This window comes from Bacillus sp. FSL W8-0629 (genome assembly GCF_038593225.1).
GTDB classification, from domain to species: domain Bacteria; phylum Bacillota; class Bacilli; order Bacillales; family Bacillaceae; genus Bacillus; species Bacillus altitudinis.
Map to the genome: position 1 here is coordinate 1519224 of NZ_CP151975.1, position 115343 is coordinate 1634566.

General features: G+C 42.0%; 117 protein-coding genes and 1 riboswitch (2 of these 118 cut by a window edge). Of the genes, 115 read left to right on the forward strand and 2 right to left on the reverse strand.

What is annotated here, in order from left to right; genetic code table 11:
* The 9 genes from pyrE to NSQ17_RS07800 all read left to right on the forward strand — a co-directional run.
* Positions 1 to 491: the 3' portion of an orotate phosphoribosyltransferase gene (gene pyrE, locus NSQ17_RS07760; protein WP_017359346.1), read on the forward strand. It extends 148 nt beyond the left edge of the window; 491 of the gene's 639 nt are visible here — the last part of the coding sequence; its start codon lies beyond the left edge, outside the window; the stop codon is at positions 489 to 491.
* A 158-nt stretch (positions 492 to 649) separates the two neighbouring features.
* Positions 650 to 752: riboswitch (SAM riboswitch) on the forward strand.
* A 74-nt stretch (positions 753 to 826) separates the two neighbouring features.
* The gene (locus tag NSQ17_RS07765; RefSeq protein ID WP_342467995.1) at positions 827 to 973 is read left to right on the forward strand and encodes a YezD family protein; all 147 of its coding nucleotides are present in this window, start codon (positions 827 to 829) and stop codon (positions 971 to 973) included.
* Between the two features lie 45 nt (positions 974 to 1018).
* Positions 1019 to 1720 carry a phosphoadenylyl-sulfate reductase gene (locus NSQ17_RS07770; RefSeq protein ID WP_008344917.1) on the forward strand — a complete coding sequence of 234 codons (702 nt, stop codon included), beginning with the start codon at positions 1019 to 1021 and terminating at the stop codon, positions 1718 to 1720.
* Positions 1721 to 1733: 13 nt separating this feature from the next.
* Positions 1734 to 2798 carry an inorganic phosphate transporter gene (locus NSQ17_RS07775; protein WP_008344915.1) on the forward strand — a complete coding sequence of 355 codons (1065 nt, stop codon included), beginning with the start codon at positions 1734 to 1736 and terminating at the stop codon, positions 2796 to 2798.
* Positions 2799 to 2855: 57 nt separating this feature from the next.
* Positions 2856 to 3992 (forward strand): sulfate adenylyltransferase, encoded by a 1137-nt coding sequence (gene sat / locus NSQ17_RS07780; RefSeq protein WP_024720328.1) that lies wholly within the window; start codon positions 2856 to 2858, stop codon positions 3990 to 3992.
* Positions 3993 to 4005: 13 nt separating this feature from the next.
* The gene (gene cysC / locus NSQ17_RS07785; RefSeq protein ID WP_008344911.1) at positions 4006 to 4599 is read left to right on the forward strand and encodes an adenylyl-sulfate kinase; all 594 of its coding nucleotides are present in this window, start codon (positions 4006 to 4008) and stop codon (positions 4597 to 4599) included.
* Positions 4600 to 4627: 28 nt separating this feature from the next.
* Entirely contained in the window at positions 4628 to 5383 is a 756-nt protein-coding gene (cobA, locus tag NSQ17_RS07790) for a uroporphyrinogen-III C-methyltransferase (RefSeq protein WP_035700704.1), read from the forward strand.
* Positions 5384 to 5459: 76 nt separating this feature from the next.
* Entirely contained in the window at positions 5460 to 6245 is a 786-nt protein-coding gene (locus NSQ17_RS07795; protein WP_146270213.1) for a sirohydrochlorin chelatase, read from the forward strand.
* Complete coding sequence (locus NSQ17_RS07800) at positions 6226 to 6729, forward strand: NAD(P)-dependent oxidoreductase (RefSeq protein ID WP_039166748.1); 504 nt, start codon at positions 6226 to 6228, stop codon at positions 6727 to 6729. The genes NSQ17_RS07795 and NSQ17_RS07800 overlap by 20 nt, the downstream gene beginning before the upstream one ends.
* A gap of 31 nt (positions 6730 to 6760) precedes the next feature.
* Here the strand turns inward: NSQ17_RS07800 and NSQ17_RS07805 are convergent, their stop codons facing one another.
* The gene (locus NSQ17_RS07805; RefSeq protein WP_342467996.1) at positions 6761 to 8470 is read right to left on the reverse strand and encodes an NFACT RNA binding domain-containing protein; all 1710 of its coding nucleotides are present in this window, start codon (positions 8468 to 8470) and stop codon (positions 6761 to 6763) included.
* A gap of 165 nt (positions 8471 to 8635) precedes the next feature.
* On the opposite strand from NSQ17_RS07805, the gene NSQ17_RS07810 reads away from it, so the two are divergent.
* The 17 genes from NSQ17_RS07810 to spoVM all read left to right on the forward strand — a co-directional run bounded on the left by NSQ17_RS07810 (position 8636) and on the right by spoVM (position 26206).
* Positions 8636 to 11311, forward strand: a complete 2676-nt coding sequence (locus NSQ17_RS07810) for a calcium-translocating P-type ATPase, SERCA-type (RefSeq protein WP_007499684.1) — start codon at positions 8636 to 8638, stop codon at positions 11309 to 11311.
* An 83-nt stretch (positions 11312 to 11394) separates the two neighbouring features.
* On the forward strand, positions 11395 to 12270 hold the full coding sequence (locus NSQ17_RS07815) for a YicC/YloC family endoribonuclease (RefSeq protein WP_217967224.1): 876 nt from the start codon (positions 11395 to 11397) through the stop codon (positions 12268 to 12270).
* Positions 12271 to 12346: 76 nt separating this feature from the next.
* Complete coding sequence (remA, locus tag NSQ17_RS07820) at positions 12347 to 12616, forward strand: extracellular matrix/biofilm regulator RemA (protein ID WP_008344898.1); 270 nt, start codon at positions 12347 to 12349, stop codon at positions 12614 to 12616.
* Positions 12617 to 12625: 9 nt separating this feature from the next.
* Positions 12626 to 13240 (forward strand): guanylate kinase, encoded by a 615-nt coding sequence (gene gmk / locus NSQ17_RS07825; protein WP_007499680.1) that lies wholly within the window; start codon positions 12626 to 12628, stop codon positions 13238 to 13240.
* Between the two features lie 3 nt (positions 13241 to 13243).
* Entirely contained in the window at positions 13244 to 13447 is a 204-nt protein-coding gene (rpoZ, locus tag NSQ17_RS07830) for a DNA-directed RNA polymerase subunit omega (protein WP_342467997.1), read from the forward strand.
* 115 nt (positions 13448 to 13562) lie between these two features.
* The gene (gene coaBC, locus NSQ17_RS07835) at positions 13563 to 14780 is read left to right on the forward strand and encodes a bifunctional phosphopantothenoylcysteine decarboxylase/phosphopantothenate--cysteine ligase CoaBC (protein ID WP_144610127.1); all 1218 of its coding nucleotides are present in this window, start codon (positions 13563 to 13565) and stop codon (positions 14778 to 14780) included.
* Entirely contained in the window at positions 14777 to 17185 is a 2409-nt protein-coding gene (gene priA, locus NSQ17_RS07840; protein ID WP_047947053.1) for a primosomal protein N', read from the forward strand. The genes coaBC and priA overlap by 4 nt, the downstream gene beginning before the upstream one ends.
* Positions 17186 to 17200: 15 nt before the next feature.
* The gene (gene def, locus NSQ17_RS07845) at positions 17201 to 17683 is read left to right on the forward strand and encodes a peptide deformylase (RefSeq protein WP_008344891.1); all 483 of its coding nucleotides are present in this window, start codon (positions 17201 to 17203) and stop codon (positions 17681 to 17683) included.
* A 5-nt stretch (positions 17684 to 17688) separates the two neighbouring features.
* On the forward strand, positions 17689 to 18642 hold the full coding sequence (gene fmt / locus NSQ17_RS07850) for a methionyl-tRNA formyltransferase (RefSeq protein ID WP_039166735.1): 954 nt from the start codon (positions 17689 to 17691) through the stop codon (positions 18640 to 18642).
* On the forward strand, positions 18629 to 19972 hold the full coding sequence (gene rsmB / locus NSQ17_RS07855; protein ID WP_024720336.1) for a 16S rRNA (cytosine(967)-C(5))-methyltransferase RsmB: 1344 nt from the start codon (positions 18629 to 18631) through the stop codon (positions 19970 to 19972). Before fmt ends, rsmB begins: the two co-directional genes overlap by 14 nt.
* 3 nt (positions 19973 to 19975) lie before the next feature.
* On the forward strand, positions 19976 to 21064 hold the full coding sequence (gene rlmN, locus NSQ17_RS07860) for a 23S rRNA (adenine(2503)-C(2))-methyltransferase RlmN (protein ID WP_024720337.1): 1089 nt from the start codon (positions 19976 to 19978) through the stop codon (positions 21062 to 21064).
* A gap of 3 nt (positions 21065 to 21067) precedes the next feature.
* Entirely contained in the window at positions 21068 to 21838 is a 771-nt protein-coding gene (locus NSQ17_RS07865) for a Stp1/IreP family PP2C-type Ser/Thr phosphatase (RefSeq protein ID WP_034647887.1), read from the forward strand.
* Positions 21832 to 23787, forward strand: coding sequence for a Stk1 family PASTA domain-containing Ser/Thr kinase (pknB, locus tag NSQ17_RS07870; protein ID WP_135008918.1), 1956 nt, complete (start codon positions 21832 to 21834; stop codon positions 23785 to 23787). The genes NSQ17_RS07865 and pknB overlap by 7 nt, the downstream gene beginning before the upstream one ends.
* A gap of 12 nt (positions 23788 to 23799) precedes the next feature.
* Positions 23800 to 24696: a ribosome small subunit-dependent GTPase A gene (rsgA, locus tag NSQ17_RS07875; protein ID WP_327859488.1), complete on the forward strand. Its 897-nt coding sequence runs from the start codon at positions 23800 to 23802 to the stop codon at positions 24694 to 24696.
* 3 nt (positions 24697 to 24699) lie between these two features.
* Positions 24700 to 25350, forward strand: a complete 651-nt coding sequence (rpe, locus tag NSQ17_RS07880; RefSeq protein ID WP_342467998.1) for a ribulose-phosphate 3-epimerase — start codon at positions 24700 to 24702, stop codon at positions 25348 to 25350.
* Positions 25351 to 25409: 59 nt separating this feature from the next.
* Complete coding sequence (locus NSQ17_RS07885) at positions 25410 to 26054, forward strand: thiamine diphosphokinase (RefSeq protein ID WP_017367227.1); 645 nt, start codon at positions 25410 to 25412, stop codon at positions 26052 to 26054.
* Between the two features lie 71 nt (positions 26055 to 26125).
* Positions 26126 to 26206 carry a stage V sporulation protein SpoVM gene (gene spoVM, locus NSQ17_RS07890; RefSeq protein ID WP_008354550.1) on the forward strand — a complete coding sequence of 27 codons (81 nt, stop codon included), beginning with the start codon at positions 26126 to 26128 and terminating at the stop codon, positions 26204 to 26206.
* Between the two features lie 69 nt (positions 26207 to 26275).
* On the opposite strand, the gene rpmB is transcribed toward spoVM, so the two are convergent.
* Positions 26276 to 26464 carry a 50S ribosomal protein L28 gene (gene rpmB / locus NSQ17_RS07895; RefSeq protein ID WP_003212514.1) on the reverse strand — a complete coding sequence of 63 codons (189 nt, stop codon included), beginning with the start codon at positions 26462 to 26464 and terminating at the stop codon, positions 26276 to 26278.
* Positions 26465 to 26735: 271 nt separating this feature from the next.
* Here rpmB and NSQ17_RS07900 point away from each other — a divergent pair, with 271 nt between their 5' ends.
* The 89 genes from NSQ17_RS07900 to ribF all read left to right on the forward strand — a co-directional run.
* Complete coding sequence (locus NSQ17_RS07900) at positions 26736 to 27098, forward strand: Asp23/Gls24 family envelope stress response protein (protein ID WP_008344871.1); 363 nt, start codon at positions 26736 to 26738, stop codon at positions 27096 to 27098.
* A 15-nt stretch (positions 27099 to 27113) separates the two neighbouring features.
* Positions 27114 to 28787 carry a DAK2 domain-containing protein gene (locus NSQ17_RS07905; RefSeq protein ID WP_342467999.1) on the forward strand — a complete coding sequence of 558 codons (1674 nt, stop codon included), beginning with the start codon at positions 27114 to 27116 and terminating at the stop codon, positions 28785 to 28787.
* 149 nt (positions 28788 to 28936) lie between these two features.
* On the forward strand, positions 28937 to 29599 hold the full coding sequence (gene sdaAB / locus NSQ17_RS07910) for an L-serine ammonia-lyase, iron-sulfur-dependent subunit beta (protein ID WP_100324970.1): 663 nt from the start codon (positions 28937 to 28939) through the stop codon (positions 29597 to 29599).
* A 20-nt stretch (positions 29600 to 29619) separates the two neighbouring features.
* Entirely contained in the window at positions 29620 to 30522 is a 903-nt protein-coding gene (sdaAA, locus tag NSQ17_RS07915) for an L-serine ammonia-lyase, iron-sulfur-dependent, subunit alpha (RefSeq protein WP_024720342.1), read from the forward strand.
* On the forward strand, positions 30500 to 32548 hold the full coding sequence (recG, locus tag NSQ17_RS07920; RefSeq protein WP_268357774.1) for an ATP-dependent DNA helicase RecG: 2049 nt from the start codon (positions 30500 to 30502) through the stop codon (positions 32546 to 32548). The genes sdaAA and recG overlap by 23 nt, the downstream gene beginning before the upstream one ends.
* 112 nt (positions 32549 to 32660) lie before the next feature.
* Positions 32661 to 33227, forward strand: a complete 567-nt coding sequence (gene fapR / locus NSQ17_RS07925; protein ID WP_008344859.1) for a transcription factor FapR — start codon at positions 32661 to 32663, stop codon at positions 33225 to 33227.
* Between the two features lie 15 nt (positions 33228 to 33242).
* Positions 33243 to 34241: a phosphate acyltransferase PlsX gene (plsX, locus tag NSQ17_RS07930; protein WP_342468000.1), complete on the forward strand. Its 999-nt coding sequence runs from the start codon at positions 33243 to 33245 to the stop codon at positions 34239 to 34241.
* A gap of 15 nt (positions 34242 to 34256) precedes the next feature.
* Positions 34257 to 35201, forward strand: a complete 945-nt coding sequence (gene fabD / locus NSQ17_RS07935) for an ACP S-malonyltransferase (RefSeq protein ID WP_135008916.1) — start codon at positions 34257 to 34259, stop codon at positions 35199 to 35201.
* Entirely contained in the window at positions 35201 to 35944 is a 744-nt protein-coding gene (gene fabG / locus NSQ17_RS07940; RefSeq protein ID WP_008344855.1) for a 3-oxoacyl-[acyl-carrier-protein] reductase, read from the forward strand. Before fabD ends, fabG begins: the two co-directional genes overlap by 1 nt.
* Before the next feature lie 81 nt (positions 35945 to 36025).
* On the forward strand, positions 36026 to 36259 hold the full coding sequence (gene acpP, locus NSQ17_RS07945; RefSeq protein ID WP_003212028.1) for an acyl carrier protein: 234 nt from the start codon (positions 36026 to 36028) through the stop codon (positions 36257 to 36259).
* Positions 36260 to 36443: 184 nt separating this feature from the next.
* Positions 36444 to 37187: a ribonuclease III gene (gene rnc, locus NSQ17_RS07950; RefSeq protein ID WP_017367233.1), complete on the forward strand. Its 744-nt coding sequence runs from the start codon at positions 36444 to 36446 to the stop codon at positions 37185 to 37187.
* Between the two features lie 105 nt (positions 37188 to 37292).
* Positions 37293 to 40853, forward strand: coding sequence for a chromosome segregation protein SMC (smc, locus tag NSQ17_RS07955; RefSeq protein ID WP_135008915.1), 3561 nt, complete (start codon positions 37293 to 37295; stop codon positions 40851 to 40853).
* Between the two features lie 21 nt (positions 40854 to 40874).
* Positions 40875 to 41861, forward strand: a complete 987-nt coding sequence (gene ftsY / locus NSQ17_RS07960; protein ID WP_017359097.1) for a signal recognition particle-docking protein FtsY — start codon at positions 40875 to 40877, stop codon at positions 41859 to 41861.
* 141 nt (positions 41862 to 42002) lie between these two features.
* Positions 42003 to 42335, forward strand: coding sequence for a putative DNA-binding protein (locus tag NSQ17_RS07965; RefSeq protein ID WP_008344844.1), 333 nt, complete (start codon positions 42003 to 42005; stop codon positions 42333 to 42335).
* Between the two features lie 13 nt (positions 42336 to 42348).
* The gene (gene ffh / locus NSQ17_RS07970; protein WP_008344842.1) at positions 42349 to 43692 is read left to right on the forward strand and encodes a signal recognition particle protein; all 1344 of its coding nucleotides are present in this window, start codon (positions 42349 to 42351) and stop codon (positions 43690 to 43692) included.
* 105 nt (positions 43693 to 43797) lie between these two features.
* The gene (rpsP, locus tag NSQ17_RS07975; protein WP_003212139.1) at positions 43798 to 44070 is read left to right on the forward strand and encodes a 30S ribosomal protein S16; all 273 of its coding nucleotides are present in this window, start codon (positions 43798 to 43800) and stop codon (positions 44068 to 44070) included.
* Positions 44070 to 44315, forward strand: coding sequence for a KH domain-containing protein (locus NSQ17_RS07980; RefSeq protein WP_012009937.1), 246 nt, complete (start codon positions 44070 to 44072; stop codon positions 44313 to 44315). Before rpsP ends, NSQ17_RS07980 begins: the two co-directional genes overlap by 1 nt.
* A gap of 103 nt (positions 44316 to 44418) precedes the next feature.
* Positions 44419 to 44805 carry a YlqD family protein gene (locus NSQ17_RS07985; RefSeq protein WP_008344839.1) on the forward strand — a complete coding sequence of 129 codons (387 nt, stop codon included), beginning with the start codon at positions 44419 to 44421 and terminating at the stop codon, positions 44803 to 44805.
* 9 nt (positions 44806 to 44814) lie between these two features.
* Positions 44815 to 45339, forward strand: coding sequence for a ribosome maturation factor RimM (rimM, locus tag NSQ17_RS07990; RefSeq protein WP_008344836.1), 525 nt, complete (start codon positions 44815 to 44817; stop codon positions 45337 to 45339).
* The gene (gene trmD, locus NSQ17_RS07995; protein ID WP_007499635.1) at positions 45336 to 46070 is read left to right on the forward strand and encodes a tRNA (guanosine(37)-N1)-methyltransferase TrmD; all 735 of its coding nucleotides are present in this window, start codon (positions 45336 to 45338) and stop codon (positions 46068 to 46070) included. The genes rimM and trmD overlap by 4 nt, the downstream gene beginning before the upstream one ends.
* A gap of 137 nt (positions 46071 to 46207) precedes the next feature.
* Positions 46208 to 46555 (forward strand): 50S ribosomal protein L19, encoded by a 348-nt coding sequence (gene rplS, locus NSQ17_RS08000; protein WP_008344834.1) that lies wholly within the window; start codon positions 46208 to 46210, stop codon positions 46553 to 46555.
* Positions 46556 to 46645: 90 nt separating this feature from the next.
* On the forward strand, positions 46646 to 47494 hold the full coding sequence (gene ylqF / locus NSQ17_RS08005; RefSeq protein ID WP_007499632.1) for a ribosome biogenesis GTPase YlqF: 849 nt from the start codon (positions 46646 to 46648) through the stop codon (positions 47492 to 47494).
* 76 nt (positions 47495 to 47570) lie between these two features.
* The gene (locus NSQ17_RS08010) at positions 47571 to 48335 is read left to right on the forward strand and encodes a ribonuclease HII (protein WP_144665390.1); all 765 of its coding nucleotides are present in this window, start codon (positions 47571 to 47573) and stop codon (positions 48333 to 48335) included.
* 28 nt (positions 48336 to 48363) lie between these two features.
* Positions 48364 to 50097 carry a glycosyltransferase gene (locus tag NSQ17_RS08015; RefSeq protein WP_342468001.1) on the forward strand — a complete coding sequence of 578 codons (1734 nt, stop codon included), beginning with the start codon at positions 48364 to 48366 and terminating at the stop codon, positions 50095 to 50097.
* Positions 50094 to 50369: a FlhB-like flagellar biosynthesis protein gene (locus NSQ17_RS08020; protein ID WP_008344827.1), complete on the forward strand. Its 276-nt coding sequence runs from the start codon at positions 50094 to 50096 to the stop codon at positions 50367 to 50369. Before NSQ17_RS08015 ends, NSQ17_RS08020 begins: the two co-directional genes overlap by 4 nt.
* A 176-nt stretch (positions 50370 to 50545) precedes the next feature.
* Entirely contained in the window at positions 50546 to 51706 is a 1161-nt protein-coding gene (sucC, locus tag NSQ17_RS08025) for an ADP-forming succinate--CoA ligase subunit beta (protein ID WP_008344824.1), read from the forward strand.
* A gap of 22 nt (positions 51707 to 51728) precedes the next feature.
* Positions 51729 to 52631, forward strand: a complete 903-nt coding sequence (gene sucD / locus NSQ17_RS08030; RefSeq protein ID WP_007499624.1) for a succinate--CoA ligase subunit alpha — start codon at positions 51729 to 51731, stop codon at positions 52629 to 52631.
* A 63-nt stretch (positions 52632 to 52694) separates the two neighbouring features.
* On the forward strand, positions 52695 to 53597 hold the full coding sequence (dprA, locus tag NSQ17_RS08035) for a DNA-processing protein DprA (RefSeq protein ID WP_058337355.1): 903 nt from the start codon (positions 52695 to 52697) through the stop codon (positions 53595 to 53597).
* A 194-nt stretch (positions 53598 to 53791) separates the two neighbouring features.
* The gene (gene topA / locus NSQ17_RS08040; RefSeq protein ID WP_008344821.1) at positions 53792 to 55867 is read left to right on the forward strand and encodes a type I DNA topoisomerase; all 2076 of its coding nucleotides are present in this window, start codon (positions 53792 to 53794) and stop codon (positions 55865 to 55867) included.
* A gap of 70 nt (positions 55868 to 55937) precedes the next feature.
* Positions 55938 to 57242: an FADH(2)-oxidizing methylenetetrahydrofolate--tRNA-(uracil(54)-C(5))-methyltransferase TrmFO gene (gene trmFO / locus NSQ17_RS08045; protein WP_007499618.1), complete on the forward strand. Its 1305-nt coding sequence runs from the start codon at positions 55938 to 55940 to the stop codon at positions 57240 to 57242.
* A 62-nt stretch (positions 57243 to 57304) separates the two neighbouring features.
* Complete coding sequence (xerC, locus tag NSQ17_RS08050; RefSeq protein ID WP_039166693.1) at positions 57305 to 58222, forward strand: tyrosine recombinase XerC; 918 nt, start codon at positions 57305 to 57307, stop codon at positions 58220 to 58222.
* Positions 58223 to 58236: 14 nt separating this feature from the next.
* Complete coding sequence (gene hslV / locus NSQ17_RS08055) at positions 58237 to 58782, forward strand: ATP-dependent protease subunit HslV (protein WP_007499614.1); 546 nt, start codon at positions 58237 to 58239, stop codon at positions 58780 to 58782.
* Positions 58783 to 58798: 16 nt separating this feature from the next.
* A complete protein-coding gene (gene hslU, locus NSQ17_RS08060; RefSeq protein WP_008344818.1) occupies positions 58799 to 60199 on the forward strand; it encodes an HslU--HslV peptidase ATPase subunit in 1401 nt (466 codons plus the stop codon).
* A 34-nt stretch (positions 60200 to 60233) separates the two neighbouring features.
* Positions 60234 to 61013, forward strand: a complete 780-nt coding sequence (gene codY, locus NSQ17_RS08065) for a GTP-sensing pleiotropic transcriptional regulator CodY (protein WP_058337353.1) — start codon at positions 60234 to 60236, stop codon at positions 61011 to 61013.
* A 289-nt stretch (positions 61014 to 61302) separates the two neighbouring features.
* Positions 61303 to 61692, forward strand: coding sequence for a flagellar basal body rod protein FlgB (gene flgB / locus NSQ17_RS08070; RefSeq protein WP_017359092.1), 390 nt, complete (start codon positions 61303 to 61305; stop codon positions 61690 to 61692).
* Positions 61692 to 62144 carry a flagellar basal body rod protein FlgC gene (gene flgC, locus NSQ17_RS08075; protein WP_007499610.1) on the forward strand — a complete coding sequence of 151 codons (453 nt, stop codon included), beginning with the start codon at positions 61692 to 61694 and terminating at the stop codon, positions 62142 to 62144. The genes flgB and flgC overlap by 1 nt, the downstream gene beginning before the upstream one ends.
* 11 nt (positions 62145 to 62155) lie before the next feature.
* Positions 62156 to 62473, forward strand: a complete 318-nt coding sequence (gene fliE / locus NSQ17_RS08080) for a flagellar hook-basal body complex protein FliE (protein ID WP_007499609.1) — start codon at positions 62156 to 62158, stop codon at positions 62471 to 62473.
* 50 nt (positions 62474 to 62523) lie between these two features.
* The gene (gene fliF, locus NSQ17_RS08085) at positions 62524 to 64116 is read left to right on the forward strand and encodes a flagellar basal-body MS-ring/collar protein FliF (protein WP_017359091.1); all 1593 of its coding nucleotides are present in this window, start codon (positions 62524 to 62526) and stop codon (positions 64114 to 64116) included.
* An 11-nt stretch (positions 64117 to 64127) separates the two neighbouring features.
* A complete protein-coding gene (fliG, locus tag NSQ17_RS08090) occupies positions 64128 to 65144 on the forward strand; it encodes a flagellar motor switch protein FliG (protein ID WP_034281776.1) in 1017 nt (338 codons plus the stop codon).
* A complete protein-coding gene (fliH, locus tag NSQ17_RS08095; protein WP_024720351.1) occupies positions 65137 to 65901 on the forward strand; it encodes a flagellar assembly protein FliH in 765 nt (254 codons plus the stop codon). Before fliG ends, fliH begins: the two co-directional genes overlap by 8 nt.
* Positions 65898 to 67214, forward strand: coding sequence for a flagellar protein export ATPase FliI (fliI, locus tag NSQ17_RS08100; protein ID WP_008344803.1), 1317 nt, complete (start codon positions 65898 to 65900; stop codon positions 67212 to 67214). The genes fliH and fliI overlap by 4 nt, the downstream gene beginning before the upstream one ends.
* An 8-nt stretch (positions 67215 to 67222) precedes the next feature.
* Positions 67223 to 67666, forward strand: coding sequence for a flagellar export protein FliJ (fliJ, locus tag NSQ17_RS08105; RefSeq protein WP_024720352.1), 444 nt, complete (start codon positions 67223 to 67225; stop codon positions 67664 to 67666).
* A 12-nt stretch (positions 67667 to 67678) separates the two neighbouring features.
* A complete protein-coding gene (locus NSQ17_RS08110; RefSeq protein WP_024720353.1) occupies positions 67679 to 68365 on the forward strand; it encodes a MotE family protein in 687 nt (228 codons plus the stop codon).
* Complete coding sequence (locus NSQ17_RS08115; protein WP_274660269.1) at positions 68366 to 69688, forward strand: flagellar hook-length control protein FliK; 1323 nt, start codon at positions 68366 to 68368, stop codon at positions 69686 to 69688.
* A complete protein-coding gene (flgD, locus tag NSQ17_RS08120; protein WP_041507305.1) occupies positions 69688 to 70131 on the forward strand; it encodes a flagellar hook assembly protein FlgD in 444 nt (147 codons plus the stop codon). Before NSQ17_RS08115 ends, flgD begins: the two co-directional genes overlap by 1 nt.
* A gap of 21 nt (positions 70132 to 70152) precedes the next feature.
* A complete protein-coding gene (flgG, locus tag NSQ17_RS08125) occupies positions 70153 to 70947 on the forward strand; it encodes a flagellar basal body rod protein FlgG (RefSeq protein WP_008344796.1) in 795 nt (264 codons plus the stop codon).
* Between the two features lie 37 nt (positions 70948 to 70984).
* The gene (locus NSQ17_RS08130; RefSeq protein ID WP_008344794.1) at positions 70985 to 71200 is read left to right on the forward strand and encodes a flagellar FlbD family protein; all 216 of its coding nucleotides are present in this window, start codon (positions 70985 to 70987) and stop codon (positions 71198 to 71200) included.
* Positions 71197 to 71625: a flagellar basal body-associated protein FliL gene (fliL, locus tag NSQ17_RS08135; protein ID WP_007499592.1), complete on the forward strand. Its 429-nt coding sequence runs from the start codon at positions 71197 to 71199 to the stop codon at positions 71623 to 71625. The genes NSQ17_RS08130 and fliL overlap by 4 nt, the downstream gene beginning before the upstream one ends.
* A gap of 32 nt (positions 71626 to 71657) precedes the next feature.
* The gene (gene fliM, locus NSQ17_RS08140; RefSeq protein ID WP_008354483.1) at positions 71658 to 72656 is read left to right on the forward strand and encodes a flagellar motor switch protein FliM; all 999 of its coding nucleotides are present in this window, start codon (positions 71658 to 71660) and stop codon (positions 72654 to 72656) included.
* Positions 72646 to 73767 (forward strand): flagellar motor switch phosphatase FliY, encoded by a 1122-nt coding sequence (gene fliY, locus NSQ17_RS08145; protein WP_159145679.1) that lies wholly within the window; start codon positions 72646 to 72648, stop codon positions 73765 to 73767. The genes fliM and fliY overlap by 11 nt, the downstream gene beginning before the upstream one ends.
* A gap of 27 nt (positions 73768 to 73794) precedes the next feature.
* Positions 73795 to 74157, forward strand: coding sequence for a response regulator (locus NSQ17_RS08150; protein WP_003212360.1), 363 nt, complete (start codon positions 73795 to 73797; stop codon positions 74155 to 74157).
* A gap of 18 nt (positions 74158 to 74175) precedes the next feature.
* Positions 74176 to 74835, forward strand: a complete 660-nt coding sequence (fliZ, locus tag NSQ17_RS08155) for a flagella biosynthesis regulatory protein FliZ (protein WP_024720357.1) — start codon at positions 74176 to 74178, stop codon at positions 74833 to 74835.
* Positions 74828 to 75493, forward strand: coding sequence for a flagellar type III secretion system pore protein FliP (gene fliP, locus NSQ17_RS08160; protein WP_007499580.1), 666 nt, complete (start codon positions 74828 to 74830; stop codon positions 75491 to 75493). Before fliZ ends, fliP begins: the two co-directional genes overlap by 8 nt.
* 16 nt (positions 75494 to 75509) lie before the next feature.
* Positions 75510 to 75779 (forward strand): flagellar biosynthesis protein FliQ, encoded by a 270-nt coding sequence (gene fliQ / locus NSQ17_RS08165; protein WP_003211206.1) that lies wholly within the window; start codon positions 75510 to 75512, stop codon positions 75777 to 75779.
* Positions 75780 to 75785: 6 nt separating this feature from the next.
* The gene (gene fliR / locus NSQ17_RS08170; RefSeq protein ID WP_007499578.1) at positions 75786 to 76565 is read left to right on the forward strand and encodes a flagellar biosynthetic protein FliR; all 780 of its coding nucleotides are present in this window, start codon (positions 75786 to 75788) and stop codon (positions 76563 to 76565) included.
* A complete protein-coding gene (flhB, locus tag NSQ17_RS08175; protein ID WP_342468002.1) occupies positions 76562 to 77650 on the forward strand; it encodes a flagellar biosynthesis protein FlhB in 1089 nt (362 codons plus the stop codon). Before fliR ends, flhB begins: the two co-directional genes overlap by 4 nt.
* A 29-nt stretch (positions 77651 to 77679) precedes the next feature.
* Positions 77680 to 79713, forward strand: coding sequence for a flagellar biosynthesis protein FlhA (gene flhA, locus NSQ17_RS08180; RefSeq protein ID WP_045034262.1), 2034 nt, complete (start codon positions 77680 to 77682; stop codon positions 79711 to 79713).
* The gene (gene flhF / locus NSQ17_RS08185; RefSeq protein WP_342468003.1) at positions 79713 to 80831 is read left to right on the forward strand and encodes a flagellar biosynthesis protein FlhF; all 1119 of its coding nucleotides are present in this window, start codon (positions 79713 to 79715) and stop codon (positions 80829 to 80831) included. Before flhA ends, flhF begins: the two co-directional genes overlap by 1 nt.
* A complete protein-coding gene (locus NSQ17_RS08190) occupies positions 80828 to 81733 on the forward strand; it encodes a MinD/ParA family protein (RefSeq protein ID WP_144665406.1) in 906 nt (301 codons plus the stop codon). Before flhF ends, NSQ17_RS08190 begins: the two co-directional genes overlap by 4 nt.
* Positions 81730 to 82812 carry a chemotaxis response regulator protein-glutamate methylesterase gene (locus NSQ17_RS08195; protein WP_024720361.1) on the forward strand — a complete coding sequence of 361 codons (1083 nt, stop codon included), beginning with the start codon at positions 81730 to 81732 and terminating at the stop codon, positions 82810 to 82812. Before NSQ17_RS08190 ends, NSQ17_RS08195 begins: the two co-directional genes overlap by 4 nt.
* A gap of 5 nt (positions 82813 to 82817) precedes the next feature.
* Complete coding sequence (locus NSQ17_RS08200; RefSeq protein WP_283933397.1) at positions 82818 to 84845, forward strand: chemotaxis protein CheA; 2028 nt, start codon at positions 82818 to 82820, stop codon at positions 84843 to 84845.
* A gap of 24 nt (positions 84846 to 84869) precedes the next feature.
* Entirely contained in the window at positions 84870 to 85331 is a 462-nt protein-coding gene (locus tag NSQ17_RS08205; protein WP_007499568.1) for a chemotaxis protein CheW, read from the forward strand.
* Positions 85332 to 85343: 12 nt separating this feature from the next.
* Positions 85344 to 85970, forward strand: a complete 627-nt coding sequence (locus NSQ17_RS08210) for a chemotaxis protein CheC (protein WP_342468004.1) — start codon at positions 85344 to 85346, stop codon at positions 85968 to 85970.
* A complete protein-coding gene (locus tag NSQ17_RS08215) occupies positions 85970 to 86470 on the forward strand; it encodes a chemotaxis protein CheD (protein ID WP_007499566.1) in 501 nt (166 codons plus the stop codon). Before NSQ17_RS08210 ends, NSQ17_RS08215 begins: the two co-directional genes overlap by 1 nt.
* Before the next feature lie 24 nt (positions 86471 to 86494).
* The gene (locus tag NSQ17_RS08220) at positions 86495 to 87262 is read left to right on the forward strand and encodes a FliA/WhiG family RNA polymerase sigma factor (protein ID WP_007499565.1); all 768 of its coding nucleotides are present in this window, start codon (positions 86495 to 86497) and stop codon (positions 87260 to 87262) included.
* Between the two features lie 21 nt (positions 87263 to 87283).
* Complete coding sequence (locus tag NSQ17_RS08225) at positions 87284 to 87823, forward strand: hypothetical protein (RefSeq protein WP_045034267.1); 540 nt, start codon at positions 87284 to 87286, stop codon at positions 87821 to 87823.
* A gap of 155 nt (positions 87824 to 87978) precedes the next feature.
* Positions 87979 to 88713 carry a 30S ribosomal protein S2 gene (gene rpsB, locus NSQ17_RS08230; RefSeq protein ID WP_007499561.1) on the forward strand — a complete coding sequence of 245 codons (735 nt, stop codon included), beginning with the start codon at positions 87979 to 87981 and terminating at the stop codon, positions 88711 to 88713.
* Positions 88714 to 88804: 91 nt separating this feature from the next.
* Positions 88805 to 89686 carry a translation elongation factor Ts gene (tsf, locus tag NSQ17_RS08235; protein WP_342468005.1) on the forward strand — a complete coding sequence of 294 codons (882 nt, stop codon included), beginning with the start codon at positions 88805 to 88807 and terminating at the stop codon, positions 89684 to 89686.
* Positions 89687 to 89820: 134 nt separating this feature from the next.
* Positions 89821 to 90543, forward strand: a complete 723-nt coding sequence (gene pyrH / locus NSQ17_RS08240; protein ID WP_008344767.1) for a UMP kinase — start codon at positions 89821 to 89823, stop codon at positions 90541 to 90543.
* Between the two features lies 1 nt (position 90544).
* The gene (gene frr, locus NSQ17_RS08245) at positions 90545 to 91102 is read left to right on the forward strand and encodes a ribosome recycling factor (RefSeq protein ID WP_008344764.1); all 558 of its coding nucleotides are present in this window, start codon (positions 90545 to 90547) and stop codon (positions 91100 to 91102) included.
* A 129-nt stretch (positions 91103 to 91231) separates the two neighbouring features.
* Positions 91232 to 92014 carry an isoprenyl transferase gene (locus NSQ17_RS08250; RefSeq protein ID WP_110487244.1) on the forward strand — a complete coding sequence of 261 codons (783 nt, stop codon included), beginning with the start codon at positions 91232 to 91234 and terminating at the stop codon, positions 92012 to 92014.
* 12 nt (positions 92015 to 92026) lie between these two features.
* Entirely contained in the window at positions 92027 to 92821 is a 795-nt protein-coding gene (locus NSQ17_RS08255; RefSeq protein ID WP_007499550.1) for a phosphatidate cytidylyltransferase, read from the forward strand.
* Positions 92822 to 92860: 39 nt separating this feature from the next.
* On the forward strand, positions 92861 to 94012 hold the full coding sequence (dxr, locus tag NSQ17_RS08260) for a 1-deoxy-D-xylulose-5-phosphate reductoisomerase (protein WP_342468006.1): 1152 nt from the start codon (positions 92861 to 92863) through the stop codon (positions 94010 to 94012).
* Positions 94013 to 94018: 6 nt separating this feature from the next.
* Positions 94019 to 95284 carry an RIP metalloprotease RseP gene (gene rseP, locus NSQ17_RS08265; protein WP_007499546.1) on the forward strand — a complete coding sequence of 422 codons (1266 nt, stop codon included), beginning with the start codon at positions 94019 to 94021 and terminating at the stop codon, positions 95282 to 95284.
* A gap of 80 nt (positions 95285 to 95364) precedes the next feature.
* Positions 95365 to 97062: a proline--tRNA ligase gene (locus NSQ17_RS08270; protein WP_024720366.1), complete on the forward strand. Its 1698-nt coding sequence runs from the start codon at positions 95365 to 95367 to the stop codon at positions 97060 to 97062.
* 135 nt (positions 97063 to 97197) lie between these two features.
* The gene (locus NSQ17_RS08275) at positions 97198 to 101451 is read left to right on the forward strand and encodes a PolC-type DNA polymerase III (protein WP_234879714.1); all 4254 of its coding nucleotides are present in this window, start codon (positions 97198 to 97200) and stop codon (positions 101449 to 101451) included.
* A 420-nt stretch (positions 101452 to 101871) separates the two neighbouring features.
* Positions 101872 to 103722 carry a glycoside hydrolase family 9 protein gene (locus NSQ17_RS08280; protein ID WP_035392050.1) on the forward strand — a complete coding sequence of 617 codons (1851 nt, stop codon included), beginning with the start codon at positions 101872 to 101874 and terminating at the stop codon, positions 103720 to 103722.
* A 17-nt stretch (positions 103723 to 103739) separates the two neighbouring features.
* Positions 103740 to 105848: a glycoside hydrolase family 48 protein gene (locus NSQ17_RS08285; protein ID WP_327855528.1), complete on the forward strand. Its 2109-nt coding sequence runs from the start codon at positions 103740 to 103742 to the stop codon at positions 105846 to 105848.
* A 79-nt stretch (positions 105849 to 105927) separates the two neighbouring features.
* Positions 105928 to 107154: an endo-1,4-beta-xylanase gene (locus NSQ17_RS08290; RefSeq protein WP_041507294.1), complete on the forward strand. Its 1227-nt coding sequence runs from the start codon at positions 105928 to 105930 to the stop codon at positions 107152 to 107154.
* Between the two features lie 20 nt (positions 107155 to 107174).
* On the forward strand, positions 107175 to 108305 hold the full coding sequence (locus NSQ17_RS08295; RefSeq protein ID WP_138278524.1) for a cellulase family glycosylhydrolase: 1131 nt from the start codon (positions 107175 to 107177) through the stop codon (positions 108303 to 108305).
* 241 nt (positions 108306 to 108546) lie between these two features.
* Positions 108547 to 109020, forward strand: coding sequence for a ribosome maturation factor RimP (gene rimP / locus NSQ17_RS08300; protein WP_008344744.1), 474 nt, complete (start codon positions 108547 to 108549; stop codon positions 109018 to 109020).
* Between the two features lie 32 nt (positions 109021 to 109052).
* A complete protein-coding gene (nusA, locus tag NSQ17_RS08305; protein WP_007499530.1) occupies positions 109053 to 110168 on the forward strand; it encodes a transcription termination factor NusA in 1116 nt (371 codons plus the stop codon).
* Between the two features lie 15 nt (positions 110169 to 110183).
* Positions 110184 to 110468: a YlxR family protein gene (locus tag NSQ17_RS08310; protein ID WP_008344742.1), complete on the forward strand. Its 285-nt coding sequence runs from the start codon at positions 110184 to 110186 to the stop codon at positions 110466 to 110468.
* Entirely contained in the window at positions 110461 to 110763 is a 303-nt protein-coding gene (locus NSQ17_RS08315) for a YlxQ family RNA-binding protein (protein ID WP_007499528.1), read from the forward strand. The genes NSQ17_RS08310 and NSQ17_RS08315 overlap by 8 nt, the downstream gene beginning before the upstream one ends.
* A 19-nt stretch (positions 110764 to 110782) precedes the next feature.
* The gene (gene infB / locus NSQ17_RS08320) at positions 110783 to 112903 is read left to right on the forward strand and encodes a translation initiation factor IF-2 (RefSeq protein ID WP_007499526.1); all 2121 of its coding nucleotides are present in this window, start codon (positions 110783 to 110785) and stop codon (positions 112901 to 112903) included.
* Positions 112900 to 113178: a DUF503 domain-containing protein gene (locus tag NSQ17_RS08325; RefSeq protein WP_017359071.1), complete on the forward strand. Its 279-nt coding sequence runs from the start codon at positions 112900 to 112902 to the stop codon at positions 113176 to 113178. Before infB ends, NSQ17_RS08325 begins: the two co-directional genes overlap by 4 nt.
* Before the next feature lie 17 nt (positions 113179 to 113195).
* Positions 113196 to 113546 (forward strand): 30S ribosome-binding factor RbfA, encoded by a 351-nt coding sequence (gene rbfA, locus NSQ17_RS08330; RefSeq protein WP_007499525.1) that lies wholly within the window; start codon positions 113196 to 113198, stop codon positions 113544 to 113546.
* A gap of 68 nt (positions 113547 to 113614) precedes the next feature.
* Positions 113615 to 114544 carry a tRNA pseudouridine(55) synthase TruB gene (truB, locus tag NSQ17_RS08335; RefSeq protein ID WP_342468007.1) on the forward strand — a complete coding sequence of 310 codons (930 nt, stop codon included), beginning with the start codon at positions 113615 to 113617 and terminating at the stop codon, positions 114542 to 114544.
* Between the two features lie 18 nt (positions 114545 to 114562).
* Positions 114563 to 115343, forward strand: partial view of a bifunctional riboflavin kinase/FAD synthetase gene (ribF, locus tag NSQ17_RS08340; protein ID WP_017359069.1) — the 5' portion only. Its footprint extends 170 nt past the window's final position; 781 of the gene's 951 nt are visible here — the first part of the coding sequence; the start codon lies at positions 114563 to 114565; the stop codon falls past the right edge of the window.

A 115343-nucleotide genomic window follows, 5' to 3' on the forward strand; every position in this document is an offset into this window, starting at 1 on the left:
TTGCGGAAGGTTTAAAAGACTTGATTCTCACTCATTTTGAAGGAGCGGAAGTTGTCGCAGGTACAGCTACAGCTGGCATTCCTCATGCGGCATTAGCAGCTGATCGTCTGAATGTACCGATGTGTTATGTAAGAAGTAAACCAAAAGCACACGGAAAAGGAAATCAAATTGAAGGAGCCGTATCACCTGGACAAAAGGTGGTTGTCGTAGAAGACCTCATCTCAACTGGAGGCAGCGTTCTTGAAGTTGTGGCTGCTCTAGAAGAAGAAGGCTGTGACGTACTCGGAGTTGTTGCGATCTTCACTTATGGACTGCCAAAAGCAGCTGCGGCTTTTCAAGAGAAAAACATTCCCTATGTCACGCTGACAGACTATGACACACTGACAGAAGTGGCACTTGAGCTAAAAGCAATCGAGCCTTCTGCTATGAATAAACTAAAACGCTGGAGACAGGATCCTTCGTCTGAATCTTGGATGGAAGAAACGGTCTAAAAAGCTTGTCTTGTTTTAAAAAAGCTGTGCTGCACTGCACAGTTTTTTATTTGGTTAAAAATAGTAAAATAGACTCAAATTTAAATAAAAACTAATCCTATCAATAAAGTCGGGTTGACTTTTGTTTGAATTGTGTTAATATTTAATACAAATTAAAACTCTTATCCAGAGAGGTGGAGGGACTGGCCCGATGAAGCCCGGCAACCTGCGATTTGCAAGGTGCTACTTCCTGCAAAATGATTCTATTTTGAAAGATAAGGAAATCGTGAGCTTCCTCATCTTTCTTTCGGACTGAAAGAAAGTTTTTTTATTTTAACGGTGAGGAGGAAGAGGAGATGGAACTGAAACAAAACCAGGATGAGGACATAGTGAAGCATATGCAAGAGCTGATTGGGGATATGAAATTCGGTTCAATTACGTTGATCGTTCAGGACGGTCAAGTGATTCAAGTGGAAAAAAATGAAAAAATCAGATTAAAGTAGTGCGGAGAATAGCAATAGAAGCAGTACTCCGGAAGGGGAGAAACAATGTTAACTTATGAAAATTGGCAAGAGCCGTCCATTACATTTCAAGAGGACGATTTGTATAAAGGGGCCCTATCTGTGCTGAAATGGGCGTACGGCCACTATGGTGATCAGCTCGTTTATGCATGCAGTTTTGGCATTGAAGGCATTGTCCTGATCGATCTTATTGCGAAAGTAAAAAAAGATGCAAGAATTGTCTTTTTAGATACAGGTCTGCATTTCAAGGAAACATACGACACCATTGATGCAGTTAAGGAAAGATATCCTGGTTTAGACATCGTGCTGAAAACACCTGAGCTGACAGTGGAAGAGCAGAATGAGCAGCATGGTGATAAATTATGGGAAACGAATCCTCAAAGCTGCTGCCATATGAGAAAGGTCATTCCATTGCAAGAGGCACTATCTGGCTATCCGGCATGGCTGTCTGGTTTAAGAAGAGAGCAGTCGCCTAAACGAGCAGGTACGAACTTCTTAAATAAGGATGAAAAATTCCAATCAGTCAAAGTATGTCCGCTCATCCACTGGACGTGGAAGGACATATGGAGATATGCGTCTAGAGAGGATCTTACTTATAATCCGCTGCATGACCAAGGATATCCAAGCATCGGGTGTGCACCTTGTACACAGCCGGCATTTACTGCTGATGATTTGCGTTCTGGAAGATGGTCAGGGACAGCAAAGACTGAGTGCGGATTACATGAGTAAGGGAGCATAATGTATGGAAATCGCCGCAATTTTATTTAGCTTATTCTTTGCTTTAAATATTGGCGCAAGCGGAGCAGCCGCTTCGATGGGCATCGCATATGGTTCAGGTGCGATCAAAAAGCCAATATACGCGCTCAGCGTTTGTGCGGTTGGAATATTAGCAGGTTCAGTGATTGGCGGCGGTGAGGTCGTCAAAACGATCAGCTCCGGGATTATGCCGGAATCTGTCATCACACTTGAAATTGTGTGTATCATCATTGGCTCGGCCGCATTATCACTTTTCATAGCGAATCTCTTGGCCATTCCTTTATCCACAAGTGAGGTCACAGTAGGAGCTGTGGTCGGTGTGGCAGCCGCATATAAAGTGCTGTATGTGAAATCGATCTTAGTCATTGTCTCTTTTTGGGTGATTATTCCGATTGTTGCCTTTGTTTTTACCTTTGCTGTTGTCAAAATCATCAGATTGTTCCCTAAACGGACATTATCCAAAAAAGGAACATTGATCTTATCTGTTGTTTTGATTATCAGTGGGTTTTTAGAAGCATTTTCAGCCGGCATGAACAATGTCGCCAATGCGGTCGGCCCGCTTGTCGCATCAGGTGTTTTATCAGTCGGGCAAGGAACCCTTTACGGCGGAATCTTTGTGGCCATTGGGGCGCTGCTTCTAGGAAGAAGGGTACTAGAAACAAACGGAAAGAAAATTACACGCTATCAAACGGGTGAAGGCATTCTATTATCGAGCACCGGTGCAGGACTTGTCATCGTCAGCTCTATATTCGGACTCCCTGTTCCCCTTACTCAAATTACCTCCTCGTCCATTATTGGGCTTGGTATGGCAAAGGGTGGACCGAACATTTTTCATAAACATGTTGTGAAAAAAATGCTGAAGGTATGGGTTGTGTCACCTTTCTTATCACTTAGTCTATCTTATTTGTTGGTAAGCCTTTTCTTAAAAGGAGACTATTACTCTATCTTTATCATGATGAGTGTACTGCTTGCTTCACTAGGTGCACTGAGTCTTATGAAGGCAGTTAAAAATGAGAGCAGCTCGATTCATGAACAGGGCGGCGGGATTTAAATATAAATCCGACTATTAACATCTAATAAATATGAACATTGAGAGGAAGATGAACAAATGAGTTTAACACCACATGGTGGCGTATTAATTAATCGAGTAAATGAAGAATTTGATCTAAGCACAGCTGCGAAAGAAATTGAGCTGGATGCCATCTCTTTTGCAGACCTTGAACTCATCGCAATTGGCGGGTATAGTCCAATTGAAGGGTTTTTAACGAAAGCTGATTATGAAGCAGTTGTCAGCAGTATGCGACTAGCAAGTGGTGTCGTTTGGTCTCTTCCGATTACTTTGCCTGTCACAAAGGAAAAAGCAGCGGAGATCAATCGAGGTGACATTGTTCGTCTATCGTATAATGGAACAGTATACGGGGTCATTGAGGTGGAAGATCAATACACACCTGATAAGGAAAAAGAAGCAGTGAATGTGTATAAAACAGATGACCGCAATCACCCAGGCGTGAAAAAATTATTTGAACGCGGTGATACGTATATTGGTGGTAAAATTACACTGACGAAACGCAGTGAAAAACCTTTCCCGCAATTTACGTATGAGCCAGAAGAAACAAGAAAACATTTTAAAGAAAATGGCTGGAAAACCATTGTTGGTTTCCAAACGAGAAACCCAGTCCATCGCGCGCATGAATACATTCAAAAGACAGCACTGGAAACAGTGGATGGTCTATTTCTAAATCCACTTGTTGGTGAAACAAAATCTGATGATATTCCAGCAGATGTAAGAATGAAAAGCTATCAAGTGTTACTGAACGGTTATTACCCGAAAGACCGCGTCTTTTTAGGTGTTTTTCCTGCTGCCATGCGTTATGCTGGACCAAAGGAAGCGATTTTTCATGCGCTTGTGCGTAAAAATTATGGCTGTACACATTTTATTGTCGGCAGAGATCATGCAGGTGTTGGTGATTATTACGGCACATACGAAGCGCAGGAGCTATTTGAACAATTTACAAGCGAAGAAATTGGGATCACACCATTAAAATTTGAGCACAGCTTTTACTGCAATACATGTGAAGCCATGGCAACACCAAAAACATGCCCACATGATAAAAGCGAACATGTCATTCTCTCAGGTACAAAGGTCAGAACGATGCTGAGAAATGGTGAATTACCACCGAGCACGTTCAGCCGAAAAGAAGTCATTGAAACATTAATCGAAGGATTAAAAACGACGGTATCTTAAAGGAGGATATGACATGAGCAACGAACATATCGTGTGGCATGATTCATCTATTACTAAAAAAGAATATCAACAGAAAAACAACCATACAAGCGGGATCATTTGGCTGACAGGTCTAAGCGGTTCAGGTAAATCGACGATCGCCAACGCAGCGGCTCGAGAGCTGTTTGAACAGGGGTACCAAGTGACAGTTCTTGATGGCGATAACGTACGCCATGGACTCAATAAAGACTTAGGCTTTTCAGATGACGACAGAAAAGAGAACATTCGGCGCATCGGTGAAGTGGCGAAATTATTTGTTGAGCAAGGAACGATTGTCATTACTGCTTTTATTTCACCATTTCAAGAAGACCGCCAAATCGTAAGACAGTTAGTCGAAGACGGAGAATTTCACGAAGTGTTTGTGAAATGTGATCTGAACGTGTGTGAAGAGCGTGATCCAAAGGGATTATATAAAAAAGCAAGAAACGGCGAAATTCCATTTTTCACGGGAATCGATTCACCATACGAAGAGCCAGCTGCGCCTGAGCTCGTCCTAGATACAGGTGAATTATCACGCGAGGAGTCAAAACAGCGCCTTGTTGATTATGTAAAGGATAAAACGAAATAATCGCCTGATGGCAGGGGGAGAAAGCAAGATGGGGAAAGTATACATTGTTGGTGCCGGACCGGGTGACCCAGATTTAATTACACTAAAGGCCCATAAGGCAATACAGCAGGCAGATGTCATTTTATATGATCGTCTTGTCAATCAAGAGATTCTTGCCCATGCCAAACCGGAGGCGGAGTTGATCTATTGCGGCAAACTGCCGAATCATCATACGATGAGACAGGAAGCGATTAACGAAGCACTTGTTGCTCATGCGAAGGAAGGGAACATAGTCGTTCGTCTAAAAGGCGGTGATCCCTTTGTATTTGGCCGTGGCGGTGAAGAAATCGAATGCTTAGCTGAGCATGGTATTCCGTATGAAGTTGTCCCGGGGATTACTTCTGGCATTGCAGCGGCTGCTTATGCAGGCATTCCAGTCACGCACCGAGAATTCAGCTCAAATGTTGCGTTTGTGACAGGGCATTATCAAAAGGATGAACATTTTGAAGAAAAGTGGGAAGCGCTGGCGACGGGGATTGATACCCTTGTCATTTACATGGGCGTCAAAAACGTGGAAAGAGTCCAGCGGCTGCTTTTGAAAAATGGGCGGAATCCTGAAACCCCAGCTGCGTTTATTCACTGGGGAACGACCACAAGGCAAAAGACGACTTGCTGCACGGTGGCGACACTATCTGAAACGGTTGAAAAAGAAGGGATCGAGCACCCAAGTTTAATCGTGGTAGGAGATGTCGTTCACTTTCATCAAAAGTTGAACTGGTTTGAACCAGCACTGATTGAGAAATGAGAACAAAGGTGAAAAGACACGTGTGGACATCGTGTCTTTTCGTCTGAATAAAACTAGGGTTGCAAGGAGGAGTCAAATGAAACAAGCTGTCCTTTATGTTGGGCATGGAAGCAGGGTAAAAGAAGCACAGGATAAAGCCATTTCTTTTATGAAAAGCTGTATGCCGTTAGTGGAAGCAGATATCCAAGAAATTTGTTTTTTAGAGTTGACGGACCCTTCAATCGAAGAAGGGTTTGAGACTTGTGTACAAAAAGGAGCAACCCACATTGCGATCGTCCCGCTCCTCCTTTTAACTGCCATGCACGCCAAATCAGATATTCCAGATGAGATTGTGAAAGTACAAAAACGTTTCCCACAAGTGAAGGTAACATATGGAAGACCTATAGGCGTGAACCAAGAAGTCACGAAAGCGGTTATCGCAAGGATTGAAGAAGCAGGATACAAGGGAGAGCGTGCAAAAATTCTCTTAATTGGCCGCGGAAGCTCTGATCCAGATGTAAAGCGGGATGTGTTTGGCATTGCAGATGATGTCCGAAGCATGTTGCCTTGTGCAGAGGTTTTTCCGTGTTTTATTACAGCGTGTGAACCGAATTATCGTGACGTCTTAGCACAGTTGACAGTAGATAATGATACGCCTGTCTATCTCGTGCCTTATCTTTTATTTACCGGCATTTTAATGAAAGAGATTGAGAGTGAAGCGAATCAGGCGAGAGAGCGGCTGCGAGATGTCCGTGTTTGCCGATATATTGGGTTTCATCCCCATGTAAAAGCAGCTTATATTGAACGTGTGCAGGAAACCATCTTAAACAAAGAGGATGCGTTTCGTTTTCAAGGAGAAAGCCATGCTTCCAGTTCATCTTGATCTAACCAATAAACATGTGCTAATTGCCGGCGGTGGAAGGATTGCGGCTAGAAGGACGAGTGCGCTATGCATGGAGCCATGCAGCATAACCATTGTGAGCCCTGACATTTGTGATGAAATGGCGAATCTCATTGAGACATATCAGCTGACTTGGAAGAAAAAGAAAGTGGATGCGGAAGATGTAAAGGATGCATTTTTAATTGTTGCTGCTACAGATGATCCTTCAGTAAACGAGTGGATGACGCAATCAGCGCTTCCTCATCAGCTTGTCAACTGTGTGAGCCAGTCAGAGCTAGGCAATGTGATTGTGCCAAAGGTTGTAAGGGCAGGAAAAGTGACAATCTCCATATCTACGAGTGGTGCAAGCCCAGCCCGCACTAAACAGCTGGCTGCGGCCATTGAGACCTTGCTTGAACAAGAGGATGTAGATGCACTGGATGAGCTCTATATAGAAAGAAAAAAAAGACAAAGAAAAAGCCGATAAAATCTCATCTAAAGATTTAATCGGCTCTTTTTTATTTTCTCAGCTTTAGGACAACATCCTCATCAGGCGTCACAAATAATGTTTGCTGCTGATCATATGTGACAAAGCCCGGTTTTGCTCCGTTTGGTTTTTTCACATGCCGGATTTTCGTATAATCGACAGGGACGGAGCTTGATTCTTTTGCCTTCGAGAAGTAGGCAGCAATTTGTGCCGCTTCAAGCAAGGTTTGTTCATCAGGCGCTTTGTGACGAATGACAACATGTGATCCAGGAATATCCTTTGTGTGCAGCCAAATGTCATCACGAGCTGCCGCCTTTGTGGTCAAATATTCGTTTTGCTTGTTGTTTTTTCCAACGAGAATCGGAACACCTTGAGAGGATTCATATGCTTCAAGCTGAATGGCCGATGGTTTCTTCTTTTTGGCGTTGCGTTTTTGTTTGGGACGCAAATATTTTCCTTCCACCAGTTCTTCTCTTATTTCCTCTAAATCTTTTGGTGAGGCAGAGGACAGCTGCTGGATCAGCTCGTCAAAATAAGCAATTTCTTCATGTGTACGCTCAATTTGTTCATTTACGGCCTCTACTGCATTTTTTGCCTTTTGGTATTTTGTAAAATACGCTTGTGCATTTTCAGAAGGGGTTTTGTTTGTTTTGAGCGGGATCGTGATCTCTCCGCCATCTTCATCATAATAATTGATAACTGTCGCTTCTTTATCCCCTTTTTTAATCGCATATATATTGGCAGTAAGCAATTCACCATAAAGCTGATACTTATGCGCATTTTGAGATTCTTCAAGCGTTCTTGTTAGTTTTTTTAGCTTGTTTTCATTTTTCTTTTTTTCATTCGCAACAAAACGTTCAAGGTCAGCCGCCTGCTGTTTGACTCTATCTCTTTCAGCTTTTCCGAAATAAAAGCGGTCAAGTAGCTCACTAAGAGAATCAAACGTCTTCATGTCACCATCGACGTGCTGAAGTTCTAATAAATAAAAATACTCTTTCCCATCTTTTCTCGTGAGCTGAGGGGTAAAAGAATGCGCCTGAATGAGCTGAAACATCTCGAGCAATGTACTTGGAATCGTTTCCTGATTGGCAAGACTGGCCCTGTGGACAGCTTCCTTAGCAAACAGCGGAGAAACCCCAGAGAATGTATCGACAATTTGATTGGCGATTTTCCCTTCTTGAAAACGTAAATGCTTTAAAATATCTTCCTTCGTCACGTTAAAAGGATTCAGCTTTTGCTGTGCCGGCGGCAGAAGATATTGATGTCCGGGCAGCACCGTTCGATAGCTGTTCACAGATGGAGAAAGATGTTTCAGTCCGTCAATGATCTGCTCCGTTTCGTCCTCCACGAGAATTAAGTTGCTGTGCCGGCCCATAATTTCAATATACAGCTTACGGGTTTGTTCATCGCCAATTTCATTTCGGCTTCGCACGTGCAGCACGATCACCCGATCTAACCCAATTTGTTCAAAACGTTCAATGAACCCACCCTCAAGATGTTTTCTGAGAAGCATACAAAACATTGGCGGTTCGCTCGGATTATCATCATGGTGCTCAGTGAGCTGTACCCTTGCATAGCTCGGGTGAGCGGATAAAAGAAGCTTATGATTCTTCCCCTTTGACCGGATATGAAAAATCAGCTCATGCTTGTAGGGCTGATGTATTTTTGAAATTCTTCCACCAGTTAATGTTTCTTGCAATTCATTTGTCATACCATATGTAAAAATGCCGTCAAATGACATGTTGGATACACCCTCTTCTTTCACACAAATCTACTGAAAGAACCTTACGTTTTCTCGTTCTTTAGGCAGTCTTATTATTATAGCATGATTTAGGACGAGTCTGAATAAACTGGCTTATAGAACACTGCATAAGAGAGAGAACAAAAGAGGAGTGGACGAGGTCAAATGAATTGGCATGAACTGAACCAAACCGATTTATTAAAAACAATGAATACATCGATAGGTGACGGACTGTCAGAAAAAGATGTGCAAAAGCGGCTTGAAAAGCATGGGCCAAATGAATTACAGGAAGGGAAAAAGGCGTCGGCGTTCGTTATTTTTTTAGCGCAATTTAAAGACTTTATGGTGTTAATCCTGCTTGCGGCAACGATTATTTCTGCTTTTCTAGGTGAATACATTGATGCTGTGGCGATTGTGGCGATTGTGCTGATAAATGGTGTGCTTGGCTTTTATCAGGAACGCCGTGCAGAAAAGTCCCTCCAAGCACTAAAGGAATTATCAACGCCGCATGTCTATGCAAGGAGAAACAATGAATGGGTCAAGATCCCGTCCAAGCACCTCGTACCGGGAGATATTGTGAAGTTTTCAAGCGGGGACCGAATTGGGGCAGATATCAGATTACTAGAAACAAAGAGTTTGGAAATCGAAGAATCTGCCCTCACTGGAGAATCCATCCCAGCGGTCAAACATGCGAGTCCGCTCTCACGAGATCATGTCTCGCTTGGAGATTTGACGAACATGGCCTTTATGGGGACGCTTGTCACGAGGGGAAGCGGTGTAGGGGTTGTCATTGGTACAGGGATGAATACGGCGATGGGACAAATTGCCGGTATGCTGGATTCAGCAGGTAATATGGAAACACCGCTGCAAAGACGCCTTGAGCAGCTGGGGAAAATTTTAATTGTTGCTGCATTATTTTTAACTGTTCTTGTGGTTGTTCTTGGTGTGGTGCAAGGTCATGATTTGTATCATATGTTCTTAGCGGGTGTATCTCTCGCTGTTGCTGCGATTCCAGAAGGACTACCGGCGATCGTCACTGTCGCACTTTCCCTAGGTGTGCAGCGGATGATTAAACAAAAATCCATTGTCAGAAAGCTGCCGGCTGTGGAAACACTCGGCTGCGCCTCGATTATTTGCTCAGATAAAACAGGCACAATGACACAAAATAAAATGACAGTGACACATGTATGGGCAGAGGGGAAAACATGGAATATTTCTGGCACTGGGTACGAGCCGTCAGGTGATTTTACCTTAAACGGAGAACTTGTCCATGTAGACAAACATCCAAGCCTGCAAAAGGTGCTATTATACGGAGCACTTTGTAATACATCGACCATCGTTGAAAAAGACGGAGAGATGAGACTTGATGGTGATCCGACAGAAGGAGCACTTCTAACCGCTGCGCGTAAAGCGGGTTTTACAGAGCAATTCATCGAAGCGGGATTTCGTGTGGTGGAGGAATTCCCTTTTGACTCTGAAAGAAAAATGATGTCAGTCGTCGTGGAAACGAATCAGAAGGAGCGGTATGTCATTGCCAAAGGGGCGCCAGATGTGCTGATGAACCGTTCAAGTCATATGATGCACGGCGGACGCACCGCCTCATTTTCAAAGGCCCACCGGCAAGAAACAGAAGCTGCCATTCAAGGTTTAGCAAGACAAGCGCTTAGAACCATTGCGATTGCATATAAAAAAGTAAGCCTGACAGAAAAAATTACCTCTGTTCAGCAGGCAGAAACTGGCCTCACATTTATCGGTCTAGAGGGCATGATTGATCCACCTCGTCCTGAAGTGAGACGAGCGATTAAAGAATGCCGGGATGCTGGCATTAAAACAGTGATGATTACAGGCGATCACGTAGAAACGGCTAAAGCGATCGCTAAAGATTTAAGTCTCTTACCGAAGCAAGGAAAGGTGCTTGATGGAAAAGCTCTGGATCAGCTAAGCGACAAAGAGCTGGAGCAAACAGCAGAAGATGTGTACGTCTTTGCCCGTGTATCACCTGAGCATAAACTGAGAATTGTGAAGGCCTATCAAAAAAATGGACATATTGTCGCGATGACAGGTGATGGGGTGAATGATGCGCCAGCGATTAAACAGGCGGATATCGGCATATCCATGGGGATTACCGGAACAGATGTTGCCAAAGAAGCTTCTTCTCTTATTTTGCTTGATGACAACTTTGCGACCATTAAATCCGCTATTAAAGAGGGTCGGAATATTTATGAAAACATTCGCAAATTTGTCCGCTATTTGCTGGCATCGAATGTGGGAGAGATTTTGGTCATGCTGTTTGCGATGCTTCTTGCGCTTCCATTGCCTCTCGTTCCAATTCAAATTTTGTGGGTAAACCTTGTCACAGACGGCTTGCCGGCTATGGCACTTGGAATGGATAAACCAGAAGGCGATGTCATGAAGAGAAAGCCGCGGAACATGAAAGAGGGGATTTTTGCAAGAGGGCTTGGTTGGAAGGTCATATCAAGAGGGTTTCTGATCGGGATTGCCACTTTGTTAGCCTTTATGTTTGTGTATCACCGTGATCCGAACAATCTTCAATATGCGCAGACGGTTGCATTCAGCACACTCGTTTTGGCGCAACTCATTCATGTGTTTGACTGTCGCAGTGAACGGTCTATTTTTGAACGCAATCCATTTGGGAATATGTACTTAATCGGCGCTGTTGTGTCTTCCCTGCTGCTGATGCTTGTGGTCATTTATTATCCGCCGCTTCAGCCGATTTTCAAAACGGTGGCAGTTGCACCAGTTGATTGGCTTCTGATCATCGGTATGTCTGCATTGCCAACTTTTTTACTGGCGGGATCACTTTTGACAAGAAAAAAATAATTGGTTATGGTATAATTTTGAGGTAATAGTGTCTGCTATTACCTTTTTCATTTTATTAATATGAAAGAATTGGGTGTTTTCACATGATACGCAGTATGACGGGATTCGGCCAAGCGAGTAAAACGGATGGTGAACTGACAGTGTCAGTTGAGCTAAAATCGGTCAATCACCGTTTTAAAGAGGTTCATGCCCGTTTGCCGAGGCCGCTTTTATATTTCGAAGATACATTAAAAAAAATCATTCTTCGTCACGTGCAGCGCGGTCGAATTGAGCTGTTTGTTACGATTGAAGGCGGTAAACTTGCAAGCCGGTCTTTACAGATTGACTGGCCGCTGCTTGATGAATATATGAAAGCCGCAAAAGACCTTGAGGACCGCTATCATATTTCAGGTATTCAGCATGCACATGACTTACTGAAGCTGGAACAGGCTGTTCAGGTGGAAGAGTCAGTCAGCCGGAATGAGCAGCTGGAGCATTTGCTGATTGACACTTGTGAAGAAGCTGTCAAGGAGCTTTGCTTTATGAGAGAGCAGGAGGGAACATCACTTCAAAAAGACTGTGAACTCAGGCTGTCTGAACTCGAGGCATTTACAGAAGAAATCAAAGTGTTTGCACCAGAGGTTGTGAGTCAGTACAAAGAACGATTGAATCAAAGATTGCAAGAATGGATCGGAGAGGCGCTTGAAGAGAGCAGACTGACCACAGAGGCGGCCATCTTTGCTGATCGCTGTGACATTACAGAAGAGATTACCAGGCTGAAAAGTCATTTTCAGCAGTTCCAGCAAATTTTGATGCAAGGCGGCGCTGCCGGACGAAAGCTTGACTTTCTTGTACAGGAGCTCAACCGTGAAGTGAACACGATTGGATCAAAAGCAAACCATCACCATTTAACAAAGCTGGTGGTTGAAATGAAAAGCGCTATTGAAAAAATAAAAGAACAAGTGCAAAATATAGAATAGTCATTGTGTATGCTGTTTACAGTGCGTCTCTTTCGGCGAGACTAGAGACGTTTATATTACAGGGGGACGAAAGAAGATGACCATAAAGTTGATCAATATCGGATTTGGAAACATCATTTCAGCGAATCGGATGATTTCGATCGTCAGTCCGGAATCAGCACCGATTAAACGAATGATACAAGACGCAAGAGATCGAGGCATGCTCATTGATGCGACATACGGAAGAAGAACCCGTGCTGTTGTCATTATGGACAGTGACCATGTCATCTTATCTGCCGTTCAGCCTGAGACTGTCGCGCAAAGACTTTCTGTAAAAGAAGAAATCATAGATGAAGGGCAGGGGTAATACGCCATTATGAAAGAAAGAGGACTTTTAATCGTTCTCTCTGGACCTTCGGGAGTTGGAAAAGGAACGGTCAGACAAGCCATTTTCTCCCAGGAAGATACGAAATTTGAATACTCTATTTCTGTGACAACCCGCAAACCGCGTGAAGGTGAAAGAAATGGTGTTGATTATTTCTTTAAAACCAGGGAAGAATTTGAACATATGATTGAAAACAAAAAGCTATTAGAATGGGCAGAATATGTCGGGAATTACTACGGCACGCCTGTTGACTATGTAGAACAAACATTGAGCGAAGGAAAAGATGTTTTCCTTGAAATCGAAGTGCAAGGTGCACTTCAAGTAAGAGAAGCATTCCCGGAAGGTCTCTTTATTTTCCTTGCACCGCCAAGTCTTTCAGAACTTCAAAACCGCATTATTACACGCGGGACAGAATCTGAGGATCTCATCCGTAACCGAATGGCTGCTGCAAAAGAAGAAATTGAAATGATGGATGCTTATGACTATGTCGTTGAAAACGACGATGTCGAGCTTGCATGTGAAAGAATTAAAGCGATCGTCCTTGCAGAGCACCTGCGAAGAGACAGAGTCGCACCAAGATATAAAAAAATGCTGGGGGTAGAATAAACCATGTTAGATCCTTCAATTGACTCATTGATGAACAAACTTGACTCAAAATATACACTTGTCACAGTGTCTGCACGCCGTGCACGTGAAATGCAAATCCATCAAGATCAACAAATCGAAAACACAAAATCCTACAAATTTGTAGGGAAAGCTCTTGAAGAAATCGATGCTGGTATTTTGACATTTGAAAAAGAAGAGCAAGAATAACATCGCTTCTGCTATGCAGATACGATACGTTCAAAAAAGTCAAAACTATGATTGGTTTTGACTTTTTTGAATTGTAGACGAATTTGTGAAAAAGGCCGTTAAGGGGGACAAACAAATGTTACAGTCAAAAAATATTTTACTCGGCGTCAGCGGAGGAATCGCCGTATATAAAGCAGCTGCACTCACTAGTAAACTCGTACAGGCAGGTGCAAACGTAAGAGTGATTATGACAGAATCTGCCCGTGAGTTTGTGTCTCCGCTCACCTTTCAAGCCCTATCTCGGCATGAGGTGTATGTGGATACATTTAAAGAAAATAATCCAAAAGTCATTGCGCATATTGATGTAGCTGACTGGGCCGATCTCATTCTTGTTGCCCCTGCAACAGCACATACCATTGGTAAAATGGCCGCAGGACTTGCTGATGATATGCTCACAACGACCTTGCTTGCTTCAACAGCTCCTGTATGGGTTGCACCGGCTATGAATGTGCACATGTATGACCATCCAGCTGTCAAGCGAAACATCCGCACTTTATATGAAGACGGCTACCGGTTTATAGAGCCAAGTGAAGGCTATTTAGCATGCGGCTACATTGGAAAAGGACGCTTAGAGGAGCCTGAAAAAATTGTTGAACACATCCGTGCGTTTTTTGATGAGCCAACCAGCTTGCCGCTTTCAGGTAAAAAAGTCGTGGTCACAGCTGGCCCTACACGAGAAGTGATCGACCCTGTTCGTTTCCTTTCAAATCGATCTTCTGGGAAAATGGGCTATGCCATTGCAGAAGCTGCCCAGCAAATGGGCGCTGATGTCACGCTCATTTCAGGACCTGTTTCGTTAACTGAACCTAAGCATGTGAATGTGGTGCAAGTGGAATCGGCTGAGGAGATGTATCAAGCAGCATTAGATGTATACGAGTCAGCAGATATAGTGATTAAATCAGCAGCCGTTGCCGATTATACGCCCGTCACGACGTATTCTCATAAAATGAAAAAACAAGACGGTGAACTAGCGGTTGAATTTAAGCGGACGAAAGATATTTTAAAAGAGCTTGGGAAAAGAAAAGAACATCAGGTGCTAGTCGGCTTTGCAGCTGAGACGCAGGATGTTGAATACTATGCGAAAAAGAAAATCGAATCCAAGCATTTAGATATGATTGTCGCGAACAATGTTGCAGCAGAGGGCGCAGGCTTTGGCACAGATACAAATGTCGCAGCATTGATCAAAGCAGACGGAACAAAAAAAGAGCTGCCAATGATGAGCAAAAAAGATCTTGCCTTTGAAATCTTACAGGAGGCAAAGCAGCTGCTGCCAAAAGAGCGTGATCGAGCATGATTGCTGAAGTGATCGTCGATGTCACAACGAAAGCCATTGACAGGCCATTTGACTATCGTGTGCCAGACCGCTTTAAAGGCCTTGTCAAGGCTGGTATGAGGGTAGTGGTTCCTTTTGGCCCAAGGAAGATTCAAGGGTTTGTGACAAAAATCAAAGAAGAAACAGACGTACAGTCAGGAAACATCAAGGACATTGTCGATTTATTTGATTTATCTCCTGTTCTGACAGATGAGCTATTGGAGCTTTCCCACTGGCTGACGGAAAAAACATTGTCCTATCATATTACGGCGCTTCAATCGATGCTTCCAGCAGCGATGAAAGCCAAATATGAAAAAGAAATTCAGGTGTTATCAGCTGAGGAACTTCCGCAGTCATTGAAAGAGCTTTTCGGTCAGCAAGAGAGCATCCTTTACGCTGACATTCCGCCTGAACAGCTGAAGCCTATTCAAAAGCATGTCCAAAAAGGCCATCTAGAAGTCAGATATCACGTCTCACAAAAATCCGGAAAGAAAAAGGTGCGGACACTTCAGGTAGCAGTTACGAAAGAAAAACTTGAAGAAAAACAGAAGCAGTTAAAGAAAAATGCGGTGAAACAGAAGGCGCTGCTTACCTTTTTATTTCAAGCGAATGAAACGACGTTTTTAGCAAAAGATTTGCAGCAGCAAACAGGTGCTAGTTCTCAAACGATAAAAGCTTTGATTCAAGAAGGCCTGTTAACAGAAAGCTATGAAGAGATTTATCGAGATCCTTATCGGGATAGGGAGTTTACACCATCTACTCCTCTTGATCTCACAACAGAGCAAGCAGAAGCGGCAAAACCCATTCATCAAGCAGTGAGCGATGAAAAACATGAAACGTTTTTACTGCACGGGGTCACAGGAAGCGGTAAAACCGAAATTTATTTACAGACGATTGATCATGTCCTCCAAAAGGGAAAAGAAGCGATCGTCCTAGTTCCTGAAATTTCATTAACGCCTCAAATGGTCCAGCGTTTTAAAGAGCGCTTCGGCTCCAATGTGGCTGTCCTTCATAGCGGCTTATCGACTGGGGAAAAATACGATGAATGGCGGAAAATCCACCGCAAGGAAGTCAAACTTGTCGTTGGCGCAAGATCGGCTGTTTTTGCCCCGTTTGAGAATTTAGGAATGATCATTATAGATGAAGAACACGAATCTTCATATAAACAAGAAGAAATGCCTCGGTATCATGCGAAAGATGTGGCCATTGAACGAGCAGGGCGGCACCAATGTCCGGTTGTATTAGGCAGTGCAACGCCTTCACTTGAGTCATATGCGCGTGCGAAAAAGGGTGTGTATACACTGCTGACGCTCAAACGGCGCGTCAATCAGCAGCAGCTGCCGCACGTTTCTTTAATTGATATGAGAGAAGAATTAAGAAACGGCAACCGCTCCATGTTCTCAGAAGAATTAATGCTCAGGTTAAAAGAAGTACTTGAAAGGAAAGAGCAGGCGGTTTTATTTCTCAATAAAAGAGGTTATTCATCCTTTGTGATGTGCCGGGATTGCGGATATGTGGAACAATGTCCTCATTGTGAGATCTCTCTCACTTATCACCGCTTTCAAAAACGGCTGAAGTGCCATTACTGCGGTCACGAAGCTCCTGTACCTGCAGAATGTCCAGAATGCCATAGTGAGCATATTCGCTATTTTGGTACAGGCACGCAGCGTGTGGAAGAAGAGCTGACGAAGGTATTGCCAGAAGCAAGGGTCATCCGAATGGATGTAGATACAACCTCTCGGAAAGGTGCGCACGAAAAGCTTCTCACGTCCTTTGGTAATAAAGAAGCAGACATTCTGCTTGGGACGCAAATGATTGCAAAAGGATTAGACTTTCCAGATGTTACACTTGTCGGTGTCCTTAGTGCGGATACGTCTCTTCACATCCCTGATTTTCGTTCAAGTGAAAAAACGTTTCAGCTTCTTACACAAGTAAGCGGACGTGCGGGACGTCATGAAAAAGCGGGGTCAGTCATTATTCAATCATATACACCTTCGCATTATAGTATTGAATTAACCAAACAGCATGATTATGAAGCCTTTTATGAGCAGGAGATGTTGCACCGTCGTCATCAGTCCTATCCGCCATTTTATTTTTTGGCGATGGTGACTGTATCACATGAAGAAGTGACAAAGGCAGCGCATGTCACAGACAAAATTGTTCAGTTCCTGAAAATGAATTGTGCACCGAATACAAGAATTCTCGGTCCTGCTGCTTCTCCGATCGCTAAGATCAAAGATAGATATCGATATCAATGCGTGATAAAATACAAAAGGGAAAATGAACTGGCAAGTTTATTACGAAAAATACAAGATCATTATCAAAAAGAAATGGAACAAAAACAGTTGATGATATCAATCGATATGAATCCATATATGATGATGTAAAACGGAGGTCTTTTCGTGGCAATCAAACCGATAGTCTTACATCCTGCAGACGTGCTTGAACAACAAACAGAGCTTGTTGATACATTCGATAAAAAACTGAAAAAACTGCTGGATGATATGTATGATACAATGCTTGAACTAGATGGAGTCGGCCTAGCCGCACCACAAATCGGCATCTCAAAAAGAATCGCCGTGGTCGATATCGGAGAAGATTCTGGGAGGATTGACTTAGTAAATCCTGAGATTCTTGATGTGGAAGGGAGCCAGACAGACATTGAAGGCTGCCTGAGCTTTCCATCTTTGTACGGAACGGTTGAAAGACCAAATTATGTGAAGGTGAAAGCCTTTGATAAGAAAGGCAAACCATTTACAATAGAAGCAGAAGGATTTTTAGCAAGAGCTTTATTGCATGAAATTGATCACTTAGACGGCGTATTATTCACGTCGAAGATCATTCAAACCTATACAGAAAAAGAACTTGCGGAAATGGAAGGGTGAAGAAAATGGCACGTATCGTATTTATGGGAACCCCTGATTTCTCAGTACCTGTGCTGCAAACACTTATAACAGAAGGATACGAAGTTGTCGGGGTCGTCACACAGCCAGATCGCCCGAAAGGCAGAAAACGAGTGCTCACGCCGCCTCCTGTAAAAGTAGAAGCCTTAAAACACGGCATTCCAGTTTTACAGCCTGAAAAGGTACGTCTTGATGAAGAAATTGATAAAGTGCTTGCGTTAAAGCCAGATTTGATCGTAACAGCAGCATTCGGACAAATTTTGCCAAAAAGATTACTTGATGAACCTGAATTTGGCTGTATCAACGTTCATGCCTCACTGCTGCCAGAACTAAGAGGCGGTGCACCGATCCATTATGCGATCCTGCAAGGCAAAAAGAAAACAGGCGTGACGATCATGTATATGGTAGAAAAGCTTGATGCAGGTGACATGATTAGCAAAGTAGAAGTAGAAATTGATGAATTAGACAACGTCGGAACACTGCACGATAAATTAAGTGTGGCTGGTGCGGCCTTATTAAAAGACACAGTTCCAAATGTGTTAAGCAGGTCTATCTCGCCAATTCCGCAAAATGAAGAGGCAGCAACGTATGCACCAAATATTAAGCGGGAGCAGGAAAGGCTAGACTGGACCAAGCCAGGAGAAGAGCTTTACAACCAAGTTCGCGGCTTAAATCCATGGCCAGTTGCCTATACTGAATGGAACGGTGCTAACTTAAAAGTATGGGAAGCGAAAAAAGTTCCGCTTCAAACACCAGAAGAACCTGGGAAAGTGATTGAGCTTCAAAAAGAAGGACCAGTCGTTGGAACAGGAAATCAGCAAGGCCTTTTATTAACGAGTGTACAGCCCGCTGGAAAGAAAAAAATGAGCGGTGAAGACTTCTTAAGAGGCGCAAATATCGAAATTGGACAGAAATTAGGGCTAATCAATGAAGAAAAGTAATGTGAGAGAAGTAGCACTAGACGCTTTAATCAAACTCGAACAAAATCAAGCCTACAGTAACTTGCTTTTGCAGTCAGTGATGAAAGAGAAAGAACTCTCCGATCAAGACAAACCGCTATTAACAGAACTTGTATACGGTACACTGCAAAACAAGCTGGCACTTGATTATATGCTCACCCCCTTTGTGAAAAAACCGCAAAAAGTGGCTCCTTGGGTGATGCAGCTTTTGCGGATGTCTCTTTATCAGATGGTTTATCTTGAAAAAATTCCAGATCGTGCAGCCATCCATGAAGCAGTGGAACTAACGAAAAAGCGCGGACATAAAGGTATTTCTTCACTAGTCAACGGCGTTCTTCGTTCGGTGCAAAGAGAAGGCGTGCCATCATTTGATGCGATCAAAGATCCGGTAAAAAGGCTCTCAATAGAGACAAGCCATCCATTGTGGCTCGTACAAGAATGGGTGGAGGCGTACGGTTTTGAAGCAGCAGAAAGCATGTGCCGTATTCATTTAGTCCCGCCAAAGCAGACATTGCGTGTCAATCAAATGAAAAAAACCCGCACTGCACTGCAGCAAGAACTCATGGATGCAGGAATTGAGACAGAGCTCGGCGATCTCTCTGAGGATGCACTCAAACTCATGAAAGGATCTATCGTATCCACTCCTTTCTTTCAAGAGGGCTTTGTCACGATCCAAGATGAAAGCTCCATGCTTGTCGCAAGAGCGCTGGACCCTCAGCCGGGAGAAATGGTGCTTGATGCCTGTGCCGCCCCTGGTGGTAAATCAACACATATTGCAGAGCGAATGAACGATGAGGGGAACATTGTGTCTCTTGATTTACATGAGCACAAAGTAAAACTGATCAAACAGGCGGCAAAGCGTCTGAACTTAACGCATATTGAGGCAAAAGCGCTTGATGCAAGAAAAGCATCCGACCATTATGATGATGCTTCGTTTGACCGTATTCTTATTGATGCACCATGTTCAGGTTTTGGCGTCATCAGACGAAAACCAGATATGAAATATACAAAGTCCTCGGAAGACTCAGCAAGACTTGCGACAATTCAGCAATCGATCTTGCATGAAACAGCCCAGCTGCTAAAGCCAGGCGGAACCCTTGTATACAGTACATGTACAATGGATCCAACAGAAAATCAACAAGTGATTCATGCGTTTTTACAAGAACACCAAGACTTCGAACCCGATCTATCTCTTAATGAACGGCTGCCTGAGCAGGTTGCTCCGTTTGTTCAAAACGGAAGTGTACAAATACTTCCTCATTATTTCGGAACAGATGGTTTCTTTATTTGCAGCATGAGAAAGAAGGGATAAAAAATGACAGAACAAAAACAAAAAGTAAGAAAAGAACTGAAAACAGACATGCCGTCGATCTACTCATTTGAACTAAATGAAATCAAAGACTGGTTAAAGGAACAAGGCGAAAAGCCTTTCCGTGCAACACAAATTTTCGAGTGGCTTTATGAAAAACGCGTCACATCCTTTGATGAAATGTCTAACCTTTCAAAGGAATTAAGAGAAAAATTAAAAGATCAATTCGCCATCACAACTTTAAAAACAGTGATCAAACAAACATCTCAAGATGGAACGATCAAGTTCTTATTTGAATTACACGATGGCTATACCATTGAAACCGTGCTAATGCGCCACGAATACGGCAACTCTGTCTGCGTCACAACACAGGTTGGCTGCCGGATTGGCTGTACATTCTGTGCATCTACACTTGGTGGATTGAAACGTAACCTTGAGGCGGGAGAAATTGTGGCCCAAGTATTGAAAGTACAACAGGCGCTTGATGAAACAGATGAACGCGTCAGCTCAGTTGTCATCATGGGAATTGGCGAACCGTTTGATAACTTTGATGAAATGCTTGCATTCCTTAAAATCATTAACCATGACAACGGCTTAAATATTGGAGCACGTCATATTACGGTTTCGACGAGCGGGATCATTCCAAAGATTTATCAATTTGCGGATGAGCAAATGCAAATCAACTTTGCTGTCTCCCTGCACGCACCAAATACTGAAATTCGAAGCCGCCTCATGCCAATCAATAAGGCATACAAGCTGCCAAAATTAATGGAAGCTATTGAATACTACATTCAAAAAACAGGCAGACGCGTGAGCTTTGAATACGGTCTGTTTGGCGGAGTCAATGATCAAGTTCATCATGCAGAAGAACTTGCTGATTTATTAAAAGGAATCAAATGCCATGTAAACCTCATCCCGGTGAACTATGTACCAGAAAGAGATTACGTGAGAACACCAAGAGAACAAATCTTCCTATTTGAAAAAACGCTGAAAGAACGAGGCGTAAACGTAACGATTAGACGAGAGCAAGGCCATGATATTGATGCTGCTTGCGGTCAGCTAAGAGCGAAGGAGCGTCAGGAAGAGACGAGGTGACGAATGTTGATAAGGGCAGCCTTTCAAACCGATACAGGAAAAGTCCGTCAGCATAATGAAGATGATGCAGGTATTTTTGAAGCAAAAGAAGACACACTTCTAGCTGTTGTAGCAGATGGAATGGGAGGTCATCTTGCTGGTGATGTAGCCAGCAAGATGGCAGTTTCTTCTTTAAAAGAATACTGGCAGGAAACATCTTCAATTCCAAATAAACCAGCCGATCAAGAAAATTGGTTAATCTCAAAAATTAGCGACATTAATGACCAAGTATACGAACATGCGAAAAACAATGAGGAGTGCCAAGGAATGGGGACGACCATCGTTTGTGCGCTCGTTCATTTGCAAACGGTCACAATTGCCCATATTGGTGACAGCCGCTGCTATTTGCTAAGAGAAGGCGCGCTGACCCAATTAACAGATGATCACTCACTAGTGAATGAGTTAGTGAAAACAGGAGAGATTTCAAAAGCGGATGCAGAATATCATCCAAGAAAAAATGTGCTGACCAAAGCGTTAGGAACGGATAAACACGTTCAAATTGATGCACGAACTTTTGAAGTGGATCCAGGAGATCAAATTTTGCTTTGCTCAGACGGATTATCGAATAAAGTAGAAGAAGAACATTTGATTCAGATTTTATCGCAAACAACCGCACCAGATGAAAAAGTAACAGAGTTAGTTCAAACAGCGAATGACAACGGCGGTGAAGATAACATTACAGCAGTACTGTTAGAAATCTCCTCCCAAACAGAGGAGGGTGACAGCAAGTGTTGATCGGAAAAAGGATCAGCGGCCGTTATCAAATTCTTCGCGCCATAGGCGGAGGCGGAATGGCCAACGTTTATTTGGCGGAGGATATGATTTTAGATCGCGAAGTGGCGATTAAAATTTTACGGTTTGACTTTGCAAGCGATGATGATTTTATTAGACGGTTCCGGAGAGAAGCGCAATCAGCAGCCAGCTTAGATCATCCGAATATTGTCAGTATCTACGATGTAGGAGAAGAAGATGACATTTATTATATTGTCATGGAATATGTCGAAGGGATGACGCTGAAAGAATACATACACGCCAATGGACCGCTTCATCCAAAAGAAGCCGTTCGCATTATGGAGCAAGTCGTTGCGGCGATGGAAGAAGCCCATGCGAAACAGCTCGTCCATCGAGACATTAAGCCTCACAATATATTAATAGACAACTTGGGGAATATCAAAGTCACTGATTTTGGCATTGCCATGGCACTTAGCTCAGCGACCATTACCCATACGAATTCTGTTCTTGGTTCCGTGCATTATTTGTCCCCAGAGCAAGCGCGCGGCGGTCTTGCAACGAAAAAGTCAGACATTTATTCACTTGGTATTGTTCTTTATGAGCTGATTTCAGGACGCATGCCATTTGAAGGAGAATCCGCTGTCAGTGTCGCACTGAAGCATTTGCAATCAGAGCCGCCATCTGTGAGAAGGTGGAATCCTTCTGTACCACAAAGCGTGGAGAACATCATTTTAAAAGCGATGGCCAAAGATCCATTCTATCGATACGAAGATGCATCTGAAATGCAAAAAGACTTAAAAACGACTTTTGACCCTGCAAGACTAAAAGAAAAGCGCTTTGTCATTGAAGAAGATCATGAAGCAACAAAAGCCATTCCTATTATAAAAGATCATCAAGTCGATCAAGACAATGAAAAAACAGCCGTCCACCCGGTTCAAAAACCAAAGAAAAAAGAGAAACAAAAGCCGAAGAAAAAACGGAAAAAATGGCCGTGGATTGTAGCGTCGTTCTTATTTGTTTTGACGGCTGCGACCATTTTAGCGATCACGGTCTTCCCAGGATTACTCTTTCCAAAAGACGTAGAGGTAACCGATGTTTCTGGCATGACGGTTGAAAAAGCGGAAGATACCTTGAAGAAAGCCGGATTTACCGTCGCTTCTGAACCCATTGATATTGCCGACGAGAAGATTGAAAAAGGGCTGGTTGTCAAAACAGACCCGAAAATCGGAACAAAGGTAAAAGAAGGGACAGAAATTCAGCTTTATCAAAGTACAGGTAAAGAAAAAACCGAATTACCTGATGTAACAGGTGAAAAGGTCGAGAAAGCAAAAGAACTATTAGAGAAAAAAGGGTTTAAACAGGTTGTTGTAGAGGAAGTGAATGATAATGACACAGAATCAGGCATTGTCATGGAACAGAAACCTTCCGCAAATACAGAACTTGTCGCAGCAGATGAAGAAGTCACATTGACCGTCAGTATAGGCCCTGCCGATATTACCTTACGGGATTTAACGACGTATAGTAAACAGGCCGCATCAAATTATCTAGAGGATAATGGACTAAAGCTAGATGAAAAAGAAGCATATTCTGACGATGTGCCAAAAGGTGAGGTCATGAAGCAGGAACCGGGAGCGGGGACAGCTGTTAAACCTGGTGATACGGTTAAAATTACGTTCTCTCTTGGCCCAAAAGAGAAACCGGCTAAAACGGTGACTGAAAAGATTGCGATCCCCTATGAACCAGAAACAGAAGGACAAGAAATGAATGTTCAAATATCTATTGATGACGCAGAACATAGCATTTCTGATTTATATGAAACCTTTAAAATCACTGCGCCTACTGAGCGAACGATTAAATTTAAGATAGAACCTGGTCAAAAAGGATACTATCAGGTGACAGTGGATGATAAAGTAGTAAGCTCCAAAACGATTGAATACCCTGATGATGAATAAAGGAGGGACTTTATGCCTGAGGGCAAAATTATTAAAGCATTAAGCGGATTTTATTATGTGCTGGATGAGTCTCTAGAAAGTGGCAAAGTAATTCAGTGTAGAGCAAGAGGGATTTTTCGTAAAAACAAAATAACCCCTCTTGTTGGAGATTATGTCGTCTATCAAGCAGATAACGATAAGGAAGGCTATTTGCTGGAAGTAAAAGAGCGGACCAATGAACTGATTCGGCCGCCTATTAGCAACGTTGATCAAGCGGTGCTCGTTTTCTCAGCAGCGGAGCCGACCTTTAGTACATCGCTTTTAGACAGATTCCTAGTGCTTGTTGAAGAGAGCCAGATTGAACCGATTATCTGCATCACAAAAATGGACTTGCTGAAAACAGACCAAGAGCGAGAAACGATTCAAGCCTATGCAGAAGACTATCGCCAAATTGGATACGACGTTCATTTAACATCGACGATCGAAGGGGATGGAATTGAAAAGCTGACCCCGCATTTCCATCACAAGATTACTGTATTTGCAGGTCAATCAGGTGTAGGCAAGTCTTCTCTCTTAAATGCGATGAGTCCTGATTTAGCACTGAAAACAAATGATATTTCCTCCCATCTTGGCAGGGGGAAACATACAACAAGACATGTGGAACTCATTCGAACGGCTGAAGGGCTCATTGCCGATACACCAGGATTTAGCTCGCTTGAATTTACAGGTATCGAAGCGGAAGATTTAGGGCTCTATTTCTTAGAAATTAGAGAGAAGAGTGCAGAATGTAAATTCAGGGGCTGTTTGCACGTAAAAGAGCCTGGATGTGCGGTAAAAGAGGCAGTAGAAGACGATCGCATCAGAGAGTATCGCTATCAGCATTATTTAGAGTTTTTAACTGAAATTAAAGACAGAAAGCCGAGGTACTAAATCATGGTTTATATTGCCCCATCCATTTTATCAGCCGATTTTGCCAATCTGGAGAAAGATATCCGTGATGTGGAACAAGGCGGTGCAGATTACATTCATATTGATGTCATGGATGGTCATTTTGTACCGAATATGACATTTGGACCAAATGTAGTGGAGGCGATCAGGCCGCATACAAAGTTGCCGCTCGATGTTCACTTAATGATTGAGCAGCCAGACCAGTATATCCCTGCATTTGCAAAAGCGGGCGCTGATATTATTTCTGTTCATGTCGAGGCGTGTCCACACTTACATCGCACGATTCAGCATATAAAAGAACAAGGTGTCAAAGCAGGGGTCGTTTTAAACCCGCACACACCCGTTTCTCAAATTGCGCATGTATTAGAGGATGTTGACCTAGTCTTATTCATGACGGTGAACCCTGGTTTTGGCGGACAGGCGTTTATTCCTTCTGTTCTCTCAAAGGTAAAAGAAGTAAAGACACTTAGTGAACAAAAAGGCTTAACTGATTTACTCATTGAAATAGATGGCGGTGTCAATGTAGAGACAGCAAAGAGCTGCAAAGAAGCAGGCGCTAATCTACTTGTTGCCGGCTCAGCGGTATATGGGAACGATGACCGCGCGGCGGCCATTCAGGCCATTCGAGAAGCATAAGAAAAAGAACCAAAGTCATTGTGATCTTTGGTTCTTTTTCAATGGAGAGGAGCGTAATCATGCACATACATATCGTAGCCGGCGGTCCTTTTGCGTACATCCCGCCGCTTGATCATGAAGCATCTGAGGAGGACATTCTCTGGGTCGGCGTAGATCGGGGAACCCTTTTCTTACTAGAGCATGGCATTGTACCTGACAGAGCATTTGGTGATTTTGATAGTGTGACAGAAGAAGAGCTTCATGAGCTGAAAAAGAAATTGCCTGCACTCAATCTATTTCAGGCAGAGAAAGATGAAACGGATTTAGAACTTGCGCTGAACTGGTCTTTGCGTCAGAATCCAGCACATATTCAAATTTACGGCATCACAGGCGGAAGAGCAGATCATTTTCTTGGGAATATCCATCTCCTTTACAAAGGCATTCAGCACAAACAGAGCATGACCCTTGTAGATAAACAAAATATCATTCAAATGTTTGGACCTGGTACATACGAAATCAAACAAGACCCGGATAAAAAATATGTGTCGTTTTTGCCCTTCGGTACATCGGTTGAAAAGCTGACATTAAAAGGTTTCAAATATCCTCTGAAAAATTGTCATATTGAGCCTGGTTCCACACTATGTATTAGTAACGAACTCATCCACTCAAATGGTACTTTTTCTTTTCATGAAGGCATATTAATAATGGTAAGAAGCAAAGATTGACCAACCTATCAATGTGGATGGCTGATTAAGCTCAATTGTGCTGCAAGCGGTACTTTTAGGAGGGGGACAAAATGAAATTTTATACAATCAAACTGCCTAGATTTCTTGGCGGCATTGTCCGTGCGATGCTTGGTTCATTTAAGAAAGATTAATGAGTAATCTCCTTTATTTCCACATAAAAACGCCTGCTACAGTTAAATGTAGCAGGCGTTTACTCTTGCTTATACACGCTCAACTTTACCAGATTTCAAAGCTCGAGCTGATACATATACTCTTTTAGGCTTACCGTCCACTAGAATACGAACTTTTTGAAGGTTCGCGCCCCATGTACGTTTTGTAGAGTTCATTGCGTGAGAACGGTTGTTCCCAGCTTTTGTTTTTCTGCCTGTAATAACGCATTTACGTGCCATTTGTTTCCCTCCTAACTGCGAAAACATCATCATATTCTTCATATACGTACTTAGAGATGCCTCAAGATACTTTAATAATTTACCACAGCTTCAAGGGGTTTGCAAGGATTGTTTGCTCCTCTTTCAAGAAAAATACCTTGACATCTTGATAAAAAATCAAGGCTATAGTATAAGTAGGATTGGGTCGGATTGAATGATTTCTTTTAAAAAGAAGGGTCTTATAGTAAAATAGTGATAACTCAGGGCAATTTCTCAAAAAGGGGGAACCAATGTGTCCATTGAACTTAGAACGAAATACGGACAAATTGATATATCAAATGAAGTCATTGCAATGGTGGCAGGAGGCGCTGCGATCGATTGCTATGGTATTGTTGGCATGGCGTCCAAAAATCAAATAAAGGACGGCTTGACGGATATTCTCCGCAAAGAGAACTTCAGCCGGGGTGTTCTTGTGCGTCAAAAAGAAGATCGCATTCATATTGATATGTACATCATCGTCAGCTACGGTACAAAAATATCAGAAGTCGCACATAATGTTCAAACGAAAGTCAAATATACGATTCATCACACGATTGGACTTTCAGTTGACTCAGTCAACATTTATGTACAAGGAGTAAAAGTTACGAACCCGTAGTAAGGAGGAAATATATTGTCTATTAGAAATCTGGGTGGCCGCTCATTTGCAAAAATGATTCTTGCAGGTGCTCACCATCTTTCTCAAAACGCACAAATTGTTGATGCGTTAAATGTTTTTCCAGTGCCAGACGGAGACACGGGGACAAATATGAATTTGTCAATGACTTCAGGGGCAAAAGCAGTTGAAGAAACAAATACCGATCACATTGGTAAGGTCGGGGTGGCTCTGTCAAAAGGGCTGTTAATGGGGGCAAGAGGAAACTCAGGTGTGATCCTGTCTCAGCTCTTCAGAGGTTTTAGCAAAAATATAGAACAAAAAGAAACAATTGACGCAAAAGAATTTGCGCTTGCCTTGCAGGCTGGTGTTGATACAGCATATAAAGCCGTCATGAAACCGATTGAAGGAACCATCTTAACGGTTGCAAAAGACGCAGCAAAGAAAGCGGTTGCTGTTTCAGCAACAGAAGACCAAATCGATCGTGTGCTTGAATTAACGATTGAGGAAGCAAGAGCATCACTTGACCGCACACCAGATCTCCTTCCTGTTTTAAAAGAAGTCGGCGTTGTAGATAGCGGCGGTAAAGGACTTCTTTGTGTATATGAAGGTTTCCTTGCTTCATTAAGAGGAGAAGAGCTTCCTCCTAAAACGGCCTCTTTGCCAACATTAAAAGAATTAGTGAGTGCAGAGCATCATAAAAGTGCACAAAGCCATATGAACACAGAAGATATTGAATTTGGCTATTGTACAGAATTTATGGTGAAATTTGAAGAAGACAAACAGTCCTTTGACGAAAATGCCTTCAGAGAAGAATTAAGCGAATTCGGAGATTCACTTCTTGTGGTATCTGATGATACGCTTGCAAAAGTTCATATTCATGCAGAGCAGCCAGGAGATGTCTTATCATATGCACAGCGCTACGGCAGCTTAATTAATATGAAAATTGAAAACATGAGAGAGCAGCATAGCTCGATCGTCAATGAAGAAAAAGATCACTCGCCTGCTGCACCAAAAGCAACAGCTGCTGAAAAACAGCGTTTTGGAGTAGTGAGTGTCGCAATGGGAGAAGGGATTGCTGACTTGTTTAAAAGTATCGGAGCATCCGTCGTCATTGAAGGCGGACAGACAATGAATCCGAGCACAGAAGACATTGTCAAAGCAATTGATAGCATTCATGCCGAAACCGTCTTTATCTTACCTAATAATTCTAATATTGTCATGGCAGCTAAACAGGCGGCAACTGTCTCAAGTCGTGAGGTCGTTGTTATTCCGACAAAGACCGTTCCTCAAGGAATGTCGGCACTTCTTTCTCTAAATGAAGCAGCTTCAAATGAAGACAATGAAGCAGTGATGTTAGAAGCGATTGATCATGTGAAAAGCGGCCAAATTACCTTTGCAGTGAGAGATACTCAAATTGATGGGATCGACATTGCCAAAGGCGATTATATGGGCCTATACAATGGAAAAATCACCTTAACAGCTAAAAATCAATTAGATGCAGCAAAAGAGCTTTTGACCCAAATGGTGACAGAAGATGATGAGATTGTCACAATCATCAAAGGGGAAGATGCATCATCTGATGAGATGGAAGCTTTAGAAGCATATATTGAAGAAACATTTGAAGATGTAGAAGTTGAAGTCCACGATGGAAAACAGCCGCTTTATTCATATATTTTGGCTGTTGAATAAAGAAAGAAGGGCACATGAAGCCCTTCTTCTTCTTTTGCATTTTTTTACTATGTGTTCATCGGTGAAATGAGTTGCGGGAATCGAATGAATCCATTAGTCTAAAGGGAGTAACAAACCAATCTGTGATTGGTGATGAGAGGGGAAGACCTATGAAATTTAGAAGTGTGTTTGATATTATTGGACCCGTCATGATTGGTCCATCCAGTTCGCACACGGCGGGTGCGGCTCGTATTGGAAGAGTGGCTCGCAGCTTGTTCGGAAGAGAACCGAAACGAATTATTGTATCGTTTTATGGCTCTTTTAAAGATACGTATAAAGGACACGGGACAGATGTAGCCATTATCGGCGGTGTTCTTGACTTTGATACATTTGATGAACGAATTAAAACAGCGATCGATATTGCAAAAAGCAAAGAAATCGACATTGAGTTTAAAGAAGAAGATGCGGTACCAGCGCATCCGAATACAGCAAAAGTAGAAATTTCAGATGCGAATGGAAGCCTTGAATTAATCGGGATTTCCATTGGCGGAGGTAAAATTGAAATCACAGAATTAAATGGCTTTGAACTGAGACTCTCAGGGAATCACCCGGCCATTCTTGTGGTTCATAACGACCGCTACGGGACGATTGCAGCAGTTGCCAATGTGTTAGCGAAATTCGCCATTAACATTGGTCATATGGAAGTGGCACGTAAAGAGGTCGGGCAAGAAGCACTCATGACGATTGAAGTGGATCAGAATATTGATCCAGCGGTTTTAACAGAGCTTGAGACGCTGCCAAACATTATTCAAGTCACACAAATTGCAGAGTAACAACAAGGAGGTTATGTATGATGTTTAAAAACGTCAAAGAACTCGTGCAGCTAACAGAAGAACGGAATACCTCCATTTCAGAAATTATGATTACTCAAGAAATGGAAGTGACAGGGAAGTCACGTGAAGACATTTTCTCGCAGATGTACCGCAACCTAGAAGTGATGGAACAGGCCGTTGAAAACGGACTGAAAGGTGTGAAATCATTATCTGGTTTAACAGGCGGGGATGCGGTGAAACTTCAAGCATATATCGCATCAGGCAAAACATTGTCTGGTCATACCATTTTAGATGCTGTCAGTAAGGCAGTGGCAACAAATGAAGTGAACGCAGCAATGGGAACGATCTGTGCAACGCCTACAGCTGGCTCAGCAGGTGTTGTGCCAGGAACGCTCTTTGCGGTGAAAGAAACATTAAAGCCAACAAAGGAACAAATGGTCAGATTCCTATTTACATCTGGTGCATTTGGTTTTGTTGTCGCCAATAACGCAAGTATCTCTGGTGCAGCAGGCGGCTGTCAGGCAGAAGTAGGATCTGCATCAGGTATGGCAGCAGCAGCCATTGTAGAAATGGCAGGCGGTACGCCGCAGCAATCCGCTGAAGCCATGGCCATCACCCTAAAAAATATGCTGGGTCTTGTTTGCGATCCAGTCGCAGGACTTGTGGAAGTGCCATGTGTGAAACGAAACGCAATGGGCGCTTCTAATGCGATGATTGCAGCAGATATGGCACTTGCCGGCATTACAAGCCGCATCCCTTGTGATGAAGTCATTGATGCGATGTACAAAATTGGTCAAACGATGCCAACCGCTCTTCGTGAGACCGCACAAGGCGGACTTGCTGCAACACCGACAGCAAGGGAGCTTGAAAAGAAGATTTTCGGAGGTGTGACCTCATCTCGTGATACAGAAATTGCAAGATAAGATCTCTGCCTTGAAAGGGATTGGAGAAGAAACAGAAAAAACCCTAAATGAACTTGGAATCTACACAGTAGCCGATTTACTCGGCTACTTCCCTTATCGATATGACGACTATGAGCTTCGTAACTTAGAAGAAGTCAGGCATGACGAACGTGTCACAGTTGAAGGAAAAGTGCACAGTGAGCCCGTTCTCACCTATTATGGAAAAAAACGAAGCAGGCTGACATTCAGGCTGCTTGTCGGTCGTTTTTTGATTACAGCCATATGCTTCAATCGCCCTTATTTAAAACGAAGTCTTGTTTTAGGCGATACGGTATCCGTCACAGGGAAATGGGATAAAAACCGGCAATCCATTATGGTTCAGGAATTTAAAAAAGGAACACACGAACAAGATGGCAGTATAGAACCTGTTTATTCGGTCAAAGAAAATGTAACCGTGAAAATGATGAGGCGTTTTGTGAAACAAGCGTTGTCACTCTATGTAGACCATGCAGAAGATCCACTGCCAAAACAGCTTGTAGCTGCTTATAAACTCATGTCTTATCAAGAAGCACTAAAAACCATTCATCTCCCTGAAACGAGAGACTCGCTCAAGCAAGCAAGACGACGCTTCGTGTACGAGGAATTTCTCATCTTCCAGCTGAAGATGCAGGCGATCAGAAAAAAAGAACGAGAAAAAACATCAGGCATCCAGCATCCGTTCTCAAAAGAGGCGGTCTTTGAGTTTGTTCATAGCCTGCCGTTCCCGCTGACAAAAGCACAATCAAGAGTGCTGGATGAAATTATGTCAGATATGGCATCCCCGTACCGAATGAACCGGCTTCTTCAAGGGGATGTTGGATCGGGGAAAACAGCTGTAGCGGCAATTGCCCTTTATGCCGCTCATTTATCCGGCTTTCAAGGTGCGCTGATGGTGCCAACTGAAATTTTGGCTGAACAGCATGCCGATTCACTGTATCAGTTATTTGAAAAATGGGGGCTAAATATTGCTCTTTTGACGAGTTCAGTGAAAGGAAAGCGCCGCAGAGAACTGCTTGAACGTCTGAAAGAGGGAGATATTGATATTTTAGTCGGCACGCATGCCCTTATCCAGGACGAAGTGGAATTTCAGCAGCTTGGTCTTGTTATTACAGATGAACAGCACAGGTTCGGCGTGGAACAGCGGAAAAAACTCCGAAGCAAAGGGCAGGACCCAGATGTTTTGTTTATGACCGCAACGCCGATTCCGAGAACGCTTGCCATCACAGTATTTGGAGAAATGGACGTCTCTGTCATTGATGAGCTGCCAGCCGGCCGAAAGCAGATTGAAACGTACTGGGTGAAGCATGACATGCTTGAGCGGATTCTTGCTTTTGTTGATAAAGAGCTCAGAAAAGGCAGACAAGCGTATATTATTTGTCCACTTATAGAAGAATCAGACAAACTGGATGTCCAAAATGCGATTGATGTTCACAGCATGCTGACAGAGGCGTATCGCGGAAAATGGTCGATCGGCTTAATGCACGGGAAACTCGCAAGTGATGAAAAAGATCAAGTGATGAGAGATTTCACTTCCAATGAAGTGCAAATCCTTGTGTCAACGACAGTTGTTGAAGTTGGAGTCAACGTGCCAAATGCGACCATTATGGTCATTTATGATGCGGACCGTTTTGGACTGTCACAGCTTCATCAGTTAAGAGGCCGGGTCGGACGCGGAGAGCATCAATCTTTTTGTATTTTAATGGCGGACCCTAAATCAGAGACCGGTAAAGAGCGCATGCGGATCATGTCTGAAACAACGGATGGCTTTGAACTGTCTGAAAAGGACTTAGAACTAAGAGGCCCTGGCGACTTCTTTGGCAAGAAACAAAGCGGAATGCCTGAATTTAAAGTGGCAGATATGGTTCATGACTATAGAGCGCTTGAAACCGCTAGAAAAGATGCGGCAGAGCTCGTGCAGTCTGAAGCCTTTTGGACAGACCCTGAATACAAAGAACTTAGGAAAACACTCGTAGACAGCGGTGTGCTTGGCGGAGATAAATTGAGCTGATCAAGTGCTGGAGGAATTTTCTTGTCTTTTTGAAACAAGGATTGATTTATCATCTATGAGATTATATACTACTATTAGTACCTAGTCATAAATGTACGGATGGTGTCTGCATATGAAACTAAATAAAAAAGAACGACAAAGGCTTCTCCAGCAAACGATCAGCTCGACTCCGTTCATTACTGATGAAGAATTGGCAAGTAAGTTCGGTGTAAGCATTCAAACAGTTCGTCTTGACCGTTTGGAGCTGTCAATCCCTGAATTACGCGAACGAATTAAGCACGTGGCCGAAAAGACATTAGAGGATGAAGTGAAGTCTCTTCCGCTGGATGAAGTTATTGGAGAAATGATTGATGTAGAGCTTGATGATCAAGCGATTTCCATTTTTGAAGTAAGAAAAGAGCATGTATTCAGCCGTAACCAAATTGCCAGGGGACATCATCTTTTTGCCCAGGCAAATTCGCTGGCAGTAGCCGTCATCGACGATGAACTGGCTTTGACAGCAAAAGCAAATATTAAGTTTACAAGGCAGGTCAAACAAGGCGAAAGAGTCGTCTCAAAAGCCAAAGTTGCCTCACATGATAAAGAAAAAGGCAGAACGGTAGTTGAAGTAAACAGCTATGTAGGTGAGGAAGTTGTCTTCTCAGGCGATTTCGTCATGTATCGCTCAAAACAAAAGTAAAAGGTGGCACATAACATGAGAATTGCAGTCGATGCAATGGGGGGAGATCATGCCCCTAAAGCCATTATTGACGGTGTGCAAAAAAGCTTAGAAGCATTTTCAGATATCGAGATTACACTAGTCGGCGATGAAAGCAAGATCAAATCATACATAACAAATCATGAACGCCTCACGATCTTAGATGCAAAAGAAGTCATTGAACCAACGGATGAACCAGTGCGTGCAGTGAGACGTAAAAAGGATTCTTCTATGGTGAAAATGGCGCAGGAAGTTTCAGAAGGAAGAGCAGATGCCTGTATTTCAGCTGGAAATACTGGGGCACTCATGACAGCAGGCCTATTTATCGTAGGCAGAATTGATGGCATTGACAGACCAGCACTTGCTCCGACGTTGCCAACACTTGATGGCAGCGGGTTCTTATTATTGGATGTCGGCGCAAACGTTGATGCAAAGCCAGAGCATCTTGTGCAATATGCCATGATGGGATCTATTTACGCAGAGCATGTCTTCCCGAAGAGCAATCCACGCGTTGGACTTTTAAATGTCGGGACAGAAGATAAAAAAGGCAACGATTTAACGAAAAAAACCTTTGAATTATTAAAAGCATCAGATTTGAATTTCGTAGGAAATGTAGAATCGCGTGATTTATTAGAGGGTGTAGCTGATGTCGTTGTCACAGATGGTTTCACGGGGAATATCGCCCTTAAAACGATCGAAGGCACAGCCCTTTCTGTTTTTAAAATGCTGAAAGAAACCTTAACATCCAGCTTCACAGCTAAAATAGCAGCAGGTATGATGAAGCCAAAATTAATGCAGATGAAATCTAAAATGGATTACTCCGAATATGGTGGTGCCGCATTATTTGGTTTGAAAGCACCCGTTATTAAAGCGCATGGTTCCTCTGATGAAAATGCGATTTTTCATGCCATTCGTCAGGCGCGCGACATCGTTAAAAAAGACGTTTCAGCTATCATTCATCAAGAAGTTCAAAAAGAAGACACGAATGAGTCGTAATGGAGGTAGAGCAGCATGAGTAAAATTGCTTTTTTATTCCCAGGCCAAGGCTCTCAAAAAATTGGCATGGGAAAAGATTTATTTGACCAAGAAGCAGCATCTAAAGCTGTGTTTGAAGAAGCAGATCAGACCCTTGGTTTTGATTTATCTTCAATGATTTTTGAAGGAGATGCAGAAGAACTGACGCTGACATATAATGCACAGCCAGCTCTTTTAACGACAAGCATCGCGATCTTAAAGAAATTTGAAGAGAGCGGAATCAAAGCAGATTATGCAGCAGGGCACAGCCTGGGTGAATATACAGCCCTTGTTGCAGCGGGAGCTCTTTCGTTTAAAGATGCCGTTTTCGCAGTGAGAAAGCGCGGCGAATTAATGAATGAAGCCGTTCCAGCAGGAGAAGGCGCAATGGCGGCGATTCTTGGCTTAGAGCAAGCAGCACTTGTAGAAGTGACAAAAGAAGTGACAGAAAGCGGTCATCTTGTAGAACTTGCGAACTTAAACTGTCCGGGCCAAATCGTCATCTCTGGTACAGCAAAAGGTGTGGAACTTGCATCAGAGAAAGCGAAAGAAAAGGGCGCAAAACGTGCAATTCCACTTGAAGTGAGTGGACCTTTCCATTCTGCATTAATGAAACCAGCAGCTGAAAAATTCACAGATGTATTATCTAAATTAGACATTTCTGATGCCGCGACGCCAGTGATTTCAAACGTAACAGCAGACATCGTGACATCACGTAATGAAATTGAAACGAAGCTGATTGAACAATTGTATTCTCCTGTTCGATTTGAAGAAAGTGTAGAACGCTTGATTGACTTAGGCGTGACAACATTTATTGAAATTGGTCCTGGTAAAGTGCTCTCAGGTCTTGTGAAAAAAGTCAATCGCCGCCTGACGACCATTTCCGTATCAGATCAAGCAACAATTGAAGCAGCCATTCAAACACTCAAGGGGGATTCTTGATGCTTACAAATAAAACAGCCGTTGTCACAGGTGCATCACGCGGTATTGGCCGTTCGATTGCGATCGATTTGGCGAAAAAAGGTGCCAATGTTGTGGTGAACTATTCAGGCAACGAAGCAAAAGCAAATGAAGTCGTCGATGAGATCAAAGCACTTGGCCAGCAGGCTTTTGCTGTCAAAGCGGATGTGTCAAATGCAGAAGAAGTACAGGCATTAATGAAACAAGCCGTTGATACATTTGGTTCAATCGACATTCTTGTGAATAATGCTGGAATTACAAAGGACAACCTGCTCATGAGAATGAAAGAAAATGAATGGGATGATGTCATTAACATAAACTTAAAAGGTGTCTTCAACTGTACAAAAGCTGTGACACGTCAAATGATGAAACAGCGCAGCGGAAGAATCATCAATGTAGCATCTGTTGTCGGCGTTTGCGGAAACCCTGGACAAGCAAACTATGTTGCAGCAAAAGCAGGTGTGATCGGTTTAACGAAAACAACAGCGAAAGAGCTGGCCAGTCGTCATATTACAGTCAATGCCGTAGCACCAGGCTTTATTTCTACTGATATGACTGACAAGCTTGATGAGAATGTTCAAACAGAAATGCTGAAGCAAATCCCGCTCGCACGCTTTGGTGCGCCTGAAGATATAAGCAACGTTGTTGTCTTTTTAGCTTCAGAAGGAGCAGGTTATATTACAGGCCAAACCATCCAAGTAGATGGCGGAATGGTTATGTCCTAAGAAATATCAAAATTTCGTTACGTTTTCTCTAGTTTTTTAAAAACGAATCAACTATAATACTTTGAGGGGAGGTGAAAGGCAATGGCAGACGTATTAGAGCGTGTATCAAAAATTATTGTAGACCGCCTTGGCGTTGATGAGGCTGACGTGAAAATGGAAGCTTCATTTAAAGAAGATTTAGGCGCTGATTCCCTTGATGTAGTTGAGCTAGTTATGGAACTTGAAGATGAGTTCGATATGGAAATTTCTGACGAAGATGCTGAAAAAATTGCAACAGTCGGTGACGCTGTGAACTACATAAATAGCCAGCAATAAGCGTAACAAAGTCCCGTCTATTTTCATGGCGGGACTTTGAAAATTTATGTTAGTTTCAACATATTCAGCTGATCAATTGTCAGCCTTTTTCAGATGCTAAGGAGCACGGTTTCCTTGCATGTAGAAAGAGAGACTCCATATAATCAGTATCCTTAAAGGCGATGACGCCTACCTGGAGGTTGCTATGCCAAAACACTATAAAGACAAACAGAAACAGAGCAAAAAACTAGAGCAATTCAGAGAATTTCAGCAGCGCATTTCTGTACACTTTAAAAATGAAAAACTACTCTATCAAGCCTTTACACATTCCTCTTATGTGAATGAGCATCGGAAAAAACCTTATGAGGATAATGAAAGACTTGAATTTTTAGGGGACGCTGTTTTAGAATTGACGATCTCACAGTTCTTATTTGCAAAGTATCCAGCCATGAGCGAGGGAGATTTAACAAAATTGAGAGCGGCGATCGTATGTGAGCCATCACTTGTGTCATTAGCACATGAGCTGTCCTTCGGAGACCTTGTTCTTTTAGGAAAAGGGGAAGAAATGACAGGCGGCAGAAAGCGTCCGGCACTCTTAGCAGATGTATTTGAGGCGTTTATCGGAGCGCTTTATTTAGATCAAGGACTTGAGCCTGTTGAACGATTCCTAGAAGCCTATGTGTACCCCAAAATTAATGACGGGGCATTCTCACATGTCATGGACTTTAAAAGCCAGCTTCAAGAATTTGTTCAGCGAGATGGAAAAGGTGTACTTGAATACCGAATCCTGCATGAAAAAGGCCCAGCACATAACCGGGAATTTGAAGCCAATGTATCCCTTAGAGGAGAAGTGCTCGGAATTGGAAATGGCCGTTCAAAAAAAGAAGCAGAACAGCATGCTGCACAGGAAGCACTTGCTAAATTACAGAAACATCATATGAACCAATAAAATCCCCCTCGTGATTCAGGGGGATTTCACTCTGTTTTCCATCATCTTTTTTCAGTTCATATGGTAAGATAATAGTACTTTAAATACATAAGGAGGATCACTCTCATGTTCCTCAAACGTTTAGACGTGATAGGATTCAAATCTTTCGCACAGCGGGTGACTGTAGACTTTGTCAAAGGGGTTACAGCTGTTGTTGGACCAAACGGAAGCGGCAAAAGTAATATTACTGATGCGATCCGCTGGGTACTTGGAGAGCAATCAGCAAAAAGCCTCCGCGGAGGAAAAATGGAAGACATCATTTTTGCAGGAAGTGACTCTAGAAAACGAGTCAACTTAGCAGAAGTGACATTAACGCTCGATAACGAAGATCACTTTTTGCCGATCGATTTTCACGAAGTCAGTGTGACAAGAAGAGTCTATCGTTCTGGAGAAAGTGAATTTCTCATTAACAATCAGTCTGTCCGCTTAAAGGATATTATTGATCTTTTCATGGATTCAGGTCTTGGAAAAGAAGCTTTTTCGATCATCAGCCAAGGTAAGGTAGAAGAGATTCTATCGAGTAAAGCTGAAGAAAGACGTAGCATCTTTGAAGAAGCAGCTGGTGTTCTGAAATATAAAACAAGAAAGAAAAAAGCCGAGAATAAACTGTTTGAAACGCAGGACAACTTAAACCGGGTAGAAGATATTCTGCATGAACTAGAAGATCAAGTAGAACCACTAAGAATGCAGGCATCTATTGCAAAAGACTATCTGCAAAAGAAAGAAGAACTTGAAAATGTAGAAATTGCTCTCACCGTCCATGATATTGAAGCACTGCACAAAAAATGGACAACACTTGGTGAAGCTGTCGAGCGGTTCAAACAAGATGAAATGAAGCAGTCCACAGACATTCAAGCGAAGGAAGCCAAAATCGAAGAATCGAGAGACCGTATTCAGGCACTTGACGATTCGATTCATGACCTTCAAGAAGTCCTCCTTTTCACAAGTGAAGAACTAGAAAAGCTTGAAGGGAAAAAAGAAGTTCTAAAAGAACGGAAAAAAAATGCGGCCGCTAACCAAGGGCAACTAGAAGACACGCTCGTGCGTTTAACCGAAAAACAGGCGTTGTTAACGGAAAAGATTGAACAGCAGAAAGTCACACGTGACAGCCTGCAAACAGAAGTGCAGCAGCTAAAAGATGAAGTGAAAACAAAACAGCATCAGCTGTCTCTTCATAGTGAAGATGTGGAAGGGCAAATTGAACAGCTGAAAAGCGATTATTTTGACCTATTAAACGAGCAAGCTTCTATCCGAAACGAACGTACATTACTAGAAGAACAGCAGCGCCAAGCAGCCTTGCAGCTAGAGCGGTTAACGCAAAATAATCAGAAACATATCGAAGAACGGGTATCTGTGAAGGAAAAGAAAACAGAAGCCGAGAAGCAACTTTCAGAACGAGAAGAAGACATTTTGGCTCAGGTGAAACGCTTTAGAGAAGCGGAACAAAAGCTAGAGCAGATGAAACGTCAATACGAGAAAAAAGAAACGGCACTTTACCAAGCCTATCAATATGTACAGCAGGCAAAATCTAAAAAAGAAATGCTTGAATCCATGCAGGAAGACTTCTCAGGATTTTTCCAAGGAGTGAAAGAGGTTTTAAAGGCAAAGGACCGGTTAGGCGGTATTCACGGGGCGATTGCAGAGCTGATTCAAACAGAGCAGCAACATGAAACAGCGATTGAAATTGCACTTGGCGCAGCCACGCAGCATGTCGTTACTGAAAATGAAGCGGCTGCCAGACAGGCCATTGGATACTTAAAGCAGCATTCCTTTGGGCGTGCGACCTTCCTGCCGATGAACGTCATCAAAGAACGAACCATTCAGTTCAGAGATATTCAAACAGCTGAGCAGCATGACGCATTTATCGGCGTGGCGAGTCAGCTCGTTTCCTTTGACGAAAAGTATGAAAAAGTCATTCGGAATTTGCTTGGAACGGTCCTGATTGTTCAAGACTTAAAAGGTGCCAACGAGCTAGCGAAAATGCTAGGACATCGTTATCGTATCGTGACCCTTGATGGGGACGTGGTGAACCCAGGCGGTTCAATGACTGGGGGAGGCGTAAAGAAAAAGAACAATTCCCTCCTGTCCAGAAACCGAGAGATTGAAACATTAACAAAGCAGCTCGTTGAAATGGAAGAAAAAACAACGATCCTTGAAAAAGAAACAAAAGAAACGAAGCAATCGATTGCCGAAAGCGAAGTCCAATTAAATGAATTGCGTCAGCGCGGCGAAATGCTTCGAGAAAAGCAGCAAGAGTTAAAAGGGACATTATATGAACTGCAAGTAGCTGAAAAAAATATTAACGCTCATCTAGAGCTCTATGATCAAGAAAAAGAAGAGTTGCAGCAGCGCTCTAGCGAACTTGCGAGCAAGGATAAAGAGCAGGCAGCCCTTGAAACATCTATAGGTGAGAAACTGACCTCTCTTGACGAAGAGATCAACACGTTAACAAAACGGAAGCAGACCCAAAGCTCAACGAAAGAAACCATTTCTTCCGAATTAACAGAGCTGAAAATCTCGCTTGCCAAAAAAGAGCAGTCTTTAGCAAATGAACAAGAAAAACTGTCGAGCTTAACGGCTGAATTAGAAGAGGCTGAAAAGACGCTGACGGAAACAAAAGAAGATTTGTCCCTCTTAACAAGTGAAATGTCATCCAGCTCAAGCGGCGCCGAACAACTGGAAGAAGCGGCAAAAGAGAAACTGGAGCATAAAAACAAAACGACAGCGCTTATCTCAGAGCGACGCAAACAGCGCCTGGCTCTTTCTGAAACATTAGAATTCGCTGAACGTGAACTGAAAGAGCAAAAACGCCTGTATAAACAGCTCACGACAAGCTTAAAAGATGAAGAAATCAAGCTTGGCCGCATGGAAGTTGAACTTGATAACCTCATCGCCTATTTAAACGAAGAGTATGCCCTTTCGTTTGAAGGAGCAAAAGAAATGTATCATCTGACGCTATCGCCGGATGAAGCAAGAAAACGCGTGAAATTGATCAAACTAGCCATTGAAGAGCTTGGAACAGTGAACTTAGGCAGCATTGACGAGTATGAACGTGTGAATGAACGTTTTCTCTTCTTAACTGAACAGCGCAATGATCTGACAGAAGCGAAAAATACGTTATTCCAAGTCATTGAAGAAATGGATCAGGAGATGACGAAACGTTTCTCTGAGACATTCTCTCAAATCCGCGGGCATTTTGAATCTGTTTTCCAAGCATTATTTGGCGGAGGAAGAGCAGACCTTAAGTTGACAGATCCAAACGATTTACTAAACTCAGGTGTCGATATTGTGGCGCAACCGCCGGGGAAAAAGCTGCAAAATCTAAGCCTGCTTTCAGGCGGAGAAAGAGCATTAACAGCCATCGCTTTATTATTCTCGATCTTAAAAGTGAGACCTGTTCCATTCTGTGTGCTAGATGAGGTAGAAGCGGCGCTTGATGAAGCGAATGTGTTCCGCTTTGCCCAGTATTTAAAGAAATACAGCCAAGAAACACAGTTCATTGTGATTACACACCGAAAAGGAACCATGGAAGAAGCAGATGTTCTGTACGGTGTCACGATGCAGGAGTCAGGTGTCTCAAAACTGGTATCTGTCAAACTAGAGGAAACGAAAGAGCTTGTCCAGTAATTAAAGGAGGTTTTTGAATCCATGAGCTTTTTTAAGAAATTAAAAGAAAAATTTACGCAGCAAACCGATTCAGTATCAGAAAAGTTTAAAGATGGACTTGAAAAAACGAGAAATTCGTTTCAGGGAAAAGTAAATGAACTCATTTCTCGCTATCGTAAAGTGGATGAAGACTTTTTTGAAGAACTAGAAGAAGTGTTAATCGGTGCTGATGTTGGTTTCACGACTGTGATGGAACTGATTGATGAGCTGAAAAAAGAAGTGAAATTAAGAAACATTCAAGACCCAAGTGAAGTACAAGCAGTCATCTCTGAAAAACTCGTGGAGATTTACAATAGCGGTGAGGAACAAATTTCTGAACTGAACATTGAAGACGGCCGTTTAAATATTATTTTATTCGTAGGCGTGAACGGTGTTGGTAAAACCACAACCATTGGTAAGCTGGCAAACAAGCTAAAAAATGAAGGGAAATCCGTCATTTTAGCAGCAGGTGATACGTTCCGTGCGGGGGCGATTGAGCAGCTTGAAGTATGGGGCGAGCGCTCTGGTGTTCCTGTCGTTAAACAAACAGCAGGTTCTGACCCGGCAGCGGTCATCTATGATGCCGTTCAATCAGCTAAAGCCAAAAAAGCAGATGTCTTGATCTGTGATACAGCAGGCAGACTGCAAAACAAAGTCAACTTGATGAAAGAGCTAGAGAAGGTCAAGAGAGTCATTGAACGCGAAGTGCCCGATGCACCGCACGAAGTACTGCTTGCCCTTGATGCGACAACGGGTCAAAATGCGATGGCGCAAGCGAAGGAATTTTCTAAAGCGACAAACGTGACAGGTATCGCTTTAACAAAGCTTGACGGTACTGCAAAAGGCGGGATTGTTCTTGCCATTCGCAATGAGCTCAACATCCCTGTAAAACTTGTCGGATTAGGTGAAAAAGTAGACGATCTGCAAGAGTTCGATGCTGAATCGTATGTGTACGGATTATTCTCAGACATGATTGATCAAGAAGACTAATCAAGATGCCGGCAAAACTGCCGGCATTTTTATTTATATATCGCCGCAGGAAGTGACAAGATAAAAACTTGACACATAGATCAGAACCGTGTAAACTTAGTTGTTGTAAAGGGAATGAACTTAACAAAGGGGAGAGAGCCCATGACGCTTGAAAAGACAACGAGAATGAACTACTTGTTTGATTTCTATCAATCGTTGTTGACCGCAAAACAAAAGAGCTACATGTCGCTTTACTACCTAGACGATTTTTCCCTCGGTGAAATTGCGGATGAATATGAAGTATCAAGACAGGCTGTTTATGATAATATTAAACGGACTGAAGCGATGCTTGAACAATATGAAGAAAAGCTGCTCTTGTTTAAGAAATTTAAAGAGCGTAAAGAACTTCTCACAAAAATGAGAGAGCTTGTAGCAGATTCCGCGCAAAAGGAAGAAGCAGAAGCTTTAATTGAATCGCTTGAGAAATTAGATTAGGAGGCGGCACAGTATGGCATTTGAAGGATTAGCCGACCGACTGCAGCAGACGATTTCAAAAATCCGCGGCAAAGGAAAAGTGTCAGAGCAAGATGTAAAAGAAATGATGCGCGAGGTACGCCTTGCCCTTCTTGAAGCTGACGTCAATTTTAAAGTAGTCAAAGACTTTGTGAAAAAAGTAAGCGAGCGGGCAGTTGGACAAGAGGTCATGCAAAGTCTTACCCCAGGACAACAGGTCATTAAAGTTGTAAAAGAAGAACTCACTGAATTAATGGGCGGGGAAGAGAGTAAAATCGCTGTAGCGAAAAAATCTCCAACTGTCATTATGATGGTTGGTCTTCAAGGGGCAGGTAAAACGACCACAACTGGAAAGCTTGCCAACTTACTTCGCAAAAAACATAATCGCAAGCCGATGATGGTGGCCGCTGATATTTACAGACCAGCAGCGATCCAGCAGCTTCAAACGCTTGGGAAACAGCTTGATATGCCCGTATTCTCATTAGGTGATCAAGTTAGTCCTGTCGAAATTGCCAAACAGGCAATTGAAAAAGCGAAAGAAGAACATCATGATTATGTCATTTTAGATACAGCAGGACGTCTTCATATTGATGAAGACTTAATGGATGAACTTCAGAAAGTAAAAGAAGTCGCAAATCCAGAAGAGATTTTCCTCGTTGTTGACTCGATGACTGGTCAAGATGCTGTCAATGTCGCAAAAAGCTTTAATGAACAGCTTGGTTTAACAGGTGTCGTTCTGACAAAACTAGACGGTGATACGCGAGGCGGGGCAGCATTGTCAATTCGTGCAGTCACAAATACGCCGATTAAATTCGCCGCACTAGGTGAAAAGCTTGATGCAATTGAACCATTCCATCCAGAGCGGATGGCATCGAGAATTCTTGGCATGGGAGATGTGCTCACGCTTATTGAAAAAGCACAAGCAAACGTTGACCAAGATAAAGCGAAAGAGCTGGAACAAAAAATGCGGACAATGAGCTTCACGCTCGATGATTTCCTCGAGCAGCTTGGGCAGGTTCGCAACATGGGTCCACTTGATGAACTGATCCAAATGATGCCGGGAGCCGGTAAAATGAAAGGGCTCAAAAACGTCCAAGTAGACGAAAAGCAGCTCAATCACATCGAAGCGATCATTAAATCAATGACGACCGAAGAAAAAGAACAGCCAGAGGTCATCAATGCAAGCCGAAGAAAACGGATTGCAAAAGGAAGCGGAACATCTGTACAGGAAGTCAATCGCCTTTTAAAACAATTTGACGAAATGAAAAAGATGATGAAGCAAATGACCAATATGTCCAAAGGAAAGAAAAAAGGCGGCTTTAAATTACCATTTATGTAATTGGTTATACATGATAAAACCGTTGTTAAGAAAAAACACTTTACAAACCCTTTTATCATTGTTAATATACTATCTTGTTGAAATATTTTCGGAGGTGCTAGTAAAATGGCAGTAAAAATTCGTTTAAAACGTATGGGATCAAAAAGATCTCCTTTCTATCGTATTGTTGTAGCAGATTCTCGTTCACCACGTGACGGTCGTTTCATCGAAACAGTTGGAACATACAATCCAGTGTTATCACCAGCTGAGGTGAAAATCAACGAAGAATTAGCGCTTAAATGGCTTCAAAATGGTGCGAAACCATCTGATACAGTTCGTAACCTTTTCTCAAGCCAAGGAATTCTTGAAAAATTTCATAATGCGAAAAACAGCAAATAATGAATGAGCTGTCCTTGGAAGAATTGATTGTGTCCATCGTCGAGCCACTTGTTGATTTCCCTGAAGATATTCACGTATCTTCATTAGAAAAAGATGAGCAGGTCATTTACACACTGTCTGTCAATGCTGAAGATACCGGAAAAGTGATCGGAAAGCAGGGACGTACAGCTAAAGCGATACGAACAGTCATGTTTGCAGCAAGTGCAGAGTCTTCTAAGAAAGTTCAACTTGAGATTGCTGACTAAAAAGGGAGAGGGCTTAGGACCTCCCCTTTTTTTACACGTTTAAATCTATTTTTCGTTATACTGTAGAGGACAAATGCCTTCGGATAGGGGGACAAAAAGGAAGATGCAGATCATTCAACATGTCACCGTCATGCAAGTATTAACTGAAAGCAGTAAGGACAAACTGTTAACGACTTTTTTGGAGAAAAAAGAAAGACTAGAACGTGAGTGCAATCAACTATATTTTCAACTCAAAAAGCATGAAAAAGAACCACATCAGCAAGAAGCCATCCCTCAATTTCAAAAAGCCATTGAAAAAAGACAAGAGAAAATGAGGCAAATTGATTTTCAAGTCGAGCAGCTGCATATCTTGCCTCTTGGCAGTGAAATGAAAGAAACAGAAGTGGATGCGCTGATTGAAGTAAAAATAGGTGATAAATGGGATGACAAAATGCAAGACAATGTCATCGTCGTGAAAGACGGCACCATTGTGGAAATACGTCAGGGGTGATTATAGAACATGGAACTAGAATGGTTGAATGTCGGAAAGATCGTCAATACACATGGAGTGCGCGGAGAAGTACGTGTTGTGTCAAAGACTGATTTCCCAGAAGAACGCTACAAAAAAGGCAGCGTCCTTTATATTTTCAAACAAAATCAAAAAGAACCGCTAAAAGTGACTGTCGCATCACATAGACAGCACAAACAATTTGATTTACTGACATTTGAAGAAGTCGGTTCATTAAATGAAGCTGAGCAATTAAAAGAGTCGATTTTAAAAGTAGAAAAAGAACATCTTGGTTCATTAGATGAAGGGGAATTCTATTTCCACGAAATCATCGGCTGTGAAGTATATGATGAAGAGGACAAACTGATTGGTCAAATCAAAGAAGTTTTAACGCCAGGGGCAAATGATGTATGGGTGGTTGGAAGAAAAGGCAAAAAAGATGCCCTCATCCCTTATATTCCATCTGTCGTCAAAACAGTTGATATTTCATCCAAGAAAGTACACATTGAAGTGATGGAAGGACTCATTGACGAATGAAAATTGACTTTTTAACACTGTTTCCTGAAATGTTTGAAGGAGTGCTTCACTCATCGATCTTAAAAAAAGCTCAGGAAAAAGATGCGGTCTCATTTGATGTCGTGAATTTTAGGGAGTATTCCGATCATAAACATAAAACAGTGGATGACTATCCGTATGGCGGCGGTGCTGGCATGGTTCTGAAAGCACAGCCTGTATTTGATGCGGTAGAAGATTTAACGAAAAAAGCAAACAAGAAACCCCGCATTATTCTTGTCTGTCCTCAAGGAGAAAGATATACACAAAAGAAAGCAGAAGAGCTTGCAAAAGAAGAGCATCTTATGTTCATTTGCGGCCACTATGAAGGCTACGATGAGCGCATCAGGGAGCATCTTGTCACAGATGAAATCTCAATCGGGGATTTCGTTCTCACAGGCGGAGAGCTGCCGGCGATGATGATTGCAGACAGTGTGGTCAGGCTTTTGCCTCATGTGCTTGGAAAAGAAGCGTCTCATATCGAAGATTCATTTAGTACAGGTCTGCTTGAGCATCCGCACTATACAAGACCAGCTGATTATAAAGGATTGAAAGTACCAGATGTGCTTCTCTCTGGAAATCATGCCAAAATTGAAGAGTGGCGGCGTAAAGAATCGTTGAAGCGAACCTATACAAGACGGCCAGATTTGATCGATTCTTGCAAAACATTAACGGATGAAGAAAAAAGATGGCTTTGGCAGCTTCATAATGACTAGATTGTATTGCACAAGGTATACAGGTGTGGTATGATACTACTTGTGACTTGGACGGCTTGCCGATTCAAGTTTGAAAACGATGTTCCGCTGCAATGAAGAAAGAGGACATGAGCATCTGTTGGAAGGAGTTGAAAACGATGCAACAATTGATTGAAGAAATCACAAAAGAACAATTACGCACTGATCTTCCTGCGTTCCGTCCTGGTGACACTTTACGTGTACACGTGAAAGTTGTCGAGGGTACTCGTGAGCGTATCCAGATCTTTGAAGGTGTTGTAATTAAGCGTCGTGGTGGTGGAATCAGCGAAACTTTCACAGTTCGTAAGATCTCTTACGGTGTAGGCGTTGAGCGTACATTCCCTGTACACACACCAAAAATCGCTAAGATCGAAGTTGTACGTCACGGTAAGGTACGTCGTGCGAAACTTTACTACCTACGTGAACTTCGCGGTAAAGCGGCTCGTATCAAAGAAATCAGACGATAATGATATCAAAAGAAAGAGCTTGTTACCTGTAACAGGCTCTTTTTTTGTACAATGTATAGAGACAACCGTTAGAAGAGAGAAGGTGCACATATGACAATTCAATGGTTTCCAGGCCATATGGCAAAAGCAAGACGGGAAGTCACAGAAAAACTAAAGCTCATCGACATCGTATTTGAATTAACCGATGCAAGAATTCCGATGTCCTCTAGAAACCCAATGATTGAAGAAATCCTCCAAAACAAACCGAAAATTATGCTTTTGAACAAAGCAGATAAAGCAGATCCTCGTATGACAAAAGAGTGGCAGGCACACTTTGAAGCGCAAGGTGTACGGTCACTTGCCATTAATTCTGTCGATGGACAAGGGTTAAATCAAATCATTACGACATCAAAAGAAATCTTAAAAGAAAAGTTCGATCGAATGAAAGCAAAAGGTGTTAAGCCGCGTGCCATTCGAGCTTTGATTATCGGAATTCCCAATGTCGGCAAATCAACGCTGATCAATCGGTTGGCAAAGAAAAATATTGCGAAAACAGGAGATCGACCTGGTATTACGACATCACAGCAATGGGTGAAGGTAGGAAAAGAACTTGAACTGCTCGATACCCCCGGAATTCTCTGGCCGAAATTTGAAGATGAACAAGTAGGTCTTAGGCTGGCCGTCACTGGAGCGATTAAAGACTCTATCATCAACTTGCAGGATGTCGCAGTGTATGCGCTCCGCTTTTTAGAAGAGCACTATCCAGAGCGGTTAAAAAAACGCTATGATTTAGCAGAAATACCTGAAGATACAGTTGAGCTGTTTGATGCCATTGGCACAAAACGCGGCTGTCTGATGAGTGGAGGATTCATTAATTACGACAAAACGACCGAAATCATTATTCGGGATATTCGAACGGAAAAATTTGGTCCCCTCACTTTTGAGAAGCCTGAAAGCTAAAAGACACGCAGCTCATGCGGGTCTTTATTTTTTGCGAAAAACTGCCGATATAAAGAAGGAGGCTGCGGAAAAGCCAATGTACACGGTCAAACAAATAAAAGAATTAATAGAACAACATGCTGACGACGAGTCATACATTCGTGAACTATTGAAAGACGATACAAGAAAAAGTGTCCAGAAACTGATGGACAAATGGAACAAAGAGAGAGAAAAGCAGCAAGAACTACGTGCAGCATGGAAGCAAATGCTGCAATTTGAAACCAAAGCAAGAGCGCAAGGATACACTTGTATTGCAGGCATAGATGAAGCAGGAAGAGGACCACTTGCTGGCCCAGTTGTTGCGGCAGCTGTGATATTAAAAGAGGATACCGTCCTACTCGGTTTAAATGATTCAAAACAGCTATCTGAGAAAAAAAGAATGACCTATTATGAGCTCATTCAAAAGGAAGCACTCGACATCGGCATCGGCATTGTTGATGCGGCAACGATTGACGAAATAAATATATACGAAGCATCAAGACTGGCGATGGTGAAGGCTGTAAAGCAGCTCACTCACACACCTGATTATCTACTCATAGATGCGATGACGCTCCCGCTTCCTACTCAACAGGAGAATATCATCAAAGGAGATGCTAAAAGCGCATCCATCGCAGCTGGTGCATGTATTGCCAAAGTGACAAGGGACAAAATGATGGAAGAGTATGGACGCCAGTACCCTGAGTATCAATTTGAAAAACATAAAGGGTATGGAACGAAAGAGCACCTGGCTGCCATTCAAACACATGGCGCTACACCTATCCACCGGTTATCATTTGCACCAGTGAAATCTGTTATTTCATAAATATTTTGACACAAGGAGGCTGCCTGTGATGACAAGAGTTGAAGATATACATACTGCACTGAATAGTCGGCTGAATACGGCAGAATCTGTTCCACTTAACACGGAAGGAAAGGAAAATATTCACCGGCTCATTCTCGGCAAAGTACTGAAAATGCTTGGGGATGATACAGCACTTGTTCAAATAGGTTCGACCAAAATCAAAGCGCAGCTAGCGGCTCAGCTAAAAGCCGATTCTTTCTACTGGTTCCAATTAGAACAAGAAGGTGGAGGCAGTCTGAGTAAATTAAGACCTGTTCAGCAATTTGACCAAGATCCTAAAACATTAAAGGATGCCGCAGCTAAACTACTAGAAGGTCTGTCGCTTAAAAATGGACTTGAACAAATGTTAACAGCTACAGCCTTTTTAAAAGAAAAACCGGTCATCAACGAAGCAGAGTTAAAAACGGCAGTAAAATGGATTGAACAACTTCAAGGCGCGGATATCAAAAAAGGCCTGCAAGCACTTCTTTTTGCTTTAAAGAAAGATTTGCCGATTCAACAAGGAGTGCTCCAATCAATATTAGCGATGAAATCCCCCTCTGCACTTCATCAGGATGTGACAGCACTGCTAGATCGATTAACACAGCTTCCGAAGCAATCAGAAGCCACACAGGCTCTTACACAGGCCGTTCGTACGGTTGTAAATGCTGAGACAACTGTTCATGCAGAAAAGCTCTTATCGGTGCTTCTAGGAGCAAAAGAAGGTCAAACGAAGCAAGGAGAAAGCTTGCAGCAGGTGCAGCGTCATGTCAATCCGGCTCAGCAAACAAAGCAGAGCCAGCCCGCCGTTATACAAGGGCGACAGGTGGATACAGTGAATCAGAACAGCGTGCAGCAATTATTAAGTCCAAAACAGCTCCCGCTTCAGCAAATAGAACGCATTCTGACAAGCATCACAAAGCAAGGCACAGACGGACAGCAGCAGCTTGATGTAAAACAACTCACATCACTGGTTCAAGCAGTCCAGCAGGCAGGACCACAGGCTGACGCAAAGGCAGCCGTGCTTCAAAAAGAATTTCCATTTCTTTCGAAAACAGAGGCGAACGCATTGGTAAAGGTCATTCAGCAGACTGAACCAGCATTAAGCAATAAAACCGATGTACTCGATTTACTGATGACGATGAAAAAAGCGATAGGTGTACGAGATGAAATTGGGATGCTGAAATTACTGGAAAAGGGCAGCCAAGATGTCAAAAGCCAAGAGCTTCACCAATTAAAGATGGTTTTAAATGATGCAAGGCAAGCTGATGTTCCGGAACCCGTAAAAAAAGAAGTGGATCAATTATTCCATAGATTAAATGGGCAGTTACTAGTGCATCAGGAAAACCAAACAGTTAGTCAAATGATGGTTTCTTACCCTCTTTTCTCAAAACATAGTGTTCAAGATTTAACCTTTATTCTAAAAGGGCATAAGAAAAAAGATGGCTCTATTGATATTTCTCAGTGCCGTTTAATGTTTTATTTAAACATGGAGAACTTAGAAGAAACGTTAATAGACTGTACGATTCAGCAAAAAGTAATGTCAATTACAGTCGAGACGGCTCACGAACTGCAAGGGACCATTAATCCAATGATTCCAGCTGTTCGAGAGAATTTAAATGCCCTAGGGTATAGTTTAACGGGGATTACAGCGAAAAAGAGAGAAGAGCCAATTGATCCGTCTCACTTTCTAGATGAACACTTTCATAAAATCAGCGAGAAAGGGCTGGACTTACGAGTATGAAAGATTCAAAACCGCTTAGAAGAGCGGTCGCTCTACACTATGATGAAGAAAAACAAAAGGCGCCAAAAGTCGTTGCAACAGGCAGCGGCTATGTGGCTGATCATATTATTGAAGAAGCTCAAAAAGCTGGAGTTCCTATCCAAGAAGACCGTAATTTAGTAGAACTGATGCGCCACTTAACGCTCGATGAGGAAATCCCAGAAGCGTTATACGATACTGTAGCAGAAATATTTTCATTTATCTATCGATTGGATCAAAAAATGAAAAAATAAGGTAAAATAAGTGTTTTGACTGAAAAATTTATATTTTTAATAAAATAAAAATTTGAATGTTTAGAAGGATTTTACGATTTTACATAGAACCCTAGACATTCTCTTTTTTATTCTTTAAAATGAAAGCGCAGTCTATTTTATAATTTTTGTTTCTACATATGTTGGGAGGATGGGAAATGAATATCCATGAGTACCAAGGAAAAGAAATCCTAAGAAAATATGGGGTTTCAGTTCCAAATGGTAAAGTAGCATTTACACCTGATGAAGCAGTGAAAGCATCAGAAGAGCTAGGAAGCTCTGTATATGTCGTAAAAGCACAGATTCATGCAGGCGGCCGTGGTAAAGCAGGTGGGGTAAAAATTGCAAAAACAAAAGATGAAGTGAAAGGGTTTGCAGAGGAATTGCTCGGCAAGACACTTGTCACACATCAAACAGGGCCTGAAGGGCGCGAAATAAAACGCTTACTTATTGAAGAAGGCTGCGATATTCAAAAAGAGTACTATGTAGGACTCGTTTTGGATAGAGCGACATCAAGAATTGTTTTGATGGCTTCTGAAGAAGGCGGTACTGAAATTGAAGAAGTAGCAGAAAAAACGCCAGAAAAAATCGTGAAAGTGGTCATCGACCCAGCGATTGGTCTCCAAGCCTATCAGGCGAGAGAAGTTGCGTTTAAAATTAATATTCCAACAAAATTAGTTGGTCAAGCTGTTAAGTTTATGACAAGCCTTTACAATGCGTTTATTGAAAAGGATTGTTCAATTGCCGAGATAAATCCTCTTGTTGTAACAGGTGATGGAAAAGTCATGGCACTTGATGCAAAATTAAACTTTGATAGCAATGCCTTATATAGACAAAAAGATATATTAGAATACCGTGACCTTGATGAAGAAGATCCAAAAGAGATTGAAGCATCTAAATATGACCTAAGCTACATTTCTCTAGATGGGAATATTGGCTGTATGGTGAATGGAGCAGGCCTTGCGATGTCTACAATGGATATCATCAAGCATTACGGCGGGGACCCTGCAAACTTCCTTGATGTTGGCGGCGGTGCAACTGCTGAAAAAGTAACGGAAGCATTTAAAATCATCTTATCTGATCAAAATGTCAAAGGGATTTTCGTGAACATTTTTGGCGGCATCATGAAATGTGATGTCATCGCAGAAGGTGTTGTTGAAGCGACGAAACAAGTCGGCTTAACATTACCACTCGTTGTACGTCTTGAAGGAACAAACGTTGAATTAGGGAAGAAAATCCTGAGTGATTCAGGCTTAAATATCACTTCTGCTGAGTCTATGGCTGACGGGGCAGAAAAGATCGTATCTTTAGTCAAGTAGAGCAGAAAGGCAGGGAACCTAAATGAGTGTATTTATTAATAAAAATACGAGAGTAATTGTTCAGGGGATTACCGGTTCAACCGCATTATTCCATACAAAACAAATGATTGAGTATGGAACAAATATCGTTGGCGGTGTCACACCTGGAAAAGGTGGAACTGAAGTAGAGGGAGTTCCTGTATTTAATACTGTATCTGAAGCAGTACAGACAACTGGAGCAAATGCTTCTGTTATCTATGTACCAGCACCATTTGCAGCAGACGCCATTTTAGAGGCTGTTGATGCAGAAGTGGATCTAGTGATTTGTATCACAGAACACATTCCAGTTCTGGATATGGTTAAAGTGAAACGCTATATGGAAGGTAAGAAGACAAGACTTGTTGGACCGAACTGTCCTGGCGTGATTACACCTGAAGAATGTAAAATTGGCATCATGCCTGGCTACATTCATAAAAAAGGTCATGTTGGTGTTGTGTCTCGTTCTGGAACGCTTACATATGAAGCGGTACATCAGCTTTCAGAGGCTGGTGTTGGTCAATCAACAGCTGTAGGAATTGGCGGAGACCCTGTCAATGGCACGAACTTTATTGATGTATTAAAAGCCTTCAATGAAGATCCTGAAACGCATGCTGTGATCATGATTGGTGAAATCGGTGGTACTGCTGAAGAAGAAGCAGCTGAATGGGTAAAAGCAAATATGACCAAGCCGGTTGTTGGCTTTATTGGCGGTAAAACAGCGCCTCCAGGAAAACGTATGGGACATGCTGGTGCCATAATTTCTGGTGGTAAAGGAACTGCTGATGAAAAAGTAAAAACAATGCGTGAATGTGGAATTGAAGTGGCAGAGACACCATCTGTCATGGGAGAAACCTTAATTAAAGTGTTAAAAGAGAAGAATCTCTTCGAAGCTTGTAAAACGCATTAATGACACAAGAAGACTTGTTCTTTGACAAGTCTTCTTCTTTCTATCTTAAACTGGAGGAATGGTATGTACAACGTGTCCGAAAGAATGATTTTTCACCGCTTAAAAGGCCTCATCTCACCCTCTTTGTTAACAAAATGGTGGAAAGTCGATCCTGAGCTATATATAAATGAAGAAACACATCATTTCAAACAGGATCGATCATTACAAAAGATCGACTTTACCCGCTTACAACAAGCTGAAGAAAATGAATTCCCCATTTTTCAACACATCGTTCAAGCCTATTTAAAGCAAAATATTCACATGGTTCCCATCACATCACCTTTATATCCCAGCTCACTAAAACACATTTATGATCCTCCCCCAGTATTATTCCTAAAAGGAAACGTTACCTATTTAAATGAAGAAAAAAGTTTAGGTGTAGTAGGTACACGAGTGCCATCCTCTTATGGAGAAGCGTGCGTGAAGAAACTTGTTGGAGAACTTGTAGAGGAAGATTGGATGATTGTGAGTGGTTTAGCAAAAGGAATTGATGGACTTGCACACAAAGAGTGCATAAGAAAAAAAGGAAAAACGATTGGTGTTGTAGCTGGCGGCTTTCAACATGTATATCCAAAAGAACATGTGCAAATGGCTCAATATATGGGAGAACATCATTTACTGTTGTCAGAGCATCCGCCTTATATCAAACCAGAAAAATGGCATTTTCCAATGAGAAACAGATTAATTAGTGCCCTGACAAGAGGAACCATCGTGGTCCAGTGCAAAGAAAAGAGCGGTTCGCTTATTACAGCCTACCAGGCATTAGAGCAAGGAAAAGAAGTGTTTGCTGTTGCAGGATCGATCTTTGATTCTAATTCTATAGGTCCAGCTAGACTGATTCAGCAAGGTGCCAAGCTTGTTCATTCAACGAAGGATATTTTAGAGGAATTCTCCTTGAGTGGTGTTCAATATACTGAACTCCCATAAAAATATCGTTTGACAAAAGACATCGGAATATTTAATAATAGTGAGGATTTAAGTTTACACTTTGTTTCTCGTGTTTATAATGATGTTCATCATAAAGAATTTTTAACGATTGCCTGTTAGATAGGTGCAATTAACATAAATATAAATTTGTGAAATGGATAAAGAGAGAACACCTCTTAAGGGGGATTTTGAGTATGGCTGATTATTTAGTCATCGTTGAGTCGCCAGCAAAGGCGAAAACGATTGAGCGTTATTTAGGAAAAAAGTATAAAGTAAAGGCTTCAATGGGGCACGTAAGGGATTTACCGAAAAGTCAGCTTGGTGTTGACACTGAGCATGACTTCGAACCGAGATATATTACGATTCGAGGAAAAGGTCCAGTCTTAAAAGAATTAAAAACAGCAGCGAAAAAAGCAAAAAAAGTATATCTCGCAGCTGACCCCGACAGAGAGGGAGAAGCGATTGCTTGGCATTTAGCCCACAGCCTTGACCTTGACCTCTCTTCAGATTGCCGCGTTGTCTTTAACGAGATTACAAAAGATGCAATTAAAGATTCCTTTAAACATCCACGTATGATCGATATGGACTTGGTTGATGCGCAGCAGGCAAGACGAATCTTAGATCGTCTCGTTGGATATAAAATCAGCCCAATTTTATGGAAGAAAGTCAAAAAGGGCTTAAGCGCCGGTCGTGTTCAATCAGTTGCACTCCGCCTGATTATTGACCGCGAGAATGAAATTAATGAATTCAAACCAGAAGAATACTGGACAATTGATGGTACCTTCCTAAAAGGGAAAGAAAGCTTTGAAGCGAGTTTCTTTGGCGTAAATGGCAAAAAACATCCGCTAAAAACAAAAGAAGATGTAAAAGAAATCCTTTCGAAATTAAAAGGAAGCAAGTTTTCTGTTGAAAAAGTGACGAAAAAAGAACGTAAACGCAACCCAGCTGTTCCGTTTACAACATCTACCTTACAACAAGAGGCAGCGAGAAAACTAAACTTCCGTGCGAAGAAAACGATGATGATTGCACAGCAATTATATGAAGGAATTGATCTTGGTAAAGAAGGTACAGTAGGTCTCATTACATATATGAGAACGGACTCGACACGTATTTCCAATACGGCAATTGAAGAAGTATCTGCTTTCATTGATCAAACGTATGGCAAGAATTTCTTGAATACAACAAAACGTACTGCCAAAAAGAACGAAAATGCACAGGATGCTCACGAAGCCATCCGTCCGACTTCTACGCTAAGAAAACCAGCAGATGTCAAACACGTGCTAAGCAGAGATCAGCTTCGTCTTTATAAATTGATTTGGGAACGTTTTGTGGCAAGCCAAATGGCACCAGCTGTTCTTGATACAATGAGTGTGGATCTTGAAAATAACGGGCTTACTTTCCGTGCAAATGGAAGTAAGGTGAAATTCCCTGGATTTATGAAAGTATATGTTGAAGGGAAGGACGACCAGTTAGAAGAAAAGGACAAAATGCTTCCTGATCTGAAAGAGGGAGATACCGTTCTTTCAAAAGATATTGAACCAGAGCAGCACTTTACGCAGCCGCCTCCACGCTACACTGAGGCTAGACTTGTCAAAACCCTTGAAGAGCTAGGTATCGGCCGCCCATCGACGTATGCACCAACATTAGATACCATTCAAAAGCGCGGCTACGTGGCACTTGATAACAAACGGTTTATTCCAACAGAGCTTGGAGAGATTGTGCTCAACTTAATTATTGAATTCTTCCCTGAAATCATTAACGTAGAATTTACTGCGAAAATGGAAAAAGAACTTGATAGCGTTGAAGAAGGTACGATTGAATGGGTACGCATTATCGACAGTTTCTATCAAGATTTTGCAAAACGGGTAGAAAAAGCAGAAGCAGAGATGCAGGAAGTTGAGATCGAGCCTGAATACGCCGGAGTTGATTGCGAAGAGTGTGGTCATCCAATGGTGTACAAAATGGGGAGATACGGTAAGTTCATGGCATGCTCTAATTTCCCTGACTGCCGTAACACAAAACCAATTGTCAAAGATATTGGTGTCAAATGCCCGACTTGTCACGAAGGAAATATCGTTGAACGGAAATCTAAGAAGCGCCGCATTTTTTACGGTTGCGATCGTTTTCCAGAGTGTGAATTCGTCTCTTGGGACAAACCAATTGAAAGAAAGTGTCCAAAATGCGAAAATATGCTTGTAGAGAAAAAGCTGAAAAAAGGCATTCAAGTTCAATGTGTGAACTGTGATTATAAAGAGGAACAACAAAAATAGCGGTGAGCAACCTTGTTCACCTGCTTTTTTATGTCATCAAATAGAACTTACGAAATAGGAGAGTTGTACAATGAGTCAATTTGTAAATGTGATCGGAGCAGGTTTAGCAGGAAGTGAAGCGGCATGGCAAATTGCCAAGCGCGGAATTAAAGTTCATCTGTATGAAATGAGACCTGTCAAACAAACACCAGCTCACCACACTGATAAATTTGCGGAGCTCGTATGCAGTAACTCATTGCGTGCGAACGCTTTAACAAACGCAGTAGGTGTACTAAAGGAAGAAATGCGTCATTTAGATTCAGCAATCATCGCAGCAGCAGATGAAAGCTCGGTTCCTGCTGGTGGAGCGCTTGCAGTAGATCGTCATGAATTTGCAGCTAACGTCACAGACCGCGTGAAAAATCACCCGAATGTGACGGTCTTTCAAGAAGAAGTGCAAAGCATTCCAGAAGGTCCGACGATTATCGCAACGGGTCCTCTAACATCAGAAGCACTTTCAAAAGAATTAAAATCCTTAACAGGTGAAGAGTATTTATATTTCTACGATGCAGCAGCGCCGATCCTCGAGAAAGACAGCATCGATATGGATAAAGTGTACTTGAAATCACGTTATGATAAAGGGGAAGCGGCTTATTTAAACTGTCCGATGACAGAAGAAGAATTCGATCGTTTTTATGAGGCGCTCATTTCTGCTGAAACTGTGCCGTTAAAAGAATTCGAAAAAGAAATCTTCTTCGAAGGCTGTATGCCCATTGAAGTCATGGCCAAAAGAGGGAAAAAAACCATGTTGTTTGGCCCGATGAAACCAGTTGGACTTGAAGATCCAAAAACAGGGAAAAGACCTTACGCTGTTGTTCAATTAAGACAGGATGATGCAGCAGGTACTTTATATAATATTGTTGGGTTCCAAACACATCTAAAATGGGGCGATCAAAAGGAAGTATTCCGTTTGATCCCAGGTCTTGAAGAGGCAGAGATTGTTCGCTATGGTGTGATGCACCGTAATACATTTATTAACTCGCCAAGCCTTCTAAAACCGACGTATCAATTTAAAAATAGAGACGACTTATTCTTTGCCGGACAAATGACTGGTGTTGAAGGATATGTTGAGTCCGCGGCTTCAGGACTAGTGGCTGGAATCAACGCAGCTCGTTTTGTTAAAGGAGAAGAGCTTGTGACACTTCCAGAAGAAACAGCGATTGGCAGTATGGCTTACTACATCACATCAACAAACAAGAAAAGCTTCCAGCCGATGAATGCAAACTTTGGCTTGCTGAAAGATCTTGGCGTTCGAATTAAAAACAAACAAGAGCGCTATGCAGAGTACGCTAAACGCGCAATCGAAACTATTCAAACTATTTCGAAATCTCTGTAGTAAAACATTGCACGGGAAGCAAGATATGTGATACCATTTAAAAGCCTTAAAGAGGTGTAAAAATGACAGAGAAACAGCGTCTTGTCCACTTATTCATTGAATATTTGCAGATTGAAAAGAACTATTCAGCTTTAACGATCTCGGGTTATACTGAGGCGATTGAAGAGTTTGTCAGATTTATGAACATTCAAGGAATAGACGGTTTTGAAGAGGTATCCTATCAAGATACGAGAATTTATTTAACAGAAGCTTATGAAAAAGGCCTTACAAGAAGAACGATTAGTAAGAAAGTCTCTGCACTTCGCAGCTTTTATAAATTTTTATTAAGAGAACAGCTTGTGAAAGAAAATCCTTTTTTACTCGTTAGCTTACCAAAGCAGGATAAGCGAATTCCTTCATTTTTGTATGAAGAGGAGCTAAAAGAGCTATTTACAGTTTCTGATGTAAATACACCGCTTGGTCAAAGAAATCAAGCCATTTTAGAACTTCTTTATGCAACAGGTATGAGGGTCAGTGAGTTATGTTCATTAAAAGAATCTGATCTTGATTTATCGATGGATACAGTGCTTGTTCATGGGAAAGGCAGCAAACAACGGTATGTACCTTTCGGCTCTTATGCACATGAAGCGCTCTCCACATATTTAGAGGATGGAAGGCAGAAGCTGAAAGTGAAGGGAAAGGATCGTGCTGATTCACATGTGTTTTTGAATCAGCGCGGAGCTCCTCTTACAGACAGAGGCGTTCGATTCATTCTAACTGAATTAATGAAAAAGGCGTCTGGCACATTACATATCCATCCTCACATGTTAAGGCACACCTTTGCTACGCATCTTTTAAACGAGGGAGCGGATTTAAGAAGTGTTCAAGAACTTCTCGGTCACTCAAATTTATCATCAACACAGGTGTACACACATGTATCAAAAGATTCTTTAAGAAAAACGTACATGTCTCATCACCCAAGGGCTTTTAAACGATCCTAAAAGGAGGTTTTTTCATGTCATCATTTCATGCAACCACAATCTTTGCCGTTCAACATAAAGGAAAAAGTGCGATGGCTGGAGACGGTCAAGTCACTTTTGGGCAGGCTGTCGTTATGAAACACACAGCAAAAAAAGTGCGCCGTCTTTTCGGAGGCAAAGTACTCGCAGGTTTTGCTGGTTCAGTTGCAGATGCATTTACACTCTTTGAGAAGTTTGAAACGAAGCTTGAAGAATACGGTGGTAACCTAAAACGAGCAGCTGTAGAACTGGCGAAAGAATGGCGAAGTGACAAGATGCTCAGACAGCTTGAGGCCATGCTGATCGTCATGAATAAAGAAAGCATCCTGCTCGTATCTGGAACAGGAGAGGTCATCGAGCCAGACGATGGCATTTTGGCTATCGGGTCAGGCGGTAACTACGCGCTTAGCGCCGGGAGAGCACTCAAAAAACATGCAGGTGACCATCTCTCAGCTCGAGAGATTGCAAAGGCGGCTCTTGAAACGGCCGGAGAAATCTGTGTCTACACGAACGATCAAATCACTTTAGAAGAGCTTGAATAGAAAGGACATGAGACGTATGGAGAAAAAGCCGTTCACCCCAAGAGAGATAGTTGAAAAGCTCGATCAGTACATTATTGGTCAGCTTGATGCGAAAAAAGCAGTGGCGGTGGCTTTAAGAAACCGTTACAGAAGAAGTCTTTTACATGATAAGCTAAAGGATGAAGTCGTTCCTAAAAACATCTTAATGATTGGTCCGACAGGTGTGGGGAAAACAGAAATTGCCCGCAGAATTGCAAGGATTTCTGGTGCACCTTTCATTAAAGTGGAAGCGACGAAGTTTACTGAAGTTGGATATGTCGGACGTGACGTAGAATCAATGGTCAGAGATTTAGTGGAAACAGCAATCAGACTAGTCAAAGAAGAAAAAATGAAGGATGTTCAAGAAGAAGCGGAAAAACAAGCAAACAAACGGCTTGTTCATCTACTTGTTCCTGGAAAGAAAAAAAGTCAGTCTGTGAAAAATCCTTTTGAGATGCTGTTTGGTGGTTCTGATGCTGATGAAAGTGATCGAGATCACTCAAGTGAAGAAGTAGAACTTGAGTCGACGAGAAAACGCATTGCGCACCAGCTGGCGATGGGTGAACTTGAAGACCATTATGTCACGATTGAAGTCGAAGAGCAGCAGCCTTCCATGTTTGATATGCTTCAAGGCTCGGGTATGGAGCAAATGGGTATGAACATGCAGGATGCGCTTAGCAATCTCATGCCTAAAAAGAAAAAACGCAGAAAGCTGACCGTCAGAGAAGCGAGAAAAGCGTTAACTGCTGAGGAAGCTTCAAAACTGATTGATATGGATGAAGTCGGTCAGGAAGCCGTGCAAAAAGCAGAGCAGCAAGGAATAATCTTTATCGATGAGATCGATAAAATTGCCAAAAGCGGTGGTGCATCGTCTGCAGATGTTTCTCGTGAAGGGGTTCAACGTGATATTTTACCGATTGTAGAAGGTTCCACTGTGATGACGAAGTATGGGGCTGTGAAAACAGATCATGTTCTATTTGTAGCAGCAGGCGCTTTTCATATGGCGAAACCCTCGGATTTGATTCCAGAGCTTCAAGGACGCTTCCCAATCCGAGTAGAATTAGATAAATTAAGTATAGAAGACTTTGTGAAAATCTTAACGGAACCAGATAACGCGTTATTAAAGCAATATAAGGCTCTACTTGAAACAGAAGGTATATCTCTTGAATTTTCTGACGATGCTATTCATAAGATTGCCGAAGTGGCTTATCACGTCAATCAGGAGACGGATAACATCGGTGCAAGAAGGCTTCACACCATACTTGAGAAGCTGCTAGAAGAGCTCTCATTTGAGGCGCCTGATATTACGATGGAAACAGTGACCATTACCCCTCAGTATGTAGAAGAGAAGCTAGGAAAGATTGCAAATAATAAAGACTTAAGTCAATTTATACTTTAACAAATGAATAAAGTAATCTAGGAGGATCATTATTATGGCGTTACTACAAAAAACAAGGATTATTAACTCGATGCTGCAAGATGCAGCGGGGAAGCCGGTTAATTTCAAAGAAATGGCAGAAACATTGAGAGATGTCATTGATTCAAACATTTTCGTATTAAGCAGAAGAGGGAAGCTTCTTGGCTATTCGATCAACCAACAGATTGAAAATCCGCGTATGAAGAAAATGCTTGAAGACCGTCAGTTCCCTGAAGAATATACAAAGAGTCTATTCAACATCCCTGAAACATCTTCAAATCTTGACATCAACAGTGAGTATACAGCTTTCCCGATTGAGAACCGTGATTTATTCCAATCAGGTTTGACAACGATTGTACCAATCATCGGAGGCGGAGATCGCTTAGGGACGTTAATCCTTTCTCGTTTGCAAGATACATTCACAGATGATGATTTAATTCTTGCTGAATACGGCGCAACAGTTGTAGGGATGGAGATTCTTCGCGAGAAAGCGGAAGAAATTGAAGAAGAAGCAAGAAGTAAAGCGGTTGTTCAAATGGCGATCAGCTCTCTTTCATATAGTGAGCTTGAAGCGATTGAGCATATCTTTGAAGAACTTGATGGAAACGAAGGGCTGCTTGTGGCAAGTAAGATTGCTGACCGTGTAGGAATCACTCGTTCAGTGATCGTAAACGCACTTCGTAAATTAGAAAGTGCAGGCGTTATTGAATCGCGTTCTCTTGGAATGAAGGGAACATACATCAAAGTATTAAACAACAAATTTTTAATTGAACTTGAAAATTTAAAATCTCACTAATCAGAAAACCCCTTTTCGGCCGAAATAAATGTTGAAAAGGGGTTTTTTGTATGAAAAAAGAGGATTTGTCCGAAAAATGACACTCTTTTTCCTAAGAAACCCCTTACAATTCTGTAGTTCTTTGAATCTAGGTCTTTATGCCTATTCGTAAAATAGATATATATTACGAGTTTTTTTTACAATTACATCATAGACTTTAATCCTATTATTTCTTACAATGAACATATGGTTTTACAAATCTCGACATGATTAAATGGAATGAAATACATATGATTGGAGGTATATGGTTTTGGATATATTTTCTGGAACGATAAGCAACCTTGAGAATGCCTTGGGCAGAGCGAATGTTAAGCAAAAAGTCATAAGCAATAATATCGCGAATATAGACACACCGAACTACAAGTCTAAAAAAGTTGCATTCCACGACATGCTAAATGATGCGTCAATCAAATTAGATGCTAAAAAAACATACCAAGGTCACATTGATTTTTCTAAAACAGGGTCTAATTATTCAGTTGTTTCGAGTAACCGTACTTCTTATCAAGAAAACGGAAATAATGTCGATATTGATCAAGAGATGAGTGAACTCGCTAAAAACCAAATTCAGTATAATGCGTTGGTTGAAAGAATGAGCGGAAAGTTCAATTCTCTTAAAACAGTTTTGACAGGAGGTAAGTGATGTCGATTTTTTCAGGCGTGAACGCTTCGGCCTCAGCATTAACAGCACAGAGGCTCAGAATGGACGTTGTATCCTCTAACCTTGCGAATATGGATACAACAAGAGCTAAACAGGTTGATGGCAAGTGGGAGCCTTATAGACGCAAGCTCGTCACATTACAGCCGTCAGGTGAATCATTTTCATCTATATTGAACTCAAGCATGAATTCGAGCGGCAAATTAGGAAACGGCGTCAAAGTAACAAAAATTACTGAAGACGAAACTCCATTCAACCTTCAATATGATCCTACAAATCCCGATGCCAATGAAAATGGATATGTTCAAACACCAAACGTTGATCCATTAAAGGAAATGGTTGATCTCATCAGCAGCTCAAGATCATATGAAGCAAACGTGACTGCGCTGAATGCGAATAAAAGCATGCTGATGAAAGCTTTAGAAATAGGAAAGTAAGGTGAAAAGAATTGGTTAACGCAATATCTCCTTTCCAGCTTCAAACCGCTCAGCAAGCAAGTGAATTGACGAATGCATCGTCTGTGCAGGCGGCTGCACCTAAAAGTCAAACGAATTTCTCTGATGTGCTGAAGAATTCCATTGAGGCATTAAATCAATCACAGCTGAAATCAGACCAGTATACGAATGCTCTCGCACAAGGGAAAGATGTCAATCTCGATGAAGTCATGATTGCTTCACAAAAAGCGAGTGTGACACTCACAGCTGCAACCGAGTTTCGGAATAAAGCAGTCGAAGCGTACCAAGAGATTATGAGAATGCAGATGTAGGAGGTGCTGGTGGACAAAAAATAGACTGAATGGAATGACCGGGGGTTAAGATGAATCGTACTTTAATGCAATTAAGAACAAAAACAGTTGAGTTTTGGCGAAATCGATCAAAATTACAAAAAATACTCATGATTGGCGGCGTAGCTGCCCTAGCAATCATTATTACGGTTGTTAGCATCTTTGCTTCTTCTGAAAAAATGGTTCCGTTGTTTAGAGATTTGTCTGAGGCAGAAGCAGGGCAAATCAAACAGGAACTGGATGGCAAAAACGTTAAATCGGAACTTGCAAATAACGGAACGACGATTTTAGTTCCAGAAAAGCAAGCAGACACTTTAAAAGTAACACTTGCATCAGAAGGACTTCCTAAAACAGGGAATATTGATTACTCCTTCTTTGCGAACAATTCCGGCTTCGGTTTAACAGATAATGAATTTGATGTTCTGAAAGTAGACGCAACTCAGACAGAACTATCCAATCTGATCAACACGATTGATGGGATTAAAGATTCAAAGGTTATGATTAACCTGCCAAAAGATTCCGTTTTTGTTGGAGAAGAGCAAAGTAATGCATCAGCATCAATTGTGCTGCAAGTTCAACCAGGCTACACGCTTACTCAGCAACAAGTAAAAGGCCTTTATCATCTTATTTCAAAAAGTGTGCCGAATTTAAAAACAGAAAACATTGTCATTATGGACCAAGATTCCAACTACTATGACTTAAACAGCAGCTCAGATTCCTATGCAAGTGGAATGGATGCACAGCAGCAGAAAAAAGAGGAGATTGAAAAGAATCTTCAACGAAAAATTCAACAGCTGCTTGGAACGATGATGGGTCAAGAGAAAGTTGCCGTATCGGTCACTACAGACATTGATTTTACTGAAGAAAAAAGAAAAGAAGATCTTGTCGAACCAGTTGATCAAGAAAACATGCAAGGAATTGCTGTCAGCGCTGAAAAGATTGCTGAAACTTATTCAGGCAATGGCGCAGCAGCTGGAGGCACCGCTGGAACAGGTGACGATGATGTCACAAATTATCAAGGCGCCGATGGAACGAACGGAAGCGGAGATTACGAAAAGAGCGAAGATCGTATCAATTATGAAGTCAACCGCATTCATAAAGATATCAAAGAAAGTCCTTATAAAATCAGAGACGTTGGCATTCAGGCACTGGTTGAACCGCCTACTGCAAACGATCCGAATTCATTAACTGCTGAAAGGCAGGATGATATCAAAAAAATTCTTTCAACCATCATCAGTACATCGATTGATAAAGAATACACAAACGGTCAAGCGCTCACTCAAGCTGACTTAGATAACAAAATCGTTTTATCTGTATCAAAATTAGACGGTAAACAGCAAACGGCAGCAGAAAACCCTTCAAACAATATTCCAATTTGGGTTTATATTGTTGGCGGTGTGCTACTACTCGCCATTATCGCTCTCATCATTCTTCTCGTACGTAAGCGAAGAAAAGAAGAGGAAGAAGAGTTTGAGTTTGATGAACGTACACCAATTCATGTTCCTGATATCGATACTGAGCCAGAAACAGAAGAAATGGTGAGAAAAAATCAGCTTGAAAAAATGGCAAAAGATAAACCAGAAGACTTTGCTAAATTGCTACGCAGCTGGCTGTCCGAGGATTAGGAGGAATACACATGTCGAGAAAAGATCCAAATCGACTAACAGGCAGACAAAAAGCAGCAATCCTAATGATTTCCTTAGGGCTAGACGTGTCAGCATCTGTATACAAACATCTGTCTGAAGACGAAATAGAAAAATTAACATTAGAAATTTCCAATGTACGAAGTGTAGATACTGCTAAAAAAGATGAAGTCATCGAAGAGTTTCACAGCATTGCCATCGCGCAGGACTACATATCACAAGGCGGCCTTATGTACGCAAGACAAGTGCTTGAAAAAGCGCTTGGTGAGGACAAAGCGGACAGCATCTTAAATCGCTTAACATCCTCACTTCAAGTGAAACCATTTGATTTTGCTAGAAAGGCTGACCCAGAGCAAATTTTAAACTTTATCCAGCACGAGCATCCACAAACCATTGCGCTCATTCTTTCCTACTTAGATCCAGTACAGGCTGGACAGATTTTATCTGAGTTAGGCGAGGAAGTACAAACTGAGGTTGCAAGAAGAATTGCTTTAATGGATCGCACATCTCCAGAGATTATCAATGAGGTGGAACGTATTCTTGAACAAAAGCTTTCTTCAACCTTTACGCAAGATTATACCCAAACGGGCGGAGTCGAAGCGGTAGTCGAAGTACTGAATGGTGTAGACCGTGCAACGGAGAAAACCATTTTAGATACACTGGAAATTCAAGATCCTGAGCTTGCTGATGAAATTAAGAAACGTATGTTTGTCTTTGAAGACATTGTTACTCTTGATAGCAGAGCCATTCAGCGTGTGATTCGAGATGTTGAAAATGACGATTTACTACTTGCACTCAAAGTGGCAAGCGAAGAAGTCAAAGAAATTGTCTTCCGCAACATGTCGCAACGTATGGTCGAAACGTTCAAAGAAGAAATGGAGTTTATGGGACCTGTCCGGCTTAGAGATGTCGAGGAAGCACAGACTCGTATTGTCAGCATCGTAAGACGACTTGAAGAGGCTGGAGAAATCGTCATAGCTCGAGGTGGAGGAGACGATATCATTGTCTAGGATTATCAAACATGAAACATCTGTTATTCCTGAACAAGGCCGTCAAACCATTCCCTTGCAGCAAGTGGAATTCAAAAGAGAACATCACGAAGAAGAGCTTGTCAACGAGACAGAAGCATCTCAGCTTGTATTAAGTGATGCACAAGATGAAGCAAGCCGTATTTTAGAACAAGCAAATCGTGAGCTGGAACAAACAATGGCTGAAATCAATCAGCGGCGAGCTGATTTTGAAGCAGAAAGAGTACAGCTCATTGAAGAAGCGAAACAAACAGGATATCAAGATGGTTTTCAAAAGGGCGAAGCAGATGCGAATTTACAGTATCAATCGATTCTTGATCAAGCGAATGACATTGTCAGCCTTGCAAAGCAGGACTATGAAGCAAAAATCGAAAGCTCTGCTGAAGAAATTGTCGAACTTGCGTTTGAGCTCGCTAAACGAGTATGGAATGCAGCTGAGGACACAAAAGAACAATTTTTAACGCTAGTGAAGCAGGTCGTTTCAGAAGTGAAGGAATATGACGATATTTCCATCTATGTCGACCCTGCACATTACGAACATGTGATGGAATATAAAGACGAATTAAATAGAATCCTTCAAAAGAATACACATCTTGCCATTTACTCGGATGAAAAAGCACCAAAAGGTACTTGTTACGTCGAAACAAGCTTTGGAAAAGTGGAAGCGAGTGTTGATACCCAAATGAATCAGTTAAAAGAAAAGTTATTAGAAGTCATTGATTCAGGTGATCACAAATGAACATAGATGTGCTAAAAGAAACGATTGAAACCGCCGATCCTTACAAACGTTTTGGTAAAGTCAATCGAGTTGTTGGACTGATGATTGAGTCCAAGGGGCCAGAAAGCTCAATCGGTGATGTATGTCTTATTCACAAAAAAGGGAGTAAGAATCATCCAATCAAAGCAGAAGTCGTTGGCTTTAAAGATGAAAACATTTTGCTCATGCCCTACGTAGAAGCCTCTAACATCTCACCAGGCAGTCTTGTTGAAGCAACAGGTGAGTCGTTAAAGGTCAAAGTAGGAACTGGTTTAATCGGGCAGGTTGTTGATGCCTTCGGTGATCCACTGGACGGCAGCATGCTTCCTAAAGGACTTGCACCTGTCTCAACAGAACAATCTCCTCCAAACCCGATGGACAGACCGCCTATTCGTGAAAAAATGGGCGTTGGTGTCAGAGTGATTGACAGCTTGCTCACAGTCGGCACTGGTCAAAGAATTGGCATATTCGCGGGAAGCGGTGTTGGTAAAAGTACCTTGATGGGGATGATTGCCAAGCAGACAGAAGCGGATCTCAATGTCATTGCACTTGTTGGAGAGCGTGGACGTGAAGTTCGCGAGTTTATCGAAAAAGATTTAGGAGCTGAAGGACTGAAGCGTTCGATTGTTGTTGTCGCAACTTCAGATCAGCCCGCACTGACAAGATTAAAAGCAGCCTATACTGCAACAGCTATTGCCGAATATTTCAGAGACAGAGGCAAAAATGTCATGTTTATGATGGATTCTGTCACAAGGGTCGCCATGGCACAGCGCGAAATAGGACTTGCAACCGGTGAACCGCCAACAACAAAAGGATATACGCCTTCAGTGTTCGCTATACTGCCAAAATTGCTAGAACGAACTGGTACAAATCAACTTGGTTCCATCACAGCGTTTTACACAGTGCTTGTTGATGGTGACGATATGAATGAGCCAATCGCTGATACAGTGCGGGGGATTTTAGATGGCCACATAGTACTTGATCGTGCACTGGCCAACAAAGGACAGTTTCCAGCTGTCAATATTCTGAAAAGTATCAGTCGTGTCATGAGTAATATCGCAAGTCATGATCACAAGGAAGCGGCTAACCGGTTCCGCCAGCTTTTATCCACATATCAAAACGCTGAAGACCTCATTAACATTGGAGCATATAAAAAAGGCTCCTCTAAAGATATTGATGAGGCCATGCAAGCTTACCCACAACTGATTTCATTTTTGAAGCAGGACGTTGAAGAGGCTGTATCGATTGAAGACAGCGTGAGGATATTGCTCAGTTTGATGAATAGAGAGGATTGACAAAAACAGTGAGATATCAATACAAATTTCAAAAGCTCTTAGAATTGAAAGAAAGTGAAAAGGACAAATCACTCGCAGCGTATCAACAATCCGTTTCGGCATTTGAGCAAGCCGCTGAAAAACTCTATGAAAATATGAGTAAAAAAGAGCTAATGGAAAAGAGCAAAGAAGAAAAGCTGAGAAGTGGGATGAGTGTTCAAGAAATGCGTCATTATCAGCAATTTGTGACGAACTTAGATAACACCATTCATCATTATCAGCAGCTTGTGATCATGAAACGCCATCAAATGAATGAAAAACAATCTGATTTAACAGAAAAAAATATTGAGTTTAAAAAGTTTGAAAAAATGAAAGAAAAGCAATTTGAAAAGTTCTCCCTTGAACATAAGGCAATTGAAATGAAAGAAATGGATGATATCTCTATCAGCCAATTCATGTTTCAAGGACATTAGGAGTCGAGATGAATGCCTAAGAAGGAAAAAACAAAGGAATCAAGCGGCGGCGGTAAATTTCAATGGATCTTGTTTATTGTCATTATCCCATTGGTTGTGCTTGTGATTGTAACGGGCACAATCCTTTATATGGCAGGTTATGATCTAAAGAAACCGCTCCAAAACATTCCGGGGATTAGCAGCTTGGTTGGATCAGATGACACATCAAAAACGTCATCTTCAAATAACGATCAACGTGATACAGAGTTGAAAGCGTTGAAAAAGACGATTAAAGAACAAGAGAATGAACTTGAAATTGCTCAAAAAGACTTGAAGACAAGTGATGAAGAGATTAAACGATTGAATCAAAAAATCAATTCACTTGAAAAAACATCTGATAAAGAGAACACGTCAGCAAGTGACAGTTCATCAAACAGTACATCATCAAGTAATAACGGATCAGGATCTTCAACTGATTCGTCAGCATCTTCTAATCAGCAATCAAAAGGAAAGGTCGCCAGCATTTATGAAAGCATGGATGCAGGAAAATCTGCCAAAATTCTATCAGAGCTAAGTGATAAAGAAGCTTTGAAGATCCTTGAAGAGCTGAGTAAAAATAAGCTGACGGACATATTAGCAAAACTGACACCTCAGAAGGCAGCAACGTTCACGAAGGAGCTTGCCAAAAAAGAAGAAAGTGAAAATGGAGGTGGACAATAAGTGAAGCTATTGGACATTGGAGCCTTACAGCAATCTTCCCAAGGTCTCTCGGGACTAAAGGGAGAGGGGGCAGTATCTGCTCGCGGCCTGTTCAAACAATTGTTAAATGGCGCAGGTATTCAAAGTGGTCCAGCTATATCTCAGCCAGCGGAAACCACTCTATCCATGAATGATGCGATGCAAATCATTGGAAAATGGATGCAATCACCTGAAGAAGGAATAGATGGAGATCTTCTTGCGGCACTTCAGGCGCTGCAAGGGCAAAAGCTTGAAGGGGCTGACTTAAAGTCACTTGAAGAGCTATTTCAAAAGATGGAATCGGTGATCTATGGCGATCAGGATGAGAAGCCAGTTGCTGAACATAGTGAACAGCTCATACAAGTCCACTTTTTCTTATATCAAATACTGAATCAGCAGCCGGTTAACTTTGATGCAAAACTTGTACAGGATATTCAAGCAAAAGGTGAAGATTTCATCAAGTTTCTAACGAAAAACGGAGCAGATGAAAAGCTCATTCAACAAGTAAAAGAGCAGTTCTTCTCGCAAGGATCGGCACCTAAGCTGAATAATATGTCGCAAAGCGAGCTGAAACACTTTAATCAGTTAATCGATCATATGATGGCGAATGCGAAAGGGTCAGATAAAGAGTGGAAAATTTCCTTAGGAGAGTTAAAAGAAATGGTTGCTCCAAGGCAAGAATCTTCCTTCTCATCTCCAGCAAAAGGTGTTGCCTCACTTGAATGGCTTATGAAAAAAGAAGTCACCAAAGGTCAAGGCACTACGGCACCTGCTTCTGAAAAAACAATTACCCATACGCTGCTTCCAGGACATAAACAGTTCTTCCAACTGCAATCAGCTGCTCCTATGCAGCAGACGCAAACAACTGACGAAAAGCCAGGTACGGTTGATCAGCAGATTTTAAATACGTGGAAACAAATGAAGTTCACACCATTTGGCAATTCAAGCGGACGGTTTACCGTACGATTAAATCCAGAAAATCTAGGGTTTATTACCATCCAGCTAACGAAACAAAACGGGATGTATGCGAGTAAAATTACAGCTTCAACGCAAGCAGCAAAAGAGTTGCTCGAGCATCATCTGCCGCAGCTCAAGCAGGCGCTACCGAATATGTCGGTTCAAGTTGACCGTTTCCATATACCGCTTCAGTCAAATGAGCAGCCGTCTTTTGGACAATTTAATGAGGAAGGCAAGCAGCAGCCATCAAAAGGACAAAGTTTCCAGCAGCCTGAAGAACAGGAAGCTGAATTCCAAGATGTACTAGATGCGCTTGTTGGATCAGAAGAAGAAGAGGAGGAGATCTAATGGCAACTGTTGATGCGACGAATAGAACAGCCGCACAAGCGGACACTTCTTCAAACGCAGCAAAGAAAACAGATACACTTGGCCGAGATCAGTTCTTGAAAATCTTACTTACGCAGCTTCAAAACCAAGATCCGACAAACCCGATTGATGACCGTGAGTTTGTCACACAGCTTGCAACATTTTCTTCTTTAGAACAGCAAATGAATATGAACGAATCTATCACTCAAATGAATCAGATCATGTCTACATTTGTTGCACACCAAGATCCATTTACGACATATGTAGGATGGATTGGTAAAGAAGTAGCGGGCAAACAAGATGATAAAGACATATCTGGCACTGTGAAGTCTGTGAAAAACATAAACAATGAATACTTCCTATATTTAGAAGATGGAACGAAAATCAGCCCATGGGATGTTACAACTGTTGGAGAAAAATCGTAAGCAAATCGAGGAGGAAAATAAATGTTACGCTCACTTTACTCAGGAATTAGCGGAATGAAAAACTTCCAAACAAAATTAGATGTTGTAGCCAATAACGTGGCCAACGTCAATACACATGGATACAAAAAAAGCCGTATCACTTTTAAAGATATGGTCAGTCAAACCATTGCAAGTTCTGGTGGACCGACGAATAACTCTGGTTCAATCAACTCAAAACAAGTTGGTTTAGGATCAGCTTTATCTTCTATTGATAAAATCATGACATCAGGTTCTTCTCAAAATACAGACGAACCATATGATTTCTATATTAATGGAGATGGATTTTTCCGTATTGAAAAGCAAGGTGAAATCCTTTTTACAAGAACAGGGAACTTCAAACCTGATTCAAATGGGGATTTGGTAACATCTGATGGAAACTATCTTCTTGGTATGGATGGGCAAAGAATCAACATTCCACGAGACAATGTGTCAAGTGTTAGTGTTGGGCCAGATGGGACCGTTTCTGTTGTTGAGAACAACGTTTCTCGTACTGTTGGACAAGTATCACTTGTGTCTTTCAGTAATGCAGGAGGACTAGATAAAGTTGGGGATAACTTATATCGCCAAACACTCAGTTCCGGTGCACCAAGTAATGCCATGGCTCCTGGAACTCAAGGAACAGGTGAACTTCAAACAGGTAAACTTGAAATGTCAAACGTTGATTTAACAGACGAGTTTACAGAAATGATTATCGCACAGCGTGGATTCCAATCGAATGCAAAGACGATCACAACATCTGATGAAATTCTGCAAGAACTTGTGAATCTGAAACGATAGGAGGTAGGGGGAGCGGTTTATCGCTTCTCTGCTTAATATGATTGAAGTGACAAGATTAAATGGCAAAGGATTTATGCTCAACGCTCTCCATATCGAGCAGATCGAAAGCTTTCCAGACACGACCATTACACTCGCCAATGGAAAGAAATTCGTTGTGAAAGAAGATGAAGAGCAGCTTCAGGAGAAAATCATTTCTTTCTATAGAAAAATCCAAGTCATTTCATTGAATCAAGGAATAGAGGAGTTTGAATGAAGAAGAAATTAGTCGTAGTAATGCTAATCATGATTATTGCTATCGTCGGAATTGGAGCAGGTATTGTCTTTCTGGTGAATGGGTCAGACGAAGCAAAAGCAGAAAAAGAGCCAACAGCAGATGAAGTCGTAAAAGCTTCTGTTGAAATTCCTGAGATTGTGACCAATTTAAAATCTGAAGGAAATGCGGTTAAACTTGTACTAAATATTGAAACTGATTCAGAAAAAGCCAAAGAAGAGCTTGAAAAAAGAAGCTTCCAAGTGAAAGATGCCGTGATTGACATTTTATCAGACACGAATGCAGATGAACTTGATGGCAAAAAAGGCAGAGAACATTTTAAAACACAGGTCAAAAACAAAGTGAATAACTATTTGCAAGATGGCAAGGTGAAAGAAGTTTATATAACCTCCTTTAATCTGCAATAGAGGCGATTAATTGACACGATGGAGGTGAAGAAATGTCAGGAGAAGTGCTTTCCCAGAATGAGATCGACGCATTATTATCCGCCATATCAACAGGCGAAATGGATGCAGAAGAGCTGAAAAAAGAAGAAACGACGAAAAAAGTGAAAGTGTACGACTTTAAACGTGCACTGCGCTTTTCAAAAGACCAGATTCGAAGTTTAACAAGAATTCATGATAACTTCGCTAGACTGCTTACCACACACTTTTCAGCGCAGCTAAGATCATATATTCAAATTTCTGTCAGCTCGGTTGACCAAGTGCCATATGAAGAATTTATTCGTTCGATTCCTAATATGACATTATTAAACTTATTTTACGTCAGCCCGCTTGAAGGAAGAATCATGCTTGAAGTGAACCCAACGATTGGCTATGCCATGATGGATAGGCTGATGGGTGGGATTGGCATTAGTCATAATAAGACAGAATCACTGACAGAAATCGAAACAAAGATTATCTCAAACATGTTTGAGGGAGCTTTGGAAAACTACAGAGAAGCGTGGCAGTCCATAACCGACATCGAGCCAGAAATGGCAGATTTCGAGGTAAATCCCCAGTTTGTTCAAATGGTGTCACCAAATGAAACAGTTGTCGTCATTTCTCTTAATACACAAATTGGTGAGGTAAGCGGGGTTATTAACCTCTGTATTCCTCACGTAGTATTAGAGCCTATTATTCCGAAGCTGTCTGTACACTACTGGATGCAATCTGAACGAAATGAACCGAAACAAGAAGAAACAAAGGCCATTGAAAAACGGATTATGACGGCGAAAATACCGGTAGTCGCAGAGCTTGGACAATCGGAAATGACGGTGGAAGAGTTTTTGAATTTGGAAATTGGTGATTGTATTGCCTTGGACAAACCAGTAAATGCGCCTCTTACTGTTATGGTCGGAAATAAACCGAAATTCTTGGGACAGGCCGGCCGCGTGAATCGGAAACAAGCGATTCAAATTCTAGATCACGACATAAGAGGTGAAGAAGATGGAGAATAACGGAAGTAAATTATCACAAGATGAAATCGATGCGCTCCTTAAAGGAGGCAGCAATGACGATATAGAGCCTGATACACTCCTTTCTGCAATGGAACAAGATGCCATTGGGGAAATCGGAAATATATCATTTGGAAGCTCTGCAACAGCACTTTCAACCCTATTAAGTCAAAAAGTGGAGATTACAACTCCAACTGTCACAGTGATTCAAAAAAGCAAGCTGAATGAGGAATTTCCTCATCCGTATGTCGCGATTGAAGTGAATTATACGGAAGGCTTCAGCGCTAGTAACCTGCTTGTCATCCAGCAAACCGATGCGGCAGTCATTGCGGATTTAATGATGGGCGGAGATGGAACAAATGCTGACCCGTCGTTAAGTGAAATTCACTTAAGTGCAGTACAAGAAGCGATGAACCAAATGATGGGTTCAGCAGCGACGTCCATGTCAACAGTCTTTAATAAAAAGATTGATATTTCTCCGCCTCGCGTTGAGTTGCTTGATGTGAAAGAAGGAGAAGGCACAGACCGCATTCCAGCTGAAGAGATGCTTGTCAAAGTGTCCTTTAGATTAACAATAGGTGAACTCATAGATTCAAATATTATGCAGCTTTACCCTATTACGTTTGCGAAAGATTTGATTGCAGAATTAACAGACCCAGCGGAAGAAGAGCCGGTTCAAGAAGCACCTCAGAGTGCACCTGAACCACAGCAGGCTGTTCAGCAAGCACAATCTGCTCCTATACAGCAATCGGCACCGCCGAAAAGACAGGCGAAGCCAAAGCCGGCAGAACCTGTCAATGTGGCGCCAGTTGAATTTGAGGCATTTAGTGAGCCTCAGCATACAACAAGTCAGCTCGGTAATCTTGATATGCTGATGGATATTCCACTTTCCATTACAGTGGAGCTTGGAAGAACGCAGCGCAGTGTGAAAGAAGTACTTGAACTTTCCGCTGGAAGTATCATTGAACTGGACAAACTTGCAGGTGAGCCAGTCGACATTCTGGTCAACAAACGAATCGTCGCCAAAGGAGAAGTTGTTGTCATTGATGAGAACTTTGGTGTACGTGTGACTGACATTTTAAGTCAGTCTGAAAGACTTTCTAATTTAAAATAAACAAACATATAGGGAGAGAATAAGTAAATGGCTACTAAGGTATTAATCGTAGATGATGCAGCATTCATGAGAATGATGATTAAGGATATTCTTGTAAAAAACGGATTTGATGTAGTAGGAGAAGCAGAAAACGGCGCACAAGCTGTTGAAAAATTTAAAGAAACATCTCCTGATCTAGTCACAATGGATATCACAATGCCAGAAATGGACGGGATCACAGCATTAAAAGAAATTAAACAAATCGATGCTTCTGCAAAAATCATTATGTGCTCAGCGATGGGACAACAATCAATGGTTATTGATGCCATTCAAGCAGGTGCAAAAGACTTTATCGTGAAGCCATTCCAGGCAGACCGTGTACTTGAAGCAATTAATAAAACGTTAGGCTAAAAAAGGGTGTAAGACTTGTTGAAAAAACGTTTGATATGTATAGCAATGATCAGTTTTATGCTTTTCTTGACAGCGCAGCCAGCCTCACTGTTTGCTGAAACAAAAGATCCTGAAAATGGCACAGTGAATGACTGGCTCAAAGATGAGAAAGAAAGCAAAAAGGATACAGAAAAGAAAACCACTGACAATCAAACGAATCCGGCAGAAGAAGTTCCCTCTTCTTCTGTCTCCATTATGGATTTTGTCAAAATGATTGGTGCCTTACTTTTTGTCATCCTGCTCATTTACGGATTGGTGAGATTTGTTGGAAAGCAAAACCGCTTACTCAAGCCATTTCGCTATGTTGAAAATATTGGCGGAACGACGGTTGGTCAAAATCGTTCAGTTCAGCTGATCAAAGTGGGCAAACGAGTATTAGTTGTCGGCGTAGCAGACTCAATCCAGTTGCTAAAAGAAATCGATGATGAACAAGAATGCGAAGCGATTGTGAAACAATACGAAGAAGCGATGGAAAGTAAGACTGACTTACCGAAAATGATGCAAAAATTAACATCGCAAGTGAAGAAACACGATCAGCCGACCACTTCTTCTTTTTCAGCCAATTTAAAGGCGCAGCTAGCCGAATTGAAAAAGACCCAATCAGAAGTCAGAAAGAAAGGCCCGAAACAAAATGAATGAGTTTATCGATTTATTTAATTCCAGTGGCGCAGGGAATATTAGCACATCTGTCCGTCTTCTTTTATTGTTAACTGTATTTTCAGTTGCACCAGGCATTCTTATTTTAATGACCTGTTTTACACGGATTGTGATTGTTCTTTCGTTCGTTAGAACTTCACTTGCAACCAACTCAATGCCGCCAAACCAAGTGCTTGTAGGACTTGCTTTGTTTCTCACATTTTTTATTATGGCACCCACGTTCTCAGAGATTAATAAAGAGGCACTGACGCCGCTTTTAAATGATGATATTACGTTAAATCAGGCCTATGAAAAAGCCGAAGTGCCAATTAAAGAGTTTATGAGTAAACATACGAGACAGAAAGATTTGGCTTTATTTCTTAGTTACGCAAAAATGGATACCCCTGAATCGATTAAAGATATTCCCTTAACGGCGATGGTACCAGCGTTTGCAATTTCAGAATTAAAGACGGCATTTCAAATTGGTTTTATGATTTTTATTCCATTTTTAATTATTGACATGGTGGTCGCAAGTGTCCTGATGTCGATGGGGATGATGATGCTTCCGCCGGTTATGATATCGCTCCCTTTCAAAATATTGTTATTTGTATTAGTTGATGGATGGTATTTGATTGTTAAATCTTTGCTGCAAAGCTTTTAGAGTAGGTGCTTAAAACATGAGTTCAGAATTTGTCATTACGATGGCTGAAAGATCAGTGTATGTTGTATTACTTGTCAGCGGGCCGCTTCTAGCGCTCGCACTAATCGTGGGACTAATTGTCAGTGTGTTTCAGGCGACAACCCAAATCCAAGAACAGACGCTTGCGTTCATTCCAAAAATTGTTGCAGTGCTCATTGGACTTGTTGTGTTTGGTCCGTGGATGCTTTCAACAATTGTGTCATTTACAACAGAGCTGTTCTCGAATTTAGATCGATTTGCAGGTTAATCAGAGATGTCAATCATAGAATTATTTCCTGCCTTTCTTCTCGTTTTCATTCGGATCACCGCTTTTTTCGTGACAGTGCCGCTATTAGCGCATCGAACGATACCAGCAGTTCACAGAGTTGGTTTTTCACTGTTTTTGGCTGTCATTAGTTTTAGCACCATTAAAGAACCGCCAGCACTCGATATCGACGGTCTTTACATGATGCTTGCCGTGAAAGAAGCAATGGTCGGACTTCTGCTTGGACTGATTGCATATATCATGGTGTCCGCAGTTCAAATTGCCGGCTCATTCATTGATTTTCAAATGGGTTTTGCGATCGCCAATATTATTGATCCACAAACAGGGGCGCAAACTCCGCTGATGGGGCAGTTTTTTTATACGGTGACCTTGCTACTGATGCTGGCAACAAATGCACATCATTTGCTGCTTGATGGAATCTATTACAGTTTTCAATATATTCAAGTTGATCAGTATGCGCTGAACTTCGGTAGTGAATCCTTTGCTTACTTTATTGCAAAGAGCTTCAACCAAATGTTCATCATAGCCTTTCAAATCTCAGCACCTGTTGTGGCTAGTTTGTTTTTAGTCGATTTGGCATTAGGAATTGTGGCACGTACAGTTCCGCAAATGAACGTATTTGTCGTTGGACTGCCCATTAAAATGGGCGTGAGTTTTATTATGATCATCATTTGTATGGGTGTCATCTTCGGGGTCGTCCAAAATACATTTGAAACGATTGTGCTCACCATGAGGAATTTCTTAGCATTGGTCGGTGGTTCGTCATGACGACAAGACTTAGACTCGACTTGCAATTTTTCGCAGGTGAAAAAACAGAAAAAGCAACACCGAAAAAGAGACGGGATTCACGTAAAAAAGGGCAGGTTTCCAAAAGTACCGACGTCAATACAGCCATCTCATTTCTACTAATCTTTTTATCATTCTTTTTTATTGGGCCTTTTATGAAAGAGCGTATTATTGCGCTCATTGAACGTTTTTATTCAACAACGATGCTAATGAAGGTTAGCACATCTAATATTCATCAACTATTTGTGGAATTGCTTCAGGAAACAGGACTCCTCCTCATGCCAATCCTTGGTGTTGGTATGCTGGCAGGGATCATTAGTAACTATTTGCAGGTTGGCTTTCTCTTTTCGACAGAAGTAATCAAACCGAAATTAGAAAAACTCGATCCAATCAAAGGGTTTAAACGAATATACAGTATTCGAGCCCTCGTAGAGCTATTAAAATCCATTTTGAAAATTGGTTTAATTGGTTTTGCGACATTTATTGCACTTTGGATGCACTTTGACGATATCCTGAGGCTTCCTTTATTAACAGCAGAGGAAACTCTTCATTTCGTGGCAAATATGACCTTGATTATGGGTCTATATGCAGCAGGTGCTCTCATGATCTTAGCAGGGCTTGATTATATGTATCAGAAATTTGATTATGAAAAAAACTTACGGATGTCTAAACAAGACATCAAAGATGAGTATAAAAAATCAGAGGGTGACCCGCTCATAAAATCAAAAATTAAACAGCGGCAAAGGGAAATGGCCATGAGACGGATGATGCAGGAAGTCCCAAAAGCGGACGTCATCATTACAAACCCGACCCACTACGCAATTGCCTTGAAATATGACGAAGAAAAGATGGACGCGCCCTATGTTGTGGCAAAGGGAACAGATATTTTGGCTTTGAAAATTAGAACAATTGCGAAAGAACATGATGTCATGACTGTAGAGAACCGGCCACTCGCCCGCGCCCTCTATGATCAAGTGGATATTGACCAAGCGGTGCCGGAAGAGTATTTTAAGGCGATCGCAGAAATTTTGGCTTACGTATATAAAACGAAACAAAAGATTTTATGAATTTTTGGTTTTAAAAGGAGAGAACAGGCATGTCAGCAAGAGATTTATCTGTTTTATTCAGTGTTATTTTAATCGTGGCGATGCTGGTCATACCGTTTCCGCCCATCCTATTAAGTATTTTAATCATTATTAATATTTCTCTTGCGCTTATCGTGCTTCTCACCACAATGAACATGCAAGAACCACTGCAATTTTCCATTTTTCCATCGTTACTTTTGCTCTTAACACTGTTTCGTTTAGGGCTTAACATCTCTACAACCCGTTCTATTTTATCAACTGGAGATGCTGGTAAGGTTGTAGAAACGTTTGGATCATTTGTTGTTGGGGGCAATATACTCGTTGGTCTGGTTGTCTTCCTTATTCTGATCATCATTCAGTTTATTGTCATCACCAAAGGGGCAGAGCGTGTATCAGAGGTTGCGGCCAGATTTACACTCGATGCGATGCCAGGTAAACAGATGAGTATTGACGCAGATTTGAATGCAGGAATGCTGACAGAAAGTGAAGCTAGAAACCGCCGTGAAAAAGTAGCAAGAGAAGCAGACTTTTATGGTGCGATGGATGGTGCAAGTAAGTTCGTTAAAGGGGATGCCATCGCAGGTATTATCATCGTTATTATCAATATTATTTTTGGCATCATTATTGGGATGATTCAGCAAGGAATGTCAATTCAAGAATCAGCTTCCCACTTTACTCTTTTAACAGTGGGTGATGGAATTGTTTCGCAGATCCCTGCACTTCTTATTTCAACAGCGACAGGGATTGTTGTCACGAGAGCGGCTTCTAACGGAAACCTTGGTTCAGACATTACGGGTCAGCTCTTTGCCTTCCCTGCCATGCTTTATGTCACAGCAGGTACGATCTTCCTGCTTGGATTGTTTACGCCAATTGGCGTACTTTTGACAGGGCCGATCGCAGGTTTACTTGCACTCGGTGCGTACATGATGTCGAAAAACAAACAGGATCAAGAAGAGATTGAAGAAGTACTGGAAGAACAGGCAGAGGTAGAAGAGATGAAAAGTCCAGAAAGCGTCATTCATCTCCTACAAATGGATGCCATTGAATTTGAATTTGGCTACGGGTTGATCCCACTTGCAGATGCCAATCAAGGCGGAGACCTGCTAGACCGAATTGTCATGATCAGAAGGCAGCTTGCTCTTGAACTAGGTCTTGTCATTCCAGTTGTCCGTATTCGAGACAACATTGCGCTAAACCCGAATGAATACAGGCTCAAAATAAAAGGGAACGAAGTGGCAAAAGGAGAGCTGCTGCTCGATCATTACTTAGCGATGTCTCCAACGCCTGATGATGATCCGATTGAAGGAATTGAAACAATCGAACCATCCTTTGGTCTGCCGGCAAAATGGATATCAGAAGCAGAAAAAGATCAGGCTGAAATGCTTGGGTATACAGTGGTCGATCCAGCATCTGTTGTGTCTACCCACATCACAGAGAAGATTAGACAAAACACCCATGAACTGCTTGGACGCCAAGAAACGAAGCAATTAATCGATCATCTGAAAGAAAGTTATCCAGTTCTAGTAGATGAGGTAACACCGAATCCACTAGCAGTCGGAGATATCCAAAAAGTACTTGCAAAGCTTCTGAAAGAAAAGGTCTCCATTCGAAACCTTGTGACCATTTTTGAGACCCTTGCAGACTACGGAAAATTAACGACTGATACAGACTTGCTAACAGAGTATGTTAGACAGGCACTTGCAAGACAGATTACTGCACAGTATGCAAGAGAAAATGAATCACTGAAAGTCGTGACATGCTCAGGCCGAGTCGAAAAGGTGATTGCAGACAGCGTGCAGCAAACAGAGCATGGGAACTACTTATCGTTAGATCCAGAATCCTCTGAAAGTGTGATTCAATCAGTGGCGAGAGAAATTGAACAGCTTTCGCTTCGTCAGGAAACGCCGGTTCTATTATGCTCACCTCCTATAAGAATGTACGTCAAACAGTTGTTAGAAAGATATTTCCCAGAATTACCGGTACTATCTTATAACGAACTAGAAGCAAATGTGGAAGTACAGAGCATCGGAGTGGTGGATATCTAATGAAAATGAAAAAAATCACAGCGAATTCTATGCAGGAGGCAACGATCCAAATCAGGCAGCAGCTTGGGAAAGATGCCGTCATATTAAATTCGAAAACCGTTGTCAAACGAAAGCTGTTCGGTTTAAAGAAACAGCAAATGGTCGAAGTGATTGCAGTGCTGGATCAAGATTTTGAAGAAAGAGCCGGTAAAGGATTACAACCAGCAGCTGCGCCTATCCCGGTGTTACCGAAAAAGGAGCAGACTCAACACCTTACACAAGAGCTGCCGGCTGCTGCTCAAGCAGTCAAAGCAGCGCCTTCTCATTCTCAGCCTATAGAATATGCAAGAAACGAACGCCATGCCGGGATCTTGCCGGATTCTCTCATGAAAATGGATCAAAAGCTAAAGGATCAAGGTCTTGATGCTGAGATTCGAGATGAGTGCTTAAAGGGTCTTTTAACAAAAGGTGCTGTGAAAGAAGCGCAGATTGAAAAAGAACTTGAAAAACTACTCACAGGGATGCTGCCGGCTCACACTTCTGATGAGCCGATGATTCGTTCGAAATACATTGTGTTGTTTGGTTCAACTGGTGCTGGAAAAACCACAACGATTGCAAAGCTGGCTGCGAAAACGGCTATTCAGCAGCAAAAGAAAATTGCTTTTATCACAACAGATACGTACCGGATTGCAGCGATTGAACAACTAAAAACATATGCTGAACTGCTGAATGCACCTCTTGAAGTTTGTTATTCAAGAGAGGACTTTGTGAAAGCACAGCAGACCTTTAAAGACTATGATCATATTTTCATCGATACAGCAGGCCGTAACTTTAAAGAAGAGGCGTACATCAAAGAGCTGACAGATATCATTCCATTTGATGAAAGCATTCAAAGTTTTCTCGTCATGAGTGCGACATCGAAATATCAAGATATGAAAGCCATGGTCAAACGTTTTGAACACGTTCCAATCGATCAATTTATTTTTACAAAAGTTGATGAAACAGACACGATGGGAACGATCTTTCAAATCATTGCAGAATCTCAAATCGGGCTCGGGTTTTTAACAAATGGTCAAAATGTACCTGAGGATATTCTTGAGAGTTCCCCCCTTGATTTGACAAGGATGGTCTTACAATGATGAAGCCTGACCAAGCCGAAGGTTTAAGAAAGCTTGTTCAGCAGAATCAACTGATTGTACCGAACTCTCTTCATGCGAATGGACAGGCGAAAACCATTGCTGTCATGAGCGGTAAAGGCGGAGTAGGTAAATCGAATTTGACGCTGAATATGGCACTGTCTATCGCAAGTACGGGCAAGCAAGTGCTCATCATCGACCTCGACTTTGGCATGGGGAATATTGATATTTTACTAGGGAAAACATCGACCAGCTCTATATTAGACGTGCTTGTTAGAAAAAAATCCTTCCAAGCGGCTATGACAAAAGGAACGGACAATCTGTATTACATTTCTGGCGGAAGCGGGCTTGAACAGCTGTTTTCTTTAGACAAAGATCAATGGTCGTTCTTTTTAGAAGAGATGGAGAAAATATTGAATGACTTTGATTGTATATTCTTTGATATGGGTGCAGGCTTGTCAAAAGATCAACTCCCTTTTGTCTTATCGGCAGGAGAGGTGGTCGTTGTGACAACGCCAGAACCAACATCCATCATGGATGCCTACAGCGCAATTAAGCACTTAGCCATTCATCAGTTTGAACAGTCTGTTCAAATCATCGTCAACCGGTGTAAAACCCCGTCAGAAGGGTCTGAAACGTACCGGAAATTAGCAGGAGTGGTGACATCCTTTCTACACCGAAAGCTTGTGTTTGCTGGGGCGGTGCCTGATGATCCTGCTGTTCCTAAAGCAGTCACTGAACAAATTCCATTTTATATGAAGCAGCCTCATTCAAGGCTAAGTAAAACCATTAAAATGCTGGCTGAAACACTGTATCATCAGCAGATAAGAGAGGCACGGAGAGAGCAGCATACGTTTATAGATAAGTTGTCCTCTTTTTTTAAAAGGAGGAAGGTGGACTCATGATTAGAGTGCTTGTAGTAGATGACTCGGCTTTTATGAGAAAACTCATCAGTGATTTCCTAAGTGCCGAGCAAGAAATTGAAGTCGTCGGAACGGCGCGAAATGGAGAAGATGCCTTAAAGCGGATTAAGGAATTGAATCCAGATGTTGTCACACTTGATGTGGAAATGCCTGTTCTAAATGGAACAGAAGCATTAAAACAAATTCTGGCTGAACACGACCTTGCTGTAATTATGGTGTCAAGCCAGACGAAGCAAGGGAAGGAATTAACCATCCATTGCTTAGAACTCGGTGCTTTTGACTTTGTGACAAAGCCTTCAGGAAGTATTTCGCTCGATTTACACAAAGTAAGAGGTCAAATTGTAGAGCGGGTACTTGCGGCAGGCCTGTCGAGAAAACGTACTGAGAAACAAGTTTCTCCTAAGCCGTTCATGAAGCCGCCAAGTCCAATTCCAGCGGTCGCTCCCCGCCTGCAAGAAGTAAGAAGCGGTTCATCACTCCGAAAGATTATTTCAATCGGAACTTCTACGGGAGGGCCTAGGGCGCTTCAACGAGTCGTCACGAAGCTGCCAAAAGACATAGAGGCGCCGATTTTGATTGTGCAGCATATGCCGGCAGGATTTACGGCATCGCTGGCTACTAGATTAGATCATTTATCACAAATTACAATCAAAGAAGCTCAAGATGGAGACATCGCTAAAAATGGAGTGGCTTACATAGCTCCTGGTGGATTGAATATGTCACTTCATGAACAAGGGGCAGCTTTAGTGATCAGGCTGTCCCCAGAAGACACTGACAGCCGTCACAAACCTTCTGTTAACTATTTATTTGAATCCATCAGCAACATAAAAGGTTACGAGAAAATCGCTGTCATTATGACAGGAATGGGTAGTGATGGCACAGAAGGTGTCAAAAAAATGGTCGCAAGCGGTCATACAAAAGTCATTGCAGAAAAAGAAGAATCATGTGTTGTTTTCGGAATGCCTAAATCAGTCATTAAAGCAGGCCTTGCACATGAAACAAGGCATGTGGATGACATCGCACATGCAATTATAAGCTCCATGAAAAAAGAGAGGGCGTGAACACGTTGGATGTAAACCAATACTTAGATATCTTTTTAGATGAAAGCAGAGAACACTTACAAACTTGTAATGAAAAACTTCTTGAATTAGAAAAGAACCCAACAGACTTGCAGCTAGTGAATGATATATTCAGAGCCGCTCATACACTGAAAGGCATGAGTGCAACGATGGGCTTTGATGATATGGCTCAATTAACACATCATTTAGAAAACATGTTTGATGCCATCAGAAACGAACAAATGATTGTCACTCCTGAATCAATGGATACGATGTTTGAAGCACTCGATCACCTTGAAGCAATGGTTCAATCGATTGCAGAGGGCGGGGATGGAAAACGTGATGTCACAGAGATTAGTAAAAAACTAGATGTGACAGGAAGCCATGCAGAAACAGCATCTGCCGTTGAGACTTCTGAAGCATCATCAGCTGCAAGCGACCTAGACTATAACGAATTTGAACGAACAGTTCTTGATGAAGCGAGAGAACAAGGCTTTAAATGTTATGAGCTGAACGTGACATTAAGTGACGCATGCTTATTAAAAGCCGTTCGTGTCTATATGATTTTTGAAAGACTGAACGAAGCAGGAGAAGTTGTCAAAACGGTTCCGAATGCAGAACTTTTAGAATCAGAAGATTTTGAATCTGAATTCAGCATTTCTTACTTATCGAAACAGCCGATGGAAGAAGTGAAAAAAATCGTGACAGCGATCTCAGAGGTTGAACAAGTGGAGATTTCTGAAGTCTCTGCCTTTGAAGAAGCGGCTCCGGCTGAAACAAAAGCAGAGAAACCTGAGCAGAAAAATGAAGAAGCCGCAGCTCCTGCTGCTAAAGCGCCAGCAAACGATGCGCCAAAAGCAAATGGCAATAACGGTGCAGCTGCCGGCGGAACGAAAACGATCCGTGTCAACATCGATCGTCTGGATTCACTTATGAACCTGTTTGAAGAGCTTGTCATTGATAGAGGACGTTTAGAACAGATTGCTAAAGAACTTGAAAACAACGAACTCACGGATACAGTGGAAAGAATGTCCCGTATTTCTGGAGACCTGCAATCGATCATCTTGAACATGAGAATGGTGCCTGTAGAAACGGTGTTTAACAGATTCCCACGTATGATTCGTCAATTGACGAAAGAGCTCAATAAGAAAATTGAACTGATCATTGAAGGTGCTGAGACAGAGCTTGATCGAACAGTGATCGATGAAATTGGCGATCCGCTCTTACACTTACTTAGAAACAGTCTCGATCACGGGATTGAATCACCAGAAGAACGTGTGAAAAAAGGCAAACCAGAAAAAGGAACTGTTCTTTTAAAAGCATATCATAGCGGAAACCATGTCTTCATTGAAGTCGAAGATGATGGCGGCGGGATTAACCGTAAAAAGGTCCTTGAGAAAGCATTAGAGCGCGGGGTTATTACAGAAAGAGAAGCGGAAACGCTTGAAGATCACCAAATTGATTCATTGATCTTTGCAGCAGGGTTCTCTACAGCTGATACGATTTCTGATATCTCGGGCCGGGGTGTAGGTCTTGACGTTGTGAAAAACAAGCTGGAATCATTAGGTGGTTCTGTGAGTATTAACTCAACAGAAGGTCAAGGCTCACTGTTCTCAATTCAGCTTCCACTCACATTATCGATCATTTCCGTACTTCTTGTGAAACTAGAGGAAGAAACATTTGCTATTCCGATTTCTTCTATTATAGAAACAGCTGTCATTAAGAAGAGTGACATCCTTCAAACGCATGATCGTGAAGTCATTGATTTCCGTGGATTTATCGTACCGGTTGTGTACTTGAAGAAACAGTTCAACGTACCAAATGCGAATGATTTAGAAGAAGAACTGCACATTATTGTTGTCCGTAAAGGAGACAAGCTAACAGCATTTGTGGTCGATTCGTTTATCGGTCAGCAAGAGGTTGTATTGAAATCACTTGGAGATTACCTACCAAACGTATTTGCGATATCAGGCGCAACAATCTTAGGTGACGGTCAGGTTGCACTCATCGTTGACTGTAATGCACTGATTAAGTAAAAAACAATAGAGGAGCGGTCTGAAATGAGTACAGATATCAAAACTGGCGAAAAGATGATTGTGTTTATCGTAAACAAAAAAGAATACGCCATTTCAGTATCAGAAGTAAAGTCCATTGAAAAATGGCAGCAGCCGACAAGAGTTCCTGGCGTTGCCCCTTATATATGCGGTGTCATTAATCTACGTGGTGTCGTGACACCTGTCATTGACCTTAGAGTGAGACTTGGATCAACTGACAACGAGATTACAGACGAAACAAGAATGATTATTGTACAAGTTGGTGACATTGAAGTCGGCTGGATTGTTGATGAAGCAAATGATGTCATTACTGTCCATCAGGAAGAGGTAGAATCTTCTACTGATACAGCTGAAAAAGAAGGACTGTCATGGGTGACAGGAATTATTAAGCATGATCAGCGTCTATTCAATATCATTCATGCTGGTGCGGTCCTCGACAAGAGCGTGCAAGATGCACCTGTTCATTAAGGGGGATGTGAAATGAGCATTTTCAATGAAATTAAAGATGAACAGCTAGATATTTTAAGTGAGGTTGGGAATATCGGAGCAGGCCATGCAGCGTCTGCTCTTGCCAGCCTATTGAATCGCAAAATTGATATGGCTGTTCCTTTTGTCAAAGTTCTCTCGTTTGAAGATTTAATGGATTTCTTTGGTGGAGCAGACCTTCCAGTTGCCAGTATCTTTTTGCGAATGGAGGGTGATCTTACCGGTTCAATCTTTTTCATTATGCCGTTTGAACAAGCTGAACAATTTGTAAGAGAGCTTGTTCAGGACCCAGCATTTGATATTGATGCGATTCATGAACACATGCTAGGAACATCAGCGCTTCATGAGCTAGGAAATATTTTAGCAGGCTCTTATTTATCAGCACTTGCCGATTTAACAAAACTGCAGCTTCATCCAAGTGTTCCAGATGTCACGCTCGACATGTTCGGGGCTGTCATTAGTGAAGGATTAATGCAGTTTAGCCCTCTCGGCGATCAGGCGATTGTGATTGATACATCGATTTTTGATGATCAAAATCAGCAAGAGCTGAAAGGAAATATGTTTCTATTACCAGACTTTGAATCGTTTGAAAAACTGTTCAAAGCATTAGGTAACCTATAATGAACGTGCAGATTCCGGCAGTTGTAAAGGTTGGTATAGCGGATGTTCAGCTTGTGAAAACACCGGACCGTATTCGGACATCCGGTCTCGGTTCTTGCGTAGGACTTGTCCTTTTTGACCAAGAAAAAAAACTGGCAGGACTTGTCCATGTCATGCTTCCAGACTCCTCTCTTTCAAAAGGAGCGGTAGAGAACTTGGCTAAGTATGCAGATACAGGTGTCAAGCATACAATTGATCTGCTCTTAAAAGAAGGAGCGCGCAAACATGCGCTAAAAGCGAAGCTTGCTGGCGGCGCAGAAATGTTTAAATTTAAGTCAACCAATGATCTGATGAGAATTGGACCTAGAAATGTATCAGCTGTGAAAGAACATCTGTCTCTTCATCATATCCCGATCATTAGTGAGGACACGGGCGGAAACAATGGACGCACGATTGAATTCGATCCGCTTACAACAGAACTTGAGATCCGCACTGTGAAACAAGGCATTATGAAGATATAACTAAGGAAGTATAGGGGGAGAAAGATGCAATCCTTAAATTACGAAGATCAGGCGCTATGGGCTAGATGGAAAGAGTGGAAGGACCCAGCTGCTGGAGATGATCTTATGCGCCGCTATATGCCGCTCGTCACATATCATGTTGGAAGAATTTCCATCGGTCTCCCGAAGTCAGTGCACAAAGAAGACTTGATCAGTCTAGGGATGCTCGGTTTATATGATGCCCTTGAAAAATTTGACCCCGGAAGAGATCTGAAGTTTGATACATATGCATCCTTCAGAATTCGCGGGGCCATCATCGACGGTCTTCGTAAAGAGGACTGGCTGCCTCGTACATCAAGAGAAAAAACAAAAAAAGTAGAAGCGGCAATTGAAAAGCTTGAACAGCGATATTTACGAAATGTGACACCAACAGAGGTTGCTGAAGAACTCGGCATGAGTGAACAAGATGTGGTCACAACGATGAATGAAGGGTTCTTTGCGAATTTGCTCTCGATTGATGAGAAGCTGCATGATCAAGAAGACGGAGAAAACGTTCAAGTCATGATTCGCGACGAAAAGACTGTGACACCTGAAGAAAAAATGCTGAAAGATGAATTAATTGAACAGCTTGCCGAAAAAATGACAGAGCTTTCGGAAAAAGAAAAGCTTGTGATTAGTCTTTTCTATAAAGAGGAATTGACGTTAACGGAAATTGGTCAAGTGCTTAATTTATCGACCTCCCGCATTTCGCAAATTCATTCAAAGGCATTGTTCAAGCTTAAGCATCTGCTTGATAAAGCCATTCAATCTTAAAGAGTTAGTGAGTGAAAAAATATGCTATGGCTGATTAGCTTTATGCTTCATGCTGCACTTATTTATTTTGTGATCATTTTATACACGAGAATGAATTCGCTGAAGGCAACAGAACAAAAGCAGCGAGAGCTTTTAGAAGAAACGGAAAATACCCTGGCTGCATTTTTGATGGAAGTCAAAGAAGAGAATGAAAAACTATCAAAAGCTGCAGCCACTTCCCCTGATTTTTCTGCTGAAGAGCTGAAATCGGATCTTCAGACACCAAAGCAGCCACAACCACCAATTGAATCCCAGCAATCGGTAGAAAGTGAAGATCCAGTTCCAGAGCACCTGTCGGCTCTCCTTAGCGAAGTTGAGGTGCAGGAAGAGAAGGTAAACGAACCCGTTTCAAGTCTCGAAACAGAAGCTTCTGCGCCTTCTGAAAGTGAAAGAGAAGAAACATTCGAGGATCAAGTAAAGGCCTTATATGATCAAGGGCTATCATTAGAAGAAATAGCGAAAGAGTTAAAAACGGGCAAGACAGAAATCGAGCTTTTATTAAAATTTAGCGGAAAGCTGTAAAGGATTCTTGATTGTCAGTCCATCATGTGTTATATTATTTCTTGGTGTTAAATACACACGCTTAATGATTCGTATGAAGGTGCTGCCGTGGCGCAGTTTTATGTGAACATGACTTAAGCGGAGGAAAAAAAACCATTATATTAGGAGGCAACAACATGTCAGTTATTTCTATGAAACAATTGCTAGAAGCTGGTGTTCACTTCGGTCACCAAACACGCCGTTGGAACCCAAAAATGAAGCGTTACATCTTTACAGAGCGTAACGGTATCTACATCATCGATCTTCAAAAAACGGTGAAAAAAGTAGAGGAAGCTTACAACTTCACGAAAAACCTTGCTGCTGACGGAGGAAAAATCCTTTTCGTTGGTACGAAAAAGCAAGCACAAGATTCAGTGAAAGAAGAAGCAATCCGTTCTGGTATGTTCTATGTAAACCAACGCTGGCTTGGTGGAACGTTAACAAACTTTGAAACAATCCAAAAACGTATCAAACGTTTAAAAGATATCGAAAAAATGCAAGAAAACGGTACGTTCGAAGTTCTTCCTAAGAAAGAAGTCGTTCAACTGAAAAAAGAATTAGAACGTCTTGAAAAATTCCTAGGCGGAATCAAAGACATGAAGGGTCTTCCAGATGCACTTTTCATTATCGACCCTCGTAAAGAGCGTATTGCAGTTGCAGAAGCTCGTAAATTGAATATCCCAATTATCGGTATCGTTGACACAAACTGTGATCCAGACGAAATTGATGTTGTGATCCCTGCAAACGATGATGCAATCCGTGCTGTAAAACTTCTAACTGCTAAAATGGCAGATGCGATTCTTGAGTCTAAACAAGGCGAAGAAGAAGCTGTTGTAGAAGAAACGACAGAAACTGAAACAACAACTGCGTAACCTATTCAAAAGGTGATAAGAGGGAACTGCCTTTTATCACCTTTTTTTCACCTAGTAATCCGTGTTTTAACATAGAAGGAGGAAATGTAAAATGGCAATTACTGCTCAATTAGTAAAAGAACTGCGTCAAAAAACTGGTGCAGGTATGATGGACTGTAAAAAAGCGTTAACAGAAACTGATGGTGACATCGACAAAGCAATCGATCTTCTAAGAGAAAAAGGGATCGCAAAAGCTGCGAAAAAAGCAGACCGTATTGCGGCAGAAGGATTAACTCTTATTAAAACTGACGGCAATACTGGCGTTATCCTAGAAGTGAACTCTGAGACTGATTTCGTTGCGAAAAACGAAGGATTCCAAAATCTTCTTAACGAACTTGCTGATCATTTACTTGCTGCGAAACCTGCAACAACTGAAGAAGCACATGCTTCTAAAATGGAAAATGGTTCAACAGTTGAAGAACATATTACTTCTGCAATTGCGAAAATCGGAGAAAAAATTACGCTGCGCCGTTTCTCAGTCATCACAAAAGAAGATAACGCTGCATTCGGTTCTTACTTACACATGGGCGGACGCATCGGTGTATTAGCGGTTCTTAACGGAACAACTGATGAAGAGCTTGCGAGAGACATCGCAATGCACGTTGCTGCTGTAAACCCTAAATACATTTCTCGTGACCAAGTGTCTGAAGAAGAAGCAAACCGTGAGCGTGAAGTATTAACACAACAAGCGCTTCAAGAAGGAAAGCCTGAAAATATCGTTGCTAAAATGGTAGAAGGCCGACTAAACAAATTCTTCGAAGAAATTTGCTTACTTGACCAAGCATTCGTTAAAAACCCAGATGAAAAAGTGAAACAAGTTGTAGGTGCGAAAAACGCAACTGTTCAAACTTATGTTCGCTATGAAGTGGGCGAAGGTATCGAAAAACGTCAAGACAACTTTGCTGAAGAAGTCATGAGCCAAGTGAAAAAATAATGTTTGAAAAGCTCTCTGGGGCTTTTTTAGGGAGCACAAGCACTGTGTTCCCTATTTTTTAGAGGATATTGATTTACAAAAGACGGTTTCTTACGCATAATAAGAGACGGTATAGTTTACACTTGGAGGTTATCATGAGCAAACCGAAATATAATCGCATTGTACTGAAGCTAAGTGGAGAAGCACTAGCTGGTGATGCTGGAAATGGAATTAACCCAACTGTCATTCAATCAATTGCAAAGCAAGTAAAAGAAATTGCAGAACTTGATGTTGAAGTTGCAGTCGTTGTAGGCGGAGGAAACCTTTGGCGTGGTAAGACAGGCAGTGACTTAGGAATGGACCGGGCAACAGCAGACTATATGGGAATGCTTGCAACAGTGATGAATTCATTGGCATTACAAGACAGCCTAGAAACGCTTGGCATTCAGTCTAGAGTACAAACCTCTATCGAAATGAGACAGGTTGCAGAGCCATACATAAGAAGAAAAGCGATCCGTCACCTTGAAAAGAAACGTGTCGTGATTTTTGCTGCAGGTACTGGTAACCCTTATTTCTCTACTGATACAACAGCAGCACTTCGTGCAGCTGAAATTGAAGCAGATGTCATTTTAATGGCGAAAAACAATGTAGACGGTGTCTACAGTGCTGATCCTCGTACAGATGCGGATGCAGTAAAATATGATAAGCTTTCATATCTTGATGTACTAAAAGAAGGGCTTGCTGTAATGGATTCTACTGCGTCCTCATTATGTATGGACAATGACATTCCATTAATCGTCTTCTCTATTATGGAAGAAGGAAATATTAAACGTGCCGTCAATGGCGAATCAATCGGAACGATCGTGAGGGGGAAATAACGTGTCAAAAGAAGTGTTGAACCAAACAAAAGAAAAAATGGAAAAAGCCGTTCAAGCATACGGACGTGAACTAGCAACTGTCCGTGCGGGCAGAGCTAATGCTTCCCTTTTAGACAAAGTAACAGTGGATTACTATGGTGCGCAAACACCACTAAACCAAATTGCGTCAATTACAGTGCCAGAAGCACGTATGCTGATTATCACACCTTACGATAAAACAGCGATCGGTGATATCGAAAAGGCGATCCAAAAGTCTGATCTTGGTATCACACCAACAAGTGACGGAAACGTGATCCGTATTGCGATCCCAGCACTAACAGAAGAAAGACGTAAAGAACTTGTAAAAGTTGTGAGAAAATACTCAGAAGAAGCAAAAGTAGCTGTTCGTAACGTTCGTCGTGATGCAAACGATGAATTGAAAAAGCTAGAGAAAAATGGGGAGATCACTGAAGATGAATTAAGATCATCTACAGAGGATGTTCAAAAATTGACAGATGAATATGTCGCTAAAATTGATGAAGTGACAAAAGATAAAGAAAAAGAAATCATGGAAGTTTAAGAAAAAACTATGTACAATAGATAATAGTGAAAAGACCCTCTTCATGTTTACAGGGGGTTTTTTTGTTAATACTGTTGAGGACTATATTATTAGCGGGAACGCAACCTTTTTGGGTGATGGAGGAATCTCATGCTCAATATACTCAAAAATTGGAAGAATCAGCAAACAGCAGCTTCCAACTTAGAAAGCCTGACAAAAGAAGACATATTAAATGGAGAAATTCCTGAACATATCGCCATTATCATGGATGGGAATGGAAGATGGGCAAAGAAACGTGCACTTCCACGGGTAGCAGGACATCATGAAGGAATGAAAGTTGTCAAGCGCATGACCAAGCTTGCAAATGAGCTGAATGTCAAAGTGCTGACTTTGTATGCTTTCTCTACAGAAAATTGGAAACGTCCAAAACTAGAAGTAGACTTTTTAATGAAGCTTCCTGAAGAGTTTCTAAACATCTATCTGCCTGAACTCATCGAGGAAAATGTCCGTGTACGTTTAACAGGTGATCCAGACGGCCTCCCGCAGCATACGAAAAAAGCGGTAGAGAACGCAGTGAAGAGTACGGCGAATAATGACGGACTCATTTTAAATTTTGCGCTCAATTATGGAGGACGGACAGAAATTATTTCTGCATGCAGACAAATTTCTGAAAAAGTCAAAGAAGGCAAGCTTCGAGCAGAAGACATCACAGAAGAGATGTTTTCAGCGTATTTAATGACAGAATCTCTTCAAGATCCGGATTTGCTTATTCGCACGAGTGGAGAAATTAGATTAAGCAACTTTATGCTTTGGCAAATTGCGTACAGTGAGTTTGTCTTTACGGATGTGCTTTGGCCTGACTTTTCTGATGAGCATCTCATAGACGCTATCGGAGAGTACCAGCGCCGCGGCCGGAGGTTCGGTGGAATTTAGAGGGTGGTGCAGATGAAACAAAGAATTTTGACGGGTGTTCTGGCAGCTGCAGTGTTTTTACTTGCAGTGATTTATGGACAAATGCCATTTACCCTGCTGATTTATTTAATGGGAAGTGTCGCTCTCTTTGAGCTTCTTAGAATGAAAAAGATTTCGATTTTCAGCTTTCCTGGCATTGTCAGCTTAATATTGCTTTGGCTTTTAATGGGCGGAGAAAATAGCTTCTTCCCGAACGTAGACGCATCAAAAATGCAGATTGCTTTATTTGCAGTCTTAATCCTTTTAACTTATACAGTTCTGAGCAAAAACTCTTTCACATTCGATGAGGTTGCTTTTGTTATATTAGCCACATTATATATTGGCGTTAGTTTCTATTATTTTATTCAAATTAGAGGCTTGTATGGTATGAGTGCGATCTTCTTCGCAGCGGTGATTATTTGGTCCACTGACTCAGGTGCCTATTTTATTGGGAAATCTATGGGGAAACGAAAGCTTTGGCCAGAGATCAGCCCAAACAAAACAGTAGAAGGATTTATCGGCGGAATCGTCACAGCGGTCGTGTTGTCACTTGTGTTCCAGGCGGTTACAGGATTTTTGCCATCATATCTGCTTGTTATGTTTATTACTCTTTTGCTCAGTATTTTTGGACAGCTTGGCGACCTTGTGGAATCTGCTTTAAAGCGTCATTACCATGTGAAGGATTCAGGGACAATACTCCCAGGTCATGGCGGAATTTTGGACAGGTTTGACAGCTTTTTATTCGTTCTGCCGTTTTTATATTTATTGCTGGCCACGTTTGCAAGCTAACCTCATAGAAACTAATTGAACGAGAGAAGGAGTGGCAATTTGAAATATATTTCGCTATTAGGCGCAACAGGATCAATTGGAGAACAAACATTAGATGTGATCAGGCAGCATCCAGACAAATTCAAGTTGAAAGCGATGACGTTTGGCAGAAATATAGACAAGGCCATCCCTATCATTGAACAATTTCAGCCTGAATTTGTTGGATGTGTAGACGAAGCGACCTATCGCACGTTAAAAGGTCATTCATTTCAATACGATGTCAAAATGGCTGCGGGTGATGAAGCAAACATCGAAGCAGCGACCTATGATGCAGTGGATGTTGTGGTCAATGCACTGGTAGGAAGTGTCGGACTTGTACCGACATTAAAAGCCATTGAACAAAAAAAGACGATCGCACTTGCAAATAAGGAAACACTTGTGACAGCTGGTCATATAGTAAAAGAGTACGCCAAAAAGTATGACGTGCCTTTACTTCCTGTCGATAGTGAACACTCCGCTATTTTTCAATCCCTGCAAGGTGAACAAGCTAAAAACATTGAACGCTTAATCGTCACAGCTTCAGGCGGCAGTTTCCGAGATAAAAAACGCACGGAGCTTGAAGGTGTAACGGTAGAAGAAGCGCTAAATCATCCGAACTGGTCCATGGGCGCAAAAATCACGATCGATTCAGCGACCATGATGAATAAGGGGCTTGAGGTGATTGAGGCGCATTGGCTGTTTGATATCCCATACGATCAAATTGATGTGCTGTTACATAAAGAGAGCATCATCCATTCCATGGTGGAATTCCATGACAAAAGTGTCATGGCTCAGTTAGGTACACCTGACATGAGGGTTCCGATTCAATACGCGCTCACTTATCCTGATAGAGCGCCATTAAAAGAAGCGAAATCATTAAACCTTTGGGAGATTGGACAATTAAATTTCCAAAAAGCGGATTTTGACAGGTATCGCTGCTTACATTTTGCTTATGAATCAGGTAAAATAGGAGGGACACTGCCTACTGTGCTTAATGCAGCCAATGAAATAGCTGTTGATGCATTTTTAAAAGGCAAAGTAACGTTCCTGCAAATTGAAGAATTGATTGAAAAGGCACTGAACAGACATCATGTGATTTCAACGCCTAGTTTGCAAGATATCCATGAAGTGGACAAAGATACACGAGACTTTGTTCAATCAATCCTCGCATAAGGTGGTATGTTCGTGAATACAGTGATTGCGTTTATTATTATTTTTGGAACGCTCGTTTTTTTCCACGAGCTTGGCCATTTAATTATGGCGCAGCGCGCAGGCATTTTATGCCGCGAGTTCGCAATTGGTTTTGGACCGAAGATTTTCTCCTTTAAACGAAAAGAAACCGTCTATACCATCAGACTTCTGCCAATCGGCGGATTTGTTAAAATGGCTGGAGAAGACCCTGAAGTCATTGAAATTAAACCGGGTCATACAGTGGGGCTCTTATTCAATGAGCAAAATGAAGTAGAAAAAATCATTTTAAATGATAAAGAAAAATATCCTGATGCACTTGTCATTGAAGTTGAACAAATTGATTTAGATCATGCGATGAGAATTTCAGGATATGAGGCTGGAAATGAAGACATTCTGACTGGCTACAATGTAAGCCAAACAAGCTTCTATATTGCAGATGGTGAAGAAATTCAAATTGCGCCATACAACCGTCAGTTTGGTTCAAAAACAGTATGGCAGCGTATTAAAGCCATTGCAGCTGGACCGATTATGAACTTTATCCTGGCATATGTGATTCTAGTGGCTTTAGGATTTATTCAAGGTGTAACCGTGGATGATCCTGTACTTGGTAAGCTGACAAAAGACGGCCGGGCAGCGCAAGCCGGGCTTATGCAGGGAGATCATATCGTTTCAATTAACGGGGATAAAATGAATTCTTGGACAGACGTTGTTCAAACGGTTCAAAAGAACCCAGATAAAAAAATGAATGTCGTCATTGACCGAGATGGCAAAGAAAGCACCATTCAAGTTGTACCGGAAGCTGTGAAGGCCGAAGGAAAAACCATTGGCCGTTTTGGCTCTTACCCGCCAACAGAAAATGGCTTTCTCAAAGTCATCTCATCCTCAGGAACGACAGTGATATCAACAGCAGGTCTCATCTTAACGAACTTGCAAAAGATTGTCACAGGACAATTTTCATTAGATATGCTTGCAGGTCCTGTTGGAATATATGATATGACAGGAGAAGTAGCGAAACAAGGTGTGTTAACATTAATGCAGTTTGCTGCGTTTCTTAGTATCAACTTAGGGATCGTGAATTTATTACCGATTCCTGCATTAGACGGAGGAAGATTACTTTTCCTATTCGTTGAAGCCATTCGCGGCAAACCAATTAATCGTGAGAAAGAGGCACTTGTTGTCTTCATTGGTGTTGCGTTCCTCATGCTATTAATGCTAGTAGTGACATGGAATGACATCCAGCGATTATTTTTATAAAAACCAATGTCTCTTGTTTCTCATTCTGGGAAACAAGAGTTTTTGTGAGAAGTCCTATTTCTTAAATGAGGTGTAACGACATGAGACAATCCTTGACTTTCATTCCAACTCTTCGAGAGGTGCCGGCAGATGCTGAGGCAAAAAGTCATCAGCTATTAGTAAGAGCTGGATTTATTAGACAAAACACGAGCGGTATTTATCATTACCTGCCGTTAGCACATAAAGTGATTCAGCACATTCAAGCCATTGTTCGCAAGGAAATGGAAAAGGCGGGAGCAGCTGAGCTGTTAATGCCAGTGCTGCAGCAAGCAGAAATGTGGCAAGAGTCAGGAAGATGGTATACATACGGTCCAGAACTCATGCGTATGAAAGATCGTCACGGCCGCGAGTTTGCACTTGGCCCAACACACGAAGAAGTGATCACATCACTCGTACGCAGTGAAGTCAAATCGTATAAAAAGCTTCCTTTGACACTTTATCAAATCCAATCTAAATTCCGTGATGAACAAAGACCTCGCTTTGGGTTATTGCGCGGACGTGAATTTATTATGAAGGACGCCTATTCATTCCACTCTTCACCAGAGAGCCTTGATGACACATACAACAAAATGTTTACAGCTTACTCGAATGTCTTTTCAAAAGTAGGTCTTAACTTTAGACCCGTCATTGCCGATTCTGGGGCAATGGGAGGAAAAGATACACATGAGTTTATGGCACTGTCAGAAGTAGGAGAAGATACAATCGCATACTCTGACACATCTTCCTACGCTGCGAACATTGAAATGGCTGAGGCTGTGTATCACGGAGAAGAAGCAAACCCTGCGGACTTCAAAGAACTTGAGAAAGTACACACGCCGCAGGTGAAGACGATACAAGATGTTGCGTCATTCTTAGAAGTGGCTCCTTCTACATGTATCAAATCTGTCTTGTTTAAAGCGGACGATGCGTATGTACTTGTCCTGACAAGAGGCGATCATGAAGTAAATGATGTGAAAGTGAAAAACTTAGTTGGAGCACAGCTTGTAGAGCTTGCTTCACGTGAGGAAGTACTAGACGTGATCGGAACAGAACCAGGATTTGTTGGACCAGTGAAGCTTGAAGCGGAAGTAACGATTTATGCAGACCACGCTGTCAAAGGAATGACAAATGCAGTTGCAGGTGCAAATGAATCGGATTATCACTATGTCAATGTCAATCCTGCTCGTGATCTATCAGTGAAGGAATATACAGATCTTCGCTTGATTCAAGAAGGAGACGTTTCTCCAGATGGTGAAGGCACAATCCAGTTCGCAAAAGGAATTGAAGTAGGACAAGTCTTTAAGCTAGGCACACGTTATTCAGAGGCAATGGATGCAACATACCTCGATGAAAATGGACGTGCGCAGCCAATGATCATGGGCTGCTATGGCATCGGAATTTCTAGAACCCTTTCTGCGATTGTTGAACAACATCATGATGACAAGGGGATTATTTGGCCAGAAACAGTTGCGCCATATGATCTTCATCTACTTGCCTTAAATATGAAAAACGATGCACAAAAGGAACTGGCTGAAACGCTGTATGAGCGTTTACAGGAAGAGGGCTATGAAGTCCTTTTCGATGACCGCCAAGAGCGTGCAGGCGTCAAATTTGCCGACAGTGACTTAATTGGACTGCCAATTCGCATTAGCTGCGGGAAACGTTCAGAAGAAGGTATTGTCGAAGTGAAATTTAGAAAATCAGGTGAATCACACGAAGTATCTGTTGATGAACTGATTTCATTTATACGCCAAGCATAAAAAACGAACAAAAAAATGAAGGTACCTCCTGCAAAAAAGAGGTACCTTTCTGATTTGCAAAAGGAGGGTCCTGTCTTGGATGAACAATTACCGATTACCCGGCGGCAATTTCATATATTACTCAATCAGATTCAAATGACAGATGATGACCTCAGCCGTTACTTTGAAGAAGGCGAGATCGTCAAATTGACGGTGCATAAGGCGGCAAAAACGTGGCATTTCCTTTTTAAATTTAAGGCACTTTTGCCTTACAAAGTATATGCAATGTTTTTAAGCAGGCTGACAAATGCATTTTCTCATATCGCACAAGTCACTTGTACGATTGAAGTCAATGATCCGCACATATCTGAAGAGCTCGTTCAATCGTATTGGTCACATTGTGTGGAAGAGCTTCAAGGAATTTCTCCCCCAATCATCAGCTTGCTTCAACAGCAAAAACCAGCGCTGTCTGGACATAAGATCATCATCAAAACAAAAAGCGAAACTGAGGCTTTGGCCATCAAAAAGAAATATAGCCCAATGCTTCAGGCTGCATTTAAACAAGTCGGTTTTCCAGAACTTCAATTTGATACAGAAATTTTTGTATCAGATCAAGAGATTCAGAAGTTCAGAGAACAAAAACTTGCTGAAGATCAAGAAAGAGCCATGCAAGCCCTTGTTGAGATGGAGAAGAAGGAAAGTGAGGATCAAGAGGAAGCCCCTTCTGGCCCTCTGATGATTGGCTATCAAATCAAAGACAATGAAGAAATACGTACGCTTGATAGTATTATGGACGAAGAAAGACGAATCACCGTCCAAGGGTATGTGTTTGATGCAGAAACGCGCGAACTAAAAAGCGGCAGAACCCTTTGTATCTTTAAAATTACCGATTATACGAATAGTATTTTGATCAAAATGTTTGCGAGAGAAAAAGAAGATGCTCAGCTCATGAAATCCTTGAAAAAAGGGATGTGGGTCAAAGCAAGAGGAAGCATTCAAAACGATACGTTTGTGAGAGATCTTGTCATGATCGCAAATGACGTCAATGAAATGAAACCTCAGCTGAAAGAAGATACTGCACCAGAGGGAGAAAAGCGTGTTGAGCTTCATTTGCATTCGCCAATGAGCCAGATGGATGCTGTCACTGGCATCGGTAGACTTGTTGAACAAGCAAAAAAATGGGGGCATGAGGCCATTGCCCTGACAGATCACGCCGTTGTACAATCCTTTCCAGATGCGTATGCAGCAAGTAAAAAGCATGGCATCAAAATGATGTACGGGGTGGAAATCAATTTAGTCGATGACGGGGTGCCGATTGCGTATAATCCAGAGCACCGCTTGTTAGAAGATGCGACGTTTGTCGTATTTGATGTTGAGACAACGGGACTCTCTGCTGTGTATGATACGATCATTGAGCTTGCAGCTGTGAAAATCAAAGGCGGGGAAATCATTGACCGCTTTGAGGCATTTGCAAACCCTCATCATCCGTTATCAGCAACAACCATTGAACTAACCGGTATCACGGATGACATGGTGAGAGATGCACCAGATGTGGTCGATGTTGTTCGAGATTTCAAAGAGTGGATTGGACAAGATATCCTTGTTGCTCACAATGCGAGCTTTGATATGGGCTTTTTAAATGCAGCATATAAGCGCCTGTTAAAAACAGATAAAGCGTCAAACCCTGTCATTGATACACTAGAACTCGGCCGATTCCTTTATCCTGAATTTAAAAATCACCGGCTGAACACGCTGTGTAAAAAGTTCGATATTGAACTCACGCAGCATCACCGGGCGATTTATGATGCAGAAGCAACTGGTTACCTCATGCTGAAGATGCTAAAAGATGCGGCTGAAAAAGAGATTGCTTACCACGATCAATTGAATGAAAACATGGGACAGTCCAATGCGTATCAGCGCTCACGTCCTTACCATGCAACCGTGATTGCACAAAATGAGACGGGTCTAAAGAATTTATTTAAGCTTGTCTCACTTTCTCATATTCATTATTTCTACCGCGTGCCGCGTATCCCTCGCTCACAGCTTGAGAAATATCGAGAAGGTTTAATTGTTGGGTCTGCTTGTGATAAGGGTGAAGTGTTTGAAGGGATGATGCAGAAGTCACCTGATGAGGTAGAAGACATTGCCGCATTTTACGACTATTTAGAAGTTCATCCGCCAGAAGTGTATCAGCATTTACTCCAGCTGGAGCTTGTTCGGGATGACCGTGCATTAAAAGAGATCATCACAAACATTGTGAAACTTGGTGAAAAACTGAATAAACCAGTCGTGGCGACTGGAAATGTGCACTACCTGCATCCAGAAGACAAAATTTATCGCAAAATCTTAATTTCATCACAAGGCGGGGCGAATCCGCTTAATCGTCATGAACTGCCAAAAGTTCATTTTAGAACAACTGATGAAATGCTAGAAGCATTCTCTTTCCTTGGAGACGAGAAGGCGAAAGAGATTGTCGTGACGAATACGCAAAAAGTATCTGAGATGGTCGAAAGTATTAAACCAATCAAAGACGATCTTTATACACCAAAAATCGAAGGTGCAGATGAAGAAATTCGGGAAATGAGCTATAACATGGCTCGCAGCATCTACGGTGACGATTTACCGAAAATTGTAGAAGACCGGATTGAGAAAGAATTAAAGAGTATTATTGGTCACGGTTTCGCTGTTATTTATTTAATTTCTCATAAGCTTGTTAAGAAATCACTTGATGATGGATATCTAGTTGGTTCAAGGGGATCAGTTGGTTCATCTCTCGTTGCGACATTAACAGAGATTACAGAAGTAAACCCGCTTGCGCCGCACTATGTATGTCCAAGTTGCAAGCACTCTGAGTTCTTTAATGACGGATCGGTTGGCTCAGGATTTGACCTTCCTGATAAAGACTGTCCTGAATGCGGGACGCCGTATAAAAAAGACGGCCACGATATTCCGTTTGAAACGTTCTTAGGTTTTAAAGGAGATAAAGTGCCCGATATCGACTTAAACTTCTCAGGAGAATATCAGCCGATTGCCCATAACTATACGAAAGAGTTGTTTGGTGAAGAGTATGTATACCGCGCAGGTACAATCGGTACCGTTGCAGAAAAAACGGCATATGGTTATGTGAAAGGCTACGCAGGAGATCATAACCTTCATATGAGAGGTGCTGAAATTGACCGGCTCGTACAGGGCTGTACGGGCGTCAAACGGACAACAGGCCAACATCCAGGCGGTATTATCGTCGTGCCGGATTATATGGACATTTACGATTTCTCACCAATACAATATCCAGCAGATGCGACAGGTTCTGATTGGAAAACGACGCATTTTGATTTCCATTCAATCCATGATAACTTGCTGAAACTAGATATTCTTGGACACGATGATCCAACGGTCATTCGGATGCTTCAGGACTTGAGCGGAATTGATCCAAAAACGATTCCGACAGATGATCCTGAGGTCATGAAAATCTTCCAAGGAACGGAACCTCTCGGTGTCACAGAAGAACAAATTGGATGTAAAACGGGAACACTTGGGATCCCAGAGTTTGGTACAAGGTTTGTTCGTCAGATGCTTGAGGATACAAAACCGACCACCTTCTCGGAGCTTGTTCAGATCTCTGGTCTATCTCACGGTACAGATGTATGGCTCGGCAACGCCCAAGAGCTGATTCATAATAAAACGTGTGAACTAAGCGAAGTGATTGGCTGTCGTGATGATATTATGGTCTATCTGATTTATCAAGGTTTAGAACCGTCACTTGCCTTTAAAATCATGGAATCTGTTCGTAAAGGGAAGGGACTTCCTCCTGAATGGGAAGAAGAAATGAAGAATAATAACGTACCGAACTGGTACATTGATTCTTGTAAAAAGATTAAATACATGTTCCCTAAAGCCCACGCGGCTGCTTATGTATTAATGGCTGTTCGGATTGCTTATTTCAAGGTGCACCATGCACTTCTGTACTATGCGGCTTATTTTACCGTTCGTGCTGATGATTTTGATATCGAAACGATGACAAAAGGATCGAATGCGATTCGAGCGGTCATGGACGATATTAACTCAAAAGGTCTTGATGCATCACCGAAAGAGAAGAACCTATTAACTGTACTAGAGCTTGCACTTGAAATGTGTGAAAGAGGCTATCACTTTAAAAAAGTAGACCTATACCGATCAAGTGCCACTGAGTTTATCATTGATGGAGACGGGCTAATCCCGCCATTCAACTCCATCCCTGGACTCGGAACAAACGTTGCGTTAAATATTGTACGCGCACGCCAAGATGGTGAATTCCTTTCAAAAGAAGATTTACAAAAACGAGGAAAAGTGTCTAAGACCATCCTTGAGTATTTGGATCGTCAAGGCTGCTTAGAAGCACTTCCTGATCAAAACCAGCTTTCTTTGTTCTAATGTGAAAAATGAAGAGCGCCCTTAAAGGGCGTTCTTTTTTATATATACAATAATATTATTATGTTAACTAAATATTTTAACTGGAATTATTTTCTTGTTGGTTCATATATCTTGATTTAACGTCGTGTTTTGAGAGAAGAGATTGTATGTCATTCTTTCTACCCAAATAGAGCAAAAAAGAGAATTTAGCCGTCTGAAATGTTCTCATACGACATATGATCATTTTGGGTACAGTCACATGAAGAATCAGGAGAAAACCCTCGGTGAGCGTCAAGCTGATGGCTGTTTACTATGCATATTTTTGAAACACGCTTGATTCTTTTCAACACTGTACAAAACACGAACGGAATAACAAGGAGGTGGTCATTTCTTGTTCAATGTTTCACGTTTAAGAAAAAAGAAGGGGTGAGAAGTAGGTACATGTCAGATTACAACTATGTAGAGGTGCTTCAAAAATCCATTTTGTTTTACGAAGCCCAGCGTTCCGGAAAGCTTCCTGAAAGCAATCGTCTTAACTGGCGAGGGGATTCTGGACTAGAGGATGGGAAAGATGTTGGTCATGATTTAACAGGCGGCTGGTACGATGCTGGTGATCATGTGAAGTTCGGACTTCCGATGGCTTACTCGGCAGCCGTGCTTGCATGGACAGTCTATGAGTACCGAGAAGCTTACGAAGAGGCAGAGCTGCTTGATGATATGTTAGATCAAATCAAGTGGGCAACCGATTATTTTTTGAAAGCCCATACAGGTCCAAATGAATTTTGGGCACAAGTAGGCGATGGGAACGCAGATCATGGCTGGTGGGGTCCAGCAGAAGTGATGCCGATGAACCGGCCGGCATTTAAAATTGATGAACATTGTCCAGGAACAGAAGTAGCCGCCCAAACCGCAGCCGCTTTAGCAGCAGGTTCAATTATTTTTAAAGAAACTGATGCGCCTTATGCAGCAAAGCTTCTCACCCATGCAAAACAGCTTTATGCATTTGCTGACCAATATCGCGGTGAGTATACAGATTGTGTCACCAATGCGCAGCCATTTTATAACTCTTGGAGCGGCTATATTGATGAGCTCATTTGGGGGGGAATATGGCTGTACTTGGCGACAAATGACCAGACCTATTTAAACAAAGCACTAAAAGCAGTAGAAGAATGGCCGAAGGATTGGGACTATACGTTTACGATGTCGTGGGACAATACCTTTTTTGCTTCGCAAATTTTACTTGCGAGAATCACAAAGGAGAAAAGGTTTATCGAATCGACGGAGCGTAATCTCGATTACTGGTCGACGGGTTTTGTTCAAAATGGAAAAGTAGAAAGAATCACTTATACGCCTGGCGGACTAGCGTGGTTAGATCAATGGGGTTCACTTCGTTATACAGCAAATGCTGCATTTTTAGCGTTTGTGTACGCAGATTGGGTCTCTGATCAAGAAAAAAAGAATCGTTACCAAACGTTTGCGATCAGGCAAACACACTATATGTTAGGGGATAATCCGCAAAATAGAAGCTATGTCGTTGGGTTTGGCAAAAATCCGCCGATGCATCCACACCATCGAACTGCACATGGCTCATGGTCTAATCAGCTGACAACTCCTTCTTCTCATCGGCACACGCTTTATGGAGCGCTTGTTGGGGGGCCTAATGCACAGGATCAGTATACCGATGACATCTCTGACTATGTATCAAACGAGGTAGCAACAGACTATAATGCCGCCTTTACTGGAAATGTAGCCAAAATGGTGCAGCTGTTTGGTCAGGGGCAGTCAAAGCTGCCGAATTTTCCGCCTAAAGAAAAAGTGGAAGATGAGTTTTTTGTAGAGGCAGCTGTCATGAGTAACGATACAACATCTACTCAAATCAAAGCCATTTTATACAATCGATCAGGCTGGCCGGCCAGAAGTAGTCAATCACTTTCTTTTAGATATTATGTCAATCTGAGCGAGATATTTGCGAAGGGATTCACTGATAAAGATATTCAAGTGACAGCTGTCTACAATGAAGGCGCTTCCTTATCTCCGTTAACGGTGTATGACGCATCATCCCATATCTATTTTACAGAAATCGATTTTACTGGCGTAGCTATTTTTCCAGGAGGCGAATCGCTTCATAAGAAGGAAATACAGTTCCGGTTATCTGCGCCAAATGGTGCGAATATATGGGATGCCTCAAATGATTATTCCTTTCAAGGATTAACATCTAATATGCAAAAAACAGCGAGAATTCCTGTTTTTGATCAAGGTGATTTAGTATTTGGTACGCTTCCGAATAAATAAATATAAAGGGTGAGGACATGACAAATAAAGAACGGTTTTTAACACTTTATCATCAAATGAAAAACGAGACGAATGGATATTTTTCAAAAGAAGGCATTCCGTATCATTCCGTTGAGACACTCATTTGTGAGGCACCTGATTACGGGCATATGACAACTTCAGAAGCTTACAGCTATTGGTTATGGCTTGAAGCATTGTATGGTCACTACACAGGCGATTGGAGCAAACTAGAAGCGGCTTGGGATAATATGGAGAAGTTTATCATTCCAGTAAACGAAGATGGACATGACGAACAGCCGCATATGAGTTCTTACAATCCATCCAGCCCAGCCACATACGCTTCAGAAAAGCCATATCCAGATCAATATCCGAGCCAGTTGACGGGTGCTCGCCCTGCTGGTCAAGATCCGATTGATCAAGAACTGAGGTCAACTTACGGAACGAATGAAACGTATTTAATGCACTGGCTTCTTGATGTAGACAACTGGTATGAATATGGGAATTTGCTCAACCCATCACATACAGCCACATATGTAAACACATTTCAGCGGGGTCCGCAAGAATCCGTATGGGAGGCCATCCCTCATCCATCACAAGATGATAAAACGGCCGGAAAGCCCAATGAAGGTTTCATGAGCTTGTTCACAAAAGAAAATCAAGCGCCCGCCGCCCAGTGGCGCTACACAAATGCGACGGACGCTGATGCACGTGCGATACAGGCAATGTATTGGGCAAAGGAACTTGGCTATAATGGGTCAGCCTATCTTAATAAAGCGAAAAAGATGGGTGATTTCCTTCGCTACGGAATGTATGATAAATATTTTCAAACAATTGGAAGCGGCAAGCAAGGTAATCCGTATCCTGGGAATGGAAAAAGTGCATGTCATCACTTAATGGCATGGTATACCTCTTGGGGCGGGGGACTTGGCGAATATGCAAATTGGTCATGGCGTATCGGTGCGAGCCATTGTCATCAAGGGTATCAAAATCCAGTCGCTGCTTACGCTTTATCCTCAGATAAGGGAGGCTTAAAGCCAGCGTCACCGACTGCTGCAAGTGATTGGGAAAAGACGTTAAAGAGACAGCTTGAATTTTACGTCTGGCTTCAATCAAAAGAGGGAGCGATTGCAGGAGGTGCTACCAACAGCTGGAATGGAGACTATAGCGCTTATCCTGCAGGAAGAAGCACATTTTATGATATGGCTTATGAAGATGCACCTGTTTACCATGATCCTCCGTCCAATAACTGGTTTGGAATGCAAGCATGGCCGATTGAGCGTGTAGCAGAGCTTTATTATATCTTTGCAAAAGATGGCGACAAAACATCTGAAAATTTCCAAATGGCCAAATCTGTCATCACAAAATGGGTCAACTATTCACTAGATTATATTTTTATTGGCACGCGTCCTGTGTCGGATCAAGATGGGTATTTTTTAGATGGTCAGGGTCAAAGGATTCTAGGGGGGACAAATGTTGCTGTTGCTACGACGAGTGCACCTGGAGAGTTTTGGATTCCTGGGAATATAGAATGGAGCGGTCAGCCTGACACTTGGAGCGGGTTCCAATCTGCAACAGGTAATCCAAATTTAACGGCAGTTACAAAAGATCCTACTCAAGATACTGGTGTACTGGGCAGTCTAATCAAAGCACTCACATTCTTTGCTGCTGCAACACAGAAAGAGACAGGAAACTACACAGCACTTGGCATAAGAGCAAAAGAGACAGCGGCACAACTCCTTGAGGTTGCTTGGAATTACAATGATGGTGTAGGGATTGTGACAGAGGAAGACAGAGAAGACTACCACCGTTTCTTTAAAAAAGAAGTGTACTTCCCAAATGGCTGGAACGGAACATTTGGTCAAGGAAATCAGATCCCTGGTTCCAGCACCATTCCTTCTGACCCGCAACGAGGAGGTAACGGAGTGTATACGAGCTTTGCAGATCTTCGTCCGAAAATCAAGCAAGACCCAGCTTGGTCAGCCCTGGAGAGTAAATATCAATCATCTTTTAATGAAGCAACAGGCAAATGGGAAAACGGAGCGCCAAGTTTCACCTATCACCGTTTCTGGTCGCAAGTTGATATGGCTACGGCTTATGCAGAATACCATCGTCTCATAAACGAATAGAACCTAGTGCAGCTGCCGGCTTCTTTAGCCGGCGGTTTCCTAATAAGATAAATGAAATGAAAGCAAAGGTGATGTCATCATGGTTAATAAGAAAGAATTTATGAATCATTCATCGAATGGCGGATCACAGGAACAAGAAAATCAAAGCTGGAGAAAAGAAGCAAATAATCGAATCTTACAACATAGACAAAGAGAGCTTGTCATAAACGTCATCAATAAGGAACAAAAGCCAGTTGCCGGAATAGAGGTGGAAATAAAACAAATCAGACATGAATTTGCATTTGGTTCAGCAATGAATGACCAAGTACTATTCAATCAAACGTATGCTGATTTTTTTGTTCAACATTTTAATTGGGCTGTGTTTGAAAATGAGGCAAAATGGTATGCAAATGAGCCTGAAAGAGGGAAAATAACCTACGAAAAAGCAGATGCCATGCTGAATTTTGCCAATAGACACCAAATTCCAGTGAGGGGGCACGCCTTATTTTGGGAGGTAGAGGATGCCAATCCAAACTGGCTGAAATCATTACCGAATCATGAAGTATATGAAGCCATGAAAAGGCGGCTTGAGCATGCAGGCAATCATTTCAAAGGGAAATTCCGTCATTGGGATGTAAACAACGAAATGATGCATGGTTCATTTTTTAAAGACCGGTTTGGGAAACAGATTTGGAAATGGATGTATGAAGAAACGAAAAAAATTGATCCTCAAGCCTTGTTGTTTGTCAATGATTATAATGTAATCTCATACGGCGAACATCACGCATATAAAGCACATATCAATGAACTTCGTCAGTTGGGGGCACCAGTTGAGGCTATTGGAGTTCAAGGTCACTTTGAAGATCGAGTGGATCCAGTCGTTGTAAAACAAAGACTAGATGTGCTTGCTGAGCTTGGTCTACCGATATGGGTGACAGAGTATGACTCTGTTCACCCGGATGCCAATAGACGAGCGGATAACTTAGAAGCTTTATATCGGGTTGCCTTTAGTCATCCAGCCGTAAAAGGTGTGCTGATGTGGGGATTTTGGGCGGGTGCTCATTGGAGAGGTGAGCACGCAGCCATCGTGAATCATGATTGGTCGTTAAATGAAGCAGGCAGGCGTTATGAAAAGCTTCTACAGGAGTGGACGACACAAAGAGTGGAAAAAACAGATGCGAATGGCCAAGTGACATGTCCAGCGTTTCACGGGACGTATGAGGTTCGAATTGGTGAAGAAAGTAAAATGTTGCAACAGCAGACGATTGAACTTGATTCAACTAAACAAACACCGCTTCAACTAGATATCATCGTACCAGTAGAATAAGAGATTGTGAGGAGAATGGAATGAAAAAATGGGTTCAACGGGTGGCTTGTTTTATGCTGCTGATCACTTTATGGGCGGGTTGGTTCACTCTGACTGTAAAGGCCTCCTCCTATGTGCAAACATCTGGTACACATTTTGTATTGAACAACCACCCATTTTACTTTGCTGGCACAAATAATTATTATTTCCATTACAAATCAAAAAAGATGGTAGATGCTGTTTTTGACGATATGAAGGCAATGGATTTAAAAGTTATTCGTATTTGGGGATTTCACGATGGTACCCCTCAAGAAAACTCAGTCTTACAATCTCGTCCAGGTGTTTATGAAGAATCCGGTTTTCAAAAACTAGACTATGCGATTTATAAAGCAGGGCAGGAAGGAATCAAGCTGGTCATACCGCTCGTGAACAATTGGGATGACTTTGGCGGGATGAATCAATATGTGAAGTGGTTTCAGGCAGGATCACATGATCACTTTTATACAGATTCTCGGATTAAAACAGCTTACAAAAACTATGTGCGCTATGTATTAGAGAGAACCAATACGTACTCAGGTGTTCAATATAAAGATGATCCTGCTATTATGACATGGGAGCTCGCCAATGAGCCGCGCGCTCAGTCAGACCCTTCGGGAGATATACTAGTAAACTGGGCAGATGAAATGAGTGCATGGATCAAATCAATTGACTCGAATCACCTTGTTGCAGTAGGAGACGAAGGGTTCTTTCGCATGACAGGTCATGACGATTGGTTTTACAGTGGGGGAGAAGGTGTTGATTGGGATCGTTTGACTACTCTCCCTCATATTGATTATGGAACCTATCATTTATACCCGGATCACTGGAATCAGTCTGCTGCATGGGGAGTGAAATGGATAAAAGATCATATCACCCGAGGAAACGCAATTGGCAAACCTGTTGTATTAGAAGAGTTTGGCTATCAAAATCAAGCAGCCCGTCCTGATGTATATGATAGCTGGCTGAAGACAATTGAACAGCTCGGAGGCGCAGGTAGCCAATTTTGGATTTTAACAAGCATTCAAGACGATGATTCCCTCTACCCGGATTATGACGGTTTTCGAGTTTTAAAGGAGAGCCGGGAGGCAGGAATCATTCGTGAACACGCCAAAAGAATGAATGGAAAGAACTGATGAAGAATGCCTGTTTATAAGGAACTTCATTTGCATAAAAAAATTGGATATGGTATAGTTTTTATGGAAATGCTAACGATTACCGAGACAAGAGTGGGGAAACCCGCTCTTTTGTATTGAACAGGCAATTTTTGTCTCGACATTATTCATCCGTTTTCTGCTCCCCCTGCTCACAATAAAGCAGGGTTTTTATGCAGAATGATTGATAAGAGCGTTTATCGAAAGCACAAGGAGGAAGAGAATGAGCAAAAAAGTAGTGGATATCGTAAGCGACATGGTGCAGCCAATTTTAGATGGCTTACAGCTTGAACTCGTTGATGTTGAATTTGTCAAAGAGGGTCAAAACTGGTTCCTTCGCGTATTTATTGACTCTGACAAAGGCGTCGATATCGAGGAGTGTGCCAAAGTGAGCGAAGCCTTGAGCGAAAAGCTTGATGAGGCAGATCCAATTAGCCAAAACTACTTTCTTGAAGTGTCCTCTCCTGGAGCGGAGCGCCCATTAAAGAAAAAAGCTGATTTTGAAAAAGCACTTGGAAAAAATGTTTTTATGAAAACATACGAACCAATTGATGGTGAAAAGGCATTTGAAGGTGAGCTTACAAGCTTTGATGGTGAGATTGCAACAGTGACAGTGAAGATCAAGACAAGAAAGAAAGAGATCAATATTCCATACGAAAAAATTGCTAACGCAAGATTAGCAGTTTCGTTCAATTAACCTTTTCATTGATATAAGGGGGAACCATAAAAATGAGTAGTGAGTTGTTAGATGCCCTGACTGTTCTTGAGAAAGAGAAGGGCATTAGTAAAGAAATAATTATTGAAGCGATAGAAGCTGCACTCATTTCTGCATACAAGCGTAATTTTAACCAAGCACAAAATGTGCGTGTTGATTTAAACCGTGAAACGGGAACGATTCGCGTATTCGCAAGAAAAGATGTTGTAGATGAAGTGTATGATTCTCGTCTTGAAATCTCTGTAGATGATGCAGCAAATATCAACCCGAATTACATGGTTGGTGACGTGGTTGAAATTGAAGTCACACCAAAAGATTTCGGACGCATTGCAGCTCAGACAGCGAAACAAGTCGTGACGCAGCGAGTGAGAGAAGCAGAGCGAGGTGTGATTTACACTGAGTTTATCGATCGTGAGGAAGACATCATGACGGGAATCGTTCAGCGAATTGACAGTAAATTCATTTACGTGTCACTTGGCAAAATCGAAGCCCTTCTTCCGGTCAACGAACAAATGCCAAATGAGGACTACAAACCACATGACCGCATTAAAGTGTTCATTACGAAAGTAGAAAAAACAACAAAAGGACCACAAATTTATGTATCAAGAACACACCCAGGTCTTTTAAAGCGTTTATTTGAAATCGAAGTGCCAGAAATTTATGATGGTACTGTAGAGCTTAAATCTGTCGCTAGAGAAGCAGGGGACCGTTCTAAAATATCTGTTCGTACAGATGATCCTGATGTTGATCCAGTTGGTTCTTGTGTAGGACCTAAAGGTCAGCGTGTACAAGCAATTGTCAATGAGCTAAAAGGCGAAAAAATTGACATTGTTCATTGGTCTAATGACCCGGTTGAATTTGTTGCCAATGCGTTAAGTCCATCAAAAGTTCTTGATGTCATTGTAAATGAAGAAGATAAGGCGACAACTGTCATTGTCCCTGATTATCAGCTGTCATTAGCCATTGGCAAAAGAGGTCAAAATGCGCGTCTTGCAGCGAAACTAACGAGCTGGAAGATTGACATTAAAAGCGAAACAGATGCAAGAGAACTCGGTATTTTCCCAAGAACTGAAGACTCTGAATCTCTTTTCTTAGAGGCTGAACCAGTAGCTGAGGAATCTGACGAATAAGAGGTGATATAAAAGGTGAAAAGCCGAAAAAAAATCCCGCTTAGAAAATGCGTCGTGACGGGAGAAATGAAACCAAAGAAAGAACTGATTCGCGTTGTTCGTTCAAAAGAAGGTGAAGTGTCTGTTGACGCAACCGGAAAAATGAACGGGCGCGGCGCTTACCTTTCTCTCGATAAAGAAACCATTCTTGCGGCGAAGAACAAACGTAGTTTACAGCAGCAATTTCAGACACAGATTGACGAACACATTTTTGAAGAATTACTAGAACTAGCTGAAAAGGTGAAAAAACCTAATGACTGAATCTGAATGGTATCCTTTGCTTGGTCTAGCAAATCGAGCTCGTAAAGTCGTGTCAGGAGAAGATCTGGTGATCAAAGAAATTAGACATGCGCGTGCTAAGCTGGTTCTTCTTGCAGCAGATGCCTCATCCAACACAGAGAAAAAGGTATCTGACAAATGCAAATTTTACAATGTTCCGGTTAGAAAAGTTGAAGACCGTTCCGTTCTCGGACGTTCTATTGGGAAGGAAGCTCGCGTAGTTGTCGCTGTCACTGACCAAGGCTTCGCTAAGAAGCTCATAAGCTTGCTCGATTAATTTATTTGGGGGTGAACGAATGGCTAAAGTGAGAGTATATGAATACGCAAAAGCCATAGATGTTTCAAGTAAAGATATTATAGCAGCGCTTAAGGATATGAACGTGGAAGTGAACAACCACATGGCGACGCTTGAAGACGATACTGTGAAAAAGCTAGACGCTATCTATAAAAAAGCCAAAGCAAAAGAGACAGCTAACGAGAAACCCGCAGAACAAAAAAAACAATCATCTAACAAAAACAATGATAGAAAGAAGAATGACGTGCAGAATAATCAATTTAATAAAAACAAAAAAAACAACAACCAAAACAAAAACAAAAATAAACGTGGCGGCAACAACAAGGCGCAGCATCAGCAAGCAAGACCTGTGAAGCCGAAAAAAGAGCTTCCTGAAAAAATTGAATTTACAAATTCAATGACAGTCGGCCAGCTTGCTGACGAGCTTGGCAAAGAAACTGCTGAAATCATCAAAAAACTGATGATGCTTGGTGTCATGGCTACGATCAACCAAGAGCTCGACAAAGATACAGTTGAATTAATTGCTTCTGAATATGGTGTTCCAGTAGAAGAAGTGATCATTTTAGAAGAAACTGAACTTGAAAAGTATGAAGTTGAAGATAAAGAAGAAGATATGCAAGTACGCCCTCCAGTAGTAACGATCATGGGACACGTTGACCACGGGAAAACAACGCTTCTTGACAGCATTCGTAAAACGAAAGTTGTTGAAGGCGAAGCGGGTGGAATTACGCAGCATATTGGTGCATACCAAATTGAAGAAAACGGTAAGAAAATCACGTTCCTTGATACACCAGGACACGCAGCTTTCACTACGATGCGAGCACGTGGTGCTGAAGTAACAGATACGACGATCTTGGTCGTTGCAGCAGATGACGGTGTCATGCCGCAAACGATTGAAGCGATCAACCACGCAAAAGCGGCAGAGGTGCCAATCATTGTGGCTGTCAATAAAATTGACAAACCAACAGCGAACCCTGACCGTGTGATGCAGGAGTTAACTGAGCATGGTCTTGTACCTGAGGCTTGGGGCGGCGAAACGATTTTCGTTCCACTATCTGCGAAAACAGGTGAAGGTATTGATGAATTGATCGAAATGATCCTTCTTGTCAGCGAAGTAGCAGAACTAAAAGCCAACCCAAATCGTGCGGCAAAAGGAACTGTGATCGAGGCTGAGCTTGATAAAGGAAGAGGTTCTGTTGCAACCCTTCTCGTTCAAACTGGTACACTTCAAGTAGGTGACCCAATCGTTGTCGGAAATACATTTGGCCGTGTACGTGCAATGGTCAATGACATCGGACGCCGCGTGAAAACAGCAGGACCATCTACACCTGTTGAAATCACTGGTTTAAATGATGTACCGCATGCAGGGGATCAGTTCCTCGTATTCAAAGATGAAAAAACAGCTCGTCAAGTCGGTGAGGCGCGTGCGTCTAAACAACTTGATGAACAGCGTTCAGACAAAGCGAAATTATCTCTCGATGACCTATTTGAGCAAATCAAACAAGGTGATGTGAAAGATATCAACTTAATCGTAAAAGCAGACGTACAAGGTTCTGCTGAAGCACTGACGGCAGCTCTTCAAAAAATTGAAGTAGAAGGCGTAAAAGTGAAAATCATCCATACGGGTGTTGGAGCGATTACAGAATCTGATATCATTTTAGCAAGTGCTTCTAATGCGATTGTGATCGGATTTAACGTACGTCCTGATGGCAATGCGAAGAGCACAGCTGAAACAGAAAACGTAGATATTCGCTTACACCGCATCATCTACAAAGTCATCGATGAAATTGAAGCTGCGATGAAAGGGATGCTTGACCCTGAATATGAAGAAAAAGTCATCGGTCAAGTTGAAGTTCGTCAAACGTTCAAAGTATCAAAAATCGGTACAATTGCTGGTGGCTATGTCACTGAAGGTACCATTACTAGAGACAGTGGTATCCGCTTAATTCGTGATGGCGTCGTCATCTTTGAAGGCGAAGTCGACGTATTAAAACGATTCAAAGACGATGTGAAAGAAGTTTCACAAGGCTATGAATGTGGTATTACCATTAAGAAATACAATGATATCCGTGAAGGTGATGTCATGGAATCATTCGTTATGCAAGAAATCGAAAGAAAATGATCGGTTATACCGAGTGTGAGTGTATGATCTATGATGCATCCTCACTGAAGGAAAAACGTGCGGTTCTGCAGCGTATCATGACAAGAACGCGCCATAAATTCAATGTGACCATTGCTGAAATGGACTATCAGGATACATGGCAGCGTACTTCGATCGGAATCGCCGTCATTTCCTCCTCCCGGGTTCAAGTGGAAAAGGAACTTCAGCGTGTGTTAAGCTTTATTGATTCTTTTCCGGAAATTGAACGAACGATCACGAAAACTGAGTGGTTTTAACTAGAGGTGATAAGATCATGAGTATGAGAGCAACCCGTGTGGGTGAGCAAATGAAAAAAGAATTAGGCGACATCCTTGGCAGAAAGCTAAAAGATCCAAGAATCGGCTTTTTGACTGTAACGGATGTTGAAGTATCCGGTGATTTGCAAATTGCCAAAGTCTACATTTCTGTTCTTGGCGACGAGAAGAAAAGAGAGGAAACCTTAAAAGGCCTTGCAAAGGCGAAAGGGTATATCCGCTCTGAAATTGGCAATCGAATCAGACTTCGCAAAACACCAGAGCTTCACTTTGAATTCGATGAGTCTGTAGATTACGGTAACCGAATTGAAAGCCTGATTGCTGAACTAAACACAAAAGATCACGAATAAGACGTTGAAATAAGGATAGGCGATGATCGTCTGTCCTTTTTCATCGTTTATGAAAGGAGAGAACGCAGGTGCAAAACGGTGTTCTTTTATTACATAAAGAAAGAGGCATGACCTCTCACGACTGTGTGTTTAAAGTGAGAAAGATTTTACACACAAAAAAAGTGGGACATACAGGGACACTCGATCCAGAGGTTTCAGGTGTTCTGCCTATTTGTATTGGACGAGCGACAAAAATTGTGGAGTACTTAACAGATAAATCGAAAACGTATGATGCGGAAATCACCATTGGATTTTCTACAACGACAGAAGACCAAACAGGTGAAGTAGTAGAAGAAAAAAAGGTGCCGGTACCGATGTCAGAAGATGACATTGATGCTGTGTTGACACAATTTGAAGGAACCATTGAACAGATCCCCCCCATGTTTTCTGCTGTCAAAATTGGCGGAAAAAAGCTCTATGAATATGCAAGGCAAGGCATTGAAATTGAACGTCCAAGCCGTGAAATTACCATTCATCGTATCGAGCGGACAACACCTGTCACATTTGAAAATGGAAAGGTATCCTTTAGATTCACCGTCCTGTGTTCAAAAGGCACATATGTGAGAACGTTAGCCGTCGATATTGGAAAAAAACTTGGGTTTCCAGCCCACATGTCTCACCTCATTCGCATAGGATCTGGTGACTTTACGTTAGATGAATGTATCACTCTTGATGAGTTGCGGGAGATCAGCGAAGAAGGAATGGTTGAGGAACATCTTGTGCCGATCGAGCGTGCGCTCAATCATTTGCCGAAATGGGAGATAAATGATACATTAGCAAGTAAAGTGGAAAACGGTGCAGTCCTACCTATGCCTGATGAATTTGCTCATTTTGCAGAGGAAGATCGTGTCGCTGTCTTTGCTCCTTCAGGCCGTTGTATGGCGATTTATATGAAGCACCCGACCAAACAGAACCTGATGAAGCCGGCGAAGATTTTATCACAGGACAAGCAATCTTAAAGAAAAGGTGACCATCTCGTGAAGACTATACATATTTCACACCCACATACATTGAATCAAAAGGATCAAGTCCCGTCTGTGATGGCTTTAGGGTATTTTGACGGTGTTCACCTCGGACACCAAAAAGTGATTGATGCAGCGAAAAACATTGCGGAAAAAGAGGGTTTAGCTCTAGCTGTCATGACTTTTCATCCGCATCCATCACATGTTCTGCAAAAAGCACGTGAACCAAAAGACTTAATCACACCGCTTGAGGATAAGATTGATTTTATCGAACAATTAGGTGCTGACTACTTATACATTGTGCAATTCAGCGAAAGCTTTGCAGCGCTGTCTCCTCAAGAGTTTGTCGATCAATATTTGGACGAACTGAATGTGAAGCATGCAGTCGCTGGTTTCGATTTTACCTTCGGCCGGTTTGGCGCAGGCACAATGGAAACGTTTGACGAATACGGGAAAGGGCGGATTGCTGCGACCATTGTACCTAAGCTTTCCAACCAAGACCGGAAAGTCAGCTCGACCCTTATACGTTCCGCATTGAAAAATGGAGACGTTGAATATGTGAGTGAGCTTTTAGGGAAACCGTATCAGCTGCGCGGCATTGTCATTCATGGAGATAAACGAGGACGCACGATTGGCTTTCCAACCGCCAATGTTGGTTTATCTGCTGAATACATCATCCCGCCAACAGGCGTATATGCAGTGAGAGCGGAAGTGAAAGGCAAGGTGTATGACGGTGTTTGTAACGTTGGCTACAAACCAACATTTTATGAAAAACGTCCTGATCAGCCTGCGATTG

Bases quoted from the DNA above. Each gene is read 5' to 3' on its own strand.
- NSQ17_RS07800 (WP_039166748.1), top strand. From the start codon at position 6,226: ATGCTTCCAGTTCATCTTGATCTAACCAATAAACATGTGCTAATTGCC.
- NSQ17_RS08325 (WP_017359071.1), top strand. From the start codon at position 112,900: ATGATCGGTTATACCGAGTGTGAGTGTATGATCTATGATGCATCCTCA.
- rseP (WP_007499546.1), top strand. From the start codon at position 94,019: ATGTTCGTGAATACAGTGATTGCGTTTATTATTATTTTTGGAACGCTC.
- sucD (WP_007499624.1), top strand. From the start codon at position 51,729: ATGAGTGTATTTATTAATAAAAATACGAGAGTAATTGTTCAGGGGATT.
- NSQ17_RS08190 (WP_144665406.1), top strand. From the start codon at position 80,828: ATGATGAAGCCTGACCAAGCCGAAGGTTTAAGAAAGCTTGTTCAGCAG.
- rpoZ (WP_342467997.1), top strand. From the start codon at position 13,244: ATGTTAGATCCTTCAATTGACTCATTGATGAACAAACTTGACTCAAAA.
- sucC (WP_008344824.1), top strand. From the start codon at position 50,546: ATGAATATCCATGAGTACCAAGGAAAAGAAATCCTAAGAAAATATGGG.
- NSQ17_RS07985 (WP_008344839.1), top strand. From the start codon at position 44,419: ATGCAGATCATTCAACATGTCACCGTCATGCAAGTATTAACTGAAAGC.
- rlmN (WP_024720337.1), top strand. From the start codon at position 19,976: ATGACAGAACAAAAACAAAAAGTAAGAAAAGAACTGAAAACAGACATG.
- flhA (WP_045034262.1), top strand. From the start codon at position 77,680: ATGTCAGCAAGAGATTTATCTGTTTTATTCAGTGTTATTTTAATCGTG.
- tsf (WP_342468005.1), top strand. From the start codon at position 88,805: ATGGCAATTACTGCTCAATTAGTAAAAGAACTGCGTCAAAAAACTGGT.
- fliP (WP_007499580.1), top strand. From the start codon at position 74,828: ATGAATGAGTTTATCGATTTATTTAATTCCAGTGGCGCAGGGAATATT.
- fabG (WP_008344855.1), top strand. From the start codon at position 35,201: ATGCTTACAAATAAAACAGCCGTTGTCACAGGTGCATCACGCGGTATT.
- flgD (WP_041507305.1), top strand. From the start codon at position 69,688: ATGGCAACTGTTGATGCGACGAATAGAACAGCCGCACAAGCGGACACT.
- NSQ17_RS08110 (WP_024720353.1), top strand. From the start codon at position 67,679: ATGCCTAAGAAGGAAAAAACAAAGGAATCAAGCGGCGGCGGTAAATTT.
- NSQ17_RS08215 (WP_007499566.1), top strand. From the start codon at position 85,970: ATGAACGTGCAGATTCCGGCAGTTGTAAAGGTTGGTATAGCGGATGTT.
- plsX (WP_342468000.1), top strand. From the start codon at position 33,243: ATGAGAATTGCAGTCGATGCAATGGGGGGAGATCATGCCCCTAAAGCC.
- hslU (WP_008344818.1), top strand. From the start codon at position 58,799: ATGGAGAAAAAGCCGTTCACCCCAAGAGAGATAGTTGAAAAGCTCGAT.
- NSQ17_RS08205 (WP_007499568.1), top strand. From the start codon at position 84,870: ATGAGTACAGATATCAAAACTGGCGAAAAGATGATTGTGTTTATCGTA.
- remA (WP_008344898.1), top strand. From the start codon at position 12,347: ATGACCATAAAGTTGATCAATATCGGATTTGGAAACATCATTTCAGCG.
- NSQ17_RS07765 (WP_342467995.1), top strand. From the start codon at position 827: ATGGAACTGAAACAAAACCAGGATGAGGACATAGTGAAGCATATGCAA.
- NSQ17_RS08010 (WP_144665390.1), top strand. From the start codon at position 47,571: ATGTACACGGTCAAACAAATAAAAGAATTAATAGAACAACATGCTGAC.
- NSQ17_RS07810 (WP_007499684.1), top strand. From the start codon at position 8,636: ATGAATTGGCATGAACTGAACCAAACCGATTTATTAAAAACAATGAAT.
- fliQ (WP_003211206.1), top strand. From the start codon at position 75,510: ATGAGTTCAGAATTTGTCATTACGATGGCTGAAAGATCAGTGTATGTT.
- fabD (WP_135008916.1), top strand. From the start codon at position 34,257: ATGAGTAAAATTGCTTTTTTATTCCCAGGCCAAGGCTCTCAAAAAATT.
- NSQ17_RS08290 (WP_041507294.1), top strand. From the start codon at position 105,928: ATGGTTAATAAGAAAGAATTTATGAATCATTCATCGAATGGCGGATCA.
- infB (WP_007499526.1), top strand. From the start codon at position 110,783: ATGGCTAAAGTGAGAGTATATGAATACGCAAAAGCCATAGATGTTTCA.
- fliR (WP_007499578.1), top strand. From the start codon at position 75,786: ATGTCAATCATAGAATTATTTCCTGCCTTTCTTCTCGTTTTCATTCGG.
- flhB (WP_342468002.1), top strand. From the start codon at position 76,562: ATGACGACAAGACTTAGACTCGACTTGCAATTTTTCGCAGGTGAAAAA.
- rnc (WP_017367233.1), top strand. From the start codon at position 36,444: ATGCCAAAACACTATAAAGACAAACAGAAACAGAGCAAAAAACTAGAG.
- NSQ17_RS08255 (WP_007499550.1), top strand. From the start codon at position 92,027: ATGAAACAAAGAATTTTGACGGGTGTTCTGGCAGCTGCAGTGTTTTTA.
- topA (WP_008344821.1), top strand. From the start codon at position 53,792: ATGGCTGATTATTTAGTCATCGTTGAGTCGCCAGCAAAGGCGAAAACG.
- NSQ17_RS08015 (WP_342468001.1), top strand. From the start codon at position 48,364: ATGACAAGAGTTGAAGATATACATACTGCACTGAATAGTCGGCTGAAT.
- nusA (WP_007499530.1), top strand. From the start codon at position 109,053: ATGAGTAGTGAGTTGTTAGATGCCCTGACTGTTCTTGAGAAAGAGAAG.
- NSQ17_RS07805 (WP_342467996.1), bottom strand. From the start codon at position 8,470: ATGTCATTTGACGGCATTTTTACATATGGTATGACAAATGAATTGCAA.
- rpmB (WP_003212514.1), bottom strand. From the start codon at position 26,464: ATGGCACGTAAATGCGTTATTACAGGCAGAAAAACAAAAGCTGGGAAC.
- cysC (WP_008344911.1), top strand. From the start codon at position 4,006: ATGAGCAACGAACATATCGTGTGGCATGATTCATCTATTACTAAAAAA.
- rpsB (WP_007499561.1), top strand. From the start codon at position 87,979: ATGTCAGTTATTTCTATGAAACAATTGCTAGAAGCTGGTGTTCACTTC.
- NSQ17_RS07885 (WP_017367227.1), top strand. From the start codon at position 25,410: ATGCACATACATATCGTAGCCGGCGGTCCTTTTGCGTACATCCCGCCG.
- flgG (WP_008344796.1), top strand. From the start codon at position 70,153: ATGTTACGCTCACTTTACTCAGGAATTAGCGGAATGAAAAACTTCCAA.
- fliL (WP_007499592.1), top strand. From the start codon at position 71,197: ATGAAGAAGAAATTAGTCGTAGTAATGCTAATCATGATTATTGCTATC.
- NSQ17_RS08220 (WP_007499565.1), top strand. From the start codon at position 86,495: ATGCAATCCTTAAATTACGAAGATCAGGCGCTATGGGCTAGATGGAAA.
- cobA (WP_035700704.1), top strand. From the start codon at position 4,628: ATGGGGAAAGTATACATTGTTGGTGCCGGACCGGGTGACCCAGATTTA.
- acpP (WP_003212028.1), top strand. From the start codon at position 36,026: ATGGCAGACGTATTAGAGCGTGTATCAAAAATTATTGTAGACCGCCTT.
- rsmB (WP_024720336.1), top strand. From the start codon at position 18,629: ATGAAGAAAAGTAATGTGAGAGAAGTAGCACTAGACGCTTTAATCAAA.
- NSQ17_RS07980 (WP_012009937.1), top strand. From the start codon at position 44,070: ATGAATGAGCTGTCCTTGGAAGAATTGATTGTGTCCATCGTCGAGCCA.
- flgC (WP_007499610.1), top strand. From the start codon at position 61,692: ATGTCGATTTTTTCAGGCGTGAACGCTTCGGCCTCAGCATTAACAGCA.
- dprA (WP_058337355.1), top strand. From the start codon at position 52,695: ATGTACAACGTGTCCGAAAGAATGATTTTTCACCGCTTAAAAGGCCTC.
- fmt (WP_039166735.1), top strand. From the start codon at position 17,689: ATGGCACGTATCGTATTTATGGGAACCCCTGATTTCTCAGTACCTGTG.
- rplS (WP_008344834.1), top strand. From the start codon at position 46,208: ATGCAACAATTGATTGAAGAAATCACAAAAGAACAATTACGCACTGAT.
- fliI (WP_008344803.1), top strand. From the start codon at position 65,898: ATGAACATAGATGTGCTAAAAGAAACGATTGAAACCGCCGATCCTTAC.
- NSQ17_RS08270 (WP_024720366.1), top strand. From the start codon at position 95,365: ATGAGACAATCCTTGACTTTCATTCCAACTCTTCGAGAGGTGCCGGCA.
- ylqF (WP_007499632.1), top strand. From the start codon at position 46,646: ATGACAATTCAATGGTTTCCAGGCCATATGGCAAAAGCAAGACGGGAA.
- trmFO (WP_007499618.1), top strand. From the start codon at position 55,938: ATGAGTCAATTTGTAAATGTGATCGGAGCAGGTTTAGCAGGAAGTGAA.
- sat (WP_024720328.1), top strand. From the start codon at position 2,856: ATGAGTTTAACACCACATGGTGGCGTATTAATTAATCGAGTAAATGAA.
- fapR (WP_008344859.1), top strand. From the start codon at position 32,661: ATGAAACTAAATAAAAAAGAACGACAAAGGCTTCTCCAGCAAACGATC.
- coaBC (WP_144610127.1), top strand. From the start codon at position 13,563: ATGTTACAGTCAAAAAATATTTTACTCGGCGTCAGCGGAGGAATCGCC.
- gmk (WP_007499680.1), top strand. From the start codon at position 12,626: ATGAAAGAAAGAGGACTTTTAATCGTTCTCTCTGGACCTTCGGGAGTT.
- fliF (WP_017359091.1), top strand. From the start codon at position 62,524: ATGAATCGTACTTTAATGCAATTAAGAACAAAAACAGTTGAGTTTTGG.
- NSQ17_RS07815 (WP_217967224.1), top strand. From the start codon at position 11,395: ATGATACGCAGTATGACGGGATTCGGCCAAGCGAGTAAAACGGATGGT.
- sdaAB (WP_100324970.1), top strand. From the start codon at position 28,937: ATGAAATTTAGAAGTGTGTTTGATATTATTGGACCCGTCATGATTGGT.
- NSQ17_RS07865 (WP_034647887.1), top strand. From the start codon at position 21,068: ATGTTGATAAGGGCAGCCTTTCAAACCGATACAGGAAAAGTCCGTCAG.
- fliM (WP_008354483.1), top strand. From the start codon at position 71,658: ATGTCAGGAGAAGTGCTTTCCCAGAATGAGATCGACGCATTATTATCC.
- rsgA (WP_327859488.1), top strand. From the start codon at position 23,800: ATGCCTGAGGGCAAAATTATTAAAGCATTAAGCGGATTTTATTATGTG.
- fliY (WP_159145679.1), top strand. From the start codon at position 72,646: ATGGAGAATAACGGAAGTAAATTATCACAAGATGAAATCGATGCGCTC.
- NSQ17_RS08295 (WP_138278524.1), top strand. From the start codon at position 107,175: ATGAAAAAATGGGTTCAACGGGTGGCTTGTTTTATGCTGCTGATCACT.
- NSQ17_RS08195 (WP_024720361.1), top strand. From the start codon at position 81,730: ATGATTAGAGTGCTTGTAGTAGATGACTCGGCTTTTATGAGAAAACTC.
- pyrH (WP_008344767.1), top strand. From the start codon at position 89,821: ATGAGCAAACCGAAATATAATCGCATTGTACTGAAGCTAAGTGGAGAA.
- codY (WP_058337353.1), top strand. From the start codon at position 60,234: ATGGCGTTACTACAAAAAACAAGGATTATTAACTCGATGCTGCAAGAT.
- rimP (WP_008344744.1), top strand. From the start codon at position 108,547: ATGAGCAAAAAAGTAGTGGATATCGTAAGCGACATGGTGCAGCCAATT.
- ftsY (WP_017359097.1), top strand. From the start codon at position 40,875: ATGAGCTTTTTTAAGAAATTAAAAGAAAAATTTACGCAGCAAACCGAT.
- NSQ17_RS08285 (WP_327855528.1), top strand. From the start codon at position 103,740: ATGACAAATAAAGAACGGTTTTTAACACTTTATCATCAAATGAAAAAC.
- flhF (WP_342468003.1), top strand. From the start codon at position 79,713: ATGAAAATGAAAAAAATCACAGCGAATTCTATGCAGGAGGCAACGATC.
- NSQ17_RS07775 (WP_008344915.1), top strand. From the start codon at position 1,734: ATGGAAATCGCCGCAATTTTATTTAGCTTATTCTTTGCTTTAAATATT.
- NSQ17_RS08210 (WP_342468004.1), top strand. From the start codon at position 85,344: ATGAGCATTTTCAATGAAATTAAAGATGAACAGCTAGATATTTTAAGT.
- NSQ17_RS08280 (WP_035392050.1), top strand. From the start codon at position 101,872: ATGTCAGATTACAACTATGTAGAGGTGCTTCAAAAATCCATTTTGTTT.
- NSQ17_RS08130 (WP_008344794.1), top strand. From the start codon at position 70,985: ATGATTGAAGTGACAAGATTAAATGGCAAAGGATTTATGCTCAACGCT.
- NSQ17_RS08315 (WP_007499528.1), top strand. From the start codon at position 110,461: ATGACTGAATCTGAATGGTATCCTTTGCTTGGTCTAGCAAATCGAGCT.
- xerC (WP_039166693.1), top strand. From the start codon at position 57,305: ATGACAGAGAAACAGCGTCTTGTCCACTTATTCATTGAATATTTGCAG.
- rbfA (WP_007499525.1), top strand. From the start codon at position 113,196: ATGAGTATGAGAGCAACCCGTGTGGGTGAGCAAATGAAAAAAGAATTA.
- rimM (WP_008344836.1), top strand. From the start codon at position 44,815: ATGGAACTAGAATGGTTGAATGTCGGAAAGATCGTCAATACACATGGA.
- NSQ17_RS08225 (WP_045034267.1), top strand. From the start codon at position 87,284: ATGCTATGGCTGATTAGCTTTATGCTTCATGCTGCACTTATTTATTTT.
- rpe (WP_342467998.1), top strand. From the start codon at position 24,700: ATGGTTTATATTGCCCCATCCATTTTATCAGCCGATTTTGCCAATCTG.
- NSQ17_RS07770 (WP_008344917.1), top strand. From the start codon at position 1,019: ATGTTAACTTATGAAAATTGGCAAGAGCCGTCCATTACATTTCAAGAG.
- hslV (WP_007499614.1), top strand. From the start codon at position 58,237: ATGTCATCATTTCATGCAACCACAATCTTTGCCGTTCAACATAAAGGA.
- ffh (WP_008344842.1), top strand. From the start codon at position 42,349: ATGGCATTTGAAGGATTAGCCGACCGACTGCAGCAGACGATTTCAAAA.
- NSQ17_RS07965 (WP_008344844.1), top strand. From the start codon at position 42,003: ATGACGCTTGAAAAGACAACGAGAATGAACTACTTGTTTGATTTCTAT.
- smc (WP_135008915.1), top strand. From the start codon at position 37,293: ATGTTCCTCAAACGTTTAGACGTGATAGGATTCAAATCTTTCGCACAG.
- priA (WP_047947053.1), top strand. From the start codon at position 14,777: ATGATTGCTGAAGTGATCGTCGATGTCACAACGAAAGCCATTGACAGG.
- NSQ17_RS08150 (WP_003212360.1), top strand. From the start codon at position 73,795: ATGGCTACTAAGGTATTAATCGTAGATGATGCAGCATTCATGAGAATG.
- trmD (WP_007499635.1), top strand. From the start codon at position 45,336: ATGAAAATTGACTTTTTAACACTGTTTCCTGAAATGTTTGAAGGAGTG.
- fliG (WP_034281776.1), top strand. From the start codon at position 64,128: ATGTCGAGAAAAGATCCAAATCGACTAACAGGCAGACAAAAAGCAGCA.
- sdaAA (WP_024720342.1), top strand. From the start codon at position 29,620: ATGTTTAAAAACGTCAAAGAACTCGTGCAGCTAACAGAAGAACGGAAT.
- NSQ17_RS07795 (WP_146270213.1), top strand. From the start codon at position 5,460: ATGAAACAAGCTGTCCTTTATGTTGGGCATGGAAGCAGGGTAAAAGAA.
- spoVM (WP_008354550.1), top strand. From the start codon at position 26,126: ATGAAATTTTATACAATCAAACTGCCTAGATTTCTTGGCGGCATTGTC.
- rpsP (WP_003212139.1), top strand. From the start codon at position 43,798: ATGGCAGTAAAAATTCGTTTAAAACGTATGGGATCAAAAAGATCTCCT.
- NSQ17_RS08250 (WP_110487244.1), top strand. From the start codon at position 91,232: ATGCTCAATATACTCAAAAATTGGAAGAATCAGCAAACAGCAGCTTCC.
- NSQ17_RS08275 (WP_234879714.1), top strand. From the start codon at position 97,198: ATGACAGATGATGACCTCAGCCGTTACTTTGAAGAAGGCGAGATCGTC.
- NSQ17_RS08020 (WP_008344827.1), top strand. From the start codon at position 50,094: ATGAAAGATTCAAAACCGCTTAGAAGAGCGGTCGCTCTACACTATGAT.